General features: G+C 42.1%; 83 protein-coding genes, 2 tRNA genes, 1 other RNA gene and 1 pseudogene. 58 read left to right on the top strand and 29 right to left on the bottom strand.

Annotated elements, in window-relative coordinates:
* Positions 1-181: 181 nt before the first annotated feature.
* Complete coding sequence (locus tag ACPK8D_RS07570) at positions 182-421, bottom strand: histone family protein (RefSeq protein WP_424717246.1); 240 nt, start codon at positions 419-421, stop codon at positions 182-184.
* Between the two features lie 624 nt (positions 422-1045).
* Here ACPK8D_RS07570 and ACPK8D_RS07565 point away from each other — a divergent pair.
* The 5 genes from ACPK8D_RS07565 (at position 1046) to ACPK8D_RS07545 (ending at position 7584) form a co-directional block, all read left to right on the top strand.
* Positions 1046-2002, top strand: coding sequence for a class I SAM-dependent methyltransferase (locus ACPK8D_RS07565; protein WP_424717240.1), 957 nt, complete (start codon positions 1046-1048; stop codon positions 2000-2002).
* A gap of 663 nt (positions 2003-2665) precedes the next feature.
* Entirely contained in the window at positions 2666-4387 is a 1722-nt protein-coding gene (gene oadA, locus ACPK8D_RS07560; RefSeq protein WP_424717239.1) for a sodium-extruding oxaloacetate decarboxylase subunit alpha, read from the top strand.
* A gap of 22 nt (positions 4388-4409) precedes the next feature.
* Positions 4410-5891 (top strand): acetyl-CoA carboxylase biotin carboxylase subunit, encoded by a 1482-nt coding sequence (locus ACPK8D_RS07555; RefSeq protein WP_424717238.1) that lies wholly within the window; start codon positions 4410-4412, stop codon positions 5889-5891.
* 111 nt (positions 5892-6002) lie between these two features.
* Complete coding sequence (locus tag ACPK8D_RS07550) at positions 6003-6980, top strand: biotin--[acetyl-CoA-carboxylase] ligase (RefSeq protein ID WP_424717237.1); 978 nt, start codon at positions 6003-6005, stop codon at positions 6978-6980.
* Positions 6981-7074: 94 nt separating this feature from the next.
* Positions 7075-7584 (top strand): S-layer protein domain-containing protein, encoded by a 510-nt coding sequence (locus ACPK8D_RS07545; protein WP_424717236.1) that lies wholly within the window; start codon positions 7075-7077, stop codon positions 7582-7584.
* A 238-nt stretch (positions 7585-7822) separates the two neighbouring features.
* Here ACPK8D_RS07545 and ACPK8D_RS07540 read toward each other — a convergent pair whose 3' ends face one another.
* From ACPK8D_RS07540 to ACPK8D_RS07510, 7 genes are all read right to left on the bottom strand, one after another.
* Positions 7823-8782, bottom strand: coding sequence for a coiled-coil protein (locus ACPK8D_RS07540; protein WP_424717235.1), 960 nt, complete (start codon positions 8780-8782; stop codon positions 7823-7825).
* A 30-nt stretch (positions 8783-8812) separates the two neighbouring features.
* Complete coding sequence (locus tag ACPK8D_RS07535) at positions 8813-9436, bottom strand: hypothetical protein (RefSeq protein WP_424717234.1); 624 nt, start codon at positions 9434-9436, stop codon at positions 8813-8815.
* A 127-nt stretch (positions 9437-9563) separates the two neighbouring features.
* Positions 9564-9854, bottom strand: a complete 291-nt coding sequence (locus ACPK8D_RS07530; RefSeq protein ID WP_424717233.1) for a DUF424 domain-containing protein — start codon at positions 9852-9854, stop codon at positions 9564-9566.
* A 138-nt stretch (positions 9855-9992) separates the two neighbouring features.
* Positions 9993-12095: a minichromosome maintenance protein MCM gene (locus ACPK8D_RS07525; protein ID WP_424717232.1), complete on the bottom strand. Its 2103-nt coding sequence runs from the start codon at positions 12093-12095 to the stop codon at positions 9993-9995.
* Positions 12096-12219: 124 nt separating this feature from the next.
* The gene (locus ACPK8D_RS07520; RefSeq protein ID WP_424717231.1) at positions 12220-12978 is read right to left on the bottom strand and encodes an RNA methyltransferase; all 759 of its coding nucleotides are present in this window, start codon (positions 12976-12978) and stop codon (positions 12220-12222) included.
* A gap of 22 nt (positions 12979-13000) precedes the next feature.
* The gene (locus ACPK8D_RS07515) at positions 13001-13198 is read right to left on the bottom strand and encodes an ATP-binding protein (protein ID WP_424717230.1); all 198 of its coding nucleotides are present in this window, start codon (positions 13196-13198) and stop codon (positions 13001-13003) included.
* A gap of 418 nt (positions 13199-13616) precedes the next feature.
* The gene (locus ACPK8D_RS07510; protein ID WP_424717229.1) at positions 13617-13787 is read right to left on the bottom strand and encodes a hypothetical protein; all 171 of its coding nucleotides are present in this window, start codon (positions 13785-13787) and stop codon (positions 13617-13619) included.
* Between the two features lie 590 nt (positions 13788-14377).
* Between ACPK8D_RS07510 and ACPK8D_RS07505 the strand changes: the two genes are divergently transcribed.
* The gene (locus ACPK8D_RS07505; protein ID WP_424717228.1) at positions 14378-15058 is read left to right on the top strand and encodes an NAD(P)/FAD-dependent oxidoreductase; all 681 of its coding nucleotides are present in this window, start codon (positions 14378-14380) and stop codon (positions 15056-15058) included.
* 33 nt (positions 15059-15091) lie between these two features.
* Here ACPK8D_RS07505 and ACPK8D_RS07500 read toward each other — a convergent pair whose 3' ends face one another.
* Positions 15092-15262, bottom strand: a complete 171-nt coding sequence (locus ACPK8D_RS07500) for a hypothetical protein (RefSeq protein WP_424717227.1) — start codon at positions 15260-15262, stop codon at positions 15092-15094.
* A 376-nt stretch (positions 15263-15638) separates the two neighbouring features.
* On the opposite strand from ACPK8D_RS07500, the gene hdrE reads away from it, so the two are divergent.
* The 6 genes from hdrE to ACPK8D_RS07470 all read left to right on the top strand — a co-directional run bounded on the left by hdrE (position 15639) and on the right by ACPK8D_RS07470 (position 21703).
* Positions 15639-16421: a dihydromethanophenazine:CoB--CoM heterodisulfide reductase subunit HdrE gene (gene hdrE / locus ACPK8D_RS07495; RefSeq protein WP_424717226.1), complete on the top strand. Its 783-nt coding sequence runs from the start codon at positions 15639-15641 to the stop codon at positions 16419-16421.
* Positions 16422-16425: 4 nt separating this feature from the next.
* On the top strand, positions 16426-17685 hold the full coding sequence (gene hdrD / locus ACPK8D_RS07490; protein ID WP_424717225.1) for a dihydromethanophenazine:CoB--CoM heterodisulfide reductase subunit HdrD: 1260 nt from the start codon (positions 16426-16428) through the stop codon (positions 17683-17685).
* Between the two features lie 95 nt (positions 17686-17780).
* On the top strand, positions 17781-18416 hold the full coding sequence (locus ACPK8D_RS07485; protein WP_424717224.1) for a DUF116 domain-containing protein: 636 nt from the start codon (positions 17781-17783) through the stop codon (positions 18414-18416).
* A complete protein-coding gene (locus tag ACPK8D_RS07480; protein WP_424717223.1) occupies positions 18409-19044 on the top strand; it encodes a DUF116 domain-containing protein in 636 nt (211 codons plus the stop codon). Before ACPK8D_RS07485 ends, ACPK8D_RS07480 begins: the two co-directional genes overlap by 8 nt.
* A 223-nt stretch (positions 19045-19267) precedes the next feature.
* Positions 19268-20395 carry a geranylgeranyl reductase family protein gene (locus tag ACPK8D_RS07475; RefSeq protein WP_424717222.1) on the top strand — a complete coding sequence of 376 codons (1128 nt, stop codon included), beginning with the start codon at positions 19268-19270 and terminating at the stop codon, positions 20393-20395.
* 132 nt (positions 20396-20527) lie between these two features.
* A complete protein-coding gene (locus tag ACPK8D_RS07470; RefSeq protein WP_424717221.1) occupies positions 20528-21703 on the top strand; it encodes a geranylgeranyl reductase family protein in 1176 nt (391 codons plus the stop codon).
* A 197-nt stretch (positions 21704-21900) separates the two neighbouring features.
* Here ACPK8D_RS07470 and rnpB read toward each other — a convergent pair.
* Positions 21901-22263, bottom strand: an RNA gene (gene rnpB, locus ACPK8D_RS07465) — RNase P RNA component.
* Between the two features lie 393 nt (positions 22264-22656).
* On the opposite strand from rnpB, the gene ACPK8D_RS07460 reads away from it, so the two are divergent.
* The 4 genes from ACPK8D_RS07460 to ACPK8D_RS07445 all read left to right on the top strand — a co-directional run bounded on the left by ACPK8D_RS07460 (position 22657) and on the right by ACPK8D_RS07445 (position 26278).
* The gene (locus tag ACPK8D_RS07460) at positions 22657-23796 is read left to right on the top strand and encodes a methanogenesis marker 9 domain-containing protein (RefSeq protein WP_424717220.1); all 1140 of its coding nucleotides are present in this window, start codon (positions 22657-22659) and stop codon (positions 23794-23796) included.
* Positions 23783-24811 carry a triphosphoribosyl-dephospho-CoA synthase gene (locus ACPK8D_RS07455; protein ID WP_424717219.1) on the top strand — a complete coding sequence of 343 codons (1029 nt, stop codon included), beginning with the start codon at positions 23783-23785 and terminating at the stop codon, positions 24809-24811. Before ACPK8D_RS07460 ends, ACPK8D_RS07455 begins: the two co-directional genes overlap by 14 nt.
* Positions 24808-25446 (top strand): DUF447 domain-containing protein, encoded by a 639-nt coding sequence (locus ACPK8D_RS07450; protein WP_424717218.1) that lies wholly within the window; start codon positions 24808-24810, stop codon positions 25444-25446. The genes ACPK8D_RS07455 and ACPK8D_RS07450 overlap by 4 nt, the downstream gene beginning before the upstream one ends.
* A 112-nt stretch (positions 25447-25558) precedes the next feature.
* The gene (locus tag ACPK8D_RS07445; protein WP_424717217.1) at positions 25559-26278 is read left to right on the top strand and encodes a dihydromethanopterin reductase (acceptor); all 720 of its coding nucleotides are present in this window, start codon (positions 25559-25561) and stop codon (positions 26276-26278) included.
* Positions 26279-26392: 114 nt separating this feature from the next.
* Here the strand turns inward: ACPK8D_RS07445 and ACPK8D_RS07440 are convergent, their stop codons facing one another.
* Positions 26393-27397 carry a PHP domain-containing protein gene (locus ACPK8D_RS07440; protein ID WP_424717216.1) on the bottom strand — a complete coding sequence of 335 codons (1005 nt, stop codon included), beginning with the start codon at positions 27395-27397 and terminating at the stop codon, positions 26393-26395.
* A 268-nt stretch (positions 27398-27665) separates the two neighbouring features.
* Between ACPK8D_RS07440 and ACPK8D_RS07435 the strand changes: the two genes are divergently transcribed.
* The gene (locus tag ACPK8D_RS07435; protein WP_424717215.1) at positions 27666-28163 is read left to right on the top strand and encodes a hypothetical protein; all 498 of its coding nucleotides are present in this window, start codon (positions 27666-27668) and stop codon (positions 28161-28163) included.
* 48 nt (positions 28164-28211) lie between these two features.
* Here the strand turns inward: ACPK8D_RS07435 and ACPK8D_RS07430 are convergent, their stop codons facing one another.
* On the bottom strand, positions 28212-28403 hold the full coding sequence (locus tag ACPK8D_RS07430; protein WP_424717214.1) for a hypothetical protein: 192 nt from the start codon (positions 28401-28403) through the stop codon (positions 28212-28214).
* Between the two features lie 95 nt (positions 28404-28498).
* On the opposite strand from ACPK8D_RS07430, the gene ACPK8D_RS07425 reads away from it, so the two are divergent.
* The 3 genes from ACPK8D_RS07425 to ACPK8D_RS07415 all read left to right on the top strand — a co-directional run bounded on the left by ACPK8D_RS07425 (position 28499) and on the right by ACPK8D_RS07415 (position 30994).
* Positions 28499-28957, top strand: a complete 459-nt coding sequence (locus tag ACPK8D_RS07425; RefSeq protein ID WP_424717213.1) for a hypothetical protein — start codon at positions 28499-28501, stop codon at positions 28955-28957.
* 207 nt (positions 28958-29164) lie between these two features.
* Positions 29165-30529 (top strand): NAD-dependent succinate-semialdehyde dehydrogenase, encoded by a 1365-nt coding sequence (locus ACPK8D_RS07420; protein WP_424717212.1) that lies wholly within the window; start codon positions 29165-29167, stop codon positions 30527-30529.
* A gap of 84 nt (positions 30530-30613) precedes the next feature.
* Entirely contained in the window at positions 30614-30994 is a 381-nt protein-coding gene (locus tag ACPK8D_RS07415; RefSeq protein WP_424717211.1) for a hypothetical protein, read from the top strand.
* Between the two features lie 192 nt (positions 30995-31186).
* Here ACPK8D_RS07415 and ACPK8D_RS07410 read toward each other — a convergent pair whose 3' ends face one another.
* The gene (locus tag ACPK8D_RS07410; RefSeq protein ID WP_424717210.1) at positions 31187-31771 is read right to left on the bottom strand and encodes a restriction endonuclease; all 585 of its coding nucleotides are present in this window, start codon (positions 31769-31771) and stop codon (positions 31187-31189) included.
* Between the two features lie 1439 nt (positions 31772-33210).
* On the opposite strand from ACPK8D_RS07410, the gene ACPK8D_RS07405 reads away from it, so the two are divergent.
* From ACPK8D_RS07405 to ACPK8D_RS07360, 10 genes are all read left to right on the top strand, one after another.
* Positions 33211-33771, top strand: a complete 561-nt coding sequence (locus tag ACPK8D_RS07405; RefSeq protein WP_424717209.1) for a TetR/AcrR family transcriptional regulator — start codon at positions 33211-33213, stop codon at positions 33769-33771.
* Between the two features lie 68 nt (positions 33772-33839).
* On the top strand, positions 33840-34301 hold the full coding sequence (locus ACPK8D_RS07400) for a hypothetical protein (protein ID WP_424717208.1): 462 nt from the start codon (positions 33840-33842) through the stop codon (positions 34299-34301).
* A 375-nt stretch (positions 34302-34676) separates the two neighbouring features.
* Positions 34677-35795, top strand: coding sequence for a hypothetical protein (locus ACPK8D_RS07395; RefSeq protein WP_424717207.1), 1119 nt, complete (start codon positions 34677-34679; stop codon positions 35793-35795).
* A gap of 396 nt (positions 35796-36191) precedes the next feature.
* Positions 36192-36356: a hypothetical protein gene (locus tag ACPK8D_RS07390; protein ID WP_424717206.1), complete on the top strand. Its 165-nt coding sequence runs from the start codon at positions 36192-36194 to the stop codon at positions 36354-36356.
* A 213-nt stretch (positions 36357-36569) separates the two neighbouring features.
* Positions 36570-36785 (top strand): hypothetical protein, encoded by a 216-nt coding sequence (locus tag ACPK8D_RS07385; protein WP_424717205.1) that lies wholly within the window; start codon positions 36570-36572, stop codon positions 36783-36785.
* A 9-nt stretch (positions 36786-36794) separates the two neighbouring features.
* Positions 36795-37394 (top strand): hypothetical protein, encoded by a 600-nt coding sequence (locus tag ACPK8D_RS07380; RefSeq protein WP_424717204.1) that lies wholly within the window; start codon positions 36795-36797, stop codon positions 37392-37394.
* 5 nt (positions 37395-37399) lie between these two features.
* On the top strand, positions 37400-37636 hold the full coding sequence (locus ACPK8D_RS07375; protein ID WP_424717203.1) for a hypothetical protein: 237 nt from the start codon (positions 37400-37402) through the stop codon (positions 37634-37636).
* Entirely contained in the window at positions 37627-39390 is a 1764-nt protein-coding gene (locus tag ACPK8D_RS07370; RefSeq protein WP_424717202.1) for a DUF2326 domain-containing protein, read from the top strand. The genes ACPK8D_RS07375 and ACPK8D_RS07370 overlap by 10 nt, the downstream gene beginning before the upstream one ends.
* Before the next feature lie 162 nt (positions 39391-39552).
* Positions 39553-40854: a DNA double-strand break repair nuclease NurA gene (locus tag ACPK8D_RS07365; RefSeq protein WP_424717201.1), complete on the top strand. Its 1302-nt coding sequence runs from the start codon at positions 39553-39555 to the stop codon at positions 40852-40854.
* Positions 40855-41114: 260 nt separating this feature from the next.
* A complete protein-coding gene (locus tag ACPK8D_RS07360) occupies positions 41115-42884 on the top strand; it encodes an ATP-binding protein (protein WP_424717245.1) in 1770 nt (589 codons plus the stop codon).
* Positions 42885-43303: 419 nt separating this feature from the next.
* Here ACPK8D_RS07360 and ACPK8D_RS07355 read toward each other — a convergent pair whose 3' ends face one another.
* From ACPK8D_RS07355 to ACPK8D_RS07335, 5 genes are all read right to left on the bottom strand, one after another.
* A complete protein-coding gene (locus ACPK8D_RS07355) occupies positions 43304-45469 on the bottom strand; it encodes a S8 family serine peptidase (protein ID WP_424717200.1) in 2166 nt (721 codons plus the stop codon).
* Positions 45470-46818: 1349 nt separating this feature from the next.
* Positions 46819-46893 (bottom strand) — tRNA-Pro (locus tag ACPK8D_RS07350).
* 153 nt (positions 46894-47046) lie between these two features.
* A complete protein-coding gene (locus ACPK8D_RS07345; protein ID WP_424717244.1) occupies positions 47047-47598 on the bottom strand; it encodes a UbiX family flavin prenyltransferase in 552 nt (183 codons plus the stop codon).
* A gap of 93 nt (positions 47599-47691) precedes the next feature.
* Positions 47692-48093, bottom strand: coding sequence for a hypothetical protein (locus ACPK8D_RS07340; RefSeq protein ID WP_424717199.1), 402 nt, complete (start codon positions 48091-48093; stop codon positions 47692-47694).
* A gap of 142 nt (positions 48094-48235) precedes the next feature.
* A complete protein-coding gene (locus tag ACPK8D_RS07335; protein WP_424717198.1) occupies positions 48236-49432 on the bottom strand; it encodes an HD domain-containing protein in 1197 nt (398 codons plus the stop codon).
* Positions 49433-49545: 113 nt separating this feature from the next.
* Here ACPK8D_RS07335 and cofD point away from each other — a divergent pair, with 113 nt between their 5' ends.
* From cofD to pscS, 9 genes are all read left to right on the top strand, one after another.
* Positions 49546-50478, top strand: coding sequence for a 2-phospho-L-lactate transferase (gene cofD, locus ACPK8D_RS07330; protein WP_424717243.1), 933 nt, complete (start codon positions 49546-49548; stop codon positions 50476-50478).
* Between the two features lie 289 nt (positions 50479-50767).
* On the top strand, positions 50768-51898 hold the full coding sequence (locus ACPK8D_RS07325; RefSeq protein WP_424717197.1) for an FmdE family protein: 1131 nt from the start codon (positions 50768-50770) through the stop codon (positions 51896-51898).
* Positions 51899-52087: 189 nt separating this feature from the next.
* Positions 52088-55225 (top strand): GTP-binding protein, encoded by a 3138-nt coding sequence (locus ACPK8D_RS07320; RefSeq protein WP_424717196.1) that lies wholly within the window; start codon positions 52088-52090, stop codon positions 55223-55225.
* Between the two features lie 296 nt (positions 55226-55521).
* Complete coding sequence (gene hpt, locus ACPK8D_RS07315) at positions 55522-56094, top strand: hypoxanthine/guanine phosphoribosyltransferase (protein ID WP_424717195.1); 573 nt, start codon at positions 55522-55524, stop codon at positions 56092-56094.
* Positions 56095-57096, top strand: a complete 1002-nt coding sequence (gene dph2 / locus ACPK8D_RS07310; RefSeq protein ID WP_424717194.1) for a diphthamide biosynthesis enzyme Dph2 — start codon at positions 56095-56097, stop codon at positions 57094-57096.
* Positions 57097-57191: 95 nt separating this feature from the next.
* Positions 57192-57785 carry an METTL5 family protein gene (locus tag ACPK8D_RS07305; RefSeq protein ID WP_424717193.1) on the top strand — a complete coding sequence of 198 codons (594 nt, stop codon included), beginning with the start codon at positions 57192-57194 and terminating at the stop codon, positions 57783-57785.
* A gap of 308 nt (positions 57786-58093) precedes the next feature.
* Complete coding sequence (locus ACPK8D_RS07300) at positions 58094-59065, top strand: exosome complex RNA-binding protein Csl4 (protein WP_424717192.1); 972 nt, start codon at positions 58094-58096, stop codon at positions 59063-59065.
* Between the two features lie 71 nt (positions 59066-59136).
* The gene (locus ACPK8D_RS07295; RefSeq protein ID WP_424717191.1) at positions 59137-59415 is read left to right on the top strand and encodes a DNA-directed RNA polymerase subunit L; all 279 of its coding nucleotides are present in this window, start codon (positions 59137-59139) and stop codon (positions 59413-59415) included.
* Positions 59416-59729: 314 nt separating this feature from the next.
* Positions 59730-60890: an O-phospho-L-seryl-tRNA:Cys-tRNA synthase gene (pscS, locus tag ACPK8D_RS07290; protein WP_424717242.1), complete on the top strand. Its 1161-nt coding sequence runs from the start codon at positions 59730-59732 to the stop codon at positions 60888-60890.
* A 189-nt stretch (positions 60891-61079) separates the two neighbouring features.
* Here pscS and ACPK8D_RS07285 read toward each other — a convergent pair whose 3' ends face one another.
* Entirely contained in the window at positions 61080-61418 is a 339-nt protein-coding gene (locus tag ACPK8D_RS07285) for a winged helix-turn-helix domain-containing protein (RefSeq protein ID WP_424717190.1), read from the bottom strand.
* Positions 61419-61544: 126 nt separating this feature from the next.
* Between ACPK8D_RS07285 and ACPK8D_RS07280 the strand changes: the two genes are divergently transcribed.
* On the top strand, positions 61545-62105 hold the full coding sequence (locus ACPK8D_RS07280; protein WP_424717189.1) for a ferredoxin domain-containing protein: 561 nt from the start codon (positions 61545-61547) through the stop codon (positions 62103-62105).
* Between the two features lie 280 nt (positions 62106-62385).
* Here the strand turns inward: ACPK8D_RS07280 and ACPK8D_RS07275 are convergent, their stop codons facing one another.
* From ACPK8D_RS07275 to ACPK8D_RS07260, 4 genes and pseudogenes are all read right to left on the bottom strand, one after another.
* Positions 62386-62892 (bottom strand): hypothetical protein, encoded by a 507-nt coding sequence (locus ACPK8D_RS07275; RefSeq protein WP_424717188.1) that lies wholly within the window; start codon positions 62890-62892, stop codon positions 62386-62388.
* Between the two features lie 667 nt (positions 62893-63559).
* Positions 63560-64822, bottom strand: coding sequence for a diaminopimelate decarboxylase (locus ACPK8D_RS07270; RefSeq protein ID WP_424717187.1), 1263 nt, complete (start codon positions 64820-64822; stop codon positions 63560-63562).
* Between the two features lie 361 nt (positions 64823-65183).
* Positions 65184-66938, bottom strand: a complete 1755-nt coding sequence (gene polX, locus ACPK8D_RS07265; RefSeq protein ID WP_424717186.1) for a DNA polymerase/3'-5' exonuclease PolX — start codon at positions 66936-66938, stop codon at positions 65184-65186.
* Between the two features lie 74 nt (positions 66939-67012).
* Positions 67013-68626, bottom strand: a pseudogene (locus ACPK8D_RS07260) (ATP-dependent DNA ligase); the annotation flags it as partial.
* Between the two features lie 348 nt (positions 68627-68974).
* On the opposite strand from ACPK8D_RS07260, the gene ACPK8D_RS07255 reads away from it, so the two are divergent.
* Positions 68975-69046: transfer RNA gene (locus ACPK8D_RS07255), tRNA-Gly, on the top strand.
* Between the two features lie 359 nt (positions 69047-69405).
* Here the strand turns inward: ACPK8D_RS07255 and ACPK8D_RS07250 are convergent.
* Entirely contained in the window at positions 69406-69816 is a 411-nt protein-coding gene (locus ACPK8D_RS07250) for a PaaI family thioesterase (RefSeq protein WP_424717185.1), read from the bottom strand.
* Positions 69817-70081: 265 nt separating this feature from the next.
* On the opposite strand from ACPK8D_RS07250, the gene ACPK8D_RS07245 reads away from it, so the two are divergent.
* The 4 genes from ACPK8D_RS07245 to ACPK8D_RS07230 all read left to right on the top strand — a co-directional run bounded on the left by ACPK8D_RS07245 (position 70082) and on the right by ACPK8D_RS07230 (position 75996).
* Complete coding sequence (locus tag ACPK8D_RS07245) at positions 70082-70762, top strand: alpha/beta hydrolase family protein (protein WP_424717184.1); 681 nt, start codon at positions 70082-70084, stop codon at positions 70760-70762.
* Positions 70763-71044: 282 nt separating this feature from the next.
* Positions 71045-72067, top strand: a complete 1023-nt coding sequence (locus ACPK8D_RS07240; RefSeq protein ID WP_424717183.1) for a hypothetical protein — start codon at positions 71045-71047, stop codon at positions 72065-72067.
* Between the two features lie 572 nt (positions 72068-72639).
* Positions 72640-74955, top strand: coding sequence for a plastocyanin/azurin family copper-binding protein (locus tag ACPK8D_RS07235; RefSeq protein WP_424717182.1), 2316 nt, complete (start codon positions 72640-72642; stop codon positions 74953-74955).
* Between the two features lie 276 nt (positions 74956-75231).
* Entirely contained in the window at positions 75232-75996 is a 765-nt protein-coding gene (locus ACPK8D_RS07230) for a potassium channel family protein (RefSeq protein ID WP_424717181.1), read from the top strand.
* 241 nt (positions 75997-76237) lie between these two features.
* Here the strand turns inward: ACPK8D_RS07230 and ACPK8D_RS07225 are convergent, their stop codons facing one another.
* The gene (locus ACPK8D_RS07225) at positions 76238-76888 is read right to left on the bottom strand and encodes a ferric reductase-like transmembrane domain-containing protein (protein WP_424717180.1); all 651 of its coding nucleotides are present in this window, start codon (positions 76886-76888) and stop codon (positions 76238-76240) included.
* An 851-nt stretch (positions 76889-77739) separates the two neighbouring features.
* Here ACPK8D_RS07225 and ACPK8D_RS07220 point away from each other — a divergent pair.
* Positions 77740-77970: a hypothetical protein gene (locus tag ACPK8D_RS07220; RefSeq protein WP_424717179.1), complete on the top strand. Its 231-nt coding sequence runs from the start codon at positions 77740-77742 to the stop codon at positions 77968-77970.
* A gap of 475 nt (positions 77971-78445) precedes the next feature.
* Here ACPK8D_RS07220 and ACPK8D_RS07215 read toward each other — a convergent pair whose 3' ends face one another.
* Positions 78446-79324, bottom strand: a complete 879-nt coding sequence (locus tag ACPK8D_RS07215; protein WP_424717178.1) for a phosphotransferase — start codon at positions 79322-79324, stop codon at positions 78446-78448.
* Positions 79325-80278: 954 nt separating this feature from the next.
* On the opposite strand from ACPK8D_RS07215, the gene ACPK8D_RS07210 reads away from it, so the two are divergent.
* The 3 genes from ACPK8D_RS07210 (at position 80279) to ACPK8D_RS07200 (ending at position 81912) form a co-directional block, all read left to right on the top strand.
* Positions 80279-80599, top strand: coding sequence for a hypothetical protein (locus ACPK8D_RS07210; RefSeq protein ID WP_424717177.1), 321 nt, complete (start codon positions 80279-80281; stop codon positions 80597-80599).
* Between the two features lie 703 nt (positions 80600-81302).
* Positions 81303-81773 (top strand): rhodanese-like domain-containing protein, encoded by a 471-nt coding sequence (locus ACPK8D_RS07205; RefSeq protein WP_424717176.1) that lies wholly within the window; start codon positions 81303-81305, stop codon positions 81771-81773.
* Between the two features lie 10 nt (positions 81774-81783).
* Positions 81784-81912 (top strand): hypothetical protein, encoded by a 129-nt coding sequence (locus tag ACPK8D_RS07200; protein ID WP_424717175.1) that lies wholly within the window; start codon positions 81784-81786, stop codon positions 81910-81912.
* Between the two features lie 39 nt (positions 81913-81951).
* Here the strand turns inward: ACPK8D_RS07200 and ACPK8D_RS07195 are convergent, their stop codons facing one another.
* On the bottom strand, positions 81952-82620 hold the full coding sequence (locus ACPK8D_RS07195; protein WP_424717174.1) for a hypothetical protein: 669 nt from the start codon (positions 82618-82620) through the stop codon (positions 81952-81954).
* Between the two features lie 396 nt (positions 82621-83016).
* Between ACPK8D_RS07195 and ACPK8D_RS07190 the strand changes: the two genes are divergently transcribed.
* From ACPK8D_RS07190 to ACPK8D_RS07170, 5 genes are all read left to right on the top strand, one after another.
* Complete coding sequence (locus tag ACPK8D_RS07190; RefSeq protein ID WP_424717173.1) at positions 83017-83394, top strand: DUF2769 domain-containing protein; 378 nt, start codon at positions 83017-83019, stop codon at positions 83392-83394.
* A gap of 297 nt (positions 83395-83691) precedes the next feature.
* Positions 83692-84087 (top strand): DUF2769 domain-containing protein, encoded by a 396-nt coding sequence (locus ACPK8D_RS07185; RefSeq protein ID WP_424717172.1) that lies wholly within the window; start codon positions 83692-83694, stop codon positions 84085-84087.
* A 254-nt stretch (positions 84088-84341) separates the two neighbouring features.
* Positions 84342-85040, top strand: coding sequence for a methyltransferase family protein (locus tag ACPK8D_RS07180; protein ID WP_424717171.1), 699 nt, complete (start codon positions 84342-84344; stop codon positions 85038-85040).
* Between the two features lie 495 nt (positions 85041-85535).
* Positions 85536-87557: a cation:proton antiporter gene (locus ACPK8D_RS07175; protein WP_424717170.1), complete on the top strand. Its 2022-nt coding sequence runs from the start codon at positions 85536-85538 to the stop codon at positions 87555-87557.
* Positions 87558-87710: 153 nt separating this feature from the next.
* On the top strand, positions 87711-88304 hold the full coding sequence (locus tag ACPK8D_RS07170; protein WP_424717169.1) for a Maf family nucleotide pyrophosphatase: 594 nt from the start codon (positions 87711-87713) through the stop codon (positions 88302-88304).
* 13 nt (positions 88305-88317) lie between these two features.
* Here ACPK8D_RS07170 and ACPK8D_RS07165 read toward each other — a convergent pair whose 3' ends face one another.
* Positions 88318-88449 (bottom strand): hypothetical protein, encoded by a 132-nt coding sequence (locus ACPK8D_RS07165; protein ID WP_424717168.1) that lies wholly within the window; start codon positions 88447-88449, stop codon positions 88318-88320.
* Positions 88450-88610: 161 nt separating this feature from the next.
* On the opposite strand from ACPK8D_RS07165, the gene cysS reads away from it, so the two are divergent.
* The 4 genes from cysS to ACPK8D_RS07145 all read left to right on the top strand — a co-directional run bounded on the left by cysS (position 88611) and on the right by ACPK8D_RS07145 (position 92372).
* On the top strand, positions 88611-90029 hold the full coding sequence (gene cysS / locus ACPK8D_RS07160) for a cysteine--tRNA ligase (protein ID WP_424717167.1): 1419 nt from the start codon (positions 88611-88613) through the stop codon (positions 90027-90029).
* Positions 90030-90416: 387 nt separating this feature from the next.
* Positions 90417-90551: a hypothetical protein gene (locus tag ACPK8D_RS07155; protein WP_424717166.1), complete on the top strand. Its 135-nt coding sequence runs from the start codon at positions 90417-90419 to the stop codon at positions 90549-90551.
* 271 nt (positions 90552-90822) lie between these two features.
* Positions 90823-91212, top strand: a complete 390-nt coding sequence (locus ACPK8D_RS07150; RefSeq protein ID WP_424717241.1) for a CU044_2847 family protein — start codon at positions 90823-90825, stop codon at positions 91210-91212.
* 233 nt (positions 91213-91445) lie between these two features.
* On the top strand, positions 91446-92372 hold the full coding sequence (locus ACPK8D_RS07145) for a S16 family serine protease (protein ID WP_424717165.1): 927 nt from the start codon (positions 91446-91448) through the stop codon (positions 92370-92372).
* 148 nt (positions 92373-92520) lie between these two features.
* On the opposite strand, the gene ACPK8D_RS07140 is transcribed toward ACPK8D_RS07145, so the two are convergent.
* Positions 92521-92997: a GNAT family N-acetyltransferase gene (locus ACPK8D_RS07140; RefSeq protein WP_424717164.1), complete on the bottom strand. Its 477-nt coding sequence runs from the start codon at positions 92995-92997 to the stop codon at positions 92521-92523.
* Positions 92998-93201 lie beyond the last annotated feature (204 nt).

Below are 93201 nucleotides of genomic sequence, written 5' to 3'. Positions count from 1 at the left end.
TATGTTATAAGGAAACCTTGTTAAAGGATACTTAATCATCTGTCCCTAAGTAACCGGGCGGGCGGCCCGAAGCATACCCCATCCTTTAGGGTGGGGTGGCCGCCCGCAATTTGATTTTTTATTTTATCCCCTAAGCAGGATAACACTGGTAAATAACTGTTAAGGGGTATTCAGTCTTAACTTACAGCATTTCTTTTGCTAATTTTATATCTTCAGCTTTTACGGTTTTCCTGCCTGCGTGTTCTGCAAGTTTTATTGCTTCTCTTGAAATCTCAAGTCCGTATTCTTCCAGAATTTCCGTAAGGGCCATTCCCGCACTCTCACTAACTCTATGAGCACCTGCGGTTCTTATTAAACGCTCAATTGGTGCGAATGGTATCACTTTTGCCATATTATCCTCCAATCTACTTTTTTTGTTAATATATATCCTTCTAACTCCTGATTTTGTAATCAGATTCTATAAATAACTTTGCCTATATTGGGGTTTTTTACTTCCGATTCAGCTTTTAATACCTTTTTGTCCCTTTATTTTACTTTCCAGAGGCTCATTATTTGTTTTTATTTATACCTCGATTCTCTTCTCGCCCTAATTGCGCCCCGCCCGAATTGCGCCTCGGGAGTACGCTGCCCTTTTCCCTCACTTCGTTCGCTCAAGAGGGCTAATTATAATACAGATAATGAAGTGAGCTCAAGAAGGCTAATTTATAAATAGAGATACTAAAGCGAGCTCAATAGGGCTAATTATGGCCAGATAAAACCGCTTTTTAGTTTATTTAGGGAAGTAATCTCTAAAATTTTATAAACTATCGACAGCCGGAAAATAGGATCGGAAAGGCAAGGGAATTTTCCCTTGATTTCCGTATCCTCTGTAGTCATCTTTTTGGATTGGGGCTTCCTGTGAGGCTGTTGTTATAATCATAAGGTGAAATAAGATGAGTCTCTTTTCCGACAGATGCGGAGTTCTCACAGCTATTTAAGCTGGGGTGAGCAGATGTAAGTCTATTTTTCGAAATCTTGATATGAGATTATCCGAATCTAATCAGATATGCTTTTACAGGAACTCCTTGGCATTGATGAAGAGGTCTATTTTGTAGAGGAAAGCTATCTCGCCCAGAGATCTATTGAGCGTACGCTTGACTACCTTAAAGGAGTCCGGAGGTTTGCAGGGGAAAAGCAGATGCGGCTCCTGAGGGTTCGGGAAGGGGAGCATACGCTTGGGCTGGTGCTTTTTAATCCGGCAGATGAGGAAGTCCCTGTAGATTTCTGGTCGGTTTTTACGGGAGCCCTTGCGGGAGCGCGCTCAAAAAAGGATTTTGAGGCTTTTACAGATTCTCTTCTTTCTGTTAATCTGCCTGAAAAAGACATCGAGATTTCTTCGGAAAGCTGGCGAGATGCCGTTAATGAGTACTATTCCCTTATGCTTGTAAACAGGAATCTCTGCACGGGTTGTACTGTCAGGCCCGAATCTTATAAGAACGTTTTTTCTGAAAATCGTGTGCGAAGAGTAGCAGAAATCTTTGGTATTCTTCAAAAAAAGGGTTTTTATCCTGAAGGCAGGATTCTTGAGGTCTGCTGCGGAAACGGGATGTCCACGCTCGCCCTCTACAGGTTGGGGCTTGATCCGCTGGCTGTAGAAATCAATAAATGTGCAGTTTGCCAGGGTCTTGAACAGGGAGTTTTGAACCCTCAAAAAACGGTTGTAATGGACGCAACTGCTCTTTCCAGATATTTTGAGCCAGGAAGTTTTGACGCAGTAATGGGATTTATGCTGGGGCTCGTCTATGAATTTAACAAAGAACTCTGGACAGGCATTATGAGAGAAGCCATTTCGGTTGCGAATGAAGGTGCTCTCATACTTTTTACAGTTAGCAGCAAGCCGGAGATTGAAATTCTTTCTGAGTTCCTGCTCAGGGCAGGAGTTAAAGGTGAGGTTATAGATAACACAGACTCTGAAGGAACTTACGACCAGTGGTTCTTTGCAGGAAGAAAACAGAAAGCTTGATTTGCAGGCTGGACATCCCGGAAACTTATATTTCTTAAGCCAAATATACTTTTTACCTTCAATTTTTTAAATCTTTAATTTTCTTACCTTTAACTTTTTTAAATAAGCTTTCCAGCCCTAAAAGTTTAAATTCTTTGTGTATCTGTTGCATATTTATTATATATTTATTATGTATTTATTATGTGTTTTTTGTATGTTTATCGCGTTTCAGGAAGATTTCATTCTGATAAGTTTTTTGTATTTCGAGAATCCGGAAGTTTTTTCTTGCAAACTTAAGCTGTGTCATGAATCCCTAACTTTTTCGAAAAACCACTGTTTTAATGTTAACAGGGGAAAAGTATATACTTGTTAACAATGGTATATTAAAGAATTCTTATCAACGCAGATCTGTTGAGTACTGCGTTTGGGTCTGTAAAATTAATTTCCTCTGATTGCGGTTCCGGAAAGTCGGTTAAATCTAGCCGAAGAAACCCTTTTCCCGGTAGAATCGCAAGAAATTGCGCCAAATTGTAATCAGAGGGTAATACACTTTACTCAAACCGGATCAAAGTATTAACCGATAATTTCCGGAATTCAAATGAAACCCTCCGGAAAAACCGTTCAAAGTGTACTATCAAGAATAGTAAACCAGGTTATTTTGATTCGATTTTAAGAGGTTCATCCATGAGTGTAAAAATTACCGAAACCATCCTCCGGGATGCACATCAATCTCTCCTGGCAACCAGAATGCGGACAAGAGATATGCTCGAAGTGGTTGAACAACTGGACCAGATCGGGTATTTCTCCCTCGAAATGTGGGGAGGCGCTACCTTTGACAGCTGTATCCGCTACCTGAATGAAGATCCCTGGCAGCGGCTGAGGGATATCAAGAAAGAAATGAATAACACCTCTGCTCAGATGCTGCTCAGGGGCCAGAACCTCGTAGGGTACAGGCACTATTCTGATGACGTGGTCGAGAAATTCGTTACTAAGTCCTACCAGAATGGAATTGACATTTTCAGGATTTTTGATGCGGTCAATGATATCCGGAATATGGAGTTTTCCATCAAAGTGGCAAAAGGGCTTGGTGCTCACGTACAGGGTACAGTCTGCTACACCATAAGTCCGGTGCATACCGTTGAAAAATACGTTGAACTTGCAAAACGACTCGAAGAGCTTGAGTGCGATTCCATCTGTATCAAAGATATGGCAGGTCTTCTTTCCCCTAGCGATGCTACCCATATAATCCGTGCCATGAAAAAAGAAATTTCCATTCCAATTTCTCTTCACTGTCACTGTACATCCGGAATGGCGCCTATGAGCTATATGGCAGCCTGCGGGGCAGGAGTCGATATTCTGGATACCGCACTTTCTCCCATGGCCTGGGGGACTTCTCAGCCTCCAACTGAAACAGTTGTAGCCGCCCTTAAAGGCACCCCTTACGATACCGGTCTGGATCTGGAAGCTTTTGAAGAGGTCGTTGCATACTTCAAAGGTTTGAAAGAGAAATACCGTGGAATACTTGATCCTATTACCGAGCAGATCGACACCAATGTCCTTATTTACCAGATCCCCGGCGGCATGCTCTCAAACCTGGTTTCTCAGTTAAAGGAGCAAAACGCTCTTGATAAGTATAGAGCTGTTCTCGACGAAATGCCAAAGGTTAGGGAAGAACTTGGATATCCGCCTCTTGTCACTCCCACAAGCCAGATAGTAGGCACCCAGGCGGTGCTTAATGTGCTAATGGGCGAGCGTTACAAGGTTATTCCTAAAGAGGTAAAGGATTACGTGCGCGGCCTTTACGGGCGATCTCCTGCTCCCATAAGCCCTGAAATAATTGGTAAGATAATCGGAGACGAAGAACCTATTCACTGCCGTCCTGCCGATCTCCTCAAGCCTGAATATGAGAAAAGGAAAAAGGAAGCCGAGGAGATGGGTATTGCAAAATCCGAGGAAGATATCCTTACCTATATTCTCTATCCGGCTATCGCCCCTAAATTCCTGAAAGGAGAAATGGAAGAAGAAGCTCTAGCAGCCGTTGCTCCTGCCCCTGCAGTGCAGCAGGAGTATACAATTCCAAACCATTTCAAGGTCGAAGTGGACGACGAAATCTACGAGGTCAGGATTGAACCTCTAGGCGGGGGAATTTCCGTATCCGAGGCTTCTCCCAAAAAGCCAAGTGCCGGGTCCGTTAAAGGAGCTGTGAGCAGTTCAATGCAGGGCATGGTCCTATCTCTTAAGGTCAAGGTCGAAGACACTGTTGCAGAAGGCGATACTGTCGCTGTCATCGAAGCTATGAAAATGGAGAACTCTGTTCACGCTTCCCATTCAGGCATTGTAAGAGAAATTTTCGTTTCCGAAGGGGATACCGTATCTCCTGGTGACATAATAATGTCAATCGAATAAATGTAACGAGGTGGAAGGTATTATGTTCAAAAAAGTACTCGTTGCAAATCGCGGTGAGATTGCAATCAGGGTTATGCGTGCCTGCCGAGAACTTGGGATTTCCACAATCGCGGTCTGTTCGGAGGCTGACAAAAACGCTCTCTTTGCCAAATATGCAGATGAGGCCTATCTGATAGGCTCCGCCCCTTCCAGCCAGAGCTATCTGAATATGGAGGCTATCCTTGCAGTTGCAAAAAATACAGGAGCTGAAGCAATTCATCCGGGCTATGGTTTCCTTTCCGAGAACCCTGTCTTTGCAAAACGCTGTGAGGAAGAAGGAATTGTTTTCATAGGTCCTCCCAGCCATGTGATTGCCGAGATGGGAAGCAAAATCAGGGCAAGGAACCTTATGATGAAAGCTGGTGTGCCTGTTGTGCCAGGGACGAAAGACGCAGTTGAGGACGTGGACAAGGCTCTGAAAGTAGCGGAAGAGATAGGCTATCCCGTCTTGATCAAAGCCTCGGCAGGAGGCGGCGGAATCGGGATGAAAGTAGTTCATTCAAGGGATGAACTCGCCACCGCACTCAGTTCTACCAGGCAAATGGCTGGCTCGGCTTTTGGAGACTCTTCGGTTTTTATTGAAAAATATGTAGAGGAACCCAGGCACATCGAGATCCAGATTCTGGCAGATAGGTATGGAAACACAATTTACCTATCAGATAGGGAGTGCTCCATCCAGAGAAGACATCAGAAGCTTATTGAGGAAGCTCCTTCTCCTATTATGACCCCTGAACTGAGGGCACAGATGGGAGAAGCCGCAGTCAGGGTAGCAAAAGCAATCGGTTACGTAAATGCAGGGACAGTGGAGTTTCTTTATTCAAAAGGCAACTTCTATTTCCTTGAGGTCAATACCCGTCTGCAGGTTGAGCACGGGATAACTGAGATGGTCACCGGCGTTGACATTGTAAGGGAGCAGCTCAGGATAGCCTGGGGAGAAAAGCTTGAGTTTAATCAGGAAGATATCGTTATTGACGGGCACGCTATCGAGTGCAGGATCAACGCGGAAGACCCGCTAAACGATTTTGCGCCTTCTCCCGGAAAGATCCGGGGATATCGATCTGCAGGCGGTCCTGGAGTCAGGGTGGACAGCGGGGTACATACAGGTTACACAATCTCTCCGTACTACGATTCAATGATTTCGAAACTCTGTGTCTGGGCAAAGACAAGAGATGTAGCGATTGCCAGGATGGAGAGAGCGCTTTATGAGTATGTAGTCGTTGGAGTAAAGACCAATATACCCTTCCACAAAGCGGTTATGCGCAACCCGGCCTTCCGCAGGGGTGACCTCACAACGGCTTTTATCGAAGATCATAGAATTCTGGAGTCCGTTGAAGAGGTTGTCAAAGCAGACGCTGAAAAGGGAGCTACTCTGGCTTCGGCCCTTGAAGCAAAAGACAAAAAAGTTGCGGCCATCACGGCTGCCGTGCACGCCTATGTGAGCATGGCACAGAAAACGCAGCGGTGAAAGATGTATCTCCTGAGAAACAGGAACAGAATTCTGGTCAGTTTGATATGGAACGACTTAAACTAAAAAATTATATACGGTGGAACGTATACATTTGTATGGGGTGCGCGGATGGGAGATAAAAGATCTCGAATTATCAAAGCACTTAAAGATGCACAGAAAAGCCCTGTTTCCGGAGAGGAATTGGGGCTTAAGCTAGGAATCTCAAGGACAATGGTCTGGAAGTACATCAAGTCCCTTCAGGCTGATGGCTATGAAATAGAATCATCTCCGAAAAGGGGATATGTCCTGAAATCCGTACCTCAACTTCTGTACCCGGAAGAGATCCAGATGGGACTCAAAACGACGCTTCTGGGGAAAGAAATTCATTATTTCGAAGAAGTAACTTCCACAAATAGTATTGCAAAGGAAATTGCGGCATCGGAAGAAGAAGGAACGCTTGTGATCGCCGAAATACAGAAGGGAGGCCGGGGCCGGATGGGCAGGGAATGGGTTTCCCCTCACGGAGGGATCTGGATGTCTGTGATCCTTAAACCCGGAATTCCTCTCAGGCACGCCTCAAGGCTTACCCTGGTTGCAGGGCTTGCGGTTGCAAACGTTATTCGCGATATGGGCCTTGATGCCCGCATCAAATGGCCAAATGATGTTCGCATCAATGGAAAAAAGGTCTGCGGAATTCTTACTGAGGCAAAGGCCGAAGTGGATAGAGTGGATTATGTTGTGCTGGGAATAGGAATTAATGTAAACATGGATTTAAAGGATATTCCGGAATCTTTCCGTGCAGGCTCCACAACTTTGAAAGTCGAGCTTGGAAGGCATATAAAGAGGGTTTCGTTCCTGCAAGATTTTCTCTTCGAGCTTGAGCAGCAGTACATAAATTTCAAGACCCAGCCTTTCTCACATATTCTCAATGACTGGCTTGCTCTTTCCGACACTATAGGAAGAGAGGTAAAGGTCACAACACCCTCAAGAATTATAGAAGGAAAAGCCGTAGGAGTAACCCCTGACGGAGCTCTAATAATAAGAAAAGCCGACGATACCAGAGAAGAAATTATTGCAGGCAGATGCATTTATGCGCGTCCCAGATAAACACCGAAGGAAGGAAAATAAGGAGACAAACTTTGTTTCTGTATTTTCCTTTTTCGTCCTTATCTCTTTATGCTCTTCAATTGTCTTTTACTCGATGTCAACTGCTTTAGCCGCTGACAATAAAGAAAGGCTTTCCATTGTTCTCGTCAACGGAGAAGAGATTTACATAAGGTCAGGCAATTCTCACACCTTTTTACAGGATTATCAGCTTTATGTAAAAGGCACGGATACCGAAGGCAAAAGAATCTGGATTGAACTTCGCAGAAAAGAACTCCCCCTCCAGGATGCTATTGTCACTGAAGGATCCCAGTTCGTATATTCACAGAACTCTTCCGAGGTCCTTAATCTTACCGTGGATACGATATACGAAGGAGCCGATGGAGTACTGGTGAGATTCTCACCTGTATACCAGTACCTTGATCCCAGGCTTCCTCTGCCGCAAACGTCAGCCGAATCGCTTTCCAACGCTTCGGACAATACCTCTTCCGACCGCCCTCAACTGGAAACGCAAGCTGAAGGTTTTGATATGCCGCTTTTCCTTTTTGGCCTGGGGACCGTGCTTCTCGCGACAGGTTTCTTTGCAGGAAAAGGGAAGAGAAAATAATTTTTTAATGCTCCGCTGGAAAAGAGAAATCTATTTAAGACAATAAAACGGAAATCGATTTAGAAGGGATAAAACAAAGAATCGATTTAAAAATAGGATGGAGAATCGATTTAAAAGGGATAAAATAGAGAATCGATTTAAATGAATAAGACGGGAAATCGATTAAAAAGAAGTGAGCCGGAGATAGTTCCTCTGAACCTGATTTTTATCGCCGGCTTCCTGTGAATCTCCCGAGTTCTTACTCGTTGGAGAATTTAACGTCCCCTTTCTCGATAAGCAGTTTGAGATCTTCGAGACTCAAACGAGCGTTTTTCTGAAGCTTTTCGCGGGCATCGCTGTGTTTCTGGCTTACTTTGTGCTCGTCTTTGGTAAGCTGCAGGTCTTTTAACCTGTCAAGGTATAAGGACAGTTCCTTACGGTTGTTAGAAATGCTGGTTTTAAGCGGGTCGATTTTTTCTTTGATCGAGTTTATGTTTGTGATTTTATCCGTAAGCTGGGCATGATATGTATTTGCTTCTTTTCGGATCTCATCAGCGGATTTGAAATTTTCAAGCATTTCCAGGTGGCAGGCCTGAGATTCATCTGAGAGGGCCTGGATCTTTTCATGGAACTCATCCCCTCTTTTATGGATTCCTTTTGACTCTTTATAACTTTCCTGGATTTGCGAATGCAGTTCATTTGCCTTCTTTGCAGCTTGAAGGCGTTTACTGAGGTCATTCAATTTCTGGAAGATTTTAATTTCCACTGCAAGAGGCAGTTCTTTATTAAGAAAAGCGTCAAGTTCGACTTCATAATCATTTGTGAGAGATTCCACACTTCCGTGCGAAAGTTTGTTACACTCGTCCCGCTGTTCCTTGAGTCCCGCAATTCCTGAAAACAGTTCTTGCGTCTTTGAATTCACATCACTTCTTTTTCCCTTGTACTCGCCGATTGCTTTATTTATCTCGTCCCGTTTATCTCTTAGTTCCTGTGCTTTTGCAACCCTTTCCTTAACCTGGTGGTTCAGAGAGTCTCTCTTTTCTTTCAGTTCGTCGATATCGGTCCTGTTAATCTTCAGTTCCTTAAAAATCGAAGCCAACTGCCTTTCACTTTTCTCTATCCTGCTCCTGAGCTCGTTTACCTTGCCCTTCAGCTCCCGTTCGTTAAGGTTTGAAAGGTCGGCCGTTGCAATTTCTGTGGTTGAAACGTCGTTGGTCATGTATATCACCCGCGTGTTTTCGAAAAAGGGTTATACTTTCAATTTTTCCCAGTAGTTCAGGGCTTCTTCATGGTTTTTTATTTTGGTACTGAGCCATTTATGCTGGGATTTGCTTTTCGAAATCTCTTCATTCTTGCTGCCGTCATCCTCTACAAGCTGTTTTTCAGACTGTGTTATTTCTTTTAGTTCCAGATTTGAATTCCTGGCTTCCTCCATTCTGGCGCCGGTTTGCAGGAGAATATTTTCTCCAGATTCCGCTGTCCGAATAATTTCGCGCAGGTTTTCCATAAATGAATCTTTCAGCTTCTGCTCTTCTTCGGGTTCTATCTGCCCTTTGAGTTTTTTAAGCTCTTCCTTTAGTTTGCTGGTAATAATCGGGTCCAGCTTCGGGAAGACTTCTTTTTCAAGGAGCGCTTCGGCCTGATGGTAAAACTGCTGGCGTTTCTCCTTGAGAACTTCTTTTCTCTCTTCCATCCGGATTCTGGAAATTTTCGCATTTTTTGCGTCTTCTTCGACCTGGCTCAGATTGCTGTCCAGTTCTCCAAATTCTTTTCTATCTTCTTCCAGAAACCGTCTGTGTTTTTCCACAACTGCGGAGATCAGCTCCCCTTCTGTCAGCACTCTGATTCCGGCTTCTTCAATGTTTTCAGTCACTGTATCACGATCTGCATTTTTATTTTATACATATGTTGTTCATTCCGGTATATAACCAGCCCTGAAAGCCAATTGTTTGGCTTTCGCTGACGCAACATTTCCAGGGATATAATCCGGCAATATCGAGTTAAACCCTGAAGCTCTGGGCATGGGGTACATTATCGATTATTATTACGGAATCCGGATCGATCAATCTGCATTTTATGGCACATTTGATTGTTTTTTCCCCAAAGAGATTTGCAGTTGTAGCTCCTTCAAGGGCTTTTTGGAGTTCTTCTTCGGAAACGTATTCCCCTTCATAAAAGGCCCTGCTGATCTCCACTGCGGTATTCCCACGCTTCAGGGTCTTTCCGAGCACTTCCTTATCACAGGCTGCAACAAGGACGTGCTCCCCATTTTTATAGATTTTTAAATACATATTCTCCCTTTTAAATAGTATTGCCCTTTTAGTATTTACAGCTTAACCGTCCTCACATAATTACTATGTAGATGCCTTCCACGCCACGAGATCAGGAAAATTTATTGCAGAACTCTCAGCGTTTTCCTCCATCTCAGGTTAAACAAGCCTGATATGGCTCTGATCCGGAGAAAGCAGGTCTCCTCTCTGCTTCATTTTCTTGATATTCTCTTCGGCATGAGTTCGATCTATCCCGTGCTCGTTTTCCGCGACAGCATAAACCTCTTCCAGAGGTGCCTTAGCTCCCGGATGCTTCTCACTTACTTTTTTTATTATGTCTCTCAGGATTTTTATCTTGTTTCTCTGGCTCATGCTTGTGCCAGATGCAAGTATATCTGCATCAAGTGCTCCGGTTTCGGGGTCGACGCCTACGTTTTTCAGGCAATTCATTACAATTTTGATAGTTCTTTTCGCATCTTCAAGTGTAACTATATTGCTCAGGCGGACTCTTGCACTTGCTTCCGAGAGGCGGACAAGCGCTTCAAGTTGCCTGGCAGTTACGGGAACAGGTGTATTCTTACTCTCTCCTGTTTTTCGAAGATCCGTATAGAAATTTATCAAGTAAGTCCTTGCATCTTCTTCCATCACAGGATAAACATTTTTCCGGGCGTATGCAACGTATTTTCGCATGATCTCAGGCTGTATGACAGGTTCGATCACTTCCATTTCGGCTTCGACAAAATCTTCCGTAATATGGGATCCGGGAAGTTTTTCCCGCTGCTCGAAGAGTTCTCCTGCGTAATGAGACTGCAGAATATGGTTTGCAATCCTGCTGTCAAGGGCATGGTTAGGTGTATCGAGCAAAACGAAGATCAGATCAAAACGGGAAAGCAGTGCAGGCGGCATACTTATCTGTTCTGCAAGGCCCTCATACCGGTCAAAACGTCCGTATTTCGGATTTGCAGCTCCGAGAAGGGCACAGCGGGATTTAAGCGTAGCAATAATTCCGGCTTTTGCAATGCTTATAGTCTGTTGTTCCATTGCCTCGTGCAGGGCACTCTTGTCCTCGGTCTTCATTTTGTCCATTTCGTCAACCGCGGCAATTCCCATATCAGCCATGACCAGGGCACCGCCTTCGATTGTCCACCTGCCGTCATTGAGGTCGTCTTTTACGGCAGCCGCAGTCAAACCGCTTGCCGACGCACTCCGCCCTGAAGTAAACACGCCTCTTGGGGAGAGTTTGACCACATAGCGCAGGAGCTGGGATTTTGCAATCCCGGGATCTCCTACAAGCATAACATGGATATCTCCTCTTATTCTGGCACCGTCAGGAAGGTTTTTCACCACGCCTGAAAACAGTTGAAGGGCAAGGGCTTCCTTTATGTCCTCATACCCGTAGATTGAGGGGGCAACAGAACCAACAATTTTTTCGTAGATTGCAGGGTCGCGGGAAAGCTCAAGAATCTGTTCTTCATCTTCAGCAGTTATTTCAAGTTCGTCGTAATCCTTATCCAGGTGTTCGATGGAATTTGCTTCAAGCACAAGGTCATAGAAGGTAGATTTTCCGTCTTTCAAGGCGCGCTGCCTGGATCTCAGGATTCCGTTAATTATTACCCTGTCTCCGGGGGTGACATTTCCTGTAAGGTCGTCTTCAGAATCCACCTCAAGGCTCTGGGGCTGTGAACCTCCTTTGAGGTTTTCGGGCGATTCCTGAATCTGGAGTTTCTGGGCATCGATAAAAATAGAATCCTCTATTATCACTTTAAAAGGCCCTTTCTTCCCACAGGTATCGTTTTCACAGCCTGCAAAGGGTTCCTCAAATTTGAAGCTGTTTTGCTCCACAACGGTCAGATGCCCACACCTGAGGCACTGGAAAGCAGCTTTAGTAATTCTCGGTCTCACCTCAGTAGCTTTCCGTATCATACCTTCGATTGCAATAAATTTGGTGAGATGTTTGCTTCTGAGTTCCCTTACAGATATCCTATTAGGGATTTTCATTACCCTTACATGAGCCTGCTCAAGGCTCTTCTCCACTGGAAGGTCGATTTCTCTCAGGGCAGCCTCAGCCGCCTGTATAAGTTCTCCAGGATGCTCCAGAAACTCTTTTGAAAGCTCTCTGTCAAACTTCTCGATATCCGCAAAATCCACGCCAAGGCTTCGCTGGTCCGGATATTCGTTTGCAAGCTGGAGGATTTCGTTCCAGTAGTAGTCTTTAAAAAACCTTTTTAGCTTTTCATCCCACTTGCTTTCTGTTTCAGTCATATCATTCTCAATCTGGCTTTCGGTAAAATTTTCATTCTTCGTTACAAGATTTTCTGTCTAAAAAACAATTTTAAAAAAAGTTAAAATACATATCAGAAATTCTGATGTAAGAACAGGTTTATTCTCATATGAACTTTTCCATGCTTTCCGAAGCTTCCGGTTCCTGGGCTTCAGACTCTTTTAATGCATATCCCATTTTTCTCTCGGTTTTTCTTATTATGCCCCTCAAAGTCTGAACCTCCCTGGGAGTCAATCCTGCTCTTCCGAATATTCTCCGCAGCATCAGGAAAGTTTTATCTTTTTTATGAGGAGGATAATCGATTTCTTCCAGCAGTTCTTTCAGATGCCCGTACAGGAGCTGGAGGTCAAATCCATCAGCAAGCGGACGGTTCCCTCCATCCAGCTCAGAGAGCTCATAAAGCACCACTGCAACGGCATGTGAGAGATTCATAATGGGATATGTCTCAGAAGTCGGAACCGTTATGAGCATATCGAAACTTTTGAGTTCATCGTTCCGGAAACCACTATCTTCGCGCCCGAATAAAATTGCAATTGTTCCGCTGCAATTCATAAGTTTCTCTTTGAGTTCCCTCGGGGTATAAAGCGGAAGACGGATGTGTTCTCCGGTTTTCAGGCTTGCCACCCCAGTCGTCCCTATCCGCAGGCTTGTGCCTCTTACAGCTTCCTCAAGTGTTGAGGTAATTCTTGCCCCTTCAAGCACGTCTCTTGCATGGGACGACATGGCTCTTGCCTCCCCTTCGAGCTTACAGGGATTTACAAGCACCAGGTCTGTGTATCCGAAGTTTTTCATTGCTCTTGCAACAGATCCGACATTCCCCTGATATACGGGCTCTACAAGTATTATACGAATTTCAAGTGACAAATTTCTCAATCCTTTTTTAAAATCAGTTTTCAAGTGTGATTGCATCTTCCATACAGACAGTCACACACATTCTGCAACCCAGGCAGTAAGAAGGATCCTTTAAAACGCAAACCTTTTTTCCGTGCTTTTCTTCAATTGAGTAAACCCTCGGCCCTTTCGGGCAGACAGCTTTGCACTTACCACAGCCTGTACATTTCTTCTCATCAATATATATTTTCATGTAGATTATTTTCCGTGTGTTTGGGTCCCGTTTTCCGTGTGTTTGAGTCCCGTTATTATTGTGCTAAGTCTTATTATGGTATGTTAGGTCTTATTGTGGTACATCAGGTCTTATTGTATCATTTTCCGGTCTTTTTATGATCTCTTTTTCCTTTTTCAGTCTTTTCCTTTTCTTTTTTCAGCCCTTTCCTTTTCTTTTTTCGGTTCCTTCCGGTTTTAGCTTTTGCCTTTTTAGTCCCTGCCTTTTTTTCAATTTCTTCCCTGTTTGAATTTTGAAATCTTATTTATCCTCCCAAATATATTAATCTTAAGTTTACAGATAAGATAGGATATTTAAATGCGGAGTTACTTATTACTCTGCCTGACTGCAGCTAAAACTTGAATTAAAAGACCGGTTCATGTTTAATCTATAAATCTGGTTATTTTAAAAGAGAAATGGTGATTGAATAACTCTGGAATAAATTCTCAAAGATATTTTTTGAGGAGATATTTTTTGAGGAGATATTTTTTGAGGAGATATTTTTTGAGGAGATATGTTTTGAGGAGATATTTTTTGAGGAGACAACTGCAGTTGGCTGGTATCTTGCCATGTAAGGGATCGCCGAGCGGGAAGGATTTGTGTTGCTATTTACCTGCGCCAGATAGCCATTTATTAAGCCTGGAATGCTATCGAAGTAACTGAAATCCCGGGTTTGTACCATTATATTAAATTCTGTAGTAATATACTGAATTCTGTGATGTTATCACAGACTGAGTTATATCAGGGATGCAATTTTATATTGTTTCAAACAGATATACTCTCTGGATCTGAAATCCTTTTCCGGACCCGAGACATAATTTAATCCGGGAAATATCGCAGTCCGGAAAATGCCGGAATATCGGATTCTTCGCCTTCACATGGGGGTTTAATTTCAGGGGGCTGAAGTGGAATTCGCTGTAATCTGCTAATTAATTCAGGAGTCGATCGGCTCTATGGACTTAGCCTTTGCTTCCGGTTTTCCGATGTTGGTTTAGGTTAAATAATGATCGAAACGTAAGGCATACAGCAATCAAATTGTGAAAAAACATTAAATCGAACGGATTTTGAAATAAAGATCAAGTCGATAAATCCCGAAACAAAGATTAAATCGAAGAAATTCTGAAATAAGCATGAAATCAATTGGTTTGAGGAGTGTATAATATGGTAAGTCGTGAGTATGTGAAAGGTGACCTTCCCGAGAAAGCCGCAATCCTGCAAAGAGATGGCGAAACGTATGCAATTGCTCCCCATATTCCAGGAGGAATCGTATACCCGGAGACCCTCAGGAAGATAGCAGATATTGCAGAGAAGTACGGGGCTGCGGCCCTGAAACTCACTTCCGCCCAGAGAATAGCGATTGTGGGGTTAAAAGAAGAAGATCTGGATGCGGCATGGGGAGAGCTGAATCTGAAACCCGGGGCTGCCATAGGGCTCTGTGTCCGTAGCATCAAAATCTGTCCCGGGACTACCTTCTGCAAGAGGGGCAAACAGGATGCTGTTGGGCTTGGACTGAAACTTGATGAAAAGTATCATGGAATGCAGCTACCTTCCAAGTTGAAGATGGCGGTTTCCGGATGCCAGAATTCGTGTTCCGAACCTATGATAAAGGATATAGGGCTCATGGGCACGGCAAAAGGTTTCACTTTGTCGGTCGGGGGCAGCGCAGGGCCACGCCCGAGGCTAGGGAACGTAGTAGCAAAAGACCTCACCGAAGAGCAGGCTATGGATCTTATTGAAAGGATAATTAACTTTTACAAGGGGTATCCGAAGCAAAGGAGAATCGGAGAGGTAATTGATGAGATGGGGCTTGAAAAATTCAAAGCCGAGGTGGGATTGTCGTAAAAAGCTTTCCTGGCTGTCAGAGGGGCTTTTTACCTAAACCAATATTTTTCGGTCAAATACACCCCTTTGCCGGTTTATCACGCCGCTTATCGGGTTTTCGATCAAACCTTTTTTGAAAAGGTTTGCGATCAAGCTTGTTTTGAAAAGGTTTTCGCTCAAGCCTTTTTTAAAAAGGCTTGTGATTGACTTTTTCTTTTCCTGCATTTCTACTTTCTACTTTTTTGCCGCCTAATTTCTTACTTTTCCGTCCGGAAGAATTCTATAAGATCAATTTATAATTTCTATATTATAATTTAAATACTATTTTTCTGGTTTTTCCTTTTTCCTTCTCCCTTTGATCACTTCTATTCCTCTCACTTTTGCGGCTCCGTGGGCTTTTCGATGTATTGTTTAATAAAGATAACGTTTAAATATAATAGATACAAAGACTAACAGACTATTCAAACCTTATGCAGACAGTCGCTACGGTTATCATTCTGTCTTTACTATCATTGATATTCTGTAACACGATAATTCTAAAAGCAATATTAGTTCCCAGTTTTTGATCCATACATAGGAGGAATATACTATCAGTAGTGAAATGGCATACTTCTCTGGGCTCACGGATGCACTAAGAATCACGTTTGTCCAGATAATGATACTCAGCGCAATAGCCGTTGTGATTTTTTTATATGGTATGATAATTAACCTCCAGAAATGGGGGGCAGGAGTCACAGGCTACGCCCTTGAGCCTCAGGAAGGAAAAAAAGGAAGTGCAATCACATTCTTAAAAACATGGTGGAAACAGGTAACGGAAGAATCTCATCACGGACATGGAAAGCCTATTCTGGAGGTTCTTATTCTTGATGTGCTCTTCCAGAGGAGAATTCTCAAGAGAAGCCCCCTTCGCTGGTTCATGCACATCCTGATTTTCGGAGGATGGATGACCCTCTTTGCCCTGTCAGGACTCATGTTTGCAGTCGAAATGACCCATATGATCGGAATTGAACTCCCGTTCACCCCCGCTGAGTTCAGAGATCTACTCTCCCTTCCGAACTATATCTTCGGGTATGTCCTGCTTATCGGGGTTCTTATAGCCCTAGTAAGAAGACTGTTTGTCTCTGAAGTCAGGGAAGCTTCTATCATGTATGATTGGGTTTTGATCGGAGTTGTTTTCTTGGTTACTATTTCCGGCTTTCTCGCCGATGGAATCCGAACCGGAATTATCTGGGACTTTGGGCTTGACCCCTCAGTAGCCCCACCGGCAGCTCTCTTCCATTCCGTAATTTCCCTGCTCTTCTGTATCGCATTTATCCCATATAGTAAATATATTCACATAATCGCCATACCGCTTGCAATTCTTGCAAATAAAGGAGGCGAATAAAAAGATGGCAAAACGTACCCCTTCAATCGATACAAAGAATCTTACCGCAGTTCAGCTTATGGAGCTTGACTCCTGCGTTCGCTGCGGTGAATGTGTAAAATGGTGTCCGACTTATGCCGCTTCCGGCCAGAAACCAGGATTAGCCCCAAGGGATAAAATCCTGCGCTGGAGGCAGTATATGAACAAATCCTACGGGATTAAGGCAAAACTCTTTGGCCCACAGGAAATCCCTCAGTCAGAGCTTGAACAGTTCAAAGATGATGTACACGGCTGTACAACCTGTGGTATCTGTGCAACTGTTTGTGAAGCAGGTATTAACACTGTGGAACTCTGGGAAGCCATGAGAGCAAACCTTGTCAAGAAAGGTATTGGTCCTTACGGCAAGCAGAATATGTTCCCCAAGCTCATTGGGCAGTACCATAATCCTTACATGAAGGATCAGAAAGACAGACTTGCCTGGGTTCCAAAAGATGTAAAAATTGCAGACAAAGCAGATATTGTTTATTTCACTGGCTGTACTGCAGGATACAATCAGCTTGCTCTTGCCTTTGCAACCTCCCGCGTGCTTAATAAGCTGGGAATTAAATTTGCTATGCTTGGCGAACAAGAATGGTGCTGTGGTTCTGCGCTTATCAGGACAGGACAGGCACACGTTAGTGATGTGCCCCGCGAATGTGCAAAACACAATGTAGAAGAAATCCAGAAGAAAGGTGCCAAAAAAGTTCTCTTTGCATGTGCAGGCTGTTTCAGGGCTGCAAAAGTTGACTGGCCGAGGCTTCTGGGTAAAGAACTGCCTTTTGAAGTTGTGCACATTACCGAATTCCTTGCAGACCTGATTAAGCAGGACAAAATTAAATGGGAAAAGCCTATTAATAAGACTATAACTTATCACGACCCTTGCCACCTGGGCCGCCACGTAGGCGTATTTAATGCTCCCAGATTTGTGCTTTCCCACATTCCGGGTGTTGAGTTCGTTGAAATGGACAGAGTTCAAGAATTCCAGCGTTGCTGTGGAGCCGGTGGTGGTGTAAAGGCAGGTATTCCTGACCTTGCTGTTGCAGTTGCAGCATCCAGAGTTAAGGATGCCCTTGAAACCAATGCGGATATTCTCTCCAGTGCATGCCCCTTCTGTAAGAGAAACCTGATGGATGGGCGGGATTCTATCAAAGCCGATATTGATGTTGAAGACGTAATTGTGCTTGTTGCACATGCTTTGGGCCTGGAAACAGAACCACCAAAAGCTGAACCACCAAAAACTGCCTGAAGGCTGGCTTTTCCAGCTTTCTTTATTTCTTTTTTTTCGATTCTTTTATTGTTTTATAGCAAAACTTAAATACCGATACTTACCTCACCTTGAATATGTACATCCCTTACGAATTTTTAGGAAAAATATTTATATTCCTGGTCTTCTTTGCGCTTGCAGGAACCGGAATCGCCCTGATTATTGGGGCATATTCGTTTAAAAATCACAGAATTATTTTTCCGGGATTCGTGCTATTCACGCTTTATCTTTTCTATTCCCCTGCGAAATGGCTTTGTAAAGTTTTCAGAATAAGGGATACCCTTGTTGACGATATTCTTATTGATGTCCGAAACGCTGTTATGTATGATGATTTCCTGCATGTTAAAGGCAAGAAAATCCTTCTCCTTCCTCAGTGCCTGCGCCATCCGAACTGTAAAGCAAGGTGCGATCCTGTCTACGGCTATGAATGCAAACGGTGCGGGTTATGTGATATTTCAAAACTCTCCGAGGCCGCTGATAGGTGCAATTTCAGGGTTTTTGTAGTGCCTGGGGGAAGTTTTGTTAAGAAAATCTTTAAAGAATACAGGCCTGAAGCCTGCCTGGGGGTTGCCTGCTATAATGAGCTTTCTGAAAATATGCAGGCTGTGTCGTTTGTTCCCGTACAGGGCGTTCTTCTTCTTAAAGACGGCTGTTTCAATACCGAGGCAAATGTTGAGGAAATAATTCAAAAAATGGAGATGTGCAATGTATAATCTCATTGGGAAGGCTCTTTTTATTTTCGTCGTAGTGTCCTTTATCCTTTCAGGCACAGCTCTGTTTGTCAGCCGAAGGAGTCTTACACGTAGTGTTTTTCTGGCAGGCTTTTATGCAGATGTACTTGACTTCTTTTATTTGCCTTTAAGACATATTTTCCTCAAGTTTTCGGATACCCGTGTCCTGGACAAATGGATGTCGTCCTTGAAAAATAGAGCCCATAGGTCTGCTTTTGCTAAAACGAAAAAAAGGATCATTCTTGCCCCTCATTGTATGCGCAGCCTTGACTGCCCTGCTTACTCTACACAGACAGGAATCCAGTGCAAGTCCTGTGGAAAATGCGTCTTTACCCAGTTAAAGAAAGATGCCGAAAAATACGGGTATAAGGTTTTCATCGTGACAGGTTCTTCATTTGTAAAAAATATCCTTAAAATGGAAGCTGCAGATGGTGTCCTTCTTATCGCCTGTGATTATGAAATCAATAAAGTCATGCGCGCCCTTAAAGACAAGAAAGTAACTACCTATGGAATTCCTATGGAGAGAGATGGCTGTTTTGGGACAGAAGTGAATTACCAGAACGTGCTTAAAGTATTCGAGGAATTTGAAAGTTCATTTAAAGGGTTATAATAGGTTCATTTAAAGGGTTATAATAGGTTAATTTAGAAGGTTATAATAAAATCTCTTTCTCCATCTTTTTCTTTATTTCTTTCCTATTTTTCTCTTCTTTTTTCTAAAATGAATCGTAACTTTGATTAATATCAACACTTTAAATTAGATCCTCTTCGAACAGATCTAAAACTTATATATTGAAACTTAGATAATTTCAGGTACTTTTGTGGGTGCTGTTTGCATGTATGACGTAATTATTATAGGTGGTGGCCCTTCCGGAGCCTCGGCCGGAAGAAGGGCCGGAAAACTTGGCCTGAAGACACTCCTGCTTGAGAAAGAAAAGTTTCCCAGATACAAGCCCTGCGGGGGAGGACTTTCGGAGCATGCGCTGTCTTATCTCGATTTCGAACTCCCTCAGGATATTATTGAGTGGGAAGTTACAGGGGCAAATGTTGTTTTCAGGCATCAAGCAATTAAAGCACACAAGAATCACCGACTGTCTGTGCTTGTTTCCAGGGATAAGTTTGACAATTTCCTGCTTGAAAAGGCAAAAGAAACAGGAATTGAAGTCCATACCGGAGAAAAAGCTCTTTGCTGCACGGAAACACATGACTGTGTTGAAGTGGACACCAGGGAGGGAACATACCGTGCAAAACTTGCGATAATCGCAGAAGGCGTCCAGGGGCTTGTCAAAACCTGTGTGAGGCCCACGGATAATAGAGAAGAGTATGGAATTTGCCTTGTTACTGAGGTCCCTGCCGAAGAAACAGAAATTGAAGAGCGCCTGGGAAAAACCTTGGAACTGCATTTCGGGGTTGCTGGCGGAGGGTACGGCTGGATCTTTCCTCATAAAACCTATTATTCCATTGGGATCGGCGGGGTTATCAGGGATCTTCCGCATCCCAAAGAGTCCATGCTTGAGTTCCTGAAGGAAAATGGCTTTTCCGGAGAGTATAAACTTCACGGGCACAAGATCCCCTGGGGAGGGCTTAAGCGAAAAATCGTGGGTTCAAGGGTCCTTCTAAGCGGAGATGCTGCCGGGTTTGTAGATGCTTTCTCAGGTGAAGGGCTTGCCTATGCAATCAGTTCAGGGCAGTTTGCGGCTGAGGTAATTGCAGGAATTTGTCTGGAAGGCAGAAACCTTAAAGACCTGAGCAAATATGAGGCTCTCTGTCGGGCCGAGTTCGGAACTCACCTCAAGTACTCACTTATGTTTTCCAGGATAATGCATCATTTCCCTGACCGGACATTTAAGATCTTCACATCAAGTGATAAGATGGTTGATAAGTATCTTGAAGTTGTGGATTTCACAATTGATTATAAGGATTACCTGCGCTGGGCTCTCCTGAATTTCAAACTCAGGTACTAGAACTGATAGCAACTTTTTCAGGCATTCCTTTTCTTTCCTCTATCTTTTTATCACTCCAGCCTTAATCTATTTTAAGGGCAGTCATTCCTGTCTGCATATAGCTGCCCTTATTTCACAAGCAGGTGTCTTACCATGTACGATCTGATTATAGTAGGGGGAGGGCCTTCAGGAGCGTCGGCAGGAAGGGCAGCCGGGAAAAGGGGACTTTTAACCCTTTTAATCGAGAAAGAACATTTCCCAAGGTACAAGCCCTGCGGGGGGGCTCTTTCTTCTTATGGTTTATCTTGCCTGGATTTCAAGCTCCCTGAGAATATAATCGAGAGAAATATCCCAAAGATAAGGGTTCATTTCCGGGGTAGCTTTGTAGAGGGAATAAAAGAACCTGATCTAGCCTTACTGATTTCCAGAAAAGTCTTTGATAACTTTCTGCTTGAAAAAGCCAGGGAAGCCGGAATTGAGGTACATACCGGGGAAAAGGTTCTGGATTGTATTGAAAAAGACGATTATGTTGAGGTCAGGACCACGGATAATACCCATCTGGGCAGGTTCGTTCTTATTGCGGAGGGTTCAGGTGGAACCCTTAAACATAAGGTAAGGTCGAGAGACAAAAGAACAGAATACGGGCTGGGTCTTGTATCGGAAATCCCCGATGAGGATGGGGCAATAAGGAACCGGCCTCCAGACGCTATAAACATTCACTTTGGGATTGCACAGGGAGGCTATGGCTGGGTTTTTCCCCATGCGGGATACTACTCTGCAGGGATTGTGGGAACAACTCAGCACCTTGAGCATCCGAAAAAAGTACTGCTCGATTTTCTGCAGAAAAATGGCTTATCAGGTGAATTTCCGGTTCATTCCCATATTATCCCCACAGGCGGGATAAAAAGAAAAACCATTAATTCAAGACTGCTTCTGAGCGGAGATGCTGCCGGGTTTGTAGACGCTTTTTCGGGAGAAGGCATCTCTTATGCTATCCGGTCTGGACAGCTTGCTGCGGAGGCTGTTGCCGATATTGTTATGTACAGCCTGAAGTTAAGCAGCCTTAAAACTTACGAGTCCAGCTGCAGGCAGGAATTCGGGAATTATCTTGCCGGTTCTCTTAAAATGGAGAAGATAATGCATCGCTTTCCTGAAACCTCTTTCAAACTGGCTGTTAATAACAGGGAGATTCTGGATAAATATCTCGATGAAGTGATAACCGGCAGGAATTATAAAACCTATATCCGCTGGTTGCTGCTGAACTTCTGCCTGGCTGAACCTGTCTCCAGAATAAAATCTCTTACACTGGAAGGAACCGATAAGGACTGATATAAAAAGAATAACACGGGGAATAAAGGAAAAGGGATTAAGGGAAAAGGAATTAAGAAAAAAGAGTTAAACTGAGGTCAAATGGAAAAAATAGATGCAGGAATAACAAATAATCTCAAATATCATTAAAAAGGCAGGTAAAATAATTGAAAGTAAACTACCGGAATGTAAAATAACATAAAAAAGTAAGTTTATGCGAGTGAGGCACGTAAGCTCCCTTCTGTTCCTGCAAAGATTTCCGGCCACCCATCAGTGGAGGAAATGGTCCCTGAGGACTCTTGCAGTGACGGCATTCAGCTATGCGTTTCCAAAAACAACCGGGAGATTCCGGAATGCTCTTTCTTCCCGATTTCCAACTTGCACCCACGAGGATTCGCCGTTTCATCCACTCTCCCTGAGACCTCAGCTTCTTCTGCATCATCGCATTTTCAGGGGATGGTTCTCGTTTCTGTGCCAGTGCCCGGGCTCTCGCCCGACATCCTTTACAGATGTTCGTGTATCCGGAGCGGTGGGGAGACTTTCCTCAGACCTGAAGGCCCGTCAGCCGTCCAGCCTCTCTCGCATGTTACCTTTTGATTGCCCCTATATATTTTTCTAATTATATATATTTTTTGGAAAGCCAGCTCTGCAAAAGCTTGAAAAAAGGTTTTTCTACAGGTGTGGCGCAATACTTTTGTGTAATACTTCTATTTGATCTTGATAGTTTTACTTTCTTTTCAGCCGCTGTTACAGGCAGGTGTGGTTACAGGTATACCGCTTCCTTATAGTTTATATAAATTTTATGTGTTTGGGGTGCGTCCAAATATTAATATATATGCATTATAATTCGTAAGTTATAGATGGACTTTTTCCATCACCAGGACCCGTCCGAAAAAAAAGATTATCGGTACTTTAATATCGGGCAGTAACCATAATTCGTGTCAGTTTGCAGGCTTATTTTCAAGAGGTAAAACATGAGTGATTGTCTATTCGATTTGCATATTGGATATGTCCGTTTTAAAAACCCTATTGCACTGGCTCCTATGGCAGGAATTGCCGATAGTGCTTTTGCTAACCAGTATGCAAGCAATGCCGGGCTGGTAGTTCTTGGAGCCTTCAATCTGGATAAGGCTTCAATAGCTGTTGCTTCAGCTCTCGTAGCCCGGGGTAGAAAAGAGTTCATTTCCGATGAACCTATGGAGCTAATAAAAAAGGAAATCCGGGCAGTAACATCCGGAAGTGCCGTTGCGGTAAATGTCAGGAGTACTACACTTGAACCCCTCATTGAAGCTGCAAAAATTGTCAAAGAAGAGGGAGCGATCCTTGAGTTAAACGCCCACTGCAAGCAGCCTGAAATGCTCGAAGCCGGAATCGGAGAAGCCCTTCTCCAGGATCTTCCACGGCTTTCGGCCTGGATCAGGGCAATAAAGGAAACCGGAGTCGTACTTTCCGTAAAAGTTAGGGCGAACATTGTCGATGATATCGAACTTGCAAGGCTTATCGATAAGTCGGGTGCGGATATCATACATGTTGACGCCGTGATGGAAGGCTTTGGGGCCGATCTTGATGCAATCCTTAATTACAGGGATGCTACAAGGCTGTTCCTGATCGGAAATAATTCGATCAAGGACTTTGAGGCCGCAAAGGACATGTTTTCCAGGGGAGCCGATATGGTATCGGTTGCCAGGGGAGTCCTTGAGAATCCAGGGCTTATAGAGGAACTGGTAGAAAACGTTACCTCTTACCAGCGGTCAATAGGGTGGTATAATGCTCCCAAGCACGTTTGCAGTGAAGGTGACTTCAGGGCGCTGGCTTTCTGCTGCCTGCCTGTAAAACCCTGTCCTGTTCACGAAAAGTTCCGGAAACTCGGATATACGGCAGAAGAGTTTGCCAGGACAAAGCTTGACTTTGCAAAAGGCACAATGCTTGAATACGGAGGGGACACGTGCTTCGGAAGCCTTGTCTGGTGTTGTAAGATCACCAAGCCCTGCTGGATAAGGGATGGGGTGTTGAACACAATTTGCCTCTCTGGTGCAGAGTATATGAAACTTAAAGAGCAACTGGCAAAATATGTACTGGATCAAGCCAGGATTCCGGTAAATGAATCCGAATAATACTGGTTTTATCTGCCCGGTATCTGGATGGGCAGAAAACCCCCACACGTCAAGTTTTATTGCCCGCTGTGCCCAGCTTGCTATGCTGCTTGAGGTTTCGGCTTCTCCCAAGCCAGGGAATGTGGATAGGGAACATGACTATCCTGATACCTGCTTTGAGCATTTTGTAGCCTCTTCGGTAAGCGTTTACCCTGTCATTGAGCTGGCTGCAAGAAGCAGAAAAGGGATAGGGGCGCTTATCCGAAGTGCGGTTTGCGAGAGCTCGGCCTGGCAGAAAGGAGGAAATACTCATTTCGGCGCTTTTCTGTTGCTTATTCCTCTTTCAATGGCTGCAGGGGAACTGTTTGATTCATGCGGAAAAACCCCCTGTAAGCTTTTACCGGACGAATTCGAAGCCCTTGCTGCGCATGCACATGATTTTGTCCGGGCAACGGACTGTGAAGACGCTATCGAGTTTTACAGGGCTTTCGAAGTGGCGGGTGTCAGGGTTAACAGCGTGGATGAATTCAGCCTTGGAGATCCCGAGTCAGAAGCCGAACTGCGGACACAGGAAGTCACTCTTTACGAGCTTATGGATATCTCCAGGGGGTATGACCTGATTGCGGATGAATGGATCTCAGGCTTCGGGCGCTGCCTTGAGGGGGCAAAAAGCATAACTGAATTCATGCAGGCTCGAAACTCGGGAGCCGAAGATTCGACTTTCAGTTGCTCAGGCACAGGTATCAACGAAGCTATCGTGTATACTTTCCTGAAATCGCTTTCCCGGCACAGGGACACTTTCATCCAGACAAAGTTCGATAAAGCCACTGCGGACTATGTTTCATCCAGGGCAGGCGAGATTCTCTCAGCCTGGGAAAAGTCATCAGGTCATTACACCAGAGACTTTGCAGCTCTGCTTCCTGCTGTACAGGAGTTTGACTCCGAGCTTCTCAGGAAGAAAATCAATCCGGGTTCAACAGCAGATATTATCATAGCCGGACTTTTCATTGCCCTTCTGGGGGGACTGCGCTTTTGACCGAATCTCTCTCCGAATGCGGAAAAAGCAGAAGCGAAGCTTTCACTGTCGATCTTTCTTCTTTCGGAATCCGGGAAGGCATTTCCGAAACGATCGTCAGCACAGGGCTGGAATCCCCCAATGCGGCCCCTATCGGAATAATCGTAAAAGGCGGAAGGACTTTTGTCCGGCTTTTCAAAGGCACCCATACCTGGGAAAACGTATTTAAAGAAAAACATCTGGCCGCAAACATAGTTTACGACTCCCTGCTTTTTGTGCGTTCAACCTTTTTCGATCTTGAACCCTCCGAGTTTGACTATGTGCCTGCTCGCGGGCTAAATTTCCCTGTTTTAAAAGAAGCTGCAGCCTGGGTTATTTTCGAATGTGTTAATCTCAAAGACACGGATCAGGCTCTTGTAGCCGACCTTATTCCTGTAGAAGCAGGTTTCAATGAAGCTAATCGGAAAAACCTGCCTGTGCCCAACAGGGGATTCAATGCAGTGCTTGAGGCGGCTGTCCATGCAACCCGCTACCAGCTTACAGAAGATGAAAAATATATCGAGCTGATCCGCAGCTACGAGTCTCTGGCTTCCAGGTGCGGAGGAGAAAACGAGAAAAAAGCTATGAAATTGATTTATGAAGTTCTGGGGCTGTGATACTTTTTTAGCTGTGGGCTGCTCCTCAGTTAAACTGTACGCTTTCTCGCTTTCATTGTCCTGAACCTTTTTTAGAAAATTATATTATCCCCTTCGGGCATGACTTCTTTTCATGAGTTTTCAGAGAATCGCGTGGGGCATTACAGGTGCCGGGCATTTCCTGGACCGCAGTTACCAGGTCTTTAAGGAAATTAAGCTCAGAGACCCCGAAGTTTCCGTAAACACTTTTATTTCCAGGGCTGCAGAAGAGGTGCTGCGCATGTACGGGCTTGAACAAAAGCTTGTTAAAATCTCGGGAGGGGACTACCTTGAAGAAATCTTCCGGGAAAGCGAGCAGGGTTCGAGCTCCCCGAAAGTCGGGCGTTTCCTGCTTGACAGGTATGACGCCCTGTTTGTTACGCCTGCAACCTCAAACACGGTTTCGAAAATCGCCTATGGCATTGCGGATTCCCTTGTAACCAATGCCGTTGCCCAAGCCGTAAAAGGAAAAGTGCCTGTTTATATTGTGCCTGTGGATATCGAAGGTTCGATCGTCTCGGAAATGCCCTATAATATCGACCGAAAACAGTGCAGGCATTGCGAAGACTGCCCCCCGCGAGAAAACTGCCCTCATGGAGCAATAACTGAGAAAAATGGCCTCACAGACCAGATCGAACTTCTGAAGTGCAAGGGCTGCGGAATCTGCAAAGCTCTCTGCCCCTATGGCGCAATCAAAGGCGGGCCTGTGGAAGTCCTGGTCCGGGACGTGGATATGCGCAATGTTGAGATCGTAAAAAGCCTGCAGGGAATTACCGTGCTTGAAAGCCCTGAAAAAATTCTGGATTTCTTTTAATTTTTTCCTGAGCTTCCCTGTATTCCTCTCATCATTTACATTACTTTTCTTTTTTTTCCCTGTTAGCTTTTTAATTTCCCCCTTTGAGCTCAGGCTTTTAATATTTACTTTATTTTATTTTTGTTTTTCAATTTCGATTTGCTTTTCAATCTCCTTTACGAAACTTTTCTCCGAATGCAAGTAGAACGAGGCAGGAAGCCCTGTGTTTGAAATCATGTAGAGCAGGCTCATGGTTGTCCTGTTGAGCCCCGGGAAACAGCTCAATAGTGCACTTCTGGAAATCCTGACCATTGCATCCAGGGATTTTATTCCGGTAAGGTAGCTTTTTATATCGCTGCTTTTCTGGCTTTTTTCAAAAATCAGGTCTATCCAGATATTCATCTCATCGATCAGGAGTTTCCTGGTAAGGTCTTCGGGTACGATGTAATTTCTCCCCTTTTCTATATTTCCGAAAAACTCTTTGAAATCATCGCCTTTTGCGAGGGTATACACCTTCCCGAGTCTCCCTGAATGAGTGTCGGTTGTCGCGGCAATACCTTTGCCAAATTTCTCAGCCAGGGCAATAGTAAGTTCGTTTTTCTGCTTGAGTTCGTTCATGTTGTACTCCAGCACAGGGAAAAGTTTTGCTAGCCTGGGTACTGCAGACGGATTCGGTTCACGGTGAAACTCGAACCAGAAAGGATGGTTGTATATAAAAGGAAGTTTATGCCGCTTGAGGTATTTGATAAAGCTTTTCAGGTCGTGTTCGATTTCCGCAATTTCCCTGAGTTCAAAAAAATCCTCCCTGTCAAGCTCGAAAACGTTAATATGCAGGGCATGTCCTGCAAATTCCGGGTCATAGACACTCATTTCAACCCCAGGAACAAGCTTTTCACGGTCCAATCCGAGAATCTGATATGCTTCTACGGTATCATGGTCCGTAAATGTAATATAATCCATTCCGAGCTTAAGGGCTTTCTCATAAAGGCTCTCTGGATGCAGATCTCTAACAGGAAGTACGTCAAAGGAACAGGTGGTATGAACATGCAGGTCTGCTCGCTTCCAGCCCTCTTCCATAAGCTCAGCTGCTCGTTCCGGAGTTATCAGCTTCTCCTCATAGTTTCTCGGCCTTCTCCCCATAGGCGTAAAATCCGGTAACTTTAATTTTACTTTGATTATTTTTATTAAGTCTTAAATTTCTCCCCAATATAGTATATCCTTTTTTTAGATTAAGGTTTTCCGGATGAATCCATGTCAGGATTCAGGTCTGCCGGTTCCCTAACAAAAAGCTGTTAAAACTCTTTTTCATCTTTCGGCAGCCTGTAAACTTTTCTCCCGGTGCATACCATCACATTTATAAATATACTGAAATATTCCGATATTTTCACAAAAATATTAGTGGTTAACTATGGGTCTATTGAGAAAGGTAAGAACGGTTATCGAGATAATCTTTGAAAACGAATCCGAACAGAAAGGAGACGATTTTGAAAAGTATGTTGTAGATCTTTTCGATGAAAAGTATTTTTCTATCGTGCAGTGGACTACCGATATGGCAAGGAAACACACGCGGTTTGTCGAATCCGACTGCGGGCCGGATCTTGTCCTCCGGCACAGGCCCACAAACGAGATTTTTTGCGTTGAATGCAAGTTCAGGTCGAATCTCTATAAGGATCATCTCCACTGGTCCGCACCAAGGCAGCTTGGGCGCTACAGGATTTTTGCAAAAGACAATGAGATCCCGTTCTACGTTGTCATAGGGCTCGGCGGTAAGGCCAGGAAGCCGAAAAGAATGTTCTGCATCCCGCTTGAAGAAACAGGATCTCCTGCACTTCCCTCCGGCCTCTTTGAGAAATTTGAGAGGAGTTCAAAAAAGAAATTCTTCTGGAAAAACGGAGTGTTAAAATAAATTTTTGTTTTTTATTCATCCTCTATCAATCATATTCATTAAATATTCTCATTTTTTTCTGCCAAATATTCTAATTTTTCCTGCCAAGTTTTCTAACCTTTTTCCGGCCAGATCTTTTAATTTTTTTTCTGCAACATTTTCTAATCTCTTCTGTAAATTCCTATATGTTTTCCTGTTATCTGGAAGGCGGCAGAAGCGAAAAATAGCTCCTGGAAAAACAAAAGATACGATAATTACCAATAGTTTTTAAAGTAATAAAACATAATATATTTTTATTTAGTGTTTGGGGGCTTATTACGGGATTAGTTGATAAACTTAAAAGGGCAGTTGACGTATTGAAAGAAGATGAATCCATAGAAAAAGGAAACGACTTCGAAAAATATGTTGTGAATCTTTTTGACGACAAATACTTCTCGATCGTGCAGTGGAGCACGGATATTACACGAAAACATGACAGGTTTGTGGAATCGGATGCCGTCCCGGATTTTATTGTCCGTTATATTCCGAAAGACGAGATTTTTTGCGTTGAATGTAAATTCAGATCCGGCTTATTTGAGGGTAAACTTCAGTGGTCCGACCCTCAGCAGTTAAGGCGTTATAAGGATTTTGTCCGGGAAAGGAGGCTTCCCTTCTTCGTTGTTATAGGATGCGGCTTGAAACCGGGCTCTCCGGAAAGGCTGTTCTGTATACCCCTTGGAGAAGCAAAATACCCTGCACTTTTTCCAAGTGTATTTGAAAAGTTCGAAAGAAATGCTGGCAAGCCGTTCTTCTGGAAAAACGGAGTGTTGAAGTAAAATCTGTAAAGGACTACAGGACTAAGTGTACGGGATTTACGTGTTAAAGGATAAAATCAAGTATATTCATCTTCTCCCGAAACCAGATATCTGTATTTAAATTCAAAATTTAAGTTCGAGACATTTTTCCTATTCAGATTTTATTTCTCCTTAATTTATAATATTGGGAATATCAATACTAATAGGGACTCTGTTTCGGGGGAGAGTATGAAAATTAAATCCATTAATCCTTATACTGAAGAAGTAAACTGGACATACGATTTATTTTCTATCGGGAAATGTAGAGCTCGAATCGAAAAATCCAGGATTCCTTTTTCCGGATGGAGTTCATTGCCTGCTGAGGAACGGGGGGAATATTTTAGTAATGTCGCAGAGGTTCTCAGGCAGAATACCAGTGTTTATGCCGAAATTATTACGAAGGAAATGGGAAAACCTATCAGGCAGTCGAGAAACGAAGTTCAGAAATGCGCCCGGCTCTGTGACTATTATGCGGAAAACACGGCAGGATTATTGAAAGATGAAGTTGTGGATACCGGCGTTAAGAAAAGTTATGTGACTTTTGAGCCCCTGGGAGTGATTTTCGGGATTATGCCCTGGAATTTCCCGTTCTGGCAGGTCTTCAGGTTTGCAGTGCCCGCAATGTGTGCAGGAAATGTATGCGTAATCAAGCATGCTTCGAATGTGCCGGGGTCGGCGCTGGAGATTGAAAAAATCTTTCTTGAGGCCGGGCTTCAGGAAAATGTTTTCACTACCCTGTTAATTGACTCGAAAACTGCCATGCAGATTATCAAAGAAGAGCTGGTGAATGGGATTTCGCTTACCGGCAGTATAGGTGCAGGTACGGAAATCGGGAAACTTGCAGGGAGAGGCATCAAGCCTTCAGTACTCGAACTCGGCGGCTCGGACCCTTTTATAGTGCTTGAAGATGCCGACCTTGAGAGAGCTGCACAGGCAGCCGTAAAGTCCCGCTTTCTGAATGCCGGACAGAGCTGTATCGCTGCCAAGAGGCTCATCGCCGTAGAGGACGTTGTTGTGGATTTTATCAAGGCATTTGAACTCAGAGTGCAGGAACTGAAAATCGGGGATCCTATGGATGAGGAAACCGATATTGGGCCTCTTGCAAAAAAGGAATTTGTCGATAGGCTTGAAAAAATCCTGAAAGACGCGAAAAAGAAAGGCGCAGAACCCCATACTTACGGAGAAAAGCCTGAAAAAGGTTTTTTCTTCAGGCCGACCCTTATCCCTGCAGCCAGTACCGAGATGGAAGTATGCAGTACTGAGGTTTTCGGGCCTATTGCCCCGGTAATTACTGTAAAGGACGAGAACGAGGCCGTAGAAGTTGCAAACTCCATTCAGTATGGGCTCGGAGCCAAGCTCTGGTCTCAAGACCTGGATAGGGTCGAAAGGCTGGCAAAAAGAATAAAATCCGGATCCGTATTTATCAACGGAATGGTCAAATCCGATCCGAGGCTGCCTTTTGGCGGGGTAAAGAAATCCGGAGTAGGGCGGGAACTTTCCCTCTACGGGCTCAGGGAATTTGTGAATATAAAGACTGTCGTTGTTAATAGATAAAGAGGGGTTTTAACGTATATATTGTGCTTTAAGGTCTATATTGCTATACTATAATCATACATTCAATAGTTTAAGGGGGGAAATGTGTTGTCTGAATTAACCGAGCAGGATGTAATGTCCAGATTAATTAAGCTGGAACAGAAAATGAACGATCTGGATAGGAGTGCAGATGCTCTGATAGATGAATTGGAGAGCCTGGAAGCGGTAGCCAGAGAATTAAAGCTGACAGGTTCCGTCGAGAAATTCGATGAATTTATCGAAGAGGTAGGGCAAATTAAAGAAGATTTAAGCTGCAAGTTGTCGGATGAAATCGAAAATGAGCAGATGAGGGAACTGGTAGAGGCAAGGATGAAAACCGTACCAGCGGATATCGAAACTCTAAGAAATGATTATAATTCTGCCCGCGATAAACTGGCAGAGGTAAGAGACGAAATAAGAAAAAGTAGATCGAGTAAGTCGGATTAAGTGTCACTTAAGCGGTTGAAGTATTTTTTATGCGAAGGCAAATTTCTTAACTTGTATCAGGGGATTGAGAGAACGAATAGAAGACCTGAGAAAACAATAGATTTGATGAGTGACCGACCAAGCCGGAAGGATGACCAGATAAGCCAGCTTAATGAAGTCACACAAAAACAGGCTGTTTATGATTTTCAGAGCTTAATTCAGGAGAGTATTGATCAGCTTTTCAAGTTCATTTCTATCAATTAAATCAATAAAGTTCGCCTCAGCTAATTGTCTGGCGGAACTGGTGAAGTAACTATTTGTAACTACTATACCCTCGGTGCATTTGTAAAAGCCTTTTGCAGCTACAACTTCCTGTACTGCACTGTTTGAAACCTTACCCGAGTATCGTTTGACCTGAACAGCAGTCCTTGTCTTTTCTTTTGATGTTAAAATAAGATCTGCACCCTGATCACCTGATAATGGAGTGTGATAAACTGAATATCCTAACTGTTCATAAACGTGTTTCATAAATTCTTCAAATCTGTATCCATCCATTTCATCGATTTCGGCTAATGTGCTTAATGCGGGTTTTGATGGATAGTTTCTAGGCAGCTGTTTTATTAACCTATACAGTAAGCGCATCGAGAAACTAAAAAGTAGCCAGATTGATTTCAGTGAGTAAATTGAAAAACTAAACAGTAGCTTAATTGTTTTTAAGAAAAAGTATAACACAATCTTAAATATTCCAGTAACAAAGCGATGTTGTTTTCTTCGTTTTCCTATTTTTCTCTTTTTCATCAATGTACTTCCTTCTGTTTTTAAGAGTCTACTGACAAGTCCGTAATGATATTAAAAAATCACAACAGGTCTATAATCTCAGAATATTCTTTCCGGTTTTGCATATTCCATATTGTAAAAATTACAGTAGATTCCCACTGATTCCCACTTTTGGGTAGGCTCTAAATAGCCGGGCGACTTTCTGTTTTCATGAAATTCTCGAACTTCATGCAAATTTCGGCCATCATTTCCCTTTGCTTATGTATGATATTTGCATGGTGTAATACCGCAAATACCTCTCTAGCGAAAGGCAATTCAAATTTAAGGGCAACTTACCAATTAAAAGAACAACTTAATATAAATATAATGTCGTTAGAAATGATGATTTTCAATGCTAAACTCAATTGTTCTGTAGCGAGTAAGAACTGAAAACCTGAAAAGACAGATCGACCTGATGAGTGGCCAAATAAGCCGGAAGGATGATCAGATTTCAGAACTAGAAAAATAGCAACATTTCAGGTCAAAACGTTACTGTCATAGTAAGGTACTGCACGAGCCAGAAAGTGGACTTTTTGATATATTTCGGAATCTTCTTCTCATCCCATACGTCTTCCATCAGCGATGAATTAGATTGACGGCTTTCTCGCATGGGGTATCCTGTATTACTGCCTGTATACGAATTGTCTTTTCTGGGATTATGTTTTTATAGTACATTGTACTATTTTTTAGTATGTTCCTGACTGATTTAATTGGTGTGTCTTGGACTGAGTTCTTCATTTTGCTTATTATCGCTGCTATTTTTACTGTTGTTTGTTGGATTGCTATGCGTAAGTTGATTGAGTGATAAGGAATTTTAATTTGTAACTCCAATTTTACAGAAGCATACAATTCCAAGGTATAAATGGGTTTTATGCTTCTGTTTTCTCCATACAATTCAAAGTTCCATTATTTGCTATAAATTCAAAGTCATATTTTTGTGTACTATGGGAAAAACTGATCTCCCAACATGGCATTTTCTACTCAATAAATTCTTGAAATTATGATTTTTCAGAAAAATCGGCACACTGTCGCACTTGCCGGAATAATCATAACTTTTCTCAAAACTCAAAATTACTTCTCTGAATCTGAGATTCCGGATAATCAATCGATATTTACTAATTTGAGTGTAAATTGGTTTTGGAACGGGCTCATTCTTAAAATGGCTTTAAGTTTCACAGCTGTAGTAATCCAATCTAATGCATAGCTTACCGGAATATCCTATGCATCAGAGTAATCAGTAAAATATAAATAATATGTAGACCAGTCATTATAATTACAAAATAATTCAGTCATGTCTGTGAGTTACTGATCAATTCCGAAAAATAGAGCACATTCCCATGTTTGAAAAAAATGGAAAGATATTCTTGTGCTACGTTTTTCAATAACTCACGCCCATTACCAATAATTCTATGGGATCTAAGATGAATACATGTGAAAAAATCCTTACTACGGCTGCTTTTTTATTCCAAAAAAACGGTTATCATGCTACCGGGTTAAATGAAATCATTAAAGAAAGTGCAACGCCAAAAGGATCATTGTATTATCATTTTCCAAATGGAAAAGAGGAATTAGCGGCAGCTACTATAAAATTGATGGGAGACACAATCCAGCACCATATAGAAGAAGAATTAGCAAAGAATAGCGATCCGGTTCAAGCCATCCAGGAGTTTATTCTGGATATAGCACGGAAATTCAATGAAAAAGATCCGGAGAATTGTTTTTCTATCAGTTTGCTGGCCTTAGAGACGGTCCCGATAAGTGATTCTTTACGAAAAACCTGTATTGAAGTCTATGATCTGTGGACGGATATATATTATCAGAAATTGGTTAGTAGTGGATTTTCATCAGAAAGGGCGACAGAACTAAGCTTAATTCTTCAATTAATGATCGAAGGTGCGATAACGATATCTTTGATTCGTAATGATACTACCATGCTGATAGCAACTGCTGGAAAAATTCCGATTTTATTAAAAGATAAGTAACTTAAGCTTTCATAATTTTTATCCAGTGATATATAAGCCGGTCTATCTAATTCCCGAGGCTGAAATATATGACAACTCATATCGAGATCAATGGAATCGTTGTACAGATATATGAATCCGTATGTGACTATGCATCTCGAAACGCGAGCTTTTCTGACTACGCAGGTGAGAAAGTGGACGTGTCATATTTTTCAAATAAGGACGGGGAGTCGAAGCTTCCAAAAGTGTTTGTTCGACCGATATTACTATACAAGGACTTGAATTTTTCAATCGGAAAACAGATATTTGATGATGTAGAGTTTCCCGAGACAATAGAAATAGATGGTTTAGAATATGCACTGGTAAATTTCGGTGAGAATGAAATCAGCTACCTGAAAGCCGATGACATGGACAAACCTGTATATACTCTTATATACAAAACTGCACAGGTTACGAATGAAGTGTATCTATATCGCTATCCTTTAGACACCGAGATCTTCGAAACAGAGGAAGCAGCGCAGGCAAAGGCCGACAAGCTGAATAACACATGAAGCAATATAACGATAAGTCATTTTCATCTCGTGTCAGGTTAAACAGCAAAACGTCAAAAATGTTATTTTTATGCTAAAAGCATATGAATTCTTTGAGTAACAGGCATAAGAAGTGGAAGTACTCTGCCTTACCTATTTTGACTATCTTTACCTATTTTGACTACATATCTTTTTTGTGTATGCTTTTAGTTATGCTTTTCTAAACTAAATAATTCCAGTACATTTCTGAACATGTTAGAATAACTCAATCCCTTCCCTGAAAACCTAATCGAGAGCCAGAAAAAAATCCTGTTCAAACATTATAGTCCAACATGCTAACATTTAAAATCATAAAATTACTATAAAATGTAATGGAAAAATAAGGAGGAATGAGAAGTGAAAATAATTCAGAGGACAGCAATTGCGTTGAGTCTTTCCCTGGCAATTCTTTTTTTAATTGTAGGAACAGCCACCGCGGATTGTGTCAGTCCTGGGCCCCCGGCGATAGATACCGGGTTAAAGCATGTACCATATAATATTAATGGCGTTTTTACAACCGTGTCAGGTATCACCTACGACTCCGCATCCGGCGGATTTGCTGCAAACAATTATGGAAAAATTTACACTGTCACTCAGTATGACCGGCTGTTTAAGATCGTGGAGGATAACTCCTGCTCTCCTTTGTTCTTTGCCATTGACGATAAATGCGGTACGCATTTCTTCAGCCATATAAAGAATGGGAATGCCACATTGTTCCGAAGCGGTATCATCGAGTCGGACGATGTTTTTTCAACGGGCATTATCTCCAGTTCAGATGGGGTTGTCACGGTCAAGACGGCTCTCGCAGTTCGTAACGGAACGACAGTTCCTGATGACAGAACTGCGAGCCCCAATCTCACTGGCAATTGGACAACTGGCCAGAATAGTGTTTACCAGATAAACAGCCAGGAAGGAAACGTGTTTTCCGGTAAAATTACCGCACATGGGAAAACAACATTCACACCGTTTGCCGGATACATCGACGAGGTCGATGATGATGGTACAGCCGATATTGTTATGTTCTGTGTGAAAGGCAACTTTATCTTAGGCGATGTCAACTTAAGCACGCATAATATAACCATTCCCTATGTTCTCTATGCTGATGGTAGAGTTTCATCCTCACCCCACGAGGCTGAGTGGCCGGGAACTAATATGTCGTACAACGTTACCCAGAAATACGCCACCGTTCTGAATAGTGACGGGATTACCGAAGATACCTCGGAACAGGCCCAGTTGCTGTTGGTTTCTACTGGGAGTACAGGCCGGTATAATCTGACTTCTGCTTCCGACAACATCACAATCACAGGCATTGCCCAGGAAGATAATTCATTTATCGAGTATTCTCCAGATACGGGACTCATCTGCGGTTTCGTTAAAGGAAATACAAAATATGATTTCCGGGGAGGACCTGACTCAGCAGAAGCCTCGGTCCATAATTTGAAGCAGAAGGAAAGAGAAGAATCAGGGGAACTTTAGATTAAACACCAAATTTGAAAAATTAAATTTAAGAAATTCCCTTTTTCAAGGGAATTTTTTTAGATTTAACTCTTAAAGCCAGAAGAAAAAATTGTTCAAGAACGAAATGTATATGAAATTCTTCGAATAACAGGCACAAAGAAGTGAAAGTACTCTACTTTACTCTTTTTTGACTATTGATTTTCTCATTACCTTGGGCAGTAATGTTGTCTTGATTTTGGTTTTTCAAAACGTCGCTAAACTAATCAGTGAATTGCCATCCACGGCTTAAATGTGATTAGGAGGAGAAAATGAAAAAGGTGCATGAAGAACCAGTTTTGTTCCGTACTTTCATGCTAAACTCAATTGTTCTGTAGTGAGTAAGAATTGAAGGCCTGAAAAAAAGAGGTCGACCTGATGAGCCACCAGATCAGCCAGTTAAGAGAAGTAACACAAAAACAAGCTGTACATGTTCAGAGCTTGATAAAAGAAAATAGTAAATTGAATATGAAGCTTTTACCAGAGTTTTATGTAAATAATAAACCATGTGAAGTTTTGGTGATACCAAACGAGTTCTTTTGAGTTTTTAAATGACCACTTTAAAGTTTATAAATAATTGATTTATGATCTGAATCGAATTGATTTCTATTGTATGCGGGATTCTCGTACTAAAAAGCAATACTTATATAATAAAAAAACATTTTCCAATATAATTAGGAGTACTCGGGCAAATATCTTTTTATTTTTATATAATTAACGATTAAATAACAAAACTGCAATTCAGGAGTGCTTACCATGCTCGATTGGATTTATAATAATAGAGAATGGCTCTTCGATGGAGCAGGCATTTTGATTATATCATTCTTTCTAAAAAAGATACTATTTAAAGAAAGTGAGCAATCATCGGGCACGGAACGCATCAAACAAATTCAAAAATCAGGTAAAAATTCCACTAATATACAATCTGGTCATGATATGACAATCAACTTATCTAGAGAAAATAAGCGATGAACGATAAAAATGTTTAATGGTAGACAACAGAATGGTGGAAACGACTCTACTTATAACCAAGCAGAGAACATCCATATTAATAATTACGGCTTATCGTCAGATCCGCTTATAGATAACGATATTGGTATTCTCAATGAGATATTTGACTACATATTTGGACGGTTGGAAGAGACTTATACCCAGACGGTAAATGACCGCGGCGATCTCACAGATCTTAAAAAAAAGATCGAGTTGAATTTTAGTAGTGAAGAACGCATAACAATTATAGAAACTTTCTATCGTAATTGGCCACGAAAAGATTTGGTTGAGGAGTTTATTGCTAGAGAAGCCGAAATAAATCAACCGAAAGTAGATGCTTTAATCGATATGGTTCAATCAGACTTTATGAGATTAAAACATACTGGATACCCTAGAACGAAAGTTGAAAGTAATGAAGTGATTCAAGAATTGGCTATTAATTATTTACCAAGAGGTAAAAGAAGAAATCCGGAATATGTAGCCAATGCCAAAGCGATAATATTATATTTATTTGAAGTATGTTACTTCGGAAAAGTAACTGATGAACAACAAAAAAATCTCGAAGATTATTTCGGTATCTCCAATCGGTGATATTAGTGCTGATCCCTGCTAATTATGAGAAGCTCGAAAAAAATCTCCTTGTTATAGGTGCAGATGTGATAGCGCTATTAAAAAAGGACACATATAACATTGAGGATTTATTTATTAAAATGAAGGATAAAAAATCAATAGGTTTAGAGCAATACTACGATGTTCTTACTTTTCTATGGTTAGCTGAAATAATCGAACTGTATGGATATCATATAAGGCTGAAAAGAGCACCATGTACTTAAAAAAATTATACTGCGAACCAAATGGATTATTTGAAGAAATTGAATTTATAGATGGCATTAACTTTGTTTATGGAAAAAAAGATCAAGATAGCGATTCTAAGGAATCTTTAAATGGTATCGGAAAATCTTTACTTTTAGATTTAATAGACTTTTGTTTGTTGTCTTCTTATAATAAAAATAATCGAAGACTCCATAAAGCCAATCCTTTAATGAGAGACTATAATATCGTTTTAGATTTTGAGATTGAGGGAAAAATATACACAGTAAAAAGGAACGTTATTACTCCAACTAAAATAGAATTCGGTTCCGAAGGTTTTTTTGAAACGTATCAGCTGCGTGAACTTCAAAAAGTACTATGTGATTTGATTTTTGCGAATAATAATTATCCCGGGAAATATGAAAATAAATGGTTCCGCAAACTAATTTCATTTTTTATAAAAATCGAGCGTTATAAAAGTAAAAAATTTGCAGATCCGATACAATATATTGAAGAGACAAGCTTAACTGAGTTATATCAATATCATTTTTATTTAATGGGAATCGATAACGTTCTTATACATAAAAATTACATCGTCCAAGACAGCCTTAAAAAGAAAGAAGCTGTTATAAAAGCCCTAAAGCAGTTACTTGAAGGATATGGTACACAGAATATTTCTGAAGCAAATCATAAGATTGAAACTTATAAAAAGGAAATTAAGGATCTAGAAGTAGTAATATCTAAATTTAAGCTTCAAAAACAATATGAAGATGTTGAAACACAGGCTAATAATTTAACTAAAGAAATTAAGGAGTTAAGTCTACTTAACTTTTCGGATAGAAAAAAATTAAAAGCATATGAAGAAAGCTCCAAGTTGAATATTAACGTCAGTTCGATAAAGGTTTCCAATCTGTATCGAGAGTTTGACAAATGTTTAGGCCAAAATATTAAGAAAACATTAGATGAAGCCATTGCATTTAGAAAAAAACTTTCCGAATCTAGAAAGGAATTTCTTTCCGATGAAATAAAGAATCTTAAATCAAATATCGAAAAAAGAGAAAAACAAATTTCTGAACTGGATAGCGAGAGGGCAAAATTATTCACGTTTTTATCAAATCAAAATGCAATAAGCGACTTATCAGAAGCTTATTTATTAATAAGCAAAAAAAGAGAATCTTTGAATGAATTAGAAGGAAAAATTGAAGTTTATAATGATATAAATAATCAAAAATTAGGTTTAAAAATCGAAGATTCTAACTTATCTAAAGAAATTTTCACTTTTTTAGCTGAAATAAAGTCTCAAATTTCCGATTTAAGTAAAACGTTTCTTTGGATACACGACTCCATATACAATGGCCGAAGCGATAAGTCTAATTTGTCAATAGAGTTCAAAGACAATACTGATGCAAAAATGGAAATACTGGTCAATGTTCCTGCTGTATGTTCCGAAGGTAATACTCGAGGCAGGACTTTATTGTATGATCTTACAATATTACTTCATGCAATAGACAAAGATATAAAATGTCCTAGATTTTTAATTCACGATGGGATTTTTAATGGTATGGACAAGGCACACTTCGTTGAAACGTGTAAGTTTTTGGAGCAAGTTAAATTAAATAAAAGGTTCCAATATATTGTTACTTTGAATGAAGAGGGAACAATTGACAGTAAATTTGGGGATACGGATCAGACTACTATGCAAACAATTTTAAACAATGCGGTATGTGTGCTCACTCCTTCTCATAAATTGTTTGGAACGACTTATGATGATTCTTAATTGAGCAAAACACACTCGCATCTTTTTTCATAGCAGCTTTGTATGGATGTCTTAGTAAATTGGTTACCTTCATTCTATAATTTGTGGGTTTTCAGTAAAGTATCTGTATTTTCTCTCTTTCCACTCAACAAATATATAAACTCATTAAAGTATCTTTTATCCATGACCCTTGAGCCCGTGCATATGCGTAAGATATCGGAGCTTGCAAAAAGGATTGATGCTACTTATGATCCCGATGAACAAAAGACAGCTGCAGATATCTATAAATTGCTTAAAGAGTTGACAGTGGAGGGAAAAGTTATTCTTCAAGCAATAGATCGGCTCTATAGGGGTGTGGTCAGAACCGAACTTATGGCTCAATGCGAGGATCCGTATCCTTTAACCTATGCCTGCGATAGTGGAAGTACAAATCCAATGACTTACGATAATGGAGTCTTCGTAGATTTTTGCCACTGCGCACTTGCGGCAACTCCTACTAACTTAGAACTGCATAGACACAGAACAATTGTTTGCTCAACATACTCCTCTAGCTTTAAAACGGCAATGCCTACAACCAATGGATGGGAGAGTTTTGATGATGGTTGGGGTCGTGCCAAGCTAATTAAAATAGAGCCTGATGAGTTAGAGAAACGTGTTCCAGATTTAGTCCACAGTCTCTGTATATACTTAGTAGAGTCTGAACATATTCTTTTTATGTTAGAGAAAATTGATCCATCTGGTTTCTTTATAATGGACGGTCCACTTTATCCAAAACAACTCATGTACTGGATGGTAATTTCAAATAAAGAAGTAAAAATTAAACAGAATAAATATGCACAGGTTATTCTTCAAAATTATATTAACATTATGGATTACTTCTTAGAGAAAAAAACTCCTGTAATCGGTTTTGTAAAAAATCCTGTTGATGTACAGATAATGAATGCGTTAAAGATAAAAAAAGTTCCTTTTGATCTTCCTTGGATCTTAGACTCTCAATTTTTTAAAAATGTTCTTAAATATCCTCAAACTTTATCTTCTAAAGGATCAAGTTTTAAAAGTAAACTCACATCTCTATCAGCAAATGGATATATTTCATACACAAATTGGTTCCATCAACCAAAAAAATTTTATGAAAATCTTCTGAATTCAACTTCTCCTTTTGCTGTAGAAAGTTCATTTCGTCATAAATTTCCACCTGAAGATTATGCAATATGCTTTTTTATGGTTTACGAGCCGTCAAAAAAGTCTGTTTTCAAAATAGAAGCGCCATATGGGCTTATTAAAGATGAAAAAATTAGACAAAGCATCCAAAAAAAAGTCCTTTTTGATATTTCCATAAACCGGTCTCCATTAACTCTCACTAAAGCAGATTCTATCGCCAAAATAAGAAAAATTGAAAAAAAAGAAATTGATACTCAGTTTGTAAATATGAATCCAGATCTCAATTTTAACGACTCCAGATGGGACTCTAGGTACGAAACATAATAAGTTCAAGCAATTGTCAAAATGATTATTATAAATCTAAAGTAATTCAAGGGGCTATCAATTTGAAAAAGTATGAAGATATTGACATCACGACTTTCATCCCTGAAGCGAAAAAGAAACAGGATAATCCTGATTCAAAGGGAAGTAGTAAAATTGATTCGGAGTATAGCATTAATATCTCGAGTTTTTCTTCAGAAATTCAAGACATCTGTTGTCCTGCTCAGATAGATGCCCCGGCCGAATATACTACAAATCAAGAAATCCCTTCTTTAGAAGACCTTGATGAACTTCCCTTTAAACTTTTCGATGATCACGATACAGGGATTTCCAGCATTTCCTCATCTATATACGAGGCTTTTGGAATTGTCACCACAGGAATAGAACCTCTAGAAATAACTCCCACTGGAGCCGTAATTACCGGTTACATCAAATCTGCCAGAAGGAGCGAGATAAGGCTCGGAACCTACGTTTTTGTGCCCTATGAGGATGGAGAAAAACTCTTTGCCAAAGTTGGAAAGCTCCAGTACAGGCAGGAGTTTGTAACTGATGACGCAACTGAAATCCATTCAATGCGTACCCTTAGTGCCCGCGCAAATCCCATAAACGAAGCAGATTATAAGTTCCTTACCTGTCTTGATCCCCTTTGCATTCTTTACCTGAAAACAGATGGAGTACTCTCGAGAAGGATGGCAGACCGGATTCCTCGCCCTAACACTCCGATCCTTCCGATTACGGACAGGTTTGAGGTTCAGATAGGGCTCAATATTCCTGAAAAGGGAATCTTTCTCGGCCATCTCAGTGTTGGGGGTGAACTTTTAAAAACCCATTCTGAACCCGAAACAGTTGCATATTATCTTAGAAATGACTACTTAATGGGTGATCCTCTTGTTTTCAGGCATATGCTCATTTGTGGGAGTACGGGAACAGGAAAGACTTTTCTCTCAAAGAACATCCTCCGCCAGTTCATGAATGAAAATAATAGGTATAAACTCCGGAATTCTTCTGATCAATCAACAAAGAACCCGAACCCCTGCCTGGTAATTATGGATCCTCAGGACGAGTATTCCCAGCTTTTCGAGGACAACGAAACCTTAAGTGAGGACGATAAATTCCGGCTCGAATCCGAAAAAGTAGCCTATGGTGGAGTGGAACATACAAAAACTTTTGTGGCGAAAGTTGCAGGGCAGAAATATCCGGGGGATAAGTCAAGGGCTGACCAATCCGAGTTTACTATTCCTTTCTCTTTTGTAAAGGAGAATTACTGGTTAATTGCGGCAGCTGGAATGACCGAACTCCAGTACATAGGGCTTGAAGTGCTTCTTGAAGATTTCTTCAAGTCAAGAGTGCATGGCACTTACCTCGATTTCATTAACCATATTAACAATGAAGGTACACGCTCCCATTACATTGACAGCGGGAAAATTCATGAGTCTTCTTATGATGGAATTGTAAGGAAGGTAAAGAGTTCCTCATTTTCAAAAGTATTTGATCAGGATGCACTTCCAGTTACTGACATCTTGGGTAAAATCTTCAAGCCAGGGCAGATTTCGGTTTTCCCTACAGAATACATTAGCGACACTAGAATCCGCGACCTTATAGTGCTCACAATTATGAGCCTGATTGTGGACAATAAGTTGAGTACTACAGGTAAAAAAGCTATTAAAGAAACTCCTATCATCCTGGCCCTGGATGAGGCCCATCGCTACCTCTCCAAGGCAAACGGGGAACACTCCCGCCTTATTATCTCCCGTTTTGCAGATGCAGCCCGCCAGGGAAGAAAAGAAGCACTGGGGCTCTTTTTAATCACCCAGGACCCCCAGGATATTGATGATACGGTTTTCAAACAGGTAAATACAAAACTGATCCTTAATCTCAACAATGATGCAGCTATTACATCTCTTAAAGTTCCTAAAGAATACGAACGTAGAATTCCCTATCTTAAAAAAGGACAGATGATAATCCATTCCCCGGACAACAGTGATATCGTGGAGATAGTCGGGCTTTCAAATTGCGTGGTCAGGCACCGCTGATATCTTTCAGGCATGAAGCTTAGACCGGCTTCTTGAGAATCCGTTTGCCTGAGGGTACTTCGGTTGATTTGCATCGCGGTGAAATTAATACGGAAAAATATGGAAGCTGAGAACGTAAAGTGGAAAATATGGTCAGGTCTCTGCCGGGTAAAATGCGGAAAACCAGTTTAATCTTTGCCTGGATAAACCCGTGTAATTTGTGTTTCATCAACTGGGGGAATTGCCTTTCATCCAGATCAGAATTCTTTAATCCGTGTCAGGATTCCACGTAATTCCCCCATCAGCCGGGATTCGGGAAAAAATCCTTTTCTCTTCTAAACCCTTACCTTTCTTCTAAATCTTTACTTCCTTCTGAATCCGTACTTCTCTTCTACTTCTTCAGCTCCGGAATTTCCTTTTTGTTTTTCACTTTAAGGCATTTATTTTTTGGATACTGTAATACATCCGGGCACGTTTTTGGTATCACTGCCTGCAGGACACTTTACCGTCAGGCTGACAGCATATCTTCCGGCTTTAGTGTATGTGTGTTTCGGATTCTGCTGGGTTGAGTATGTCCCGTCTCCAAAAGTCCATCTCCAGGAAGTAGGTGAACCTGTACTCCTGTCCGTAAACTGCACTTTCAACGGGGCCTTTCCTGAGGTCGCGGATGCGGAAAAATCTGCAGTCGGAACTTTCACTGTGACACTTATATAGTCGGATTTTGTTGCCGTACTGCTTCCAACTGCATTCTCTACTGTTAACCCTACCGTGTATTTTCCTGCGGTCGAATAGGTGTGTGTTGGATTCTTGTCGGTTGAAGTGCTACCATCCCCAAAGTCCCATAACCAGGAAGCAGGCGCACCCGTACTCATATCACTGAAACTTACTTTAAGGGGCGCATTTCCGGAAGCAGGTTTTGCAGAGAAATCAGCAACAGGAATTGGCAGTTCAAGAACAGTTATTTCGGCAAGCTTCGAACTCATACCATTTTCATTAATTGCGGTGAGATTGACGGTGTAAGTTCCGGGAGTTGTGTACACATAAATCGGATTCCCGTCTGTAGAGTCAACAATTCCGTCGTTTTCGAAATCCCAGTTCCTTCCGGTTGCAGCTTCCGAAAGATCCGTAAACTGGACCGCAAGAGGAGCATACCCCTCCGTTATATTGCTCCCAAAGTCAGCTACAGGCAGAACTGGGTCTGTACTGCCGAACACTGCTTGATATGCATTGATCCGGCCTGAACCGTAATCGCTATCCTTCCCTGTCGGTCCGAGATCGACAGCCGTATTTTGTAAAATTTGTTTTATCTCCCACGGTTTCATAGACGGGTTATTTTCCAGCATTAGGGCCACAGTGCCTGAAACATGCGGCGTTGCCATAGAGGTTCCGGACCAGTCCTCATATAGACCGCCCGGAAGGGTTGAAGTTACATCTACTCCTGGCGCAGAAACATCGGGTTTAATGTAAGTCTGCCCGTCAAGAATAACAGGCCCGCGGCTGCTAAAATAGGCTATTGTATCGGAGGTATCTGTCGCACCGACAGTGGTCGAGTTTTTCTCGTCACCCGGACACAGGATTGTATAAGACTCAGGTCCTGAATTGCCAGCCGCTATGACAGGAATTACACCTGCTGCCACAACATTATTTATTGTAGTGGTAAATGTCCAGTCATGTGATCCTCCAGCACTGAAACTTATAATACGGGCATTGTTATTGACTGCCCACTCAAAGGCAAGCATACAGTCGGATAAATACCCGGAACCGTATGCATCAAGTACCTTTGCTCCGATTAGCTTTGTTCCCGGTGCAACTCCGGTCCGAATCCCGTTAGCACCGGTTCCCGAAATGGTTCCGGCTACATGAGTACCGTGCCCATGGTCGTCATATGGGGAAGAATTCGAATTTACATAGTCAATCCAGCCGATAACTTTTGGGTCGACTGTATCAGCGTTGTCATCAAGATCGTCAAGATCGGGATGTTGTGCATCAATTCCTGTGTCCACGACAGCAACGATTATTCCGTTTCCATTCACACCTTGCTGCCATACTGAAGGCGCTTCGATTTTATCAACTCCCCACGCATTTACAGAGGCCGCATTCTGCGTGGCAGCCGATACTTTTACTTTTGTGGAGGAAGATTCCGGCTGTTCGACTAAAGAAACAACCTGATCAAGTTCGATCTTCCAGACATCGGATCTCTCGGCAAGAGAAGCTAAAACCTCAGGTGTTGCTCGGGCTGCAACGGCATTGACGATTTTAATAGATTTTATCTTCTCTACTTTGTTGTTTGATTTCTCACTCTCGAGGAACTTTATCAGAGCTTTCTGACCACTCGCGATTTGAGATTTCCCGTCAGCAGTATTAAACTTGTTCTGTTGATCCGGTAATACTATAATTACTGGAATTTTTTCAGCCTCTGAACTTTCAGCAATCTTTGAGGACAAAACGGTTGAGATTTTTGCTGTCCCAGTAATACTGGCTGTCGAGCTTACATCTTCAGCCGAAGCCGAAAGTGAAAATAATGATATTAGCAGAACTGATGTAAATATAATGCATACTAGTTCAGGAATCGTTTTTTGCAAAAGTATACAGGTTTCTTTTTGCACCTATTCACACTCCTTTTCAAAGTTATTCCTGTTTTGGTCAAAACAAGACTTTTATAACCGACTCTATGCGTCAGGCTCCTGTGATTAAACTATAACAGCACCGAACTGTCAGATAATGGCGTTTCACAAATGGCCTGAAGATGCTTGCTTTTTTTACAAATTATTAACATCTATGAAGATAACAATCCTGATCCGGAGTTGATTCAAAAACTCAAAACTACTTCTCTAGATCACGTTTTGTAAGTAACTAATCGAGCTTCTGGATTCTGGATTCCAATCTTTCATTTCACATCCGATTGAATTCCAAACATTACAACTTTTAAACATCCATATAATTTGTATGACCAAAGTCTCTAACAATTAACATCTCAATCGACTTTTTGAAAATCGGGGATAAATTAAGCATGTGCTAATTTTTGATAGTGCGCCCATATTGTGATAGTCCCGGGCTGTAAGCCAGGACTGTCGCAGAGTTTTTGCTACCAAGTTTCCAAATGCGAGCCAGAAATGCAGCTGTAAATTCTGCCCACATTTTGCCTGAAAAGTTTTCGTAAGGCCATACTCGCAGCTATAAGCCCGAATTTGATCCCTGTGCATTTTAAAACTCTAAAATATTAATACCGATAAAGAGGAATTAATTACAATATACCTGTAAATCTCAGAAATAGAAAGAAAAAAGAGAGAACGGCTATAACGTATATTGGAGCAGGTTCAAAAAGAAATGTGCAATAGAAAGGTTTTTTAGCTGGATAAAGTATGCAAGAAAGTATTTCTAAGATATGAATTCAAAGAAATATCATACTTTGAGCTTGTAATGTAAATAGTGATACTGAAATTAAATAAAGTTTTAAGGAACAAGCAGGAGTAGTGACTTTTTTAGGCGAATACAGAATACTCTATTACCTTCTATAACCCTGGTTTTGTCCTAAAACGAAACTTATACTATTCTTATACTATTCTCTATATAGTAAAAATCTATAATCTTTTCCGCACCTCGGCCTTACTTCCCGGACAGGCGAAGAAATCCATGCACGTAACTTTTTTCCTTTTTATCTTCTTTAATCTGGTTATCTACTTTTAGACACCGTGAAATCTCCAGAAGCGGTCAGGGTGCTGCTGCCTTAGCATTTTCTACCGTCAGGGTAACGGTGTATTTTCCTGCATGGCTGTGTGTGTTCAGGATCTTTGACTGTTGAGTATGTCCCCTCTCCGAAAGCCCAGAAAAGAGGAGATAAGCAGAAAAAATGGTAGAACGAGATGAGAAAATATGTAGAAAATATGTAGGAAATATGTAGAAAAATACAGGAAAGTGCGGAAAAATTCAGAAAAATATAGAAAAAATATCTAAATGGGATAGCGCGGATTTGAACCGCGGTCCAAGCGTCCCAAACGCTCGAGGATGGACCAAGCTACCCTACTATCCCAGGGGGTACCTCCTCTCAAAGGAGATTATCCTTTATATAGCTTTCGTTAGAACATGGGCCTGTCATGCTTCTCTGAAAAATTCTTTTTCGAAAATCGAAACTTCTTCTGCCTGATCGGTTCGGATTTCCTGATTTCTCTTGGGATTGTTTTCTTCATTTCCAGCGGTGATAAATTTCGTTTTCTATCCCGAGCAGGTCAAGGGCTCTTCCGACCATCGTATCTATGAGGTCTTCGAGAGTTCTGGGTCGTGAATAAAAGCCCGGACAGGCTGGAAGGATGCTTGCCCCTGCTCTTTTAGCCCGAAGCATGTTTTCGATATGTATAAGGTTGAGCGGGGTTTCCCGGGTCATTAAAATGAGTTTTCTCTCCTCTTTGAGGCAGACGTCTGCAGCTCTAGTAAGAAGGGTGTCGGATACCCCGTTTGCCACGGCTGCAAGAGTTTTCATACTGCAGGGAGCGATAACCATTCCCGCTGTCCTGTAAGAGCCGCTGGCTATTGGCGCTGAGAAGTCTTTCTGGGCATAGCTCCAGGTTGCAAGTTTCTCCACTGCTTCGAGGGTGTAATCAGTTTCGATCCTTATTATCTGGCTTGCGGCATCCGTCAAAACCAGATGAGTTTTAATTCCTTTTTCCGCCAGTACTTCAAGAAGGCGAATTCCGTACTGGACTCCTGAGGCTCCGCTGATCCCTACCGTTATCTCCATTTTATCCCTGCCGTTAATATCTGCAATTGTTTCCATTATTCAATTCTCGACCTTTACTTCCATTACTCGTTTCTTTACCATTATTTCCGTTATTCATTTTTCGGCCGTTATCTCAGTCTTTATATTGCCCTGCGGTTCGTCTTCTTTTTCATAAAAGGCAATGAAGCTTTCCACCATTTCCCCTGCGGCTGAGACTATGTCCCTTATTTCCTCGGGGCTGATATTATCCTGGTGTATTCCGACAACAAATACCGAGGTTTTCCTAGTGGCCCTGCTCACCTGCTTTGCCCCTTTGAGGGCAAGATATTCCTCCCGATGCCCGGGCATTGTTATCACCGATGAACTAGCTCTCTGGCTTTTTTCATCAAAAAGTCCTACGGCAACAGCTCCCACATGTTTCTCTCCACCTGTAAGGGTCAGCAGGTAATCTTCTCCAAGCTTTCTTGCGTCAAGTAATATTTCGATTTTCCCCACTTTGCGTTTAATCTGAAACAAATTCCTACCTCGGCCCTTCAAACTTTTCAGGTTTTCTTTTCAAGCCTTATCCGCTCTATAAGCGGCATCAGACCTGTTAAGTTCAGACCTTATATTAAGGAATCCCCTTTTTCCTTTAAATTTCCATTTCCTTTTGTCCGCTTCAGAGATCACTGAGTTTAAACTGTTTTACGGATTTTTTAACATCAAAATAGTCTCTGGCGGCCTTTCCTACGGCTTCACAGTGCTCTTTCAGGCTATATACCCCCATTCTCCAGTTATCCATATGGGCTTCCTGAAGGATGGATACGAAATGGGAAGCCTCGTTAAGAGGGATCATTTTGTGGTCGGTCTTTATCATGGCCCGCATTTCGAGCATTTCAGGCGTCTTTGGAATGTCCACAAGCACGTATTCGGGGTCAACCCCGGCCAGTTCTGAAATTTCTTTTTCCGCCCTTCGGATCCGGTCACGGTGCCTGAGTACGGCTTTTCCTGTATCCTCCAGGCCCACGTATAATGCCCTCTTATAGAGCTTACGGGCATCCAGGAGCCGTGAAAGTTCTCCTGCATACCCGGTTGCATTTCGCATGGCTGCAACAAGGTCTATATCATCCATCTGCCTGAGCCTGAGCGGGTCAAGCTCATTATTTTCGATCATGTATTCCACTGCTCTGGAACACATAGCTTCCGAGATTCTGGTTACATGATGATAGTAAACCGATGTGTTCATCCAGAAGCGTGAGACAAGAAGGGATTCGGCAGCTTTCAAACCACCATATTCTACAACGAGCCTATCCTCGTAAAAATTCATCTGATTTATCAGGCGATTATAATCCACGACCCCGAAAGCCACACCTGTGTAATGGGCGTCCCGAACAAGATAGTCCATCCGGTCCACATCAATCTCGCTGCTAAGGATCTGCCCCAGGGAAGTCTCTCCTTTTATGTGTTTTACAACCTTTCCGGGAGAAATTCCGTATTTACTCAGGACTTCTTTTATCTCCCCTTTCTCCAGGATTCCTTTTACATCATCGTGCCTGCGCCGCGTGTATTTGTCAATAACGTTCTCGGTAACATGAGAAAAGGGTCCATGCCCTACATCATGCAGGAGGGTAGCAGCTTTTATCTCGGTTTTCCTGTCCTCTTCAATCGAGTCGAGATTCCTGGTCAGCGCGGAGGCAAGGTGCATTGCTCCAAGCGAGTGCTCAAAACGCGTATGATTCGCTCCCGGGTAGACAAGGTTTGAGAAACCAAGTTGTCTTACCCTCCTGAGGCGCTGCATCTGGGGTGTGGAAAGAAGATCCTGAGCTAAATCATCCAGTTCGATATAACCGTGTACGGGATCAAGGACAACCTTCATTATTCTTTAGACAGATTTCATTATATATTGTTGTTACTATTACTCTGGTACTGAGGTTTTGCAGAAATACCCGCTACCCGAAAGTTTAAATGAAAGCCGGAAAAGGTACTATCATGATTATATTTTCAGGCGGCACCGGAACTCCAAAGCTCCTTGACGGACTCAAGGAAATCCTCCCCGCGGAGGAACTGACCGTTGTTGTAAATACTGCCGAAGACCTCTGGGTTTCGGGAAATATGATTTGTCCTGACCTGGATACGGTGCTCTATCTGTTTTCAGACCAGATCGACCGAAAAAGATGGTGGGGCATAAAAGAAGATACCTTTCTGACCTATGAGCGTATGCAGGAACTTGGCGTCACGGAATGCATGAAACTTGGGGATCGGGATAGGGCAACCCATATTATCCGCTCGAATTTTCTCAGACGCGGAATCTCCCTTACAGACGCGACCTTAGAGCTTGCATCTATTTTCGGAATTAACGCAAAAATTTTGCCCATGTCTGACGATCCGGTTTCCACTTATATAGAAACTTTTGAAGGAACGATGCATTTTCAGGACTTCTGGATCGGGAAACATGGAGAACCCGAAGTACTGGGAGTTGACATAAGGGGAGTTTCCGAAGCTTCAATTTCTCCCAAAGTGCTCGAAGCCCTGGAGAATGACGACAATATCCTTATAGGGCCAAGTAACCCGATCACGAGTATAGGTCCGATTATCTCTCTGCCAGGCATGAAAGACCTGCTGCAAAAGAAAAAGATCGTGGCAGTCAGCCCGATCATTGGCAATGCCCCTGTCAGCGGGCCTGCCGGGAAACTGATGCAGGCGTCGGGGCTTGAAGTCTCTTCAATGGGAGTTGCGGAGTATTATCAGGACTTCCTGGATGTCTTTGTTTTCGATGAGCGGGATCAGGCAGACGAATTCGCGTTTGAGAGACTTGGATGCCGTGCCATCCGCGCAGACACCATAATGACCTCAACTGAAAAGAGCAAGGAACTGGCAGAGATCGTAGTAGGGCTCTTCGATACTATTGTCTGTCCTTATTAATTTCTTATTTTATCTTTTCTCATTATTTTCTCATTATTTTCTCATTATTTTTCATCACTCTTCTTTGCTCACTTTTTAATGCCGATTTTTTCTTATTTATATTTCTCCGCATATTCTCAATGTTAACAAAATCCGAAAGTTTTATGTAACACTTTTTCTATTGTTTGTAATACTAAAAAATACTTGAAATAAATTTCGTCATACATATTAGGCGTTATTTTCTATTAAGTGTTATTTTTAAGGTCAGGCTATGAAGAAATCTGATTTAATGAGTAGTAGAGGAAAAAGCATGATTGGAACAGGCGTGATAAATATACAAAGAATTAAAGCGAAATTTATCTGTCTTTTTTTCCTGACAGCACTCGTTTTTTCCCTCGGGTCTATCCCTGGGATGGCAGCTGAAGGTAGTAACTCGAATTTGATGGCTCAGGTCTTTGATGCAGCCGAAGCAGATCTTGGAGGTATCGGATCGGATGACACACTTATTATTACGGATATAGGGTCTCCTGCGGAATCTTATATTTTCCTGGACGATTTCTACTCGGAGTTTTATGGCAGGGATCTCCTGTACACAAAGAATCTTCTTGTAGTCCAGAACGCAAGGAACAGTCCTCTCTGGTTCGCATTCTTCGATAAATCCAGCGGCAAATGCACTTTTATCGAGGTTTCTTATGAAAGCAAAAATCAGATTAGCTACAAGGTAACGGAAAACATAGATTTTGATCTGCTTTCAAAAAGCCCGGAATCGAGAGCTGCCTGGAATGAAAAGGTAAATGCAACGGTATTTGACGGGCGCGAGTTTGCCATTCTTACGATTTCAAACGGTTGGGCTACCGGGAAGCTCGACTATGAACTTATGCAGTGTCTGGAACTCCATAACCACTTCTGTCCCGGAGTTTCCAGCGGTTTTGTGCTTGCAAACTGGATGGAAGAAAATTATTCACTTAAAGAAGGAGTAAGTTATACGGTTTTCTCCTGCCCTAACTGGTGCAAGGAAGATGTTTTCGTAAAGCGCTGGGATGCAACTCCAGGAAAAGGAGGAGTCTGGATGTCCGCACTGACAGATGATGAAAAAGAAGCAATTGGTAACTCTCCAGCAGGCATCTTCGTGGTTGCGGATAAAAATGCCGGAACTATGAAGGCCGTGGTGCTCGGGTTTGACTTTAATATTGTCAATGCGGAATGCGGGGCAAAAGCCGATGATCCTGCCTGGGTCTCGAAATATTTAGCTGATCTCTGGCTTATGGACAGGGAAAACTGGGATACAGAGTGTCTTGTTTCGGTGATTTCAGTAATGGATATTGACGAAGCTACCCTGAATGAAATGAAGCAGGCAGATACTAACCCGTATGTAATTCTCGGGTTGCTTAATCCGGCAGGGAATGTCAATCCCTCGAAAAATGGAATTACTGGAGTCTGAGAACTTATAGGCAAATCTAAAGCTTGAATAGACCTTGATGAATTTGATTGAAAGCTATTGAAGTTTTTTACCTGCCTTCACCTTTTTTACCTTTTTTTTTCCTTAATTTCATAGAAGGCTGTTATCTAGTAAATTCTATCTTTGATTATTTTGGAAACGTTAATAAAATGCCAAGAGAATCGTATACATATGATCGATGACTCCGTTGAAAAATGGCAACATGTCGATGATAAAGTAAGAAAAAACCTTCCTCTCGGTGTAAAACTCGTGCACACTCTTCGAGGTCACACGGGCCCTATTGGGCGTATCGCGTGGTCACCCGATGGGAGGATGTTGGCATCGCCGTCGGGAGATAAAACAATTAGATTATGGAATGTCGAGTCCGAGGAATGTCTAAACACGTTAAGGGAACATACCGACTGGATTACAAGTGTAGCCTTTGATCCGACTGGCTGCACCCTAGCAAGTGGAGGGTTCGACAAAGTTGTCAAGTTATGGCAGGTTGATGGCGTCCATTGCGTTCAGACGTTAGAAGGCCATGAAGATTACATATGGGCGGTCGCATTTGATCCAGATGGACGGTTAGCTTCAGCCAGCACTGACAAAACTATCAAAATTTGGCAGCCAGATAAAAGCCAGTTGCTTCAGACGTTGGAAGGTCATAAGGAACGTGTATGGGGGACCACCTTTAGCCCTATGGACCGCACTCTAGCAAGTGTAAGTGATGATAGGTCAATAAGACTGTGGGATGTAGAAAAGAGTAGCCAGTCCGTTAAGTTTGGGACTCAAAGAAACATTTACTTTTGCGTTAACTTTGATTCTCACAGCAAAATGTTAGCCGCAAGTAGTGGCAACGTTATCGAGCTTTGGGAGTCAAATAATGGCCGCCTGATCCGAACCTTGGAAGGGCACACTGGATCTATAAATTGTGTTATGTTTTCGTCGGATGGAAAACTTCTAGCTTCGAAAGGTAACTGTGAAGACAATACAATCCGTATTTGGAGCAGCGGCAATGGAACCTGCTTAGCAATAATTTCAGAAATGGCGTCAGAATGGGGTCTTTGTGGCTTAGCCTTTCACCCATATCTTCCAATTCTCGCCACAGTTGGTTCGGACCCTGGAACTCAAAAGAGCAAACGAGATAGAGTGATTCATATATGGCAACTGGATCTCGACGTTCTTTTAGGTCAATCCGCTGTGCCGACGGTAACTTACACAAGTGCAAAGATTGTGCTGGTAGGAGATTCTGGGGTCGGTAAAACGGGACTAGGCTGGAGGCTGGCTCATGGAGAGTTCAAGGAGCATTCCTCCACACATGGGCAGCAGTTCTGGTTGCTGAATCAGCTATGCAAGCAACGGGGTGACGGCGCGCAATGTGAAGCAGTATTGTGGGATCTCGCTGGACAGCCTGATTACAGGCTCATTCACACGTTGTTTCTTGACGATGCGGACTTGGCGCTCGTGCTTTTTGATCCCACTCGTAGTGACGATCCCTTGAGTGGTGTTGAATTCTGGCTAAAACAATTGAAAGTTGAGGCTCAGCCTTCCAGTGGAACACCTGCCGCTTTGATAGCCACGCGATCCGATCGTGGCACTCCACGGCTAACAAAAGAAGAGCTGGATGCTTTTTGCAAACAGAGGGGAATCAAGGCCTACCTGCTCACCAGTGCAAAATTGGGTGAAGGAATTGATGAATTGGTCCAAGAGATGCAGAGTCTGATTCCTTGGGATACCAAACCGGCAACTGTCACCACAGAGACCTTCAAGAGGATCAAGGACTTCGTCCTCGATCTGAAAGAGAACAATCGCCGTCGGAAGATGATTCTTACACCAAAGGAACTTCGTCAACGCTTGGAAAAGATGGATCGTAAGTGGAAGTTTAGCGACGGTGAGATGCGGACTGCAGTGGGGCATCTTGAGAATCACGGGTATGTGAAGTGGCTGAAGACCTCGAAGGGAGAATCCCGTATCCTGCTTGCGCCGGAGTTGCTTAACAACTTGGCGGCTTCTTTTGTGCTAGAAGCCCGCAGGAATCAAGAAGGGCTCGGTTCACTTGAAGAAAAACGACTGCTTTCGGGTGAATACAAGTTTCCCGAACTGGAGAAACTCACTAAGGCTGAGCAGGATATCCTTCTAGATTCAGGAGCAGTCTTATTCCTTGAGCACAATGTTTGTTTCCGTGAGACCAATCCGCTGAATAATCATGCATATCTCGTTTTCCCTGAACTTATCAATATGAAGAAGCCTCTGATAGGAGACAATACTCATCTTGAAGATGGTGTGGCCTACACGGTGAGTGGTGCCGTGGAAAATGTGTATGCTTCGCTGGTGGTTCTAATGGGTTACACACAGACCTTTACTCGCACAAACCATTGGCAAAATCACGCTCGTTACGAGGTGGGGAAAGGCCTTGTATGCGGCTTCCGTCTGGAAGAAGAACGCGCTGGAGAACTGGATTTCGTTCTGTATTTCGGTACGAACACCCCCGCCCCAGTTCGGACGCTTTTCCAGAGTCTCTTTGAAAACTTCTTGGCCCGCCGCAATCTTACAGTAAGACGTTATGAGCCAGTTGTATGCGCGAAGGGGCACACTCTTAATCGTGCAGTGGTCCGACAAAAAATGGCTAGCGGAGCTAAGTTTACTTTCTGCAATGACTGTGGGGAAAAAATAGTGCTCCCGAAAGCTGATCAGCCGATTCAACTCACCAAGAGACAGGCGGAAGAAGTGGAAGCAAACCGCCGTGCAGCGGATCAGCGATCTCGGTTTGAGCAGGTGCTCTTCCGCCTGAAATCGTATGTGACGGATCAAGAAATCGTCTCACTGGAATGCTTCATTAGCTATGCATGGGGCAATCCAGACCAAGAACTTTGGGTGGAGCGTAGTCTGGCTAAGGATTTGCAGAAGGCAGGTATCATGGTGGTGCTGGATCGATGGGAAAACGCGCGCATCGGTGCCAGTGTACCAAGGTTTGTGGAGAGTGTTGGGAAGACTGACCGGGTTCTTGTTGTAGGTACACCTCTATACAGGAAGAAATATGATAACAGTGAGCCGATGAGGGGTTTTGTCGTCGCAGCTGAAGGAGATTTAATTGGCAAACGGATGATCGGTACTGAAACCGAAAAGGAAAGTGTGCTGCCTGTCCTTCTGGAAGGTACTGATAAGTCAGCTTTTCCGATCTTATTGCAGGGCAGGGTCTATGCAGACTTTCGCAAAAGTGAGGCCTACTTCGATGAGTTATTAAAGCTTCTCCTAAGCCTTTACCAGATCAAGCTCAATGATCCGGTTGCTACAGAATTACGTGAGTCACTGCTGGGTCAAAGGGATTAATGAATCCCTTAATTTTGCTATTCTTAATTCCCTTCACGCCTATCCTTAAACTTATTAACACTGAGATAACTATTTATTATAAATTTCCTGCACCCTGAATATTAATGAGCTGGAACCGGAAAACCAAAGCTATATCAAGTACTTTGATGTTTTCCTGAAATCGACTTATCTTTCCCGGCAGCTGGTTTGTATTCCTACATCATAGCTTCGGGAAACAATATACTTGAGGGAGCAGGCTTAATTTCAGAACTTCTTACTTCCCGGAATATCGCAACAGCCAAAAAAGAGTTAATACTATGCTTGAAAGACTGAAAACCTCACTCATTAATTCTCCTGTGATCAAGCGAGGAGAATACAATTACTTTATCCATCCTATCTCTGATGGTGTACCATCCATAGACCCCCATATGGTTGAAGAGATCGCCGAATATATTCTCCAGATTACCGATATTAAAAAAATTGACACTATTGTTACCATAGAGGCTATGGGTATTCCTGTGGCAAATGCCCTCTCACTGAAAACCGGGATTCCATTGACCATTGTTCGGAAGCGTCCCTACTACCTTGAAGGAGAGGTGGAACTCTCTCAGAGCACAGGGTATTCGAAAGGGGTTCTCTACATAAACGGGCTTAAAAAAGGGGACAGAATAATTATCGTGGATGACGTAATTAGCACTGGCGGGACACTGATAGCACTCGTAAAAGCCCTGAAAACTATGGGTGTAGAGGTTCTGGATGTCATTTCCGTTATCGGGCGTGGAGCCGGTTATTTACAAATAAAGGAGCTCGGGGTTGAGCCCAAAATTCTCGTTACAATCGACGTGAGCGAGAAAGGCGTGGAGATTAAGAATGTCTTTGGGGACGAGTGAATGGGGACGAGTGAAGCGTTTGACTTGAGGCCTGACTATATTATCAGTGTAATAAATAAACTGGGGGCGAAAACCGTAGGTTTCCAGTTTCCTGAAGGGCTCAAAAGAAAAGGCCCGGAGCTCGCAAAAAAGGTTGAAGAGGCTACCTGCGCCGAAATTATTATCTCCGGAGACCCCTGTTTTGGGGCGTGTGATCTGGATAGGACTTTGCTCGAGCAGGTTGAGATTCTTTTCCACTTCGGGCATGCCGAGCTGGAAGATACGAAACTTTCCGAGAAGGTCTATTTCATAGAAACACGTTCTGCAGTTGACATTCGGCCTGTTGTTGAAAAGGCTGTCTCTGAACTTAAAGGGCAGGTTATAGGGCTGATCACTACTGTCCAGCATGTCCATAAGCTCCCTGAAGCCTGCAATGTTCTCAATGCTAATGGAAAGACCTGCGTAATCGGGCGCGGAGATTCAAGGCTTGCATATCCGGGCCAGGTACTCGGCTGCAATTTTTCAGCAGCAAGGGACGAGGTCTGTGACGAGTACCTCTATATCGGAACCGGGGATTTCCATCCCTTAGGTGTGGCCCTTTCCACAAAAAAGCGTGTTCTTGCAGCCGATCCGTTTTCCGGGGAAGTTCGCGAGGTGGATCCTTCAAAAATCCTTCGCCAGCGGAGTGCGGTAATTGCAAAGTCCCTGGATGCGGAGGTTTTCGGGATAATCGTCTCAAGCAAAAACGGACAGGAAAGAATGGAACTGGCCTCTTCTTTGAAAGCGCTTGCGAAAAAGCATGGAAAAGAGGCACACCTTATCCTGATTGATCTTGTAACTCCGGATCAGCTTCTCCAGTTCAAGGTGGATGCTTTCGTGAATACTGCCTGCCCGAGGCTTGCAATCGATGAGGTCGGGCGTTTTCCCTCACCCATGCTTACGCCCCAGGAATTTGAGATCGTGCTTGGAGAACGGGAATGGGAAAACCTTGTGCTCGATGAAATTACCGAGGAACCGGTATAATTTTTTACTCCCTGTCGTGACACATATAAATTAAGTACTTAAATATATAAATAAAGAATTAAAATATAAGTAAATAAGGAATTAAAGTCGATGAAATGAAACAAAGAAAACTTGAGATGCTGCTTGAAGAATTGGAAAACTTCTCCGATCCCGAACTGGAACTGGAACAGTACCAGACTCCTCCTCTTCTGGCTGCGGAGATTCTTCACTTTGCTTATATGCAGGGAGATCTTGACGACTCGGTGCAGGATCTGGGCTGCGGTACCGGAATCCTTGCAATCGGGGCGAAGCTTCTGGGAGCCAGAAAGGTTGTGGGATATGATACGGATCAAAAAGCCCTTGAGATCGCAAAAAGAAATGCCAGAAAACTCGGAGTTGAAGTCGAGTTCGTATTATCGGATATTTCCGACATTACAGAGCACGTAAAAACCACGGTTATGAATCCTCCTTTCGGGGCAAGAGTGAAAGGCAGGGACAGGCCTTTTCTTTCGTCAGCATTAAGAACAAGTGAAGTGATATATTCAATTCACAACCGCGGAAGCCTTGCTTTTATCCAAAAGTTCATTAAGCCTGCGGTCATTACACATTCGTACGTTGCGAAATTCCCTATAAAACGAATCTTCGATTTCCATAAAAAAGAAAGAGAGGTTATTGAGGTCGAAATCTACAGGATTACGGTCTCCGGATAATCCAGACGCAGTACCGTTTAAGGCATCGGTTTTTATAGCGCCAGTGTCAGGGATTTACCTCAAAAGGCGAACGATAACACTGCTTATAATAAATATGCCTGTGTATTATCGAACTATACGGTATGTCACTAGGGACAAAAAATGGCAGATATACGAACGCAATAATCTATCCCCTCTTCTGAGGTTGATTATCTGTCGATTGAATGGTTGCCAGTATTTGATTTGATGGTTGCCAGCATTCTATATTAGTGACAGTTGCTGCGATTACGATTTATACTGACTATTAACGATAATTCAAATGAGGGATTATGATTAGAATCCGAAAAAGTAAAACTACGAGAAAGAAATTGACTGGCCCGAGCGAAGGAAAGCCAGTTGCCGAAAAGGCAGCTCAAATCGCTTCAGAAAGCAGGGACCAATTCAAAGGCCAGTCCAGAGATCAGTTTAAGGCCCAGCCCAGGGAACAATCCAGGGAACAGGTTAAAAGTCAATCCAGGGAGCAGTCCAGAGACCAGTTTAAAGGCCAGCCCAGGGACCAGTTTAGGGGGCAGTCCAGGGACCAGTTTAAAGGTCAGTCCAGGGAACAATCCAAGGATCAGTTCAGGGGAGACCAGGGGAAGAAAAGAAGGTTCCCTTATTCGAAAAAAGCTCCCAGGGAAAGGACGGATATGTCTGAGTCCAGAATCCCCTCTGAACCCGCGACACCGGAAGAAGAGCTTGAAAAAGGAGGCTTTGTTCTCCCTGGAGAACTCGTTGGAACTACAGAGGAGTTCAAGCCCGGAGAAGGAACGACCGTTTCTGCCGGAGATATTTACTCTACAGCTACCGGAAACGTTATTATTGACAGAAAAGCAAGAATAGTCTCGGTCAGGCCAAGCACGCTCACCCCGAATATCCTTAAAGTAGGGGACATTGTGTATGGAAAGATAATTGACGTACGCGAGTCCGGGGCGATGGTAGAAGTTGCAGGAATTGAAGGCAAAGAAGACCGGGAAATCGTCAACGTGAGGACTGGAGACGTCCACGTATCAAATGTACGGGACTCTTACGTTAAGAGACTTTCAGACGAATTCAGGCCCTCTGATATAATCCGGGCCAGAGTTATCGACGCTGAGAGAATGCGCCTGACAACGGCTGGAGATTCCCTCGGAGTTGTAAAAGCCTACTGCTCAAATTGCAGAGGAGAACTTGTGCTTGAAGGGAAAAAGCTTAAATGCCCGGTCTGCAATATGACTGAAACCCGCAAAATCTCAACCGAGTACGGGAAAGGAATCCAGTAATTTCTTTCTTCCTGCAGGTATGGGTTTCTGCACAATAAAATATATTACTCACCATTCACAGGTGATCACCAATGGAACTGAACATTCTTTCCAAAACAGACAACGAGCTTGAAGTCGAGCTCAAAGGCGAGACACATACCCTTCTCAATATGCTTAAGGACCTCCTGATAAGGGACGAGAGGGTTGAGGTTGCCTTCTATGATATGAAATATGTGAGCATAAGTGAGCCGATTCTTTACATCAAGACCTATGGTGCAAATCCTATTGAGGTCCTAAAGGAAGCTGCTTCGAAAATAATTGCTCAATGCGACGAGTTTACCGATGTCTTTAGCAAGGCAGTAAACGCCTGAAATCCTGAAAAAAATGACTGCATAACGTCTTATTAAAGGCGTTTTGCTCTCCTTTTCCGGCCAGGCCGGAACTTTCCAGTAGGGGGCTCCTGATAGTATTTCGTGAGCTTCTGCTATATCTTTAAAGCTGAAGGATTTCTGGAATACTTTTTTATGAATTCTGTGCGTATCCGGGATAAGTAAGAAATCTCAAATGAGGTATCTATCCGGAAGTATTAACTGGATACAATATACCTATTCTTTTTAGTTTAAGGATCGCATCTGCAACTTAAAAATCATAAATTAACCTAATTAAGATTGAGGTATGAATGAAAATGAAACTTGACGACTCATCCCTTCAGAAGTTTGGTTTTATAAAAAGAGAAACCCTGGGCAGCATAAATATCGACCCTCTTCAGACAGGCGGGCTTTTGACCGGGGCTGCAAAACAGGCTCTTGTAGAATGGGGAGACGGGTATTCTGTATGTGATTTCTGTGGAGGGGTTCTGGATCTGATAAAAAAACCTCCGATTCATGATTTCGTACACCAGGCCCTTCCCGAGTTCCTTGGCTGTGACGAGGCGCGGGTCACAAACGGGGCACGGGAGTCCAAGTTTGCTGTCATGCATTCTATCGGAAAGCCAGGTGACTGGATCGTGCTCGATGGCCTTGCGCATTATTCTTCTTATGTTGCAGCCGAAAGAGCAGGCCTCAATGTCAAAGCAGTACCGCATTCAGGCAGCCCCGATTATTACCTTGATCCTGAAGGATATGCCACGTCAATCGAAGAGGTCACGAAGGAAAGTGGAAAACCGCCTGTCCTTGCACTTGTAACATATCCGGATGGAAGCTATGGAAACCTGCCCGATGCAGGAAAGATAGCGTCTGTATGCCATGAATACAATGTCCCGCTTCTCCTGAATGGTGCATACGCAGTCGGAAGAATGCCAGTATCTGCAAAAGAAATCGGTGCCGACTTCATTGTAGGCAGCGGTCATAAATCAATGGCTGCATCAGGGCCTGTCGGAGTGCTAGGGGTAAGTGAAGAGTATGCTCCTGTAGTATTCAGGAAATCCAGACACAACAAGGTAAAAGAAGTTGAGTTTCTGGGATGCACGGCAAGGGGCGCTACGGTTATGACTCTCATTGCTTCTTTCCCGGATGTGGTAAAGCGTGTTCGCAACTGGGACCAGGAGGTCGAAAATGCCCGCTGGTTCTCGGCAAGGCTTGAGGAAATGGGCTTTATCCAGCGCGGGCAGAAACCTCATTCTCATGACCTGATGTTCTTCGAAGCCCCACGTTTCTATGAGATCTCTGAGAAAGTCAAGAACGGAAGATACTTCCTCTACAGGGAACTCAAGGAACGCAATATTCATGGCATAAAATCCGGGCTCACCAAATATTTCAAACTCAGCACCTTTGGTCTTGGAAGAGAGAAACTTGAAACTGTCATGGATTCCTTTGAAGATATCCTGAAAAAATATGAGGGAATTTAAAGTTGTTTAATCCGGAAATCTTTGACGTCTTGGAGAATTCGACCCGGGTTTACAATCCCGGTTCTGAATCTCCAATTATTTTCTCAGGCAGATAAATTCAAAGATTTCGGAACAAAAATGTGAATATAAAAATGTGAAAAATATATCTCCTGAATCATCTCCATATTTATTTGCTGCTTCCAGGCACTTTTACTTTTTCAGCTCTACATTTTCCACGTACCCTTCTCCCCTCGGGGTCAGGACATAATATGTAACTCCTTCGCTCTCCTCTTTTCCAATACAGAGGGTACTTTCCAGCATATTGAGGTTGTAACTTGCCTGGTAATCTGTGAGCTTGAACTGGACTTTGATTTCTTCCAGTGACTTCTTATGCTCTACCAGGGCTTTAAGAATATTTCTGCGGACCGGATTTTGCAGGGCATTAAGACAGGACTTGTGGTCTTCGGTCATATCCTCTTTCATCCTGCCTTCCTTTTTCATCTTTGCAACCCATTCTGTTTTTCTTTTTGCGGCTTCCTCGGGAGTCATATCTGATCATTGATATCTCTGCCTGAGTATCTAAATAAGTTTGTGAAAAGCAAGAACCGTAAACGAAGACTGTAAAATCACCCCAGCTGGTTTAGTTATAAATAATATTGTTTTCAACTTCCTGCCATGAAACAGAATCCCGAACTTGAATCCGTTGAACTGCTTGCAAAAATAATTCTTACTGCTGCCCGGACAGCCCCAAAAGGAAAAGGCATTGACGACATTATAACCTGCCTTCTGTCTCAGGAAGAAAAAGCTGAGCTTGCTGATGAGATGGAAGAATTAAGCGAAATCAAGGGCCTGAAGTTCCTTCTTCGGGACGCCGGAAATGTCAGGGACGCTGATACAATCGCCCTTATAGGGCTGAAAGCTTCCGGCGTAAGCAACCTGGACTGCGGAGCCTGCGGGTTTGCAACCTGTAAGGAAATGCTTGAACACGGAAAGGTGCAGAAAGAATTTCTTGGCCCCCAGTGCATGATCAAGTACCTTGACCTTGGAATTGCGGTGGGCTCGGCAGCAGCAAAAGCAAAGGACCTCTGTGTCGACAACCGCATCCTTTATTCCGCAGGCGCTGCGGCGTGCTATTTCAAAATTATAGATGCGGATGTGGCTATGGGACTTCCGTTAAGCGTTACAGGAAAAAATATCTTTTTTGACCGGGAGTCTGCCCGAAGAGAAAAGTCCTGAAGGAAACAGAAAAAGCTTTCAGGGCCGGAGTTTGTAAATGCCCCGGCTCTGGAATTAAATTTGTTCTTCGGACTGTTTTAGGGGATTGGATTTTCCAGTAGATATAATCTTTTCAGATCGAACCCTCAGGGAACAAGGATTCTAGTTTTAGTGGGTTTAGCACTAACGGGTTTAGCACTCAACACAATTTTTTTCTCTATCTGGCGACTTCATTCCGTTTTTATTACATCACGAGATGAGTTCCCCGGAGTAAACACGGTTCTGTGAAGTCTTTATCGATTTATCTCCGGCCACTTTGTCCGCCTTTTATCTGTGTTACCTTGGCGTCGTAACTAGCTATGAAGTGGTTTCCACCTGCAATGTCTCCTGCAGCTCTAAATTTCAGAAACTTCAAGTTAGGGTCTTTAAGGTTTAATCCATTTAACAGGTCGGTTTTCGCATATATCAGAACCAGTTCTTGGTCACTGCCATCTTTTTCTGCATCGGTTATCTCATACCGATCATATTCTGCGACTCCGATATAATTCACAGTCCCCTGATTATCCTCTACTTCAAGGGTGATGGTATCAGGCAGAAGATTTTCTGCGGTGTAGGGGCAGCCTACATATGCGTCTTCCACATGGAAAACTACTGACATCCATTTGGAATTACTTCCGACTACAATATTTTCCGGTGAAACAGAAAGCCCCAGTTCCACTGTATCCTGTGCAGACGCAGCAGGTGCAAACATGGCTATTAAAGCCAGTAGAGTTACAAAAGAAATTAATATATTGCGTCTAGTAAACATTTCCTCCTCCCTCTTAATTTCCTTATATTATAATTGCATAATTATTTTTATTTTTTTCGTAAAAATGGCTCCTCCCAACAATTATATTTTTGGAACTTATATTTCTAAATAAATGTACTTGCCCGATAACAGATGCAATTTTTTTATTAGAATTGCTACTTTTTCTTACTAAAACTTTTAGTTAATTAACACTGGCAATTCCAGGGATTTGGCGTTTTTCTATTAAGCACACAATCTTTTTGAGTGAAAATGTAAGGTTAAAGTAGCACATTAATAGTAGAGTTTTCGCTATAACTGTCTAAAGTTTATTTGCTTCCCTCAAAATTACTTGATTCCTGCAACGGCGCTCCACTTTCAAGCAAGATTATTTACGACTATTTGGCCCTTATCGCTAAGCATCCGGTTTTTGGTCATGCGGTGCAACTCTCTACTCTGCGGAACTAAAGTGAGTTCCTGTTTATTTCATTTAGCCATTATATTCTGGAACACTGAAATTAATTCTGTTCCGGTTGCGGCAGAGAAAACGGACTTTTTATCATGTAACGTCCTGAAATACGAAGAGTCTGGTAATTTAAGGAGAAGAATGGTTTAGTAGTTATGTGAATAAAAAGGTAAATAAAAAAGCAAGTAAAACAGGAAAAATTCGGAGTGCAGAGCCTTATTGGACTTACCTGAACTCCTTCAACTGCTCAAAATCGAGGGTTGCAAAGTAATCCTCAATAGTTTCGGCTCTCCTGATCTGCATAACGCTTCCGTCCTTCCTGAGAAGGAGTTCGGCAGAACGGAGTTTTCCGTTATAATTGAAACCCATAGCGTGCCCATGCGCGCCTGCATCGTGAATTGCAAGGATATCCCCTATCTCGATTTCTGGAAGCGGCCTGTCGATTGCGAATTTGTCATTGTTTTCGCACAGGGAGCCGGTTACGTCATACTCGCGGACAGGGGATGCGTTTTCCTTTCCGAGCACGGTTATATGATGATAGGCTCCGTAAATGCCCGGACGCATCAGGTTGGCCATACAGGAGTCCATCCCAACATAATCCTTATAGGTATGTTTGAGATGCCTTACCTGGGAAATCAGGTATCCATAGGGGCCTGTGATCACACGGCCGCATTCCAGGAAGACTTTTAGCGGATAAAGTCCGTTAGCCGTGATTGTGGCTTCGTAAGCTTCTTTGACACCTTTTGCCACGGCTTCGAAGGAAACAGGTTCCTCCTCAGGCCTGTAGGGGATGCCTATGCCTCCACCGAGGTTTACAAACTCGAACTTTACGTTGAGTTCCTTTGAGATTTCAACTATGAGTTCGAAAAGGATTCTTGCGGTTTCCACAAAGTAATCAGGATTTAATTCGTTTGAGGCCACCATTGTGTGCATTCCGAAACGCTCTACTCCCCTGTCCCTGAGTATGCGATAGCCTTCAAACATCTGTTCCCGGGTAAAACCATACTTCGCCTCTTCCGGCTTTCCTATAATGGCATTTCCTCCTTTAAGGGGGCCGGGATTGTACCTGAAGCAGACAATTTCCGGAAGTCCGGCATGCCTCTCAAGGTAGTCAATATGGCTTATATCATCAAGGTTTACGTATGCTCCAAGCTCCTTTGCCTTTATGAACTCATCAGAGGGAGTATCGTTTGAGCTGAACATTATGTCTTTCCCGGTCATTCCGGCTTTTTCAGCAAGAATTAACTCAGGCAAAGAACTGCAATCCGCACCGAAACCCTCTTCTTTGAGGATTTTAAGAATAAAGGGGTTTGGAAGGGCTTTTACGGCAAAAAACTCTTTAAAGCCGGGAACTTCCCTGAAGGCTGCTTTCATTTTCCGCGCATTTTCCAGAATGGCTTTTTCGTCGTAGATATGAAAAGGGGTGGGATACTTTTTCATTATTTCCAGAATATCCTCTTTGGTGAAGGGAAGATCCTTTGAAACCATATTATTACCTTTTTCTGCTTTTTGTTTAATCGATTTTGTATCAATTTGAACTTTTACTCCTTTATTAGTCTTTCTGCCGGAATTCCGCTTCGGGATCACAGAAAATCTCTGATTTTCTGGGAGTTGCGATGCGATCACAACAGCACGGTGTCCTTTTCGCTTCGCTCAAGAGGGCTGGATTATGGTCAAGAAAAACTGAGTTGAACTCACTCAGGGGTTAATTTATCTGAATTTTGTTATGGGTCAGGTGGCACAGCCCTTTTTTTATAATGGCTTGCCCGCAAGCTTTTTATGAAAAGACTTGATTGAAAACCCCTGGAAGCGGCGTGATCAACCGGCGCACTTTTGCGGCACAATCCGGTCACGGCCTGGGTTTTCTGAAAACTTCTTTAAGCCTGGAGTAGGGGTAGGTGTTTACCACGTCTTCTTTTTCTAGCCAGCCGCGACGTGCCTGTCCTATACCGTACCGCATGAAGGTAAGGCCTGTGGTAGAGTGGCTGTCGGTGGAGATACAGAATTTAAGTCCAAAGGTTTTTGCGCGCAGGATGAGTTCATCATTGAGGTCAAGCCTTGTGGGCTGGCTGTTGATCTCAATCACTTTTCTGTTTGCAGCCGCGGCTTCAAAAACTTTTTCAAAATTAACGGCATAAGGCTCCCTCTTCCCAAGCAGCCTGCCTGATGGATGACCAAGGATATCAAGATACCTGTTCTCCAGAGCTGTGACAATCCTTTCGGTCATTTTCTTTTCAGGGAATGCAAAACCGGAATGTACAGACCCCACGACAACATCAAGTTCTTTGAGGACTTCATCCGGGTAGTCCAGGCTTCCATCTTTCAGGATATCAACCTCCGACCCTTTGAGAATTTTTATCCTGAATCGTTTTGAGAGTTTGTCGATTTCTTCCCATTGGGCTTTTAATCTTTCGATCTCCAGGCCATTGGCAACTTTCTGAGAACGGGAATGATCGGTTACTGCAATGTATTCATAACCAAGGGCTTCCGCTCTTCCTATCATTGTTTTCAGACTATCTTTTCCTTCACTGTAGTGTGTATGCATGTGGAGATCTCCCCTGAGATCGCCTGCTTCTATCAGTTTGGGCAGGGCATTTTTTGCAGCGGCTTTAATTTCTCCCCTGTTTTCCCGAAGTTCGGGCGGGATGTATGCAAGGCCAAGTTTTTCATAAATCTCTTCTTCACTGCTTCCTGTAATTTGTTTTCCTGACTCTTTTAAATACAGCCCGTATTCCGAAAGCTTGTAACCTTTTTTAATGGCAATATTCCTGAGTTCTATATTGTGCTCCTTTGAGCCCGTGAAATACTGAAGAGCTGCTCCGTAACTTTCAGGTGGGACTACTCTCAGGTCAATAGCGGTCCCTTCTCTTAGAATTACGCTGCTTTTTGTGCTGCCTTTTACGATAACCTGATCGACATCGGGAAGGGAGACAAAACAGTCCATAACCTTCAAGGCCTCTCCTTTTTCGGCTTCTGCCAGGATATCGATATCCCCGATTGTTTCTTTCAACCTGCGAAGCGAACCTGTGTAAATTATCTTAGAGAGCTCGATTTTAGAGTTTGTATTATCACATCGGGCTTTTAAAGCGGATATAACCTCTTCTGCAAGTGGAAGTGCCTTTCCGAGAGCTATCCGGGTGTGGCTTTTCTCATACTGCTCAATTGCCCTTGCCAGATTCTCCTCACTTTTCTCCCCGAATCCTTCGAGTCTCCTGAGCCTGTGAGCAGTGATTGCGTTTTTAAGGTCTGAAAGCGTCCTTATTCCAAGGGTGTCGGCAAGCTTTTTCATTTTCTTAGCCCCAAGCCCCCGGATTTCCATCAGCTCCGCAGTGCCTGAAGGGGCTTTACCTTTAAGCTTTTCAAATTTCTCCACCTTGCCTGTTTCCAGATACTCAGCAATGTGGTCGGCAATGGATTCCCCAATTCCTGGAATTTCGGTCAACCCGGCTTTCCCTTCCCTGGCATAAATACTTTCTACATCTTGCCCGAGGTTTTCTATCATCTGGGCTGCTTTCCGATAAGCCCGTGGTTTCCACTCAACCTGCTGGTATTCAAGAATATCGGCAGCTTCGTAAAATAACTCGGCAACTTCGCGATTTCTCAATTGCTTCCTCCTGCCCCTTATATTTTACTTTCCCTGTCATTCTTCGGTTTCTGTCTCTCGTTTCCGCATAAATCTTAAACGCCCACGCCTTCCTTCAAATTCCTAACTTCTCTGACTGTAGTGATATCATAAGGCCCTTTATCGTACCTTATGCGTAGAAAGCGAGGAAAGCGCAGAGCAAGTCCTGTATTTCCTTCTCCCTGTCCGGCAGTATGCCCGGGGCTTTCCGTGATTTCCATGCCAAGCACTTCAATAACCACAGCAGGCTCTATGAAAATATCCGGAAACATTCTATTTTTTACGAGTACATTTTTCGGGACTTCGGTGATAATATGCCCTGAAAGCAGGCTGTCGATTTCTCTTGCATCTTCTTCTGTGAACCCTGTCCCTACTTTTGTAAAAGTTTCAAAACGCTGCTCCTCTTCGTTGAGAACTGCACAGAGGAGAGCTCCAAATGATCCTTTCCTTTTTCCCCGCCCGTAATATCTTCCTATGACTACGAGGTCAAAGGTCTCCCTCATTCCTTCTGCATATTCTTCTTTCCATTTGAGCCAGAGCCAGCTCCTTTTTCCAGCCTCGTAAACCGAATTGTTATCCATAGATTTGATTATAATTCCTTCAAGCCTCTTTTCCAGAGTCTCGTTGAAAAAATCCTCGATCTCTTCAAGATTGTCAGTAACAATTCTTCTAGCCAGGCGAATCACTCTAGATTCCTTTATATGCTCTTCGAGAAGAGCCCTTCTTTTCGGGTAAGACTCTTTCAGGAGGGAGTTCCCTTCCAGGTACAGGATATCGAAAAAGAATACGGCAACAGGGCAGATTTCAGTATATTTTTGAACCTCATACTTTCTGCGCCTCTGCATCAGTCTCTGGAACGAATAGAATTCTCCAGTAGAGTCGCCGGCTTCCCTGCCTTCAACGTATGCAATGATCTCTCCGTCAAGTACTATTTTATCCGCGTGAACGCCTTTCCTGACAGCTTCTACAAGATCAGGGTACTGGGCAGTTATGTCTTCAAGCCTTCGAGAAAAGGCTTTAATCTCGTCTCCGTCTTTATGGATCTGTACCCTCTCTCCATCATATTTTTCTTCGGCTGCTTTTTTTCCGGAAATTCTCTTTTCAAGCTCTTCGAAAGTTTCCACGCGCTGAGCGAGCATTGACCTGACAGGCCGGCCCAGTTTTATGGAAAAGCGCCCAAGAGCTCTCGGTCCATGTTCTGCAAGGGATTCTGCAAGCTCTCCGATATCAGTGCAGACGCTATAGCTTTCCTTGATCTTCGCGGTATATTTTTTATCCCCTGTAAAAGCAATAGAAAATGCCTCAAGCAGAAACTGGTCCCCAAACCCTAGCCTGAGCTTTCCAAGTACAATCCTGACTATGTATTTCCCCTCTTCCGGGCTGGCTCGCTGCAAGATGTTGGAAAGCAGTCCGGTTTTTTCCTCCTGGCTTCCTTTTCCTGAAGTTTCTTTCATCTCTCTGAGCCTTCCGAATACTTCATCAATTGTCAGCGATTTTTCTTCTCCCCTGTTTAATTCAAATGCCACATCCCCGAGGTCCCCTGTCATTGAATATCTTTTTTTAACTTCCTCTTCGGAAACTCCGTATGCCCCGGCAATAGCTTTTAAAGCAAGCTTATCCCCTACTCCCAGTGTCGTATTCTCAAAGGCAGGCCCTATGCTCCCGAGAAAGAGGTATGCGCTATCCTTTACCTCCTTTCCTTCGAGCTCCTAGAAAAAATTAGCAATTTTCCTGACGATTTCCTTATGAGATGTTATCTTCTCAAGCTCCTCAAAAATCTCCGCAAGCTCTATGAACCGAGCCATTGCCCTCTCCCCGAAAAAACGCTTTGAAATTTTTCTCTACACTATTATTCTATTCCCAGGTCTTTATCGCTTTGCACCCTCAAATTTCAGAAATAGAATTTTACCTCTCGCTCCCATAAAACAGCTTCCCGCCGTCCCCTCCTTATTACCGAAACCTTTAATATCTAAAAGATGCATGAGAAGAATAACACAGCACTTCTTTACATCCTTTACGCGACTGTGGTTTAGTGGCTATGACCTGAGCTTCCCAAGCTTAGAACCCGGGTTCGAATCCCGGCAGTCGCATTGAAAATCCTTTTAAACCTTTTTTAAATTGACTCTGTTTTAAATTGATTTTCTTTTAAATTAATCTCTTTTAATTAACTCTCTTTTAAGCTTAAAGTCTATTTTAAACTAAGATTTTGTTTTAAATTTAAATTCTGTTTACAATGCGGTGTGTTATTATATTTCTGATGGTTACATTTCAGAACGATTTTAAAGAGGTTTTAGCAGAAAACCTTCTGGAAGTTCACTTTTCCGGCCGATTTTCTACTTAGACATCTTCCATTATATTTTCTACTTAGACATCTCCCATTATACTTTCTACTTAGCTATCTGCTATCAGGTACTTTTTACCACACCTGCTGAGACATATCCTGTTGAATTCAATTGTGAGTAAGGTCATCAAGTGAAATCTTTTTCCTGTAGCCCATACCCTGAAATATTGCTACGAGGTCTCCTTTATCATCAGTTATGTTTACAGTATATGTTGAGATTTTGGGATTTATTGATGTTTCTTTTGCTTCGGCTGTGACAGTTTTGCCTGTTGCGGCTTTTACGAAAGAGATGTTTGCATTGATAGCCACAGCAACCGTGCCGTATGCATTTGATGCTGCAGCAAAAGCAAGGTCTGCAAGGGTAAATAATGCACCTCCCTGGACGGTTTTCAGGGCATTAAGGTGTTTTTCTTCTATATTCATTATGGCTTTTGCATACCCTGGAGAGACTTCCAGAAGTTCGATTCCTGAAATTGCAGCAAAATTATCGTTCTTAAAAAATTCCTTAATATTTTCCATGTAATAACTCCGGTTATTATCAGTAAAGTCGTGCTTTATTCTTCATATTTTTAATTAAAGTTATGTTTTTTATTGCGCCTGTAAATACGTTCCTTTGATCTCTTCGTCCTGGGGATGACCATATTCTTGCCCTGAACATTCCCGGTAAAAAGATTTTAAAGCCGTAATAAACATTTAAAACCTTTATTGCGGCTCTTTTGTCATGTTACCAAATAATTTAGCGTACCCGTAAACGCCTAATAAGCAGGAGTTTTAGATTACATCTATGCAGGGCACAAAGAAGACTGAAATCACGGAAGAGCCGCTGGAAGTTGCTATTCTTGATTTAAAAAGAGAAACCAGAGACTCATTTGAACTGGTTAAAATATATACCAGCCGTGGAAGGATTGATTGTCACTATTACAGGGCAGAAAAGGCCGATAAAGGGGTAATTCTGGTCGGGGGAATTGGAGGCGGTTTCGATACTCCTGCCGAGGACTTATATCCTCGTTTATGTGCCGATTTAAAGGAAGCCGGAATAAGTTCGCTAAGAGTAAGTTTCAGGTATCCTACGGACCTGACTGAGGCTGTAGTAGATGTGCTTGTAGGGCTTGGGTTTTTAAAAGCTGAGAATCTCAGGGGCTTTGGACTTATAGGGCACTCTTTTGGAGGTGCAGTTGTCGTTCAGGCTGCATTTAACGACAGGAGTGTGAAAACCGTAGTTACGCTAGCCACCCAGAGCTATGGAATCAGTCCGATCTCTCTTCTTCCTGAGAGCACATCAGTACTTTTAATTCATGGTGAAGCAGATGAAACCTTACCTCCGCGCAGTTCGGTATATGCGTATAATATGGCACACGAGCCTAAAAGAATCAAAATATACGAAAGCGCGGGACACGGTTTGAAAGAGGTATCAGACGAGGTTTATGCTGAGGTACGAAACTGGATCGTGGACAACTTAAAATAAGTGTTAAATATACTTTTTCATGGAAGCTTTTGAACTGATATTGCTTAATATCTATTACATCAGACATAGTAAATATGTAATAGATATCCACTTTTAAAATAGATATCCACTTTTAAAATGCCAGCTGATTCTTAAAACCTGACTACTCCTTATAGTTAATAGAGATTAATTATTTATAAGCTGATTCTTTATTATTATGATAATTATATTAAATTATTTTTTATTTTATTAGGAAATGCATGTAGTCGACTCAAAGGTCGAACTCGCATATGGGGGTAAAGAATGAAACTGAAATTGGTAATTTCTCTGTTAGCGCTATGCTTAACTTTGTCCATCACATCCGTGCAAGCACAGGGTAATGCGATCGGAGACATGGATGAAATAAATGTAATCATGACCGGAAACATTAGTGAAACCGTTACATGCAACATAACCGGAGATGCGTTTATAGTCGAAGAAAAGGATAATATGACCGACAATATGACCGACAACATGACCGGCATGAACAACGTCTCTGAAGGCATGGAACTTGATGTGACCGGAAAGATAATTTTAATCAGAGATCTGGGCAATATGACTGAAAAAGCGGTTATGATCGGAAGAATGGATAATATGCCCGGAAGCGTAGTTCTCTTTGGAAAGACAGAAAACATGACTGGCATGGATAACATGACTGGCACGGATAACATGACTGAAGGCATGGACAACATGACTGAAGGCATGGACAACATGACTGAAAGCATGGACAACATGACTGAAAGCATGAATAACATGACTGTAGTCCTGATTGGAGACATGACTGGAACTATCACGCTCAACCCGACCGAAACCACGGAGAACATGACCGAAAGCATGGAAAACATGACTGTACTCATGGCTGGAAGTATGACCGGAAATATAACAGGTGATATGACCAGAAAGATGATTATAATCAAAAACATGGGTGACATGACCGAAATGGCTGAAACAATGAGTAATATGACCGGAATGGTTGAAGATACAGATACCATGACCGAACCCATGGAGTGTAATCTGACCGGAAAGATGGTTATAATCAGAAATGTGGATTACATGATCGGAACGGCTGAGAAAATGGACAAAGAACTGGCTGATTTGATCACAATGGATGGAAATAAGGCTATGATCGGGGACATTACTGACATTTCCGAGATGGACGAAGGCACTGATGAAAGCATGTATAACATAACCGGAAAGGTGGCTGTAATCAGGAGCATGGATGACACGATTGAAATCATGACTAAGAATGTTACCTGTGATATAAATCAAACTACAGCTATGGCCTAAATTGAAAACGTGACCTGAGATACGGATAACGTGATCTGAAGCATACTATAGTCATTGATCGGTAAAGTGTTACGTAAAGTGAAGTCTGGATTAAGAAACAGTAATCAACTATGTTGATTACAGAATTCGGTTTAAAAGTAGAGGCTGCAGGCCTGTAAATGGTTTACAGCTCTCTACTTTTTCCAGCTATTTCTGCAACTATCGTTTTATCTACCTGTTTTCCTTTGAATGTCTAAAATCAATCTTTAATCTACTCTGATTCTGTTCTTACTGAATATTCAGGGCTAAATAATTCTCCAATTAGGAACGAACAATTTTTAAGAAGTGCTGCTTATATGCAAGCTTCGGGCAAGCTCTGAGTCATTTCTTTATGAATGTAATAAAAATCTAAGAGATTTATACTTCTAAAAAGCCTCACGATTATGAAAACCAGACTAGTTGCTGTAGTTAATATAGATTAAGTATTTATAAGTCGACCAATTATTATTTAATTGCTTTATATTAAATTGTTTTTATTTTATTAACTATATTCAATTAGTTCAATTGACCTGATTCGCAATGGGGGGTAAAGAATGAAAATAAAGTTAATAGTTTCTCTGTTAGTAATCTGCCTGGCTTTCTCATTTGGACCAGCACAGGCACAGATGGGGGAAAATAATGAATCCCAACAGAGAGACACGACAGGGGAAATGTGTACACTTGAAAATGTAGATAAAACTATCAACGTTAGCCAGGAAACCGGCGAAGATGTTAAATGGATTCTTCCAGGCCCGAGGAAACTCGATCCGCAGATTTTCGGGACTCCAGACATGCCTCTGGGACTTGAGCCGGAAATTGGTGTGCCAGTAGAAAACAGGTCTGTGAGTGGGGACGAATTTACCACAACATCGGTGCCAACACCGTACTCAGATAATTTTACGCGTATTAACGGTTCTTTCACCATGAATTTGACAGACAACACTCCTGTGGATGTAAATGAATCCGAAGATATGGCTGAAGCCGAATTCAACTTCACGGATCCTACAGGTGAAATCCGTTACAGGGTTGTCCTGACAAATATTACCCGCATTGGGCAGTTCCATCCGGTTTTTGGCGGTGTGGTTGTTGATGGAATCGCTCATGGGAAGACTGGAATAGACACACGCCTGGAGCCGACATCTTATTTATATGGAGCTTTCTGGGGTGTTGGGTCGCTTTACATAAATGATACTCTTGTCAGCGACAACAGGGTCATACATGCTATGGCAACAGAGCGTATCAGGAGTCCTGACCAGCAGGGTTACAGACTGCTCCTTGATAACGAACTGCCTCACAGGGGCATACAGGCTCATCTAGTGCTGCCTGAGAAGGTGATGGCTGATAACGGAACAATGCAGGATCAGCCAGTTCTCACCAATTACACTCTGCCAGACGGCGAGAACCAGACCTTCATCCATGTAATATTTGACGATCCTCAGCTCGAAGGTCTTGAGATCCTTGATTTCGACAACACGACCGCAGCCATGGACGAAAATATGACAGAGAATATGACTGGTAATATGACTGAGGATATAACCGGTAATATAACTCAGACCCAGACTGGAAACCTTACCCAGACCCAGACCGCAAACCTGACTCAGACTCAGACCGCAAACCTTACCCAAACCCAGGCTGCGAACATGACTGAAACCCAGACTGGATACATGGGCCGTGATGATTCTGGAACCATGGACAACAGGACTGGTATGGATAACAGGACTGGTATGGATAACATGACCGGTATGGACAACATGACCGGCATGAAGGCGTGTTATTTTGCCGTAGCCATAAAGTGTTATGTACCCGAAGAAGTAGGTAACCTGACGGGCATGGGCAATATGACTGGTATGGACAACAGGACTGGCATGGACAACAGGACTGGTATGGACAACAGGACTGGTATGGATAATATGACGGGCACGGAGAGGTGTTACCTTCTCGGAGCTATGAGGTGTTATACGCCCGAAGCCATGGAGAACATGAAAGGCATGGATAACAGGACTGAAATGGATAACATGACCGGTACGGACAACAGGACTGGTATGGATAACATGACTGAAACTAAGGCCTGTTATTTATCCGGAATCATGAAATGTTATATGCTCGAAGCCACGAACATGACTGGTATGGACAACATGACAGGCATGGACAACAGGACAGGTATGTATAACATGACTGAAACTAAGGCCTGTTATTTATCCGGAATCATGAAATGTTATATGCCCGATACTGCGAACATGACTGGAGCGGATAACACAACGGATATGGAGAAATGTTATCTTATCGGAGCTATGAACTGTTACAAGCCCGAAGGCATGAATAATAAGACAGGCATGAATAACACGACTGAAACGTATAACATGACGGCCGTGGAGAAATGTTATCTTATCGGAGCCATGAACTGTTATACACCCGAAGCCATGAAGAACATAACAGGCATGGGCAATATGACTGAAATGGATAACATGACCGGTACAGATAACACGACTGAAATGGATGATACGCCAGGAATGAAGACCTGTTATTTAGTCGGAATCATGAAATGCTATATGCCCGAAACCATGAATATGACAGGCATGGATAACATGTCTGATATGGATGGAATGGAGGCTGCAGGCGGAAAGACTGTCGAGGTGTCAATGGACGATTTCGCCTTTAATCCCGAATCAGTTACAATATCAACAGGTGATACTGTAAGGTGGACCAACCTCGATTCAGTTCCACACACGGCAACAGGTTCGACTTTCGATTCCGGCACACTCCAGGAAGGAGAATCATATGAGTTCCAGTTTACTGAAGCAGGCACATATGAATATTATTGCTCGATTCATCCTTCCATGCAGGGGACTGTAATAGTTAAGGAGAAGTGAAGTCTTTAAGGAGAAGTGAAGTTTTGGTTTAGAGCGGACTGAGTGAATACCTGGTCTGCTCAAAACATTTCATTTTATAAGATTTTATTTTATAATGAATAGTCTTTCAAAAAGGTTCTCTTTTTGAGACCTTTGAATCATTTTTTTTGCTTTAATTGATTTAACAAAGATAGCTATAAGTGCTCAGAAACCTAACAATATTTATCTAATCTTTCTTTTAAAAGCAGGACTGCACTCACCTGACAACCTGAATAAATTTTGGTGAGACATAGAGATATGGATAAAAAGCAATTAAAAGATGAAAGGGCAGAGTTACTTTCCCAGATTAACGATCTTTTCGATTTTCCTTTAACTTTGCTATCACTCTTATGGCTGGTTCTTATTATTGTCGATTTTGTATACGGCCTCTCATCTTCTTTGCAAACATTAAGTCTGGTTATCTGGGGGATATTTATAATCGATTTTTTTATCGAACTGTACATTTCTCCGATAAAAAAGGATTATCTAAAGGATAACTGGCTTGTTGCTTTTTCCCTTTTTTTGCCTGCACTGAGGGTTTTAAAGCTATTTCGCGGATTCAGGCTGGTCAGGTTTGCAAATTCTATCCGATCTCTTAATCTGGCCCGAATCCTTTCCTCTTTTAATCGAAGCTTAAGAACAGTCAGGCAGGTAATGAGGAAGCGGGGCTTTAGATACGTTCTGTTGCTTACAGCTCTGATTACTTTTCTTGGAGCAGCAGGAATGTACAATTTTGAGCGCCCGGGGCTTACTTCTTATTGGGATGCTTTGTGGTGGACAGCCATGATTATGACTACAATAGGAAGTGCTTACTGGCCAGTTACCCCCGAGGGGAGAGTACTGGCTTTTTCATTATCGGTTTATGCTTTTTCAATTTTCGGGTACATAACCGCAGCCCTGGCGAGTCTGCTTATCGGCAAAGATAAAGAAGAAATCTCTTCAAAAGAGATTGAAGAACTGCGCAGCGAGGTACAGCGTCTTTCCAGTGAAATTAACAGGCTCCCGGAAAAGGAAAAAAAGTAAATTTACTAAAATTTCCGATAGTTTTTGCTACTGGCTCTCACCACGTTAAAGATGAATAGGTTTTCGTATTCTGTGTTAATATTTCAAAAAGGTTGAGGGAAAAGCCAGCAGCGATATAAGTACACCTGTTGAGCCTGCTATTACCGAACGTTCGGTCTATCCAGGCAATATAATGTAATTTTTATATTTTTTTTGCTTTTACTACGTTGAATATGCGGCTTCGTTCCGGAGTTTCAGTTGTTCATCTCTTTTTTTGCCCTGATGCCGATCTTTTATGTATAAATATAGCTATCACAGTAACCGCCATTGCAAGTGCAAATATTCTCATTATACTTAATCTGAAGTCGTCGCCTAACATCAGGGCATGTATTGAGACAAGTAAGAAGGCCAGGTAATTGAGGTAATGAACTTCCCTCCAGTTTTTGTATTTCTTCCTGTATAACGCAACTCCGGCAGCCAGAAGGAACAGATAAAGAGCCGGACGACCTGCCAATCCAATGAAAACATTTGTCGGAGAAATTGGCGAAAAAATCTGAACTCCTCGCCCCTGTAATACAAAAGTCAGTGGGTGAATAAGGATTAGCAATATTGCAATTCTCGCCAGATTATGGTGAGCTTTCATAAAAGGAAGTCCTGATATTTTTTTCATTTTAGCCATATATTCGGATGTAACTATTGCAAGGAATATGGTCAGGTAGCCGAAAGTTCCTGCAAACCGGCGTATCATTCCAACAGGTTCTTCAGGGTCCTGCAGAATAATATATGTTATAAACGCGATTATGAGTAGAATTATACCGTAGATCGGGTAAAAGCGCTTATTCGAGACTCCTTTGCCTGAACTGTCCTTACCTGTGCTCTGACCTGTATATTTTCCCGCTTTATCCTTACCCAAGATAATCCCCCAGAGATCAATCTCAATATTCTTTCCCAATAACAGTAATGCTCTCAATAACAGAATAGTGCTACAGGCCCTTTTTCAAAAAAGAAACTATAGCCTTTATCATATCTTATCTGGTGAAAATTAACCCTTACTATTATTATTAGATCATTTTAATCTCACATATTAGATCATTTTAATCACATTAAAATTGAATCTTATTAAAAAATTGGATTTATTAACAAAATTGAGACTTATTGACAAAATTGAGTTCTACTACCAAAATGAGTCTTATTAATAAACTATCTTTGTTTCCGGTTTTTCAGGCATATTCCCAAACAGCTTTGCAGGTTCCTCCGGATCTCAAAACTTATCTTTTCTAATTCGCTGTGGAATTAACAACGGAATTTCAGATAGCAGAGCAATCCTGAATACTACTTGGATTAAGCACGAAGCGAAATTTTGGAGAAGCTTTTAATAAAAAATAATACTATTCACAAAAAATATTTGTCTAAAATAATACTATTCAAAATGCTTCTGTAAAAAGTATACTATACAATATCTCTTTTTAATTAACAATGGTTTCTAATTTATATTTCTATATATATTATATTCTTCTAACCATAATCTCCTGTTGATACATCAATTTGTTGGCGCAATTTAGCCCTTTTCATCGGCAGAGGATTTTCATCAGCAAAAGTGGGTAAATTTGCCAGTATTATATCTTCCTGAAGTAACGAGGATTATTAAATGGTTAAATAATTTTTAAGCGCTGCATCTGCAGATGGGAAGGGATTGGAAAACCAACAGTGTTAGAATCGTATCAAATTGAGGAGTGTATACAAATGGGAACAATTAAAAAGACAATGAGCATCTTAGTGCTTGTCTGTTTCGTGCTGTCACTGACAGCTGCGTCAGCTAGCGCGGGCTTCTGGAAAGGTGGCTGTAGGGACAAATGTGACTGGAAAGACAAGTGTGACTGGAAAGACAAGTGTAAGAGCAAGTGCAACTTCGGCTGGTTTTCCTTTAGTTTCTTTGGCTTTTTTGGAAACAGCTGTGACTGCTTTGACGGCGACTGGTTTGACGACTGGTGGTAACGACTAAACTGGCATGAGTATAAATATAAAATAGACTACGACCGTTCGTACAGCCTCGCATCGGATTGCAGGGACAGTAAAGCCCTCAACCTCCCAAAATCTAACATATCTATGAGGGAGTGTTCTAATAGGACTTACACGCTTAAGGAGTAAAAGAGGTATGAGCACTTCTGCGACGATGTTGCGAATCAGTAATTTGAAGTCTCATGCGACTGGTTTTTCAGTTAAACTGCGTAAATCTTTCCGTGGCACTGGCTGGCAATCATCGAAGTGGGCTTACGAATGAGTCTAATTTCATATTTTTTATGATTATTCAGTTTGAAAACTAAGATTCGAATATTCTGAGACTCCCCAGATTTCTGGAGTTTCGGTTATAGGAAATATTTTACGGGATTTTGCATATTCGATGGATCTTTTCATCCTTATTTTTAACATTGATTTTATTTTTTATTTGCCTTCCCTATGCGTCTAATTCTTATATGGGAAGCCGATCCAGAAGTTCTATTGCTCTGTTTATAAGGTATTCCCTGTGCATAGTCTTTTTTTCTCGCCAGGCGACTCTGAGCAGGCCATAGCTCACATAAAGCGGGAGAACTCGTTTTATCCTGTGGTACTCTTTTTCATCTCTGCTGTAGCTTCGGAGAAAGCGTTTGATATGGGGAACGTAAGTAGATGCCATACCCTTTCGTGCGAAATGATGGAAGATTTCAGCGCACAATATCCCCAGGTCATTTGCAGCGTTCCCGTGCTCTGTGGAGAGTTCAAAATCTATTGCATAGGCTTTATCCCTGTAAAAAAGGTAATTTGCAGGAGTCGCATCACGATGTATCGTACAGCCACGGTTTTTGTCCAGAAAGGGGCTCTTCTGCCATTCTTCAAGTTTTTGTTCATATATCTTTCTGGTAGAACTGCAGAGGGGCATAGCTTTAAGGTTACTGCGAATTTCTTTAAAATCCTCTTCTTTTTCATAATAACTTCGGGTACTCCGATGGAGCCTGCTGAGCAGGCTGGCTATTACTTCTATTTTTTCGTCCAGGTTCTTTTCATTCTTCAGGTGCCAGGAAAAAGGCTTTCCCGGGATATACTCGGTCACAAGGACACAATTGAAACGGCTGCTAAAATCAATGGGCTCAGGGACATCGATTATATTTTTAAGTCTTTTTAATTTGTAGTATTCTTTCAGCATGGCTTTTCTGGCATCGTACTTTTTTATCTTCCCTCTGGGTTGAGCTAAAAATTTCGCCATGGCACTGAGCCCTTCTCCCTCAAATTCATATCTACAGACTCTATGCGATGCCGGCCTTATCCTGAATTCCCTGATAACGCATTTTTCATCTCTTATCCTTCGCCCCAATGCCTGGACTATCCAGTCCCTGAAAGAATCTTCCGGCTTGAGTTTTCTAACGTACTCCTGTGAAATAGGACACCCCCATGTATAAGTACTCGGAGACTGGAACCCTCCTTTTTTGACTCAGATATCGGAATCTTTGAAAGTCACTGAAACAGCTTAGTCTACCTTTACATACTTAACTAAAAGGCGAGGTATAAAAATATCGACTTCGGTTTATAAAGGGTAAGTTTTGATGATTTCCAGGTTTACCTTAAGAAAACGAGTTTCAGGTTTACCTTTAATATGCCCAGGAAATAAATTAATATATATAGTTAGGGCCCTTAATCTGGGAGTTTCTTCGATTGCGGAATGGGATCTGATGAAAAACTAACCAGCTGTTCAGCCTGCCTGAGGCCCGCCGGCAGGTATTGATTTTTGTGTAATAAATTTCTATTGTGCACATATTGGGGTGGATTTTTAATCAAACCAAAAAAATTACCACACTGAAGCTGAAAATAGATTCTCAGCTTGAAGCTTAAATTGTTGCTTAGATCATAATTAAGGACTGGATGATATTATTAATATAAGAGCATTATGATAAATACTATTTTGAGAAGACATCTCAATAAACCAGACTAGATAATGCCGATTTTCAATTAATATGGGTTTCTGATTATTATTTCTTTATATATTATATTCTCTGGATCATAATCACCTACTGATACAATTTGGGGGTCACTTTTTATCGGCTTATAAATCCTCGGCATATAACACGAGGATCTGGGGGTAAAATTTTTACCATAGTATACTTTTTCAGGACAAATCTTGAATGATAGATCGGTAAATAAATTCATTCAGTAAAGCGCCGATGAAAAATTGACTGAGAAATTAATCTTAGATTGTATCAATATACGAAAATTTGTGGAGTGTAGGTAAATGGTAAAACTTGGAAGAATAAAGAAGACGCTGTGCATTCTCATGCTAGTCTTTTTCGTAGCTTCAGTAACAGTTACGTCAGTGAGTGCAGGCAGGGATGGATACGGCAAAGGCAAATTCGACAGGTACGACAGATTCGATAAGTTCGACAAACGCGACAGATTCGACAGATTCGACAAATTCGATAGATTCGACAAATTCGACAGATTCGACAAACGTGACAGATTCGACAGATGTGACAGATTCGACAGATGCGACAAATTCGACAGATTTGACAGATTCGACAAGTGCAAGTTCGGTTTTGGCGGCAAGTGTAATTTCTTCGGTTTTGATTTCTTCGGAAAGGACAAATGCTGGTGCTAAGACTAAACTGGTCAGGCTATAAAGTGTAGATTAGACTAGCCTGGCTACAAAACGTATAAGCCTGTAAAGACTTGTTCGCACAGTCCCATGTCAGATTACAGGGGCGGAAGACCCCTCCCTTATATACTTTAAAAATACATCAGGAAAATCCCAAAATGTATTGGGGTCTTTCCTCCTGACACTGACCGGCAACCTCAAAGCAGGTAGGCGAATGAGCCTTATTTGACATTTTTTGCAGGTTTAATTTGCTGCTGATTCTGAAAATTTGTAACGATTTATGATTTTCATATCTGTTTTTAATTTCCATCTTTTTTCCGTTTCTATCCACAAAACAATCCTGAGATTCAAGTAATGGTTTCTACTTTTACCCCCCGGTTAACTTTCCGTAGTTTCCTGTTGCTGGTTCAGTTTAGATGAGGTTTCTTCTCTTAAGTTTCAATTTACTTTTTTTACTGGATTTAATGCTTTTTTATCTCGGGATTCACTTAATAAATTGTTGAACTGGAGATAATCCGTCTTGGAAACAAAAAAAATTTAATGTTTAAGAGTATTTAACACTTTTTTAAGGAAATATAATTATATCAGGGAAGCAATTTCTACAGGCTGGAATAATTTATACAGAAAATCTGTGCGTACCGGCAAAAAGATAAATGTATCAATTTACTTTTCCGGATATCAAATCTATAATTCTGGAGGAATCTGATTGAACAAACGGAATTTAATCTATTTCGGCGCTCTTATTCTCCTGTTTCTGGTAGTATTTTTAATCTTTACGGAACAGAAAAAAGAGAGCTCTTCAGGGGTTCAGAACGTAACTGTGCAGGAAGCAAAAGAGATGGTTGAGAAAGGCGATGTATTTTTACTTGATGTTCGTACGCCTGGTGAGTTTAACTCCTCCCATATCAAAGGGGCAACCCTGATTCCTGTAAACAATGCCTCCGGATCGAATCTAAGTTCGGACCTTCTGCTTGAGGCTCGCACAGATGAAGTCCCTGAAAAGAAAATACTGGTTTACTGCAGAACAGGACGCAGAAGTAATACGGCAAGCACCATGCTTGTAAATGCAGGATATTCCCAGGTATATAATATGGCAGGAGGAATTACTGCCTGGATAGATGCAGGGTATCCGGTTGTAAGCTCGGAAGACGAGGAAACTGATCTCTCGCGCGATTGAAGCCTCAGGCGTGGCAGGTTACAGATACATAAGGGCTGTATCCTGCCCTGAAAATGGAGAGGCCAGCCCTGAATTTATCCTGAAATTCCATGATATAAACCTAACTCTTCATCGGAGCCGCCTGATTATCCTTAACTAAATTTTATTCTTCAATCATTTGAAGCCTGAAGATATGTGCTCACAGTTCCATTCGTCCTTTTTCATTCTGGGATTCCGTATGCCCATCCTTCAGGACTTCGATCTCATTCCTTGAAAACAGCATTTCGATGAGGTTTGCTCTCGGGTATTTTGTGTAGAAGTAGCCTCCTGCGGAAACAATCAACCCTCCTATAAATACGAAAATCAGATCCATCATCGTATCCGGGTGCGCTTTTTGTAATTCAAATCCGAAGAAAGAATCAAGCATATACTCTATAATTTCCCAGATTCCACCGGCAGCCATAGAAATGGTAAATGAAAAAAAAGCAATCATTGGAGTGCTCAGCTGGATATGGCTTTTCACTTCTTTGAGCCGGAATATGATTGAAAAGCTTATTAAAGCTATATTAATACCCATGAGCAGGTGCATTAATATATCCCACCACCAGATTATTTCAAAGAATGATTTAAAGCTTCCGAGATAGGTTCCAAGGTAAAGATAAACCAGTATAAGGGTATCAATAAGCGTTGGAAAATTGGTTTTAAACTCTTTTCGGATAAGCGCAGGAGAAAACATCAAAAACATAGCCAGTAAAGAAAGTGCAAAATCCAGAAAGTTACTGACGAAAAAAGAAACTGCTCCTATAATAATTATTAAGACAAAATATAACAGGTATGTTCCCACTCGGATCTTATCTTTTCTTCTCATAGTTATATGTTAATTTCTATAAATATAAGTCTTCTATTTCTCCTTTCCTTCCTGTTTTTTCCTGTTTTTTAATTAAAACTGATTTAGTTTCAGAGCTGATCCCAAAACTCAAAATTGAGTCCCCGAATTTCAAATTCCCAATAACCAACCGAGTTTCCGGTTACGAAATTTGTTCTGAGATTCTTATTGATGTGAGAAATAAACTTGGTTTTGGGGTGGACTTTCAATTAAAATTGGTTTAATTCCATTTAAAATTAGTCTAATTTCAATTAAAATCTATCTGTTTCAAATGCAGTAACCTCTTAAGGTCTCTACTTTATATTCGTTCTATAACTGAAAAGGCTTTTAAGTTCCAAAACCAAAGCCTAAAACCGAGTACTAATTTGGGGGAATAATGTGAACAAAGGTAGAAATACATCAACCGGAGAGAGGGGTTCTATAATACCCAGGGAAAGGGGTACGGATTTTGAGGTTCCTTATGCAAGGTCAAACATTGAGAAGTGCAGATGCCCGCAGTGTCCTGTCCAGGCCGACAACAAATGTGCACAGGATAAGATTGACAACTTAAAGACAGTAATGGCAAATCTATCCGGAGAAAGAGTTCCTGATCCCGAGGACGTTCCGGGCGTATACTGCTCGACAGGCAAGGCCACCTGCCAGGACCTTAACCCTGACAGGCAATGCATTTGTTATACCTGCACAGTCTGGAAAGAGTATGATCTCGGAGAAGGAATGCCGTCTATGTATTTCTGCCAGAACGGCAAGGCCACCTGATTAGCTTATTAAAGGTTATGAAATTCCTTTTTGATTTTTTTATATACTATTTATATTCATCAAATATTACATTCAGCAAATGTTTATATTCCTCAAATTTTTGTTCTTTTTCAGTTCTTATTTAAATTTTCTTAATTTGAGTGACCTAATTAGAGATGAGGGCAGCTACCTGAGGCCACAATTGTGTATTCGTTCTCTCACTATTGTTTATTATTTCTATAATTCAAAACACTTTTATATCCCGAAGCCAAACCTAAAATAGGAAAACCAATTGGAGTATTAATCTGGGGGAATAATGTGAGTAAAGGAAGAAATACATCAACCGAAGAGAGCGCCTCTACAACACCTAGAGACAGAAATGTAACTTTTGAAAGAGGTACGAATTTCTTAGTTCCTTATGAACGGGCAAATATTAACAGGTGTAGATGCCCACAGTGCCCTGTTCAGGCTGACAGCCAGTGCGCACAGAATAAAATCAAGAGTTCAAAGCAAGTCATGGAAAATCTGTCTGAGGGTCAGGTTCCAAATCCTGACGATTTTCCGGGGGTATATTGCTCGATAGGCGAAGCCAGATGTCAGGACCTTGATCCTGACAGACAATGCATCTGCGGTTCATGTGAGGTCTGGAAGGAATTTGATCTCAAAGATGCAAATCCAAATAATCACTTCTGTCATAACGGCAGAGCAACCTGATCTTTCATTTTGCAGACGGTAGTTTTTTCTATCCATACTACCGTTTTTTATATTATTATAGGCTTTTTCAAAGTCCTTCTGAGTTTTAAGCTAACACCCTTACTTTCAGCTTAGCTATACATTTTTTCAGCTTAAGGATCAATTATTTTTCAGCTTAAAAACCGGCTTTTACCTATTTACCACTTTTTTCTACTGCATGTTTCACTTTACCTCGCGGAAAAGTAGAAAAGTAATTAATTCAATTAAAAAATTAAATGATAGAGTTTGAGGGCCGAAAGGGAACAGGAAGAACGGAAGAATGGATAAACTGGGCTATAAGCATAGTTATGCTTTTACTAGCTGCCGAAGCAGGGAAACTTCTGGCTGAAAGCTGGAGTTCCCTAAATCATCTGCCGGTTTATACTTATGCAGGAATCCTGTTCCTTTATTTACTGGCAGAAAAGGCCGCATACAGGAGTCGGGGCATTAAAGGAAGGCAATCAAAAAAGTGGACCCGAAGTCTGCTTTTGTTTTTCTGGTGGCCTCTTCTGATTGTCCCTGTTCTTGAATACCGGTTCTACTCGAATCTTGAATCCGATTTTTATCCGCAACATAATTTTGCAATTACAGTTGCAGGAGCATCACTTGTGTTAATCGGTACAGGGCTCAGAGCCTGGGGCATGTGGGCACTGGGCAAATACTTCTCTGCCCATATCGAGATCATGAAAAATCATCCGTTAATTGAAAGCGGTCCCTATAAATTCATAAGGCACCCGGCTTATGCAGGAAACATATTACAGGCTGTCGGAATCCCACTCGTTCTGAATGCTTATTACTCCCTGGGTATATCGGCAGTGCTAATTCTCCTGTTCTTATACAGGTTGAAGCTCGAAGAAGAGGCCCTGGTCAGGGAAATCAAAGGTTATGAGGATTATACAAAAAGAACAGATAGGCTAATCCCTAAAATATGGTGAATGGAAGCAAAGTAAACGAAAATGCACTGCTGGGTATTTTGTTGATACCTTTGTCGAACTTTTCTTGAGCGTTTTTACCGAATATTTTTATTGGATTTTATTGAAATTTTTTTCTGGATATTTTATTGAACACTTAATTGAACACTTAACTGAACAGTTCCTCAAATATCCGATCTAATATTTTACTCAATGTTATGCTTTAAACACAACTAATTTATTTATTAATATTTTATTAGCTCTTCAATTTATTTGTTTATTCATCTTTCTCAACTCTCGCTTGCTAACGGGAGAATAACCTGGATTTATGAAATCCGATACCTTACCGAAAATACTATATCTCTTAATAAATATTGTTATTGTACTGTAGAACCATTTTGGGATTGGTGAGTATAAGTGGTAGCAGTGGTAGTATATCATGCTGGGGTCTACCTTAACTCCTCAGGATTTCAGGAAGCTCAAACAACCTTATTTCGATTTCTGGAGGAGCAAAAATAGATGGCGCTCTCTTTACTGGCAAACGTTGACGTACTTCTAGGCTTTGCCATTTTAATTCTTACTGTTTTCTACAGATTTCAAGTCCCTCCTGTACTTGGTTTCCTTGTAACCGGGATCCTGATCGGTCCTTCTGGGCTCGATATCCTTAGCGGAGGTCAGAATGTAGAACTGAATGCCGAACTCGGCGTGGTTTTTCTGCTTTTTACTATAGGAGTTGACCTTTCCTTAAAAGAACTCTGGAAAATGAAAAAAGCGGTAATTGGAGGGGGTATTCTCCAGATTCTCGTCACTACATTCCTTGTTATTATCGTGTGCTCATATCTGGGCTTCAGCTCCCCCACATCTGCATTTCTCGGTTTCTTGATTTCGCTTAGCAGTACCGCAATAGTACTCAAGGTCTTTCAGGAGAGAAACGAAGTATATACTCCGCATGGGAAGACCTCGCTTGCAGTTCTGATATTCCAGGACCTTGCCATCGTACCTCTTATTCTCATCACACCAATGCTAGCCGGAAGTTCCGTGAATTTCGAAGGCTCACTTTCAACCATCTTCCTCAAAGGTTCGTTGATTATTGTAGTTTTTATCCTGAGTGCCAAATTCCTGGTCCCCTGGATATTCTACCATGTGGGCAGGACAGGCAACAAAGAGTTATTCCTTGTCAGTGTCGTTTTTATCTGCCTGTCTACCGCTCTCTTTACCTCAAGTATCGGACTGTCGCTTGCCCTGGGTGCTTTTTTAGCCGGGATTGTGATTTCAGGTTCCCAGTACAGCCAGCAGGCAATGGGCAATATCGTGCCTTTGAGAGACATGTTCATGAGCTTCTTTTTTGTCTCCATAGGTATGCTTCTGGACATACAGTATCTGCTTGACAATCTTCCTATGCTAATTCTTGCATCGATTGCTCTAATTCTTATAAAAACGATTGCAGGAGTAGCTGTAACCTTTATTCTCGGCTACCCGCTCCGTACAACTATATTGACAGGACTTGCACTGTCTCAGGTAGGGGAATTTTCTTTTGTACTCTCCAGATTGGGGGTAGAAGAATACTCTCTCCTGACACCGGAGACTTACCAGGCATTTCTTGCAGTTTCTATCATTACTATGGGAGTTACGCCCTTTTTGATTAATGCTTCCTACAAGCCTGCCGATTTCTTTGTTAAAAAGGTTTCAGGTATGGCTTATGGCATGCAACTGGTACACGGCTTATACTCGGAACCCATCAAAGAAGAGGAACATGCGGAGCCTGAGGTAAATGACCATCTAGTAATCGTAGGCTTCGGTTTTTCCGGAAAAACAGTCTCGAAGGTTGCAAAGACCGCAGGTATTCCTTACATTATTGTAGAATCAAACCCTGAAACTGTTAAACAGGAAAAACAGAGAGGCGAAAAAATCTACTATGGCGATGCAACACTTGAGGCTGTACTGGAACATGCAGGCGTCAAGAATGCAAGAGTTCTTATTATAGGGATCTCGGATGCAGCTGCCACAGGAAAAATAGTGGAGATTGCAAAACAATTGAATCCCAACGTCTGTGTCATTGCAAAAGTACGGGATTTGCAGGAAATGAAGCATCTGAATGCCCTGGGCGCCGATGAAATCATTCCCGAGGAATATGAAACCACAGTAGAAATTTTTGTCCGCTTGCTGGAAAAGTATCTGGTTCCGAGAGAAGATATTGAAAAACTCGTAAATGATGTGCGGGCTAATGGTTATAGAATGATGCGGAAATTGTCCATTAATGCAGGTATTGATAGTGAATTCAATATAAAAGATGGGCTTCCCGGAGTTGAGATTCAGGTTCTTAAAGTGGGGAGCGGTTCAAGTTTCGACGGAAAAACCCTGGAAGACCTGGATTTCAGGAAAAACCACGGAGTGACAGTACTCTCGGTCCGCAGGGGCTCCGATCTGATCTACACTCCAGAAGGCAATTTCCTCCTTCGGGCAAAAGATGCCTGTATCCTTCTGGGAAAACCCGAGGATCTTTGCAGGATCAGAAGGTTCTTCGAAAATGTTCACGGATAAGGGTCACTTTCCCTGTTAATTCCCTTAATTCACTTCCCAAATTAATTTTTTAGCCAATTTTCTTAGTTTATTTATTTATTTAGTTTCCTTAACTGACTTCCGTTTCACCTGTATATACAATACAGATATATTCCATGTATCCTGATTTTTCCTATGCGTCAGATTATTCTCGCGTCTGCATCTCCGAGGCGAAAGGAATTGCTTAAACAGTTGATAGGAGATAACTTCGTGGTCTATGCCAGTTCCTATGGGGAATTTCCTGACCCCGGGCTGCGCCCTGAAGAGCTTCTTATAAAACATTCCGTCGAAAAAGCCAGGGATGTGGCTAAACATTTCGATTCCGGGCTTGTAATTTCCGCTGATACTTCGGTGCTTTTTAATGGAGAGCTTCTGGGAAAGCCCAGATCTCCCCAACAGGCAGAAGAAATGCTGGAAATGTTAAGCGGACAGAAACTCAGGGTTATAACCGGGCTTACAGTGCTTGACCTTGACAGTGGAAAGGAAATCAGTGAACTCGAATCTACGACTGTCTGGATGGATGAAATAAGCAAAGAACAGATTTCAGCTTATGTCAGAACCGGAGAACCCCTTGATAAAGCAGGAGCTTTTGCTGCTCAGGGGAAAGGTGCAGCCCTTGTGGAAAGAATCGAGGGGGATTTTTTTAATGTTGTAGGCCTTCCACTGTTCCGGCTGGGAAAAATCCTGCAGAGGGCAGGAGTATCTATATTTGAGGAAGATTTATCCTGAACTCTTTATCCTTTCACACAACCTTTGGGTCGCAACCGTTGGGCCGGTTGATCACGCTTATTGTGTCGTTTTCACGTTGTTTTCGCTCAAGCCTTTTTTGAAAAGGCTTGCGATCAAGCATTTTTTTGAAAAGGTTTGTGATCAAACTTTTCTTAAAAGTTCGCGGCGAAAGTAATAAAGCATTTCTGACCAATTAGATAAGAATAAGTGAATTCGATTACTCTGAATTTGAATTCGAAGAACCATAAGAAGTTTAGTCTCGTTTTAGCAAGTGTTTAAGGTACTTAAATCTCCAGAGGCGTTCGGATGCTCCAGGTTTACAATACCCTTACAAGAAAGAAAGAGGTTTTCAAACCCTTGAAGGAAGGCGAAGTCTCGATTTACGCCTGCGGGCCTACAGTTTACAGTATGCCGCATATAGGTAATTATCGCACTTTCCTGATGACGGATAATATTGTCAGAACTCTTGAGTACCTTGAATATAAAGTAAAGCTTGTAATGAACATTACCGACATAGATGACAAAACTATCAGGGATTCGAAAGCAGCAGGAATGTCACTTAAGGATTTTACGGATAAATACACGGCAGAGTTCTTTAAAGGCCTTGATATGTTGAATATAAAAAGAGCCTCAGCTTACCCGAGAGCCACGGAAAACGTTGGCAGCATGATTGAACTTGCACAAAAACTGATAGACAGGGGACTGGCTTACGAAAAAGGTGGATCGGTTTATTACAGAATTTCAGCGTTCCCGAATTACGGCAAACTTTCAAAGCTTGACTTCGACAAAATAATGATTGGCGCGTCGGTGGATGTGGACGAATACGATAAAGATAACCCCCGCGATTTCGCCCTCCTGAAAGCTTCAACCCCTGAAGAAATTGAAAGGGGAATTTATTACGAAAGCCCGTGGGGAAAAATCCGTCCGGGCTGGCATATCGAATGTTCGGTAATGGCTATGAACAGCTTTGGGCCAACGCTGGATATGCATTTAGGAGGAGTGGACCTTATTTTCCCTCATCACGAAAACGAAATAGCGCAGTCGGAAGGAGCAACCGGAAGACCTTTTGCATGCAACTGGATTCACGGGGAACACCTGATAGTTGAAGGGGAGAAGATGAGCAAATCCAAAGGGAATATCTTCACACTGCCTGAAATTGTCGGAAAGTACGGTGGGGAAGTTGTGCGTTTTATGTTTCTCTCAGTCCACTACCGTAAAAAGCTGGACTATTCCGATGACTTTGCAGAAAACGCTAAAAATAATTATTTAAGGCTCAAAGAAACGCTCGATAACCTTGAGTTTGCCCTGGCAAGCGCAGAAGACACGGCTTATCCCGAGGACCGGGAAGTCCTTAAAGCCCTTCCTGAATTTGAAACGCAGTTCAGGGGAGCTCTTGAAGACGATTTCAATACCCCGAAAGCCATAACGGTTTTCAGGGATCTTTCCAGGACAGCCAACAGGTACCTTGAATCCGGAAAGAATCGACAGGTTCTTGAGAAGCTCCATTCCCTTTACAGGCAGTTTTCAGACGTTCTGGGTCTTTTTGCCGAATCCGGAAAAAAGAAAATCCCCGAAGAAGTGATGAGACTGGTTGAAGAGCGTGAAGCCGCCAGGAAAACAAAAGATTGGGCAGCTTCAGATGCTCTCAGGGAAAAAATAAAATCCCTTGGCTATATCGTGAAGGATACAAAAGAAGGGCCTAATATAAAGGAAGCCGAAGAGTGATCTCGCATTGCATTTCTTTTCTTTAGCCCTGAACTCAGCCTTCAGGTCTCCTCAGGCTACCGGCCAATTTTTCTCTTTTTTACTCTCCTTTTTTTACTTTCCTATTACTGCTATATTTTTTCTTACTTATCTAATAACTTCTATAACTTTTGTGCTTGTATAACTCTTCCTGCTTGTATGACTCTTCTCACTTCCATATTTCTAATCTTAAGTTTCATTATTTCAGAGGTCTTTATTCCAGCTTTTAAATCAATCGAGCATATAATTTTGTTAAGAGCATTATAACGCATTTAATATATTTTGATACCGACTAAATATAAATTACTAGCTTACTGATTTATGTTGGGAGAAAAATCCCGGGGATTAAATGAGAGGAGGTGAACGGATATGGTAAAGTGCGGAATTTGTGAAGGAGAAGCTCCCAGGCAGCCCTGTATTACTGAAGAAGGAAAGTGCGACATTTGCGGTAAAAAGGTAACGCTTGCTGAAGGAGAATCCAAAGAGATGGGTAAACAAAAATAATTCCTATTTTAAAGAATTGTTTGAAAGCTGTCTTATATGCACAGAAAACCGTCCTGTACGCACGGCATCGTGAGAAAAGCCTATAGCGGTTCTACCTTTGCAGCAGGGTAGTTACTGCTTTTTCTTTTTACATGAAGCAAGACTTCGAGTTTGAAAACGTCAATAATTATTTATCTAAATATATACTATTTTTACATTAATCTATTCTTACTTAGGGCCGCATTCTCTTTTTTATGGTCTGCGCCCGTATCGCCTATAGGGGGGGCAATTTCTGGATAAAACCATTGTTGATGAAAAAGTTATTGATAATTCCGGCAGGAGCGCCTTAAAAGCAGGGTATATCTTAGCCGAGCTGGGGCATGCTCCAGGCACAGTAAAAAAATTCACGCTCGTATCTTCGAAAGCACTGGAAGAGAAATCCACAGAATCGGTTGATAATGCGATGCTTGTAATTAAGGAAATCTCTAAGAAAGTTGTAGACAATATGGAGGAAACCCCTGTTGAGTTCAGGCCATCTCAGGTAGAGCTGACTTTTAACTTGCTCCTGACTATGAATGGGAAAGCAGTTATCACAAAATCTGAAAATGAGAAAAACCTGAAAGTAATGTTGATGTGGAAGGATAAAGGAGAAGAGACTGAGAACGAAAATCCTGAAAAGTAAAGTTGAAGCCACGTTTATATATTACATAAACTTTTAATGCAAGCGTGTGGATTCGGATAGAGGATTTTCTAAATCCATATCTCTACTCATTGGGTAATCAATCTATTCACTTATCGGGTCTTTCAGTTAAATCCTGTAGCTCGATCATTATAAATGGCTCTTCCAGTTTTTCCGCGTGGTTTAAAAAGGAAGAAATAAGTATGATCTGAGGCAAATTAAAAGTGGTAGGTGGTATGAAGTCCAAGTTTCTTGTTTTTTTACTGGTTATTTCGCTTGTTGCAAACGCTTACTTTGTCCTGTTTGAGGAACAGCCTTCCTTTGAGGAAGAGCAGATCCAGGAGATGCAGACTCGCATAAATTCCCTTGAAACGGAAAATGAAAATCTTAAGGAGCAGATAATCCAGAATAATGAGTCGCTTCAGTCTTATGCTTCTCAGTTAGAGTCCTATCGCGAAAGAATCTTTGAGCTTGAAAACAGCTCTCAAATGTGTCCTGCAGGAATTGAAGGATTTGCTACCCTTCAAGGACCTGCAGTCTTCCAGAAAATCGAACTGGAGAGGTCAGGCCCCTTTTATAGGGAAAATATTTCTGAGGAAGGAGCTTTGCTTGATATGTCTGTTGAGATCAGACCCGGAAAAGGCCGCGTACTTGTTCAGACCGTCCCTCTAACGGGCGTAGGCTTCCAGGATGCAGCAAATACTGCAGTTTTCGTAGCCGAGAGTAAAACCGGAAATCCACTCTCAAGCAGTGATGTTATTTTTAGTGTAACTGCTGAAGATGAAATTCCCGGGGGGGTCGATGGCCCCAGTGCAGGCGCTCTAATGACCCTTCTTACGATTTCCGCCGTTGATAATAGTACCAGATTGAATGATAGCATTACTCTTACAGGTACTATTGATAGTGAAGGCAACATTGGGGAGATAGGCGGCGTTCTCGAAAAAGCCGAGGCCGCAGAAGCCGGGGGCAAAACACTTTTCCTCATTCCCAGGGAAAACAGCGAACTTGTTACGTATAAGCTGGTAGAAAGAAAGTTTGGCGGCTTTACTATTGTTGAGAGGGAGCCGGAAATCGTAGACGCTGAAGAGTATATAGAGGAAGAGGTGGGAATCAACATCGAATACGTGGATACGATTGATGATGTGCTGAGGTATCAGAGATAAAATCCGGATCTGAACTTTTACCGTACTCAGATTGTTTTTCCGGGGACTCTTCTTCTCTCCCCTGAACCGATTTTTGCTGCTACAAAACGGTTTCTTGCGCTTGGGAGAGCATGCGAACCGCAAAAGAGCTCTCCGTCTCTATTTTAAACTAATCTCCAAGTTTTTTAACCATTTTGTAATATCTCAAACTTTGACCGTTTTTCACGGGAATTACGTCTTCGGCCTGTGTTTCGTAGCTCGGAGTCCTGTAAAAAGGATATGCTACAAGCGAAGCATCCAGATCCATTATCCGGATTCCTTTTTCCACAGCCTTTTCTTCAAGTCCGTACATGATTTTTTTTCCAAGCCCCATTTTTTGGTATTCCGGCTTTATGAAAACTCTCCTGGCGTTTGAACCGAGAAGAGTGCCTGTCCCTATTAACTCCTCTCCTGAGAACAGGATCAGGCAATGCCCTTCCAGTATATCGTTAACGATATTCGTTCGATTATGATACTCTTTGAAGTAATCAATTGCCTCTTTAGGGTAAATACTGAAATAGCAGGTATCAATTGTCTCGTTTATCAATTCTCTCAAAGAATCCGCATCTTGAGGCTCAGCTATTCTCATTATTATTTCTTCTGCCACTTTATCTCCATCTGGCTTTTATTTCAAAAAATCTTTTGATTGCACAAATATCTTTTGATTGTTTTTACCGGATTTATATTTTTAGTTGTAACTATTCAGGTAGCCTTGTTAGGGCTCCACAATTTTTCCTCGTTCCGAGGAAAAATTGGATATAAAATGAATTATTTTTTTCTTTTATGAAACGTGAAGAGATTCTTGCTCTGT

Origin of the sequence: Methanosarcina sp., from assembly GCF_049706645.1 — an archaeon.
In the GTDB taxonomy this organism is placed as follows: domain Archaea; phylum Halobacteriota; class Methanosarcinia; order Methanosarcinales; family Methanosarcinaceae; genus Methanosarcina.
This window is presented reverse-complemented; position numbering and strand designations above follow the sequence as displayed.

Bases quoted from the DNA above. Each gene is read 5' to 3' on its own strand.
- hdrE (WP_424717226.1), top strand. From the start codon at position 15,639: ATGGCATACTTCTCTGGGCTCACGGATGCACTAAGAATCACGTTTGTC.
- ACPK8D_RS07280 (WP_424717189.1), top strand. From the start codon at position 61,545: ATGAAACAGAATCCCGAACTTGAATCCGTTGAACTGCTTGCAAAAATA.
- ACPK8D_RS07155 (WP_424717166.1), top strand. From the start codon at position 90,417: ATGGTAAAGTGCGGAATTTGTGAAGGAGAAGCTCCCAGGCAGCCCTGT.
- ACPK8D_RS07445 (WP_424717217.1), top strand. From the start codon at position 25,559: ATGAGTTTTCAGAGAATCGCGTGGGGCATTACAGGTGCCGGGCATTTC.
- ACPK8D_RS07195 (WP_424717174.1), bottom strand. From the start codon at position 82,620: ATGAGAAGAAAAGATAAGATCCGAGTGGGAACATACCTGTTATATTTT.
- ACPK8D_RS07230 (WP_424717181.1), top strand. From the start codon at position 75,232: ATGGATAAAAAGCAATTAAAAGATGAAAGGGCAGAGTTACTTTCCCAG.
- ACPK8D_RS07435 (WP_424717215.1), top strand. From the start codon at position 27,666: ATGGGTCTATTGAGAAAGGTAAGAACGGTTATCGAGATAATCTTTGAA.
- ACPK8D_RS07335 (WP_424717198.1), bottom strand. From the start codon at position 49,432: ATGAAGGTTGTCCTTGATCCCGTACACGGTTATATCGAACTGGATGAT.
- ACPK8D_RS07410 (WP_424717210.1), bottom strand. From the start codon at position 31,771: ATGAAAAAGAGAAAAATAGGAAAACGAAGAAAACAACATCGCTTTGTT.
- ACPK8D_RS07305 (WP_424717193.1), top strand. From the start codon at position 57,192: ATGAAACAAAGAAAACTTGAGATGCTGCTTGAAGAATTGGAAAACTTC.
- ACPK8D_RS07220 (WP_424717179.1), top strand. From the start codon at position 77,740: ATGAGCATCTTAGTGCTTGTCTGTTTCGTGCTGTCACTGACAGCTGCG.
- ACPK8D_RS07170 (WP_424717169.1), top strand. From the start codon at position 87,711: ATGCGTCAGATTATTCTCGCGTCTGCATCTCCGAGGCGAAAGGAATTG.
- ACPK8D_RS07555 (WP_424717238.1), top strand. From the start codon at position 4,410: ATGTTCAAAAAAGTACTCGTTGCAAATCGCGGTGAGATTGCAATCAGG.
- ACPK8D_RS07370 (WP_424717202.1), top strand. From the start codon at position 37,627: ATGTACTTAAAAAAATTATACTGCGAACCAAATGGATTATTTGAAGAA.
- ACPK8D_RS07405 (WP_424717209.1), top strand. From the start codon at position 33,211: ATGAATACATGTGAAAAAATCCTTACTACGGCTGCTTTTTTATTCCAA.
- ACPK8D_RS07380 (WP_424717204.1), top strand. From the start codon at position 36,795: ATGTTTAATGGTAGACAACAGAATGGTGGAAACGACTCTACTTATAAC.
- ACPK8D_RS07390 (WP_424717206.1), top strand. From the start codon at position 36,192: ATGAGCCACCAGATCAGCCAGTTAAGAGAAGTAACACAAAAACAAGCT.
- ACPK8D_RS07515 (WP_424717230.1), bottom strand. From the start codon at position 13,198: ATGAAAATATATATTGATGAGAAGAAATGTACAGGCTGTGGTAAGTGC.
- ACPK8D_RS07295 (WP_424717191.1), top strand. From the start codon at position 59,137: ATGGAACTGAACATTCTTTCCAAAACAGACAACGAGCTTGAAGTCGAG.
- hdrD (WP_424717225.1), top strand. From the start codon at position 16,426: ATGGCAAAACGTACCCCTTCAATCGATACAAAGAATCTTACCGCAGTT.
- ACPK8D_RS07145 (WP_424717165.1), top strand. From the start codon at position 91,446: ATGAAGTCCAAGTTTCTTGTTTTTTTACTGGTTATTTCGCTTGTTGCA.
- ACPK8D_RS07530 (WP_424717233.1), bottom strand. From the start codon at position 9,854: ATGTATTTAAAAATCTATAAAAATGGGGAGCACGTCCTTGTTGCAGCC.
- ACPK8D_RS07440 (WP_424717216.1), bottom strand. From the start codon at position 27,397: ATGGGGAGAAGGCCGAGAAACTATGAGGAGAAGCTGATAACTCCGGAA.
- ACPK8D_RS07345 (WP_424717244.1), bottom strand. From the start codon at position 47,598: ATGGAGATAACGGTAGGGATCAGCGGAGCCTCAGGAGTCCAGTACGGA.
- ACPK8D_RS07250 (WP_424717185.1), bottom strand. From the start codon at position 69,816: ATGGAAAATATTAAGGAATTTTTTAAGAACGATAATTTTGCTGCAATT.
- ACPK8D_RS07385 (WP_424717205.1), top strand. From the start codon at position 36,570: ATGCTCGATTGGATTTATAATAATAGAGAATGGCTCTTCGATGGAGCA.
- ACPK8D_RS07245 (WP_424717184.1), top strand. From the start codon at position 70,082: ATGCAGGGCACAAAGAAGACTGAAATCACGGAAGAGCCGCTGGAAGTT.
- ACPK8D_RS07420 (WP_424717212.1), top strand. From the start codon at position 29,165: ATGAAAATTAAATCCATTAATCCTTATACTGAAGAAGTAAACTGGACA.
- pscS (WP_424717242.1), top strand. From the start codon at position 59,730: ATGAAACTTGACGACTCATCCCTTCAGAAGTTTGGTTTTATAAAAAGA.
- ACPK8D_RS07400 (WP_424717208.1), top strand. From the start codon at position 33,840: ATGACAACTCATATCGAGATCAATGGAATCGTTGTACAGATATATGAA.
- ACPK8D_RS07285 (WP_424717190.1), bottom strand. From the start codon at position 61,418: ATGACTCCCGAGGAAGCCGCAAAAAGAAAAACAGAATGGGTTGCAAAG.
- ACPK8D_RS07510 (WP_424717229.1), bottom strand. From the start codon at position 13,787: ATGGCAAGATACCAGCCAACTGCAGTTGTCTCCTCAAAAAATATCTCC.
- dph2 (WP_424717194.1), top strand. From the start codon at position 56,095: ATGGGGACGAGTGAAGCGTTTGACTTGAGGCCTGACTATATTATCAGT.
- ACPK8D_RS07270 (WP_424717187.1), bottom strand. From the start codon at position 64,822: ATGGTTTCAAAGGATCTTCCCTTCACCAAAGAGGATATTCTGGAAATA.
- ACPK8D_RS07180 (WP_424717171.1), top strand. From the start codon at position 84,342: ATGATAGAGTTTGAGGGCCGAAAGGGAACAGGAAGAACGGAAGAATGG.
- ACPK8D_RS07500 (WP_424717227.1), bottom strand. From the start codon at position 15,262: ATGCAGGAAAAGAAAAAGTCAATCACAAGCCTTTTTAAAAAAGGCTTG.
- ACPK8D_RS07545 (WP_424717236.1), top strand. From the start codon at position 7,075: ATGTCAACTGCTTTAGCCGCTGACAATAAAGAAAGGCTTTCCATTGTT.
- ACPK8D_RS07460 (WP_424717220.1), top strand. From the start codon at position 22,657: ATGAGTGATTGTCTATTCGATTTGCATATTGGATATGTCCGTTTTAAA.
- ACPK8D_RS07505 (WP_424717228.1), top strand. From the start codon at position 14,378: ATGGTAAGTCGTGAGTATGTGAAAGGTGACCTTCCCGAGAAAGCCGCA.
- ACPK8D_RS07550 (WP_424717237.1), top strand. From the start codon at position 6,003: ATGGGAGATAAAAGATCTCGAATTATCAAAGCACTTAAAGATGCACAG.
- ACPK8D_RS07365 (WP_424717201.1), top strand. From the start codon at position 39,553: ATGACCCTTGAGCCCGTGCATATGCGTAAGATATCGGAGCTTGCAAAA.
- hpt (WP_424717195.1), top strand. From the start codon at position 55,522: ATGCTTGAAAGACTGAAAACCTCACTCATTAATTCTCCTGTGATCAAG.
- ACPK8D_RS07275 (WP_424717188.1), bottom strand. From the start codon at position 62,892: ATGTTTACTAGACGCAATATATTAATTTCTTTTGTAACTCTACTGGCT.
- ACPK8D_RS07540 (WP_424717235.1), bottom strand. From the start codon at position 8,782: ATGACCAACGACGTTTCAACCACAGAAATTGCAACGGCCGACCTTTCA.
- oadA (WP_424717239.1), top strand. From the start codon at position 2,666: ATGAGTGTAAAAATTACCGAAACCATCCTCCGGGATGCACATCAATCT.
- ACPK8D_RS07455 (WP_424717219.1), top strand. From the start codon at position 23,783: ATGAATCCGAATAATACTGGTTTTATCTGCCCGGTATCTGGATGGGCA.
- ACPK8D_RS07325 (WP_424717197.1), top strand. From the start codon at position 50,768: ATGATTGGAACAGGCGTGATAAATATACAAAGAATTAAAGCGAAATTT.
- ACPK8D_RS07525 (WP_424717232.1), bottom strand. From the start codon at position 12,095: ATGACTGAAACAGAAAGCAAGTGGGATGAAAAGCTAAAAAGGTTTTTT.
- cofD (WP_424717243.1), top strand. From the start codon at position 49,546: ATGATTATATTTTCAGGCGGCACCGGAACTCCAAAGCTCCTTGACGGA.
- ACPK8D_RS07175 (WP_424717170.1), top strand. From the start codon at position 85,536: ATGGCGCTCTCTTTACTGGCAAACGTTGACGTACTTCTAGGCTTTGCC.
- ACPK8D_RS07240 (WP_424717183.1), top strand. From the start codon at position 71,045: ATGAAACTGAAATTGGTAATTTCTCTGTTAGCGCTATGCTTAACTTTG.
- cysS (WP_424717167.1), top strand. From the start codon at position 88,611: ATGCTCCAGGTTTACAATACCCTTACAAGAAAGAAAGAGGTTTTCAAA.
- ACPK8D_RS07470 (WP_424717221.1), top strand. From the start codon at position 20,528: ATGTACGATCTGATTATAGTAGGGGGAGGGCCTTCAGGAGCGTCGGCA.
- ACPK8D_RS07485 (WP_424717224.1), top strand. From the start codon at position 17,781: ATGTACATCCCTTACGAATTTTTAGGAAAAATATTTATATTCCTGGTC.
- ACPK8D_RS07235 (WP_424717182.1), top strand. From the start codon at position 72,640: ATGAAAATAAAGTTAATAGTTTCTCTGTTAGTAATCTGCCTGGCTTTC.
- ACPK8D_RS07210 (WP_424717177.1), top strand. From the start codon at position 80,279: ATGCTAGTCTTTTTCGTAGCTTCAGTAACAGTTACGTCAGTGAGTGCA.
- ACPK8D_RS07565 (WP_424717240.1), top strand. From the start codon at position 1,046: ATGCTTTTACAGGAACTCCTTGGCATTGATGAAGAGGTCTATTTTGTA.
- ACPK8D_RS07475 (WP_424717222.1), top strand. From the start codon at position 19,268: ATGTATGACGTAATTATTATAGGTGGTGGCCCTTCCGGAGCCTCGGCC.
- ACPK8D_RS07320 (WP_424717196.1), top strand. From the start codon at position 52,088: ATGATCGATGACTCCGTTGAAAAATGGCAACATGTCGATGATAAAGTA.
- ACPK8D_RS07300 (WP_424717192.1), top strand. From the start codon at position 58,094: ATGATTAGAATCCGAAAAAGTAAAACTACGAGAAAGAAATTGACTGGC.
- ACPK8D_RS07480 (WP_424717223.1), top strand. From the start codon at position 18,409: ATGTATAATCTCATTGGGAAGGCTCTTTTTATTTTCGTCGTAGTGTCC.